The 83,876-nt window shown below is 52.4% G+C and carries 81 protein-coding genes, 1 rRNA gene and 1 other annotated feature (1 of these 83 cut by a window edge); of the genes, 52 read left to right on the top strand and 30 right to left on the bottom strand.

The window, feature by feature from the left end:
• A 16S ribosomal RNA gene (locus BZK40_RS07160) occupies positions 1–124 on the bottom strand; the annotation flags it as partial.
• 481 nt (positions 125–605) lie between these two features.
• On the opposite strand from BZK40_RS07160, the gene BZK40_RS07155 reads away from it, so the two are divergent.
• Both BZK40_RS07155 and mdtD read left to right on the top strand, forming a co-directional pair.
• Positions 606–1,310: a FadR/GntR family transcriptional regulator gene (locus tag BZK40_RS07155; RefSeq protein ID WP_003023753.1), complete on the top strand. Its 705-nt coding sequence runs from the start codon at positions 606–608 to the stop codon at positions 1,308–1,310.
• 1 nt (position 1,311) lies between these two features.
• On the top strand, positions 1,312–2,739 hold the full coding sequence (gene mdtD / locus BZK40_RS07150) for a multidrug transporter subunit MdtD (protein WP_008786557.1): 1,428 nt from the start codon (positions 1,312–1,314) through the stop codon (positions 2,737–2,739).
• Here mdtD and rbsR read toward each other — a convergent pair.
• The 7 genes from rbsR to kup all read right to left on the bottom strand — a co-directional run bounded on the left by rbsR (position 2,705) and on the right by kup (position 10,651).
• Positions 2,705–3,697, bottom strand: a complete 993-nt coding sequence (gene rbsR / locus BZK40_RS07145; RefSeq protein WP_095533112.1) for a ribose operon transcriptional repressor RbsR — start codon at positions 3,695–3,697, stop codon at positions 2,705–2,707. The two genes, mdtD and rbsR, sit on opposite strands and share 35 nt — an antisense overlap.
• Positions 3,698–3,700: 3 nt before the next feature.
• Positions 3,701–4,630 carry a ribokinase gene (rbsK, locus tag BZK40_RS07140; protein ID WP_003826997.1) on the bottom strand — a complete coding sequence of 310 codons (930 nt, stop codon included), beginning with the start codon at positions 4,628–4,630 and terminating at the stop codon, positions 3,701–3,703.
• A 141-nt stretch (positions 4,631–4,771) separates the two neighbouring features.
• Positions 4,772–5,662 carry a ribose ABC transporter substrate-binding protein RbsB gene (rbsB, locus tag BZK40_RS07135; protein WP_003023760.1) on the bottom strand — a complete coding sequence of 297 codons (891 nt, stop codon included), beginning with the start codon at positions 5,660–5,662 and terminating at the stop codon, positions 4,772–4,774.
• A 24-nt stretch (positions 5,663–5,686) separates the two neighbouring features.
• Positions 5,687–6,652 carry a ribose ABC transporter permease gene (gene rbsC / locus BZK40_RS07130; protein ID WP_045449027.1) on the bottom strand — a complete coding sequence of 322 codons (966 nt, stop codon included), beginning with the start codon at positions 6,650–6,652 and terminating at the stop codon, positions 5,687–5,689.
• A 5-nt stretch (positions 6,653–6,657) separates the two neighbouring features.
• Entirely contained in the window at positions 6,658–8,163 is a 1,506-nt protein-coding gene (rbsA, locus tag BZK40_RS07125; RefSeq protein ID WP_079934393.1) for a ribose ABC transporter ATP-binding protein RbsA, read from the bottom strand.
• 7 nt (positions 8,164–8,170) lie between these two features.
• The gene (gene rbsD, locus BZK40_RS07120) at positions 8,171–8,590 is read right to left on the bottom strand and encodes a D-ribose pyranase (RefSeq protein ID WP_003827001.1); all 420 of its coding nucleotides are present in this window, start codon (positions 8,588–8,590) and stop codon (positions 8,171–8,173) included.
• Between the two features lie 192 nt (positions 8,591–8,782).
• Positions 8,783–10,651, bottom strand: coding sequence for a low affinity potassium transporter Kup (kup, locus tag BZK40_RS07115; RefSeq protein WP_003827003.1), 1,869 nt, complete (start codon positions 10,649–10,651; stop codon positions 8,783–8,785).
• A 329-nt stretch (positions 10,652–10,980) separates the two neighbouring features.
• On the opposite strand from kup, the gene ravA reads away from it, so the two are divergent.
• Together ravA and viaA are read left to right on the top strand one after the other, a co-directional pair.
• Positions 10,981–12,477, top strand: a complete 1,497-nt coding sequence (ravA, locus tag BZK40_RS07110) for an ATPase RavA (protein ID WP_020996042.1) — start codon at positions 10,981–10,983, stop codon at positions 12,475–12,477.
• Positions 12,471–13,922: an ATPase RavA stimulator ViaA gene (viaA, locus tag BZK40_RS07105; protein ID WP_008786554.1), complete on the top strand. Its 1,452-nt coding sequence runs from the start codon at positions 12,471–12,473 to the stop codon at positions 13,920–13,922. Before ravA ends, viaA begins: the two co-directional genes overlap by 7 nt.
• A 3-nt stretch (positions 13,923–13,925) precedes the next feature.
• Here the strand turns inward: viaA and asnA are convergent, their stop codons facing one another.
• Positions 13,926–14,918 (bottom strand): aspartate--ammonia ligase, encoded by a 993-nt coding sequence (gene asnA, locus BZK40_RS07100; RefSeq protein WP_003827009.1) that lies wholly within the window; start codon positions 14,916–14,918, stop codon positions 13,926–13,928.
• Between the two features lie 151 nt (positions 14,919–15,069).
• Between asnA and asnC the strand changes: the two genes are divergently transcribed.
• The 20 genes from asnC to phoU all read left to right on the top strand — a co-directional run bounded on the left by asnC (position 15,070) and on the right by phoU (position 35,723).
• Positions 15,070–15,528 carry a transcriptional regulator AsnC gene (gene asnC, locus BZK40_RS07095; RefSeq protein ID WP_003023780.1) on the top strand — a complete coding sequence of 153 codons (459 nt, stop codon included), beginning with the start codon at positions 15,070–15,072 and terminating at the stop codon, positions 15,526–15,528.
• Between the two features lie 88 nt (positions 15,529–15,616).
• The gene (mioC, locus tag BZK40_RS07090) at positions 15,617–16,066 is read left to right on the top strand and encodes an FMN-binding protein MioC (RefSeq protein ID WP_003827013.1); all 450 of its coding nucleotides are present in this window, start codon (positions 15,617–15,619) and stop codon (positions 16,064–16,066) included.
• 372 nt (positions 16,067–16,438) lie between these two features.
• A complete protein-coding gene (gene mnmG, locus BZK40_RS07085; protein ID WP_003827014.1) occupies positions 16,439–18,328 on the top strand; it encodes a tRNA uridine-5-carboxymethylaminomethyl(34) synthesis enzyme MnmG in 1,890 nt (629 codons plus the stop codon).
• Between the two features lie 102 nt (positions 18,329–18,430).
• On the top strand, positions 18,431–19,054 hold the full coding sequence (rsmG, locus tag BZK40_RS07080; protein WP_003827017.1) for a 16S rRNA (guanine(527)-N(7))-methyltransferase RsmG: 624 nt from the start codon (positions 18,431–18,433) through the stop codon (positions 19,052–19,054).
• 614 nt (positions 19,055–19,668) lie between these two features.
• Positions 19,669–20,049, top strand: coding sequence for a F0F1 ATP synthase subunit I (gene atpI / locus BZK40_RS07075; protein ID WP_003827019.1), 381 nt, complete (start codon positions 19,669–19,671; stop codon positions 20,047–20,049).
• 7 nt (positions 20,050–20,056) lie between these two features.
• Positions 20,057–20,872, top strand: a complete 816-nt coding sequence (gene atpB / locus BZK40_RS07070) for a F0F1 ATP synthase subunit A (protein ID WP_003023792.1) — start codon at positions 20,057–20,059, stop codon at positions 20,870–20,872.
• A 46-nt stretch (positions 20,873–20,918) separates the two neighbouring features.
• Complete coding sequence (gene atpE / locus BZK40_RS07065; protein ID WP_003023794.1) at positions 20,919–21,158, top strand: F0F1 ATP synthase subunit C; 240 nt, start codon at positions 20,919–20,921, stop codon at positions 21,156–21,158.
• Positions 21,159–21,217: 59 nt separating this feature from the next.
• Positions 21,218–21,688, top strand: a complete 471-nt coding sequence (atpF, locus tag BZK40_RS07060) for a F0F1 ATP synthase subunit B (protein ID WP_003827022.1) — start codon at positions 21,218–21,220, stop codon at positions 21,686–21,688.
• A 14-nt stretch (positions 21,689–21,702) separates the two neighbouring features.
• Entirely contained in the window at positions 21,703–22,236 is a 534-nt protein-coding gene (gene atpH, locus BZK40_RS07055) for a F0F1 ATP synthase subunit delta (protein ID WP_003827024.1), read from the top strand.
• Between the two features lie 12 nt (positions 22,237–22,248).
• Complete coding sequence (gene atpA, locus BZK40_RS07050) at positions 22,249–23,790, top strand: F0F1 ATP synthase subunit alpha (RefSeq protein ID WP_003827026.1); 1,542 nt, start codon at positions 22,249–22,251, stop codon at positions 23,788–23,790.
• A 50-nt stretch (positions 23,791–23,840) separates the two neighbouring features.
• Positions 23,841–24,704 (top strand): F0F1 ATP synthase subunit gamma, encoded by an 864-nt coding sequence (atpG, locus tag BZK40_RS07045; protein WP_006687765.1) that lies wholly within the window; start codon positions 23,841–23,843, stop codon positions 24,702–24,704.
• A gap of 26 nt (positions 24,705–24,730) precedes the next feature.
• Entirely contained in the window at positions 24,731–26,113 is a 1,383-nt protein-coding gene (gene atpD, locus BZK40_RS07040; RefSeq protein ID WP_003023806.1) for a F0F1 ATP synthase subunit beta, read from the top strand.
• A gap of 20 nt (positions 26,114–26,133) precedes the next feature.
• Complete coding sequence (locus tag BZK40_RS07035; protein ID WP_003023809.1) at positions 26,134–26,553, top strand: F0F1 ATP synthase subunit epsilon; 420 nt, start codon at positions 26,134–26,136, stop codon at positions 26,551–26,553.
• 675 nt (positions 26,554–27,228) lie between these two features.
• Entirely contained in the window at positions 27,229–28,599 is a 1,371-nt protein-coding gene (glmU, locus tag BZK40_RS07030; protein ID WP_008786550.1) for a bifunctional UDP-N-acetylglucosamine diphosphorylase/glucosamine-1-phosphate N-acetyltransferase GlmU, read from the top strand.
• A 366-nt stretch (positions 28,600–28,965) separates the two neighbouring features.
• Positions 28,966–30,795, top strand: a complete 1,830-nt coding sequence (gene glmS, locus BZK40_RS07025; RefSeq protein ID WP_003827031.1) for a glutamine--fructose-6-phosphate transaminase (isomerizing) — start codon at positions 28,966–28,968, stop codon at positions 30,793–30,795.
• Positions 30,796–31,129: 334 nt separating this feature from the next.
• Positions 31,130–32,170: a phosphate ABC transporter substrate-binding protein PstS gene (gene pstS, locus BZK40_RS07020; protein ID WP_003827033.1), complete on the top strand. Its 1,041-nt coding sequence runs from the start codon at positions 31,130–31,132 to the stop codon at positions 32,168–32,170.
• Positions 32,171–32,313: 143 nt separating this feature from the next.
• The gene (gene pstC, locus BZK40_RS07015) at positions 32,314–33,273 is read left to right on the top strand and encodes a phosphate ABC transporter permease PstC (RefSeq protein WP_008786549.1); all 960 of its coding nucleotides are present in this window, start codon (positions 32,314–32,316) and stop codon (positions 33,271–33,273) included.
• On the top strand, positions 33,273–34,163 hold the full coding sequence (gene pstA, locus BZK40_RS07010) for a phosphate ABC transporter permease PstA (RefSeq protein WP_003827037.1): 891 nt from the start codon (positions 33,273–33,275) through the stop codon (positions 34,161–34,163). The genes pstC and pstA overlap by 1 nt, the downstream gene beginning before the upstream one ends.
• A 46-nt stretch (positions 34,164–34,209) precedes the next feature.
• Positions 34,210–34,983 (top strand): phosphate ABC transporter ATP-binding protein PstB, encoded by a 774-nt coding sequence (gene pstB / locus BZK40_RS07005; RefSeq protein ID WP_003023821.1) that lies wholly within the window; start codon positions 34,210–34,212, stop codon positions 34,981–34,983.
• A 14-nt stretch (positions 34,984–34,997) separates the two neighbouring features.
• Positions 34,998–35,723: a phosphate signaling complex protein PhoU gene (gene phoU, locus BZK40_RS07000; RefSeq protein ID WP_003023824.1), complete on the top strand. Its 726-nt coding sequence runs from the start codon at positions 34,998–35,000 to the stop codon at positions 35,721–35,723.
• Between the two features lie 121 nt (positions 35,724–35,844).
• On the opposite strand, the gene yieH is transcribed toward phoU, so the two are convergent.
• Positions 35,845–36,510, bottom strand: a complete 666-nt coding sequence (gene yieH, locus BZK40_RS06995; protein ID WP_003827040.1) for a 6-phosphogluconate phosphatase — start codon at positions 36,508–36,510, stop codon at positions 35,845–35,847.
• 167 nt (positions 36,511–36,677) lie between these two features.
• Between yieH and adeP the strand changes: the two genes are divergently transcribed.
• Complete coding sequence (gene adeP / locus BZK40_RS06990; RefSeq protein ID WP_003827042.1) at positions 36,678–38,015, top strand: adenine permease AdeP; 1,338 nt, start codon at positions 36,678–36,680, stop codon at positions 38,013–38,015.
• A gap of 56 nt (positions 38,016–38,071) precedes the next feature.
• On the opposite strand, the gene BZK40_RS06985 is transcribed toward adeP, so the two are convergent.
• The 10 genes from BZK40_RS06985 to BZK40_RS25005 form a co-directional block, all read right to left on the bottom strand.
• Entirely contained in the window at positions 38,072–38,638 is a 567-nt protein-coding gene (locus BZK40_RS06985) for an NADPH-dependent FMN reductase (protein ID WP_003827046.1), read from the bottom strand.
• 30 nt (positions 38,639–38,668) lie between these two features.
• Complete coding sequence (locus BZK40_RS06980) at positions 38,669–39,415, bottom strand: 4'-phosphopantetheinyl transferase family protein (protein WP_048227371.1); 747 nt, start codon at positions 39,413–39,415, stop codon at positions 38,669–38,671.
• A gap of 166 nt (positions 39,416–39,581) precedes the next feature.
• A complete protein-coding gene (gene yidZ, locus BZK40_RS06975; protein ID WP_079934383.1) occupies positions 39,582–40,541 on the bottom strand; it encodes an HTH-type transcriptional regulator YidZ in 960 nt (319 codons plus the stop codon).
• A complete protein-coding gene (locus BZK40_RS06970; protein ID WP_032945462.1) occupies positions 40,510–41,691 on the bottom strand; it encodes an MFS transporter in 1,182 nt (393 codons plus the stop codon). The genes yidZ and BZK40_RS06970 overlap by 32 nt, the downstream gene beginning before the upstream one ends.
• A gap of 182 nt (positions 41,692–41,873) precedes the next feature.
• Positions 41,874–43,238: a tRNA uridine-5-carboxymethylaminomethyl(34) synthesis GTPase MnmE gene (gene mnmE / locus BZK40_RS06965; protein ID WP_032945460.1), complete on the bottom strand. Its 1,365-nt coding sequence runs from the start codon at positions 43,236–43,238 to the stop codon at positions 41,874–41,876.
• A gap of 105 nt (positions 43,239–43,343) precedes the next feature.
• Positions 43,344–44,990: a membrane protein insertase YidC gene (gene yidC, locus BZK40_RS06960; protein ID WP_003827058.1), complete on the bottom strand. Its 1,647-nt coding sequence runs from the start codon at positions 44,988–44,990 to the stop codon at positions 43,344–43,346.
• 2 nt (positions 44,991–44,992) lie between these two features.
• On the bottom strand, positions 44,993–45,250 hold the full coding sequence (gene yidD, locus BZK40_RS06955) for a membrane protein insertion efficiency factor YidD (protein WP_003023846.1): 258 nt from the start codon (positions 45,248–45,250) through the stop codon (positions 44,993–44,995).
• Positions 45,214–45,573, bottom strand: a complete 360-nt coding sequence (gene rnpA, locus BZK40_RS06950; protein WP_003844432.1) for a ribonuclease P protein component — start codon at positions 45,571–45,573, stop codon at positions 45,214–45,216. Before rnpA ends, yidD begins: the two co-directional genes overlap by 37 nt.
• 17 nt (positions 45,574–45,590) lie before the next feature.
• Positions 45,591–45,731: a 50S ribosomal protein L34 gene (gene rpmH / locus BZK40_RS06945; RefSeq protein ID WP_003023858.1), complete on the bottom strand. Its 141-nt coding sequence runs from the start codon at positions 45,729–45,731 to the stop codon at positions 45,591–45,593.
• A gap of 228 nt (positions 45,732–45,959) precedes the next feature.
• Entirely contained in the window at positions 45,960–46,040 is an 81-nt protein-coding gene (locus BZK40_RS25005; RefSeq protein ID WP_418221920.1) for a hypothetical protein, read from the bottom strand.
• Between the two features lie 297 nt (positions 46,041–46,337).
• Here BZK40_RS25005 and dnaA point away from each other — a divergent pair, with 297 nt between their 5' ends.
• The 5 genes from dnaA to yidA all read left to right on the top strand — a co-directional run bounded on the left by dnaA (position 46,338) and on the right by yidA (position 53,524).
• Complete coding sequence (gene dnaA / locus BZK40_RS06935) at positions 46,338–47,741, top strand: chromosomal replication initiator protein DnaA (RefSeq protein WP_079934382.1); 1,404 nt, start codon at positions 46,338–46,340, stop codon at positions 47,739–47,741.
• Between the two features lie 4 nt (positions 47,742–47,745).
• Positions 47,746–48,846: a DNA polymerase III subunit beta gene (gene dnaN / locus BZK40_RS06930; protein ID WP_003023863.1), complete on the top strand. Its 1,101-nt coding sequence runs from the start codon at positions 47,746–47,748 to the stop codon at positions 48,844–48,846.
• 138 nt (positions 48,847–48,984) lie between these two features.
• Entirely contained in the window at positions 48,985–50,058 is a 1,074-nt protein-coding gene (recF, locus tag BZK40_RS06925) for a DNA replication/repair protein RecF (RefSeq protein ID WP_069323651.1), read from the top strand.
• Between the two features lie 28 nt (positions 50,059–50,086).
• Positions 50,087–52,501: a DNA topoisomerase (ATP-hydrolyzing) subunit B gene (gene gyrB, locus BZK40_RS06920; protein WP_008786542.1), complete on the top strand. Its 2,415-nt coding sequence runs from the start codon at positions 50,087–50,089 to the stop codon at positions 52,499–52,501.
• Between the two features lie 210 nt (positions 52,502–52,711).
• Complete coding sequence (gene yidA / locus BZK40_RS06915) at positions 52,712–53,524, top strand: sugar-phosphatase (RefSeq protein WP_003827086.1); 813 nt, start codon at positions 52,712–52,714, stop codon at positions 53,522–53,524.
• 44 nt (positions 53,525–53,568) lie between these two features.
• Here the strand turns inward: yidA and BZK40_RS06910 are convergent, their stop codons facing one another.
• Both BZK40_RS06910 and cbrA read right to left on the bottom strand, forming a co-directional pair.
• Positions 53,569–54,138: a YidX family protein gene (locus tag BZK40_RS06910; RefSeq protein ID WP_053069302.1), complete on the bottom strand. Its 570-nt coding sequence runs from the start codon at positions 54,136–54,138 to the stop codon at positions 53,569–53,571.
• 82 nt (positions 54,139–54,220) lie between these two features.
• A complete protein-coding gene (gene cbrA, locus BZK40_RS06905; protein ID WP_079934380.1) occupies positions 54,221–55,366 on the bottom strand; it encodes a colicin M resistance lipid reductase CbrA in 1,146 nt (381 codons plus the stop codon).
• A 99-nt stretch (positions 55,367–55,465) separates the two neighbouring features.
• Here cbrA and BZK40_RS06900 point away from each other — a divergent pair, with 99 nt between their 5' ends.
• Positions 55,466–56,692, top strand: a complete 1,227-nt coding sequence (locus BZK40_RS06900) for a YidR family protein (RefSeq protein WP_079934379.1) — start codon at positions 55,466–55,468, stop codon at positions 56,690–56,692.
• Between the two features lies 1 nt (position 56,693).
• Here the strand turns inward: BZK40_RS06900 and BZK40_RS06895 are convergent, their stop codons facing one another.
• Positions 56,694–57,026 (bottom strand): YceK/YidQ family lipoprotein, encoded by a 333-nt coding sequence (locus BZK40_RS06895; RefSeq protein WP_003023879.1) that lies wholly within the window; start codon positions 57,024–57,026, stop codon positions 56,694–56,696.
• 238 nt (positions 57,027–57,264) lie between these two features.
• Positions 57,265–57,337: a sequence feature (ROSE (Repression Of Heat Shock gene Expression) occurs in the 5'-region of heat shock genes and acts as an RNA thermometer to modulate expression.), on the top strand.
• Here BZK40_RS06895 and ibpA point away from each other — a divergent pair.
• The 7 genes from ibpA (at position 57,331) to BZK40_RS06860 (ending at position 62,415) form a co-directional block, all read left to right on the top strand.
• A complete protein-coding gene (gene ibpA, locus BZK40_RS06890) occupies positions 57,331–57,744 on the top strand; it encodes a small heat shock chaperone IbpA (protein ID WP_003023882.1) in 414 nt (137 codons plus the stop codon). (Overlaps the previous feature by 7 nt.)
• Positions 57,745–57,836: 92 nt before the next feature.
• On the top strand, positions 57,837–58,265 hold the full coding sequence (gene ibpB / locus BZK40_RS06885) for a small heat shock chaperone IbpB (protein ID WP_003827096.1): 429 nt from the start codon (positions 57,837–57,839) through the stop codon (positions 58,263–58,265).
• Between the two features lie 135 nt (positions 58,266–58,400).
• Entirely contained in the window at positions 58,401–59,231 is an 831-nt protein-coding gene (gene dinD / locus BZK40_RS06880; protein WP_079934378.1) for a DNA damage-inducible protein D, read from the top strand.
• Between the two features lie 110 nt (positions 59,232–59,341).
• A complete protein-coding gene (locus BZK40_RS06875; RefSeq protein WP_079934377.1) occupies positions 59,342–61,003 on the top strand; it encodes a putative transporter in 1,662 nt (553 codons plus the stop codon).
• Between the two features lie 185 nt (positions 61,004–61,188).
• Complete coding sequence (locus BZK40_RS06870; protein ID WP_003023888.1) at positions 61,189–61,536, top strand: YidH family protein; 348 nt, start codon at positions 61,189–61,191, stop codon at positions 61,534–61,536.
• Positions 61,526–61,888 (top strand): DUF202 domain-containing protein, encoded by a 363-nt coding sequence (locus BZK40_RS06865; protein WP_079934376.1) that lies wholly within the window; start codon positions 61,526–61,528, stop codon positions 61,886–61,888. The genes BZK40_RS06870 and BZK40_RS06865 overlap by 11 nt, the downstream gene beginning before the upstream one ends.
• A gap of 14 nt (positions 61,889–61,902) precedes the next feature.
• Positions 61,903–62,415 (top strand): radical SAM protein, encoded by a 513-nt coding sequence (locus BZK40_RS06860; protein ID WP_003827104.1) that lies wholly within the window; start codon positions 61,903–61,905, stop codon positions 62,413–62,415.
• A gap of 12 nt (positions 62,416–62,427) precedes the next feature.
• On the opposite strand, the gene dsdA is transcribed toward BZK40_RS06860, so the two are convergent.
• A complete protein-coding gene (dsdA, locus tag BZK40_RS06855) occupies positions 62,428–63,750 on the bottom strand; it encodes a D-serine ammonia-lyase (RefSeq protein WP_003827105.1) in 1,323 nt (440 codons plus the stop codon).
• A 17-nt stretch (positions 63,751–63,767) separates the two neighbouring features.
• Positions 63,768–65,105 carry a D-serine transporter DsdX gene (dsdX, locus tag BZK40_RS06850; RefSeq protein WP_003827107.1) on the bottom strand — a complete coding sequence of 446 codons (1,338 nt, stop codon included), beginning with the start codon at positions 65,103–65,105 and terminating at the stop codon, positions 63,768–63,770.
• Positions 65,106–65,334: 229 nt separating this feature from the next.
• Here dsdX and dsdC point away from each other — a divergent pair, with 229 nt between their 5' ends.
• Entirely contained in the window at positions 65,335–66,261 is a 927-nt protein-coding gene (gene dsdC, locus BZK40_RS06845; RefSeq protein WP_057067116.1) for a DNA-binding transcriptional regulator DsdC, read from the top strand.
• Between the two features lie 78 nt (positions 66,262–66,339).
• Positions 66,340–67,422: a cellulase family glycosylhydrolase gene (locus BZK40_RS06840; RefSeq protein WP_079934392.1), complete on the top strand. Its 1,083-nt coding sequence runs from the start codon at positions 66,340–66,342 to the stop codon at positions 67,420–67,422.
• Here BZK40_RS06840 and emrD read toward each other — a convergent pair.
• The 3 genes from emrD to tisB form a co-directional block, all read right to left on the bottom strand.
• Positions 67,349–68,533, bottom strand: coding sequence for a multidrug efflux MFS transporter EmrD (emrD, locus tag BZK40_RS06835; protein ID WP_032934162.1), 1,185 nt, complete (start codon positions 68,531–68,533; stop codon positions 67,349–67,351). The genes BZK40_RS06840 and emrD overlap by 74 nt on opposite strands.
• A gap of 191 nt (positions 68,534–68,724) precedes the next feature.
• Positions 68,725–69,558: an EamA family transporter gene (locus BZK40_RS06830; RefSeq protein ID WP_079934375.1), complete on the bottom strand. Its 834-nt coding sequence runs from the start codon at positions 69,556–69,558 to the stop codon at positions 68,725–68,727.
• A gap of 123 nt (positions 69,559–69,681) precedes the next feature.
• Positions 69,682–69,771, bottom strand: coding sequence for a type I toxin-antitoxin system toxin TisB (gene tisB, locus BZK40_RS06825; RefSeq protein ID WP_003023909.1), 90 nt, complete (start codon positions 69,769–69,771; stop codon positions 69,682–69,684).
• 522 nt (positions 69,772–70,293) lie between these two features.
• On the opposite strand from tisB, the gene ivbL reads away from it, so the two are divergent.
• The 3 genes from ivbL to ilvN all read left to right on the top strand — a co-directional run bounded on the left by ivbL (position 70,294) and on the right by ilvN (position 72,482).
• Complete coding sequence (ivbL, locus tag BZK40_RS06820; protein WP_003827118.1) at positions 70,294–70,392, top strand: ilvB operon leader peptide IvbL; 99 nt, start codon at positions 70,294–70,296, stop codon at positions 70,390–70,392.
• Positions 70,393–70,499: 107 nt separating this feature from the next.
• Entirely contained in the window at positions 70,500–72,188 is a 1,689-nt protein-coding gene (gene ilvB, locus BZK40_RS06815) for an acetolactate synthase large subunit (RefSeq protein ID WP_079934374.1), read from the top strand.
• A 3-nt stretch (positions 72,189–72,191) separates the two neighbouring features.
• Positions 72,192–72,482, top strand: coding sequence for an acetolactate synthase small subunit (gene ilvN / locus BZK40_RS06810; protein ID WP_003023914.1), 291 nt, complete (start codon positions 72,192–72,194; stop codon positions 72,480–72,482).
• 1 nt (position 72,483) lies between these two features.
• Here ilvN and BZK40_RS06805 read toward each other — a convergent pair whose 3' ends face one another.
• Positions 72,484–73,269 (bottom strand): DeoR family transcriptional regulator, encoded by a 786-nt coding sequence (locus BZK40_RS06805; RefSeq protein ID WP_003827122.1) that lies wholly within the window; start codon positions 73,267–73,269, stop codon positions 72,484–72,486.
• A gap of 324 nt (positions 73,270–73,593) precedes the next feature.
• On the opposite strand from BZK40_RS06805, the gene rbsK (BZK40_RS06800) reads away from it, so the two are divergent.
• From rbsK (BZK40_RS06800) to uhpT, 7 genes are all read left to right on the top strand, one after another.
• Positions 73,594–74,514: a ribokinase gene (rbsK, locus tag BZK40_RS06800; RefSeq protein WP_003827124.1), complete on the top strand. Its 921-nt coding sequence runs from the start codon at positions 73,594–73,596 to the stop codon at positions 74,512–74,514.
• A gap of 27 nt (positions 74,515–74,541) precedes the next feature.
• Positions 74,542–75,858 (top strand): L-fucose:H+ symporter permease, encoded by a 1,317-nt coding sequence (gene fucP, locus BZK40_RS06795; protein WP_003827126.1) that lies wholly within the window; start codon positions 74,542–74,544, stop codon positions 75,856–75,858.
• Positions 75,859–75,869: 11 nt separating this feature from the next.
• On the top strand, positions 75,870–76,883 hold the full coding sequence (locus tag BZK40_RS06790) for an aldose 1-epimerase family protein (RefSeq protein WP_079934373.1): 1,014 nt from the start codon (positions 75,870–75,872) through the stop codon (positions 76,881–76,883).
• A 153-nt stretch (positions 76,884–77,036) separates the two neighbouring features.
• Complete coding sequence (uhpA, locus tag BZK40_RS06785) at positions 77,037–77,630, top strand: response regulator transcription factor UhpA (RefSeq protein WP_003023923.1); 594 nt, start codon at positions 77,037–77,039, stop codon at positions 77,628–77,630.
• The gene (gene uhpB / locus BZK40_RS06780; RefSeq protein WP_032945436.1) at positions 77,627–79,129 is read left to right on the top strand and encodes a signal transduction histidine-protein kinase/phosphatase UhpB; all 1,503 of its coding nucleotides are present in this window, start codon (positions 77,627–77,629) and stop codon (positions 79,127–79,129) included. The genes uhpA and uhpB overlap by 4 nt, the downstream gene beginning before the upstream one ends.
• A 9-nt stretch (positions 79,130–79,138) precedes the next feature.
• Positions 79,139–80,467 carry an MFS transporter gene (locus tag BZK40_RS06775; protein WP_048237040.1) on the top strand — a complete coding sequence of 443 codons (1,329 nt, stop codon included), beginning with the start codon at positions 79,139–79,141 and terminating at the stop codon, positions 80,465–80,467.
• A 142-nt stretch (positions 80,468–80,609) separates the two neighbouring features.
• Complete coding sequence (gene uhpT / locus BZK40_RS06770; protein ID WP_008786520.1) at positions 80,610–82,001, top strand: hexose-6-phosphate:phosphate antiporter UhpT; 1,392 nt, start codon at positions 80,610–80,612, stop codon at positions 81,999–82,001.
• A 47-nt stretch (positions 82,002–82,048) separates the two neighbouring features.
• Here the strand turns inward: uhpT and BZK40_RS06765 are convergent, their stop codons facing one another.
• The gene (locus BZK40_RS06765; RefSeq protein ID WP_048215250.1) at positions 82,049–82,954 is read right to left on the bottom strand and encodes a LysR family transcriptional regulator; all 906 of its coding nucleotides are present in this window, start codon (positions 82,952–82,954) and stop codon (positions 82,049–82,051) included.
• A 105-nt stretch (positions 82,955–83,059) separates the two neighbouring features.
• Between BZK40_RS06765 and BZK40_RS06760 the strand changes: the two genes are divergently transcribed.
• Both BZK40_RS06760 and BZK40_RS06755 read left to right on the top strand, forming a co-directional pair.
• On the top strand, positions 83,060–83,512 hold the full coding sequence (locus BZK40_RS06760) for a DUF1198 family protein (RefSeq protein WP_079934372.1): 453 nt from the start codon (positions 83,060–83,062) through the stop codon (positions 83,510–83,512).
• Positions 83,513–83,611: 99 nt separating this feature from the next.
• Positions 83,612–83,876, top strand: the 5' portion of a protein-coding gene (locus BZK40_RS06755; protein WP_079934371.1) for an SRPBCC family protein. 260 nt of this gene lie beyond the right edge of the window; 265 of the gene's 525 nt are visible here — the first part of the coding sequence; its start codon is at positions 83,612–83,614; its stop codon lies beyond the right edge, outside the window.

The following is an 83,876-nucleotide window of genomic DNA, read 5'->3' as shown; positions in this document are numbered from 1 at the left end:
GACATTACTCACCCGTCCGCCACTCGTCACCCAAGGAGCAAGCTCCTCTGTGCTACCGTTCGACTTGCATGTGTTAGGCCTGCCGCCAGCGTTCAATCTGAGCCATGATCAAACTCTTCAATTTAAAAGTTTGATGCTCAATGAATTAAACTTCGTAATGAATTACGTGTTCACTCGTTGAGACTTGGTATTCATTTTTCGTCTTGCGACGTTAAGAATCCGTATCTTCGAGTGCCCACACAGATTGTCTGATAAATTGTTAAAGAGCAGTGCCGCTTTGCTTTTTCTCAGCGGCGCGGGGTGTGCATATTACGCCATCCCGCTACGAAGTCAAGCATTTAATTTCGCTTTCTTCGCCGGAGTTCTCAGTGGAACCCCGCTGACCCGGCGGCTTGTAATCCGTTGTTCCGTGTCAGTGGAGGCGCATTATAGGGAGTTATTTCAGGCTGACAAGGGGAAATTTAAAATAACTTTCCGAGTGCGTGTTTTTTCACCAAAACCACCATTAACATGCCATAAAATAAGCAAATTGCCGTTTTTGCAGCCGCAATCACACTTCCAGGTGGCATACTAATGAATAAGAAAAAGAGTAAGGAAGAACATTCATGCCGTTAAATGCCCAACAGCTAGCCGCACAGAAAAACTTGTCCTACGTTCTGGCCGAAAAGCTGGCTCAGCGAATATTAAAAGGTGAATACGCACCGGGTGCGATATTGCCTGGCGAAATAGAGCTAGGCGATCAGTTTGGCGTGAGTCGCACCGCGGTAAGAGAGGCAGTAAAAACATTAACGGCAAAAGGTATGGTATTACCGCGCCCACGTATTGGTACACGCGTCATGCCGCAAGCAAACTGGAACTTCCTTGACCAGGAGCTGCTCACCTGGTGGATGACAGAAGATAATTTCCCGCAGGTCATTAAACATTTTCTGGTGATGCGTATCAGCCTGGAGCCTCAGGCGTGCTTACTGGCAGCGACCATAGGTACGGCTGAACAGAAAGCGCACCTCAACACGCTGATGGAAGAGATGGTCGAGCTGAAAAGAAACTTCAGACGCGAACGCTGGATTGAGGTTGATATCGCCTGGCATGAGCACATCTATGAAATGAGTGCGAATCCGTTCCTTATTTCCTTTGCATCTCTGTTCCATTCGGTTTACCAGACCTACTTTACCTCTATTACCTATAACGATGTGGTGAAACTGGATTTGCACCAGGCCATTGTCGATGCAATAGATGATAACGATGGCGATCGCGCCTTTGCTGCCTGTCAGGCATTGCTGATAGCACCGAACGTGCTACCGGATAAATAATATGTCAGAAAAGAAATCTCGCAGTATGGCCGGGCTACCGTGGATAGCAGCCATGGCCTTTTTTATGCAGGCACTAGACGCCACGATCCTCAATACCGCCCTACCCGCAATAGCACATAGTCTTAACCGCTCTCCACTCGCCATGCAGTCGGCCATTATCAGCTATACCCTGACTGTCGCGATGCTGATCCCGGTAAGTGGTTGGCTGGCAGACCGATTTGGTACCCGACGCGTCTTTATGATTGCCGTTAGCCTGTTTACATTGGGATCGCTGGCCTGCGCGCTGTCCAGTTCCTTAAGCGAGCTGGTGATTTTCCGTGTCATTCAGGGGATCGGTGGCGCCATGATGATGCCCGTTGCCCGTCTGGCGTTATTGCGTGCTTACCCCCGCAGCGAACTGCTTCCCGTGCTTAACTTCGTCACCATGCCAGGACTTGTGGGGCCGATTTTAGGTCCGGTATTGGGCGGTGTACTGGTTACATGGGCCAGTTGGCACTGGATCTTCCTGATTAATATTCCAATTGGCATTGCCGGTATCTTCTATGCCCGCAAATATATGCCGAACTTCACCACGCCACGCCGCGGTTTTGATATGACCGGTTTCTTTCTGTTTGGTTTGAGCCTGGTGTTGTTTTCCAGCGGCGTTGAATTGTTCGGTGAGAAGCTTGTCGAGACCTGGGTCGCACTCGGTATTATTCTTGCCAGTGTGTTGTTACTACTCGCCTATATTCGCCATGCGCGTCGCCACCCAACGCCGCTGATATCGCTTCCGATATTTAAGACTCGGACCTTTTCTGTTGGGATCGCCGGAAACCTCGCCACTCGCCTGGGCACAGGCTGCGTGCCCTTCTTAATGCCGCTGATGTTGCAGGTAGGATTTGGATATCCGGCTCTGATAGCCGGCTGCATGATGGCGCCAACAGCGTTGGGTTCAATTCTGGCAAAATCCATGGTGACGCAGGTACTGCGCAAACTCGGCTACAGGACCACATTGGTGGGTGTTACGGTATTTATCGGCCTGATGATTGCGCAGTTCGCTTTGCAATCTCCTGCCATGCCGATCTGGATGCTAATCCTGCCGTTGTTCATTTTAGGTATGGCGATGTCCACCCAGTTTACTTCAATGAATACCATCACTCTGGCGGATCTGACCGATGAAAATGCCAGCAGCGGCAACAGCGTATTGGCCGTTACTCAGCAGTTATCAATCAGTTTAGGGGTTGCCATCAGCGCCGCCGTTCTACGTATCTATGAAGGTATGGAAGGAACCAATACGGTCGAACAGTTCCACTACACCTTTATGACGATGGGCGCTATCACGGTAATATCCGCGCTGATGTTCATGCTGCTAAAAGCCAAAGATGGACGTAACCTGATCAAAGATCGGCACAAACCTAAACCGACCCCCGCTCCATCAGAACAGGAGTAAGCTGCAAACGCTGTTGCTGTAATGCGGGCTGCGCCATCCGGTGAATTAATACATCGATGGCCAGTTCGCCCAATTCATCTTTTGGTTGGTGGATGGTCGTCAGGGGCGGCGTCATATAGCGCGCCAGCTCGATATCATCGTAACCCACCACAGCCATATCCTGCGGAATGCGCAATCCTGACTGGTACAGAGCCTGATACGCGCCAACTGCCATTGCATCATTGCCGGTAAAAACGGCCTGCGGTCGCTGTTTATGCGACAGCAACGTTTGCATAGCTTCAAAGCCGCCGCCGAACTCAAAGTCACCGGTAATCTCGTAGCCTTCCGGGACAGACAACCCCGCCCGCTTCATTGCTGCCCGATATCCTTCCAGACGCAAACGCGCCGGGGTTTTATCCAGCGGCCCGGTGATGCAGGCAATGCGCGTAAAACCTTTTTCGATAAGATGTTGCGTGGCTAAATCCCCGCCCAGCAAGGAGTTATCCTGAATCAGATCGCTTTCACCATCAAAAGGCGACCAGTCCATCATCACGGTCGGTATAGAAGGATAACGCTGCATTATCTCTCTGGAAGGCTGATGTGTTTCGGTGCAGAGCAGCAACAAGCCGTCCACACGTTTTTGCATCAGAGTTTCCAGGTTACGGTTCATGCGCTGTTCATCGCCTTCGGTATTGCACAGCACCAGGCTGTAGCCGCGCTCAAAACAGCTACGTTCAACGCCGCGCACTAGTTCAGAATAGAAGGGATTGGTACTGGCAGTGATTAACATGCCAATCGTGCGGGTCTGGTTTAACTTGAGACTACGCGCCAGCGCGGAGGGCGCGTAGTTAAGCGCTTTAATTGCAGCTTCTACTTTGTCAGTGACGGACTCACTGACAAAGCGATCTTTATTAATGACGTGAGAAACCGTCGACGTGGAAACACCCGCCAGGCGGGCGACGTCCTTCATTGTAGCCAAGCGTTACCTCTGTTGACTTAAAAACGCTTCTATTTCTTCGCGCCACGGAACGGAAGGCTGTGCGCCTTTACGGGTAACCGCAATCGCCGCAGCGGCATGCGCAAAACGGATCGCTTCAGGCAGCGGAGTCTCTTCCAGCAACGCCGTAATTAACGCGCCATTAAAGGTGTCTCCAGCGGCAATAGTATCAACGGCTTCCACTTTAAAACCGGGCACACGCTGTCCTTCGCCATTAACGCTGGCCCACACACCGCGACTACCTAAAGTAATCAGTACAGTATGGATACCTTTAGCGTGCAATGCCTGCGCCGCTTTGGCCGCGTCTTCATCATTTTCGACCCGGATCCCCGTCAGCTTTTCAGCCTCGGTTTCATTCGGGGTAATAATATCCACCAGCGCCAGCAGTTCATCAGAAAGTTCACGTGCCGGTGCCGGGTTCAGGGCGACCATGGTCTTATTTTGATGTGCAATCTTTGCTGCAGTCAGTACGCTTTCGATCGGCGATTCTAACTGCATAAGTAAGGCGGACGCCTGAGCAATACGCTCATGCTGCGCTTCCACCAGCGCTGGCGAAAGAGCTGCGTTCGCTCCGGCATGAATGCCGATAACGTTCTCACCTTCACCATTCACAAAAATCAACGCCACACCGGTCGATTCCCCCGAAATTACGCTAATCGGCGCAATATCGATGTTATCTTTGGCTAACTGTTTACGCACACTTTCGCCAATATCATCATCGCCCGTACAGGCAATGAATGCGATATTCGCGCCACTACGACCCGCAGCAACAGCCTGATTCGCGCCTTTACCGCCAAATGCGACCTGATAATGGCTACCTGTTACGGTTTCACCAGGTGTCGGGAAAGAGTTAAGGTTAAGGATGTGATCGGCATTGATACTGCCAAGAACAACGAGGTTGCCTGCGGTTTTCATATTTGGTGTTCCAAGTCAAAGTGCGCCACCGGGTTAGGGTGGCGCGTGCCCTGCTTTTCTTTTTACGCTTTCATCCCCAAAATCAGATACGGGGATGGCGTATTTATGTCTCCATCAGGCCGCGAGCGACCTGAATCGGTATTACTGCTTGATGACCAGCTTCAGGTCAACCGGATATTTAGCCTGAACCTTCTCGCCTTTCAGGACTTTATCCGCAGTCTCAACGCCTTTCGCGCCGATCTGATCCGGCAACTGAGCAATGGTCGCAGCCAGTTTGCCATCATTTACTGCTTTTTCGCCATCTGGAGTGCCGTCAAATCCAACCACCATCACATCAGATTTACCCGCGGTTTGCAGTGCGCGCAGCGCACCCAGCGCCATTTCATCGTTCTGGGCAAATACGGCCTGCACATCAGGATGCGCGGTCAGCAGGTTCTGCATGACGTTCAGACCTTTGGTGCGGTCGAAGTCTGCCGGCTGGCTGGCCAGTACGTTAAATTTGTGTGCCGCAACGGCCTGCTGGAAACCTTCGCCACGCTCACGCGCCGCTGAAGTTCCGGCAATCCCTTGCAGTTCGATAACTTTCGCGCCTTCACCTGCTTTCTTCGCGATGTAATCACCCGCAATTTTGCCACCCAACACGTTATCAGACGCGATGTGGCTTACCACTTCGCCTTTGGAGGCAACACGGTCAAGGGTAATAACCGGAATTTTTGCCTGGTTAGCCATCTTCACAGCATTACCAACGGCATCAGAGTCAGTCGGGTTGATCAGCAGAATTTTAGTTCCACGAACCGTTAAGTCCTGAACGTTAGCCAGCTCTTTCGCCGGGTTGTTCTGCGAGTCCAGAATCACCAGGTTGTAACCCAGCTTATCCGCCTCTTTTTGCGCCCCATCCTTCAGAGAAACAAAGAACGGGTTGTTGAGGGTGGAGACCACCAGCGCAATGGTATCTTTCGCCATCGCATTCGCGCTCACGGTGGCGCTCAGCGCAACAGCAGAAACCAGGGTAGCCAGTTTTTTCATGTTCATATTTAAGATGTCCTGTAATCGTTGTTACTGCTTTTTGTTGTCTACCAGTACCGCCAGCAAAATCACCACCGCTTTGACGATCATCTGGTAATAGGAGGATACACCTAACAAATTCAAACCATTATTGAGGAAACCAAGAATCAATGCGCCGATCAGCGTCCCAACAATACGTCCTTTACCACCCGCCAGGCTGGTACCGCCTAACACCACCGCTGCGATAGCATCCAGCTCATAGCCAGTACCTGCCGTCGGTTGTGCGGAGGAGAGTCGCGCGACTTCAATGATGCCCGCCAGCGATGCCAGCAGACCGCACAGTGAGTAAACGATAATTTTGATTTTACTGACGCTGATACCAGACAAACGCGTTGCCGCTTCGTTACCGCCCAGCGCGTAGATATAACGGCCCAGACGAGTGTGGTGCAGCATGTACCACGCCGCGAGGAAGACAATCCCCATGATCCACACTGGCGTAGGGATGCCTAACGGACGACCAATACCAAACCAGCCAAACACATCGGCATTGTCAGTAAACCCGGTATTAACCGGACTGCCGTTGGTGTACACCATGGTCACGCCGCGCAGCAGCAGCATCATCACTAGCGTTGCAATAAACGCCTGCACCCGGCCTTTCGCAACAATCACCCCGGTGACTGCGCCAATGGCAGCGCCGAGCGCCAGGGCCGCAGCAACAGCCACCAGCGCATTGACCTCAATCCCTACAATTGAAGCCGCAACCGCGCCGGTAAGCGCCAGCAAGGAACCGACGGACAGATCAATACCCGACGTCAGGATAACCAGCGTCATGCCAACGGCCATGATGGCGTTCACCGACGTTTGCTGGAGAATGTTGAACAGGTTATTAACGGTAAAAAAGTTAGGGCTCATGGTGGAAACAATCGCGATCAGCACTAACAGAGCGATGAGCGACTTTTGCTCCAGAAGCCATGCTTTAGTGAAATAACGGCGACCAGAAACAGCCTGGGTAGTCATCTTTTTTACTCCTGATTCACGCGATTAAGCTTGCCCACAGCGGCAGCCATTAATACTTCCTGAGTGGCCTGCTCGCGAGTGAACTCACCGCCGAGATGCCCTTCATGCATAACGATAATTCGATCGCTCATGCCCAATACTTCTGGCATCTCAGAGGAGACCAGAATGATACTCAGCCCGTCAGCCTTAAACTGGTTGATAAGCTGATAGATTTCTTTCTTGGCTCCAACGTCAACGCCGCGCGTTGGTTCATCAAGGATCAGCACTTTTGGCCGGGTCATCAGACCGCGCGCAATCGCCACTTTCTGCTGGTTACCACCGGAAAGCAGGCCGATAGCCTGTTCCATTGATGGTGTTTTAACATTGAACAGACGAATAAAATCCCCCACCGCCTGCTGCTCATCTTTATGTTTCAGGCTTCCACCGGTGCGGCTGAAATAACGCAGCGCGGTCAGTGACATGTTCTCTTTCACCGACATGCCCAGCACTAAGCCATCGCGTTTACGGTCTTCAGAAATATAGACGATGCCGTTAGCCAACCCATCCTGCGGCGAACGGGTAACCACTTCATGGCCATCAAGCGTGACGTAACCGCTGGTGCGCGGCAATGCGCCGTACAACACTTTCATCAGTTCGGTACGTCCGGCCCCCATCAGCCCGGATACGCCAAGGATCTCGCCTTTACGCAGCGTGAACGAAACATCGTTTACGCCAGGACCGCACAGGTTATCGACCTTCAGGCGAAGATCACCCGGCGCTTTTTCCAGGCGCGGGTACTGATCTTCCAGCTTACGTCCCACCATCATTTCAATCAGCGAGTCTTCAGTCAGCGAGGCAACTTCACGTTCGGCAATAAACTGCCCGTCGCGGAAGACGGTTACGTCATCGCAAATCTCGAAGATCTCTTTCATACGGTGAGAAATATAGACAATGCCGCGTCCCTGGGATTTCAGTTCGCGGATGACGCGGAACAGGGATTCGGTTTCGGTATCGGTGAGGGCATCCGTCGGTTCATCCATAATGATGACCTTCGATTCAAAGCTCAGCACTTTGGCAATTTCGACCATCTGTTGATCGCCAATCGACAGCTCACCAACCAGTCTGTCGCTTTTAAAGCGCAGATTCAGTTTGGCGAGCAGCAGATCGGCTTCGGCGTACATCTTCTTCCAGTCAATTTTGCCAAAGCGATTCACAAACTCACGGCCAAGAAAAATGTTCTCGGCGATAGTGAGTTGCGGGATCAGGTTCAGCTCCTGGTGGATGATACCGATTCCGGCTTCCTGGGAGGATTTCGGGCCGTTAAAGATGGTCTCTTTCCCCAGCCACAATAAAGAACCGGCATCACGGGTATAGATCCCGGTCAGCACTTTCATCATGGTGGATTTGCCCGCGCCGTTTTCGCCCACCAGCGCCATTACGCGGCCAGGGTAGACATTCAGCGCGGCGCCGGATAGCGCTTTTACGCCCGGGAACGCTTTATCGATCCCTTTGAGTTGCAGTAATGCGTTCATGATGGCCTCAGAACGTGACGCCAGCACAGAGAATGATATTCGCATACGGAGAACATTCTCCGCTGCGAATTACCGCCTGACTGTCTGCGGTTTGTTTTTTGAATTGTTCATGCGTGGTGTAACGAATTTCTATGGTGTTTCCCTGGTGTTGTTGCAGTTGCTCAATGTGGCTGAGCAACGTTTCGTGGAGTTGCGGATTATGTTGTTTAATTTCCGACGCGAGAATGGCTGCCTCGACCTGCATTTCACGTGTGACCACATCCAGCACCTGCATAAAAGAAGGTACGCCCTGGGTTAATGCCATATCAATACGCGTTGTGCTGTTCGGGATGGGTAAACCTGCATCACACACCACCAGCGTATCGGTATGCCCCAGACGGGAGATCACCGTTGAAATTTCAGAGTTGAGTACCGTGCCTTTCTTCATTTTCTTTCCCCACTAGCGAAACGTTTCGCTGAAGATAAGTGTAGTGCGAAGAGTGGACAGAAAACCACCGCGACGTTACGAAAATGTGATCGCCATCGAAACGTTTCGCAAGGATTATCATTCGATGAAATGAAAACTGAGAGGGGCAAAACAAAACGCCCCCTTTCGCGATGAAAGAGGGCGTCGATGAGATTAAATCTCTACCTGAGTACCAAGCTCAATAACCCGGTTCGGTGGGATTTCAAACTGGTCCGGCGCGCGCAGCGCGTTGCGCTGTAGCAGCAGATACAGCTTGCCGCGCAGACGCAGGTACCATGGCCGCTTGCCAACAATCAACGACTCATGCGACATAAAGAAAGAGGTTTCCATCATTCGACAGCTTAAACCTTCCAGACCGCAGCGATGGAACACTTCCTCAACGTTCGGCGTTTCACGCCAACCGTAGCTAGCCACCACGCGCCAGAAGGTGGGCGATAACTGCTCAATCTGCACCCTACGCACGTTGTGAACATAGGGCGCATCTTCCGTGCGCAGCGTCAGCAGAATAACGCGCTCATGCAGCACCTTGTTATGCTTGAGGTTATGCAGAAGCGCAAACGGGATGACGTTCAGTGCGCGGGACATATACACCGCCGTTCCCGGCACGCGTACCGGTGGCGATTTCTCCAGAGAAGCAATCATCGCCTCCAGAGAGTTACCGTGCTCATGCATGCGACGCAGCAGACGGAAGCGTTCGCTTTTCCAGGTGGTCATGATGGTGAACATCACCAGACCCAGCGTCAGAGGCAGCCAACCGCCGGAAATAAGCTTATCGAGGTTCGCGGAGAACAGCGGAACATCGACGCACAAGAACGCCACCAGGATCAGGAAGACGAAGTATTTATTCCAGTGCCAGTTTTTGCGCGCCACGGTGGTCGACAGAATTGAAGTCAGTACCATCGTCCCCGTTACCGCAATCCCATACGCTGCGGCAAGGTTACTGGAGTGTTCAAAGCTCACTATCACGATAACTACCGCAAAATAGAGCATCCAGTTAACGAAAGGAATGTAAATCTGGCCCGATTCCATTTCCGAGGTATGGATGATACGCATCGGCGATAAATACCCCAGACGTACGGCCTGACGCGTCAGCGAGAAGACACCGGAGATAACCGCCTGAGAGGCGATGACCGTTGCCAGCGCGGCGAGGATCAACAATGGAATTAATGCCCAGTCCGGCGCCAGCAGGAAAAACGGGTTTTTGATCGCTTCAGGATGCTTTAACAGCAACGCGCCCTGCCCAAAATAGTTCAGCACCAGTGAAGGCAATACAACTGAGAACCATGCCAGACGAATCGGCAATTTACCGAAGTGGCCCATATCCGCATACAGCGCTTCAACACCGGTAATCGACAGCACCACCGCACCCAGCGCGATAAAGGACAGCGTTTTGAATTCGAGGAAGAAATGCACCGCCCAATACGGATTGAGCGCCTGCAGCACTTCCGGATTGCCAATAATACTGCGCACGCCTAATACCGCGAGCGTCAGGAACCATAGCAGCATAATCGGCGCAAACAGCTTACCGACCATGCCGGTACCGTGTTTTTGAATCAAAAACAGCAGGGTCAGCACAATTATTGAGAGCGGAACAATCCAGGTATCCAGTTGCGGGGCAACTATCTCCAGACCTTCAATTGCAGACATCACCGAAATGGCTGGCGTAATCACCACTTCACCATAGAAGAAGCTGCCGCCTATCAATCCCATAATGACCAGCATGGAGGTTGTTCGCGCCGAGGTATTACGCCCGGCCAATGACATCAGCGTCAGGATCCCGCCTTCTCCGGCGTTATCTGCGCGCATGACAAACGTCAGGTATTTAATGGAGACAACAAAGATCAGCAGCCAGAAAATCAGCGAGAGAAAACCAAATACGGCATCACGTTCAACGCCAAAACCAAACTGGCCGGACAAACATTCACGAAGCGTATAAAGTGGGCTGGTACCAATATCACCGTAGACAACCCCAATGGCCGCAAGGGTAATCGCAGACAATGATTGTTTATTATCAGTGCTCATAGACTCGTCTTTCGTTTATACACATCATCTTTCAAGTCACTCCGTGTGGGCTGCATTCGTTATTCCCCCCATCCCAGAAGAAAACTCCATTGCCGCCTTGGTGCAGCTTGATTGATTTGGTGTATATATAAGAAATGTGTGCGTCGTCCCTTGGCCCACAAAAAGGCGCACAGTATGCACGATTAATCACAAAATCGTACCCCTAAATGAGACCAGATTAATCTGGCTCAAAGAAAAATAAGCGCACCTTCAGTCTATTACTGCAATGGTGTGAAGCATCTATACTCGCAGTTTATGCAGTACATTTGGCGAAAGGACGCCACTTCATTATGGCTCACCCACATTTATTAGCGGAAAGAATTTCCCGTCTGAGCAATGCGCTGGAAAAGGGACTTTATGAACGTAGCCACGCCATTCGTCTGTGTCTGCTGGCAGCACTCAGCGGCGAGAGCGTTTTCTTATTAGGTCCCCCGGGGATCGCAAAAAGCTTAATTGCCCGCCGACTGAAGTTTGCCTTCCAAAACGCACGCGCTTTTGAATACCTGATGACGCGCTTCTCTACGCCCGAAGAGGTGTTTGGTCCGCTGTCCATTCAGGCGTTAAAAGACGAAGGTCGCTATGAACGCTTAACGGCGGGCTATCTTCCTGAAGCTGAAATCGTTTTTCTCGATGAAATCTGGAAAGCAGGCCCGGCAATTCTTAACACCCTGTTGACCGCCATTAACGAACGTCACTTCCGTAACGGCGCGTATGAAGAAAAAATTCCGATGCGTCTGCTGGTGGCGGCTTCCAACGAACTGCCTGAAGCCGACAGCAGCCTGGAAGCGCTGTACGACCGTATGCTGATTCGTCTGTGGCTGGATAAAGTTCAGGACAAGGCCAATTTCCGCTCCATGCTGTTAAGTCAGCAGGATGAAAGCGACAATCCGGTCCCGGCATCATTGCAGGTGACGGATGAAGAGTATCACCAGTGGCAAAAAGACATTGGTGCGATCAAGCTTCCCGATCGCGTGTTTGAGCTCATTTTCACGCTGCGCCAACAGTTGGACGTGTTACCGAATGCTCCTTATGTGTCCGATCGTCGCTGGAAAAAAGCGATCCGCTTACTCCAGGCCAGTGCTTTCTTTAGCGGACGCGATGCGGTAGTACCTATCGACCTGATCCTGCTGAAAGATTGCCTGTGGTACGACGCACAAAGCCTGAATCTGATGCAACAACAGCTTGAAATATTGATGACCGGACACGCCTGGCAACAGCAAGCCATGCTGACGCGCCTGGGCAGCATTGTGCAGCGTCGCATTCAGCTCCAGCAGCAGCAAAGCGACAAAACGGCGTTCACGGTGATCCGCCAGGGCGGAATGTTCAGCCGTCGTCCTCATTATGATTTACCGCCAGAAGCCTCGTCTTCTGTCGTGACATTACTGCTGCAAAAGCCTTTAAAACTGCATGATATGGAGGTTATCCATATAGCTTTCGAACGTGGCGCGCTGGAACTGTGGCTAACAAAAGGCGGGGAGATCCGCGGAAAACTAAACGGGATCGGCTTTGCCCAAACGCTGAATATGGAAGTCGATAGCGCACAGCATCTGGTTGTACGCGATGTCAGTTTACAAGGTTCTCGCCTGGCGCTGCCGGGTGCTTCGCAAGAGAGTATGCCCGCAGAGATAAAACAGGAGCTTGAAGCGCTCGATAATGAGTGGCATCAGCAGCACAGCGCATTCAGCGAACAGCAAAAATGCCTGTTTATTCATAGCGACTGGTTAGGCCGCATTGAGGCCAGCCTGCAGGATGTCGGGGCGCAAATCCGCCAGGCGCAACAATGCTGACCCTTGATACGCTCAACATCATGCTGGCAGTCAGCGAAGAGGCGATGATCGAAGAGATGATCGTCGCCCTGCTGGCTTCCCCAAAGATGGTGGTATTTTTTAAAAAATTTCCTCGCCTTAAAAAAGCGATCACTGACGACATTCCCCGCTGGCGTGAATCATTGCGTAGCCGCCTCAAAGATACCCATGTACCGCCGGAGCTGATGGAGGAGGTTATGTGCTATCAACAAAGCCAGCTCCTCTCTCATGCGCAGTTTATCGTTCAGCTACCGCAAATATTATCCCTATTGCACCGCCTCCATTCGCCTTGGGCCGGGCAAGCGCAGCAACTGGTCAATGACAACAGCACCTTTACGCCCGCCCTACATACGCTTTTTCTCCAGCGCTGGCGCCTGAGCCTGGTAGTGCAAACCACAACGCTGAATCAGCAACTGCTGGAAGAAGAGCGCGAGCATTTGCTCAGTGAAGTACAAGAACGGATGACCCTCAGCGGGCAACTGGAACCTGTACTGGCAGAAAATGACAACGCAGCAGGCCGGTTGTGGGATATGAGCGCGGGCCAAATCAAGCGCGGTGATTATCAGTTGATGGTGAAATACGGCGAATTTCTGACGCAACAACCCGAACTCCAGCGCCTGGCCGAGCAGTTAGGTCGTTCCAGAGAGGCGAAATCCGTGCCGCGTAAAGATGCGCCAATGGAAACCTTCCGTACCCTGGTGCGCGAACCTGCAACCGTCCCGGAGCAGGTGGATGGCATCCAGCAAAGTGACGATATCCTGCGCCTGCTACCGCCAGAGCTGGCCACGCTGGGCATTACCGAACTGGAATACGAGTTCTACCGACGGCTGGTGGAAAAGCAACTGCTCACCTACCGCCTGCACGGCGAAGCATGGCGTGAGAAAGTAACGGAACGTCCGGTGGTGCATCAGGATTTTGACGAGCAGCCGCGCGGGCCTTTTATCGTCTGCGTTGATACCTCGGGATCGATGGGCGGGTTTAATGAGCAGTGTGCGAAAGCCTTTTGCCTGGCGCTAATGCGCGTCGCCCTTGCCGATAACCGGCGCTGTTTCATTATGCTGTTTTCAACAGAAGTGGTGCGCTATGAGCTTTCCGGTCCGGAGGGCATCGAACAGGCGATCCGCTTTTTAAGTCAGCGCTTTCGTGGTGGCACTGATATTGCCAGCTGTTTTCGCGCCATAATTGAGCGCATGCAGGGTCGGGAATGGTTTGATGCCGATGCGGTGGTGATCTCAGATTTTATCGCTCAGCGATTGCCCGATGAGGTCGTCAATAAAGTGGGTGAATTACAGCGGGTGCACCAGCACCGTTTTCACGCGGTGGCGATGTCAGCACATGGCAAACCCGGCATCATGCGCATTTTCGATCATATCTGGCGCTTTGATACCGGGATGCGAAGCCGCCTGCTCAGACGCTGGCGGCGTTAATTGTTACAGCAGAGAAGCGACGCTTTCACGTACCTGGGCCGGCCATACGCCACACTGAACCTGACCAATGTGCGGTAATTGCAGCAACAGCATGGTCAGACGCGACTGCCCAATGCCGCCACCAATTGTCTGCGGCATTTCACCGCGCAGCAGCGCCTGGTGCCACTCCAGACTCAGGCGATCTTCATCACCGGTCAGAGACAGCTGGTGTTTCAGGGCGTCAGCATCCACACGGATCCCCATAGAAGACAGCTCAAACGCATCTTCCAGAACCGGGTTCCAGACCAGAATATCACCGTTCAGACCGGCATGACCCAGCTCGGACGCTGAACTCCAGTCATCATAATCGGGCGCACGTACGTCATGACGGTGACCGTCACTGAGCTTACCGCCGATCCCCACCAGGAATACCGCACCCAGCTCTTTAGCGATCGCACGTTCACGACCTTTTGCATCAAGATCCGGATAACGAGATAACAGCTCCTGGCTATGAACAAAGTGGATCTGCTCCGGCAGGAACGGTGCCAGACCAAACTCTTTGCTAACCGCAGCTTCGGTGGCCTTAATTCCCGCCCAGATAGCCTCTACCGTGCTTTTCAGAGTGGAGAATTGACGCTCACCGTCGCCCATCACGCGCTCCCAGTCCCACTGATCAACATACACTGAGTGCAGTGGGGAGAGGCGATCTTCATCGGGACGCAGGGCTTTCATGTGCGTGTACAGCCCCTCGCCTGCGCTAAAGTCGTGTTGTCCTAACGTTTGACGCTTCCACTTCGCCAGTGAATGAACCACTTCGAATTGAGCGTCTGGCAATGCTTTAACCTTCACCTGCACCGCTTTCTCACAGCCCGACAAATTATCCTGCGTGCCATCTCCAACGCGGCTGAGGATCGGCGCCTGAACTTCGATCAGGCCTAAACGCTCTTCCAGCTGGCGAGAAAAATGAGATTTTACGAAGCTAATTTGACGTTGTTTGGCAATGTAAGCGGTTTTCATTATGTGTACTCCTGTGTCCTGTTGCCTATGATTAAGCAACAGAATGGAGGTAATATTCAATAATCAACAAACAAAAAGCCGACTTCGATTTTGATTCGTTAAAAGTTACGTCTAAAATAGAGGGAATCATTAATCTACATAAGAAAAACCTATGGAAAATTATCAGATCGACAATCTGGACCGCGGCATTCTTGACGCCTTAATGGAAAATGCTCGTACCGCCTACGCAGAATTAGCCAAACAGTTCGGCGTCAGCCCAGGAACAATTCACGTTCGCGTAGAAAAGATGAAGCAGGCGGGGATTATTACCGGCGCGCGGATTGATGTTAGTCCCAAACAATTGGGTTATGACGTCGGCTGCTTTATCGGCATCATCCTGAAAAGTGCGAAAGACTATCCGTCAGCGCTGGCCAGACTGGAAAGCCTCGATGAAGTGACCGAAGCGTATTACACCACCGGGCACTACAGCATCTTTATTAAGGTGATGTGCAAGTCGATCGACGCATTGCAGCAGGTACTTATCAACAAGATCCAAACAATTGACGAAATTCAGTCCACGGAAACGCTGATCGTCCTGCAAAACCCGATCATGCGTACCATCAAGCCGTGATCGCTTTTTTTAATACCCTGGTTTTCCACAGGTAGATCCCAGCTCGCTCACAGCGTACAATACGCCCTCTTTATAAAGGTGGGCGATCATGGCAGACATCACTCTTATCAGCGGTAGTACGCTTGGCAGTGCGGAATATGTAGCAGAGCATCTGGCTGAAAAGCTGGACGACGCCGGTTTTTCCAGCGAAATACTGCATGGGCCAATGCTTGAAGAGGTTCCGACTGACGGGATCTGGCTGATTATCAGCTCCACGCACGGTGCGGGAGATATTCCTGACAACCTGCAGCCTTTATATGATGCGTTACGCGAGCAAAAGCCGGACCTGTCACAAGTGCGCTTTGGTGCAATCGGGATCGGCAGTCGTGAATATGACACCTTTTGCGGCGCAATCGACAAGCTGGAAGCCGAATTGAAGGCCTGTGGGGCAAAACAGATCGGCGAAACACTCAGGATCAACGTGCTGGAACATGAAATTCCGGAAGATCCGGCTGAAATTTGGCTGGGATCGTGGCATCCGTTGCTCAGAGATTTGTAAAGATCGTACTTTTTTATGTGGATAACTCTGGTTAAAAGCTTGGATCAACCGGTAGTTATCCCAAGAACAACCGTTGTTCAGTTTTTGAGTTGTGTATAACCCTTCATTCTGATCCCAGCTTATACGGACCAGGATCACCGATCATTCACAGCTAATGATCCTCAGCAACCTGTTGATCTTACTTAAAGGATCGTCCTTATCCACAGAAAGGTGCGATCCTAATAAGAGATCACAATAAAACAGATCTCTAAATAAAAAGATCTTCTTTTTAATACCCAGGATCCCAGGTCTTTCTCGATCGACTAAAGTTGAGTAGAATCCACGGCCCGGGCTTCAATCCATTTTCACACCGCGTTATGCGAGGCAATCACCATGTTTTATCAGGATCCTTTTGACGTCATCATCATTGGCGGGGGTCATGCAGGCACCGAGGCCGCAATGGCCGCGGCGCGAATGGGTCAACAGACTCTGCTTTTGACACACAATATCGACACTCTGGGGCAAATGAGCTGCAACCCGGCGATCGGCGGTATTGGGAAGGGACACCTGGTAAAAGAAGTGGATGCGCTTGGTGGATTGATGGCAAAAGCGATCGACCATGCCGGTATTCAGTTTAGGATACTAAACGCAAGCAAAGGGCCAGCTGTTCGCGCTACCCGAGCTCAGGCCGATCGTGTGCTCTATCGCCAGGCGGTACGCACTGCGCTGGAGAATCAACCTAACCTGATGATCTTCCAGCAGGCGGTTGAAGATCTGATTGTTGAAAACGATCGCGTTGTGGGAGCAGTAACCCAAATGGGACTGAAGTTCCGTGCCAAAGCGGTCGTATTAACCGTGGGGACTTTCCTCGACGGCAAAATTCATATTGGTCTGGATAACTACAGCGGTGGCCGCGCTGGCGATCCGCCGTCCATCCCGCTGTCACGCCGTCTGCGTGAACTGCCGCTGCGCGTCAGCCGCCTGAAAACCGGTACACCGCCGCGTATCGATGCGCGCACGATTGATTTCAGCGTGCTCGGCCAGCAAAACAGCGATAACCCGATGCCGGTCTTCTCATTCCTGGGCGATGCTTCTCAACATCCGCGCCAGATGCCGTGTTACATCACGCATACCAATGAGAAAACCCATGACGTGATCCGCAATAACCTCGATCGTAGCCCAATGTACGCTGGCGTGATCGAAGGTATTGGCCCACGCTACTGCCCGTCGATCGAAGACAAAGTAATGCGCTTTGCCGATCGTAACCAGCATCAGATCTTCCTCGAACCGGAAGGACTGACCTCTAACGAAATTTACCCGAATGGCATCTCCACCAGCCTGCCGTTCGATGTGCAGATGCAAATTGTCCGCTCCATGCAGGGGATGGAAAATGCCAGAATCGTCCGCCCAGGCTACGCGATTGAGTATGATTTCTTCGATCCGCGTGACCTGAAACCTACTCTGGAAAGCAAATTCATCCAGGGTCTGTTCTTTGCGGGCCAGATTAACGGTACAACCGGTTATGAAGAAGCCGCCGCACAAGGCATGTTGGCAGGTCTGAACGCCGCACGCTTGTCTGCCGAAAAAGAGGGTTGGGCACCGCGTCGCGATCAGGCTTATCTTGGCGTGCTGGTGGACGACCTGTGTACGCTGGGTACCAAAGAACCGTACCGTATGTTCACATCTCGCGCTGAATACCGTTTGATGCTGCGTGAAGATAACGCCGACCTGCGTCTGACCGAAATTGGTCGTGAACTGGGTCTGGTGGACGATGAGCGCTGGGCTCGCTTCAACGAGAAACTGGAGCGTATCGAACAGGAACGCCAACGTCTTAAATCAACCTGGGTGAATCCGTTAGCGGAGTCCGCAGCAGAAGTGAATGCTCACCTGGCTACACCTCTGTCACGTGAAGCGAGCGGTGAAGATCTGCTGCGTCGCCCGGATATGACCTATGCTCAGTTGACCTCTTTATCTGCGTTCGCACCCGCGCTTGATGATGCTCAGGCCGCAGAGCAGGTTGAGATTCAGGTGAAATACGAAGGGTATATTGCCCGTCAGCTGGAAGAAATTGAAAGACAACAGCGCAATGAAAACACCCTGTTGCCTGCAACGCTGGATTATCGTCAGGTCTCTGGCTTGTCGAATGAAGTTATCGCTAAGCTGAACGATCACAAACCCGTCTCGATCGGTCAGGCATCGCGTATTTCCGGCATAACGCCTGCCGCCATCTCCATTCTGCTGGTATGGCTGAAAAAACAAGGTATGCTGCGCCGCAGCGCTTGATAACACTATTTTGGCGGGGGCGCTTCGCTTGCCCGCCGTACAAATTTGTAGGCCCGATAAGCGAAAGCGCATCGGGCATTTGATTATTAACAGGTAACGACCGTGCTCAACAAACTCTCTCGTCTGCTGGCTGATGCCGGTATTTCTCTTACCGATCACCAGAAAAATCAGCTGATTGCGTATGTCGATATGCTGCACAAATGGAACAAAGCGTACAACCTGACGTCGGTGCGGGATCCCAACGAAATGCTGGTACGCCATATTCTGGACAGCATTGTCGTTGCACCGTATCTGAAGGGTGAGCGTTTTATCGATGTAGGTACGGGACCGGGCCTGCCGGGAATTCCGCTCTCTATCGTGCGCCCTGAAGCGCATTTCACACTGCTCGATAGCCTGGGAAAACGTGTTCGTTTCTTGCGTCAGGTGCAGCATGAGCTTGCGCTTACTAACATCACTCCAGTGCAAAGCCGTGTTGAAGAATTTCCTTCAGAACCGCCGTTTGATGGGGTGATTAGCCGTGCTTTCGCTTCACTCAATGATATGGTGAGCTGGTGTCATCATTTGCCGGGCCAGAATGGGCGTTTTTATGCGCTAAAAGGGCAGTTGCCTGCAGATGAAATTGATTCGCTGCCAGCAGAATTCAGCGTTGAGTCCGTCGAAAAATTACGCGTTCCGCAGTTGGATGGTGAACGTCATTTGGTGGTTATTAAGCCAAACAAAATTTAATTTTTATCAAAAAAAATAGAGAAAAAACGGCTTTTCAGGTGTTAAAAGTCATAGGTAATAGTGTGGTTAAATGTCGTTACATTTCACTAGTGCCTTACGGTTTTGCATCATAACTATAACGTACCGTTTTTTGTTAAAAGCGAAACAAGTCAGCTGTGAAAATATCAGTCTGCTAAAAATAGAACGTAAGAATCACCGTTCGTGTTAATTTTTTATTATAAATGTCAATGAGCGGTTTTTTTGTTGTTAGGCGTTGTTTTTGAAATAGTGGCTATTTTTACGCTTAAATATCAAAAAGATGAAAAGGCATCAATTGCCACGTAAATAAATTATGCGAAGGTGAATATGTTCAATATGTGATCTGGTGCACGCTTTGACGCCAGTGTTTTCGCGGCATTTGCAGTTTTGCATGATCGTTCACAGTTTGCCTAAAAGTAATAAATGTGGGGCAGCGAAAAATATTTAAACATTTATTCACTTTTTAGCTACTTATTGTTTGAAATCACGAAGGCGCACCGTATAATTTGTCCGCTTTTTGATGCTTGACTCTAAGCCATAAAGAACGTTTTATACGACACGCGGCATACCTCGAAGGGAGCAGGAGTAAAAACGTGATGTCTATGTCGCTCTTGAGTCGAAACGTTGCTCGTAAGCTTTTGCTCACACAGCTTCTGGTTGTAATAGCAAGTGGATTGCTGTTTAGCCTCAAAGACCCTTTCTGGGGCATCTCCGCGTTGTGTGGAGGATTGGCAGTGTTACTGCCTAATGTGTTGTTTATGATATTTGCCTGGCGTCACCAGGTACATACACCAGCGAAGGGCCGAGTAGCCTGGTCGTTCGCTTTCGGCGAAGCCTTCAAGGTATTAGCGATGCTGGTGTTGTTGGTGGTGGCGTTGGCTGTTTTGAAAGCGGTATTCATGCCGCTGATCGTTACGTGGGTTTTGGTGCTGGTGGTTCAGATACTGGCGCCGGCTGTAATTAACAACAAAGGGTAAAGGCATCATGGCTTCAGAAAATATGACGCCGCAGGATTACATAGGACACCATCTGAATAACCTTCAGTTGGACCTACGTACATTCTCGCTGGTGGATCCGCACAACCCCCCAGCCACCTTCTGGACGCTCAATATTGACTCCATTTTCTTCTCGGTGGTTCTGGGTCTGTTGTTCCTGCTTATGTTCCGTAGCGTAGCCAAAAAGGCGACCAGCGGCGTACCAGGTAAATTTCAGACCGCGATTGAGCTGGTAATCGGCTTTGTGCATGGTAGCGTGAAAGACATGTACCATGGCAAAAGCAAGCTGATTGCTCCGCTGGCCTTGACGATTTTCGTCTGGGTATTCCTGATGAACTTGATGGATTTGCTGCCTATCGACCTGCTGCCGTACATCGGTGAGCATATCTTTGGCCTACCGGCTCTGCGTGTGGTTCCGTCTGCTGACGTGAACATCACCCTGTCGATGGCGCTGGGCGTATTTATCCTCATTCTGTTCTACAGCATCAAAATGAAAGGCATCGGTGGCTTCGCGAAAGAGTTGACGCTGCAGCCGTTCAATCACTGGGCGTTCATCCCTGTCAACTTAATCCTTGAAGGGGTAAGCCTGCTGTCCAAACCAATCTCTCTTGGTCTGCGACTGTTCGGCAACATGTATGCCGGTGAGCTGATTTTCATTCTGATTGCTGGTCTGTTGCCGTGGTGGTCACAGTGGATCCTGAATGTGCCTTGGGCCATTTTCCACATACTGATTATCACGCTGCAAGCCTTCATATTTATGGTTCTGACGATTGTCTATCTGTCGATGGCATCTGAAGAGCATTAATTTACCAACACTACTACGTTTTAACTGAAACAAACTGGAGACTGTCATGGAAAACCTGAATATGGATCTGCTGTACATTGCTGCCGCTGTGATGATGGGTCTGGCGGCAATCGGTGCTGCGATCGGTATCGGCATCCTCGGGGGTAAATTCCTGGAAGGCGCAGCGCGTCAACCGGATCTGATTCCTCTGCTGCGTACTCAGTTCTTTATCGTTATGGGTCTGGTGGATGCAATCCCAATGATCGCTGTAGGTCTGGGTCTGTACGTGATGTTTGCTGTCGCGTAGTAAGCGTTGCTTGAATTAAGAGCAATATCAGAACGTTAACTAGATAGAGGCATTGTGCTGTGAATCTTAACGCAACAATCCTCGGCCAGGCCATCGCGTTTGTCCTGTTCGTTCTGTTCTGCATGAAGTACGTATGGCCGCCATTAATGGCTGCCATCGAAAAACGTCAAAAAGAAATTGCTGACGGCCTTGCTTCTGCAGAACGAGCACATAAGGATCTTGACCTTGCAAAGGCCAGCGCGACCGACCAGCTGAAAAAAGCGAAGGCGGAAGCTCAGGTAATCATCGAGCAGGCGAACAAACGCCGTGCTCAGATCCTGGACGAAGCTAAAACTGAAGCAGAGCAGGAACGTACTAAAATCGTGGCACAGGCGCAGGCGGAAATTGACGCCGAGCGTAAACGTGCTCGCGAAGAGCTGCGTAAGCAAGTTGCTATCCTGGCTGTTGCTGGCGCCGAGAAGATCATCGAACGTTCCGTGGATGAAGCTGCTAATAGCGACATCGTGGACAAACTTGTCGCTGAACTGTAAGGAGGGAGGGGCTGATGTCTGAATTTATTACGGTAGCTCGCCCCTACGCCAAAGCAGCTTTTGACTTTGCCGTTGAGCACCAAAGCATTGACCGTTGGCAGGATATGTTGACGTTCGCCGCTGAGGTGACAAAAAACGAACAAATGGCAGAGCTTCTCTCTGGCGCGCTGGCGCCGGAAACGCTCGCTGAGTCGTTTATCGCCGTGTGCGGTGAGCAGCTGGACGAAAGCGGCCAAAACCTGATTAGGGTTATGGCTGAAAATAACCGTCTGAATGCGCTCCCGGATGTTCTTGAGCAGTTTATTCACCTGCGTGCAGCCAGTGAGGCTATCTCTGAGGTAGAAGTCACTTCTGCCAATGCACTGAGTGATGAACAGCTTACGAAGATTAGTGCTGCGATGGAAAAACGTCTGTCACGCAAAGTTAAGCTGAATTGCAAAATCGATAAGTCTGTAATGGCAGGCGTAATCATCCGAGCGGGTGATATGGTCATTGATGGCAGCGTACGCGGCCGTCTTGAGCGCCTTGCAGACGTCTTGCAGTCTTAAGGGGACTGGAGCATGCAACTGAATTCCACCGAAATCAGCGAACTGATCAAGCAGCGCATTGCTCAGTTCAGTGTTGTGAGCGAAGCTCATAACGAAGGTACTATTGTTTCTGTAAGTGACGGTGTTATCCGCATTCACGGCCTGGCCGATTGTATGCAGGGTGAGATGATTTCCCTGCCGGGTAACCGTTACGCTATCGCACTGAACCTGGAGCGCGACTCCGTAGGTGCAGTTGTGATGGGTCCATACGCTGACCTCGCCGAAGGCATGAAGGTTAAGTGTACGGGTCGTATTCTGGAAGTTCCGGTTGGCCGTGGCCTGCTGGGTCGTGTGGTGAACACTCTGGGTTCCCCGATTGACGGTAAAGGTCCGGTTGATAACGATGGCTTCTCGCCAATCGAAGTTATCGCACCAGGCGTAATCGAACGTCAGTCCGTCGACCAGCCAGTACAGACCGGTTATAAATCTGTTGATGCCATGATCCCAATCGGTCGTGGCCAGCGTGAGCTGATCATCGGTGACCGTCAGACAGGTAAAACTGCGATGGCAATCGATGCCATCATCAACCAGCGTGATTCCGGCATCAAATGTGTGTACGTGGCTATCGGCCAGAAAGCGTCCACCATTTCCAACGTGGTTCGTAAACTGGAAGAACACGGCGCACTGTCCAACACCATCGTTGTTGTGGCGACCGCGTCTGAATCTGCTGCACTGCAATACCTGGCACCATATGCCGGTTGCGCAATGGGCGAATACTTCCGTGACCGCGGTGAAGATGCACTGATCGTTTACGATGACCTGTCTAAACAGGCCGTTGCTTACCGTCAGGTTTCCCTGCTGCTGCGTCGTCCGCCAGGACGTGAAGCATTCCCGGGCGACGTATTTTACCTCCACTCCCGTCTGCTGGAACGCGCATCCCGCGTAAACGCGGAATACGTTGAGAAGTTCACCAATGGTGAAGTTAAAGGTAAAACCGGCTCCCTGACCGCTCTGCCGATTATCGAAACCCAGGCGGGTGACGTTTCTGCGTTCGTTCCGACCAACGTAATTTCTATTACCGATGGTCAGATCTTCCTGGAAACTAACCTGTTTAACTCCGGTATTCGTCCGGCAGTTAACCCGGGTATCTCCGTATCTCGTGTTGGTGGTGCAGCGCAGACCAAGATCATCAAGAAACTGTCCGGTGGTATTCGTACCGCTCTGGCACAGTATCGTGAACTGGCAGCGTTTTCTCAGTTCGCTTCCGACCTGGATGAAGCTACTCGTAAGCAGCTGAGCCATGGTCAGAAAGTAACTGAACTGCTGAAGCAGAAACAGTATGCGCCAATGTCTGTTGCACAGCAGGGTGTGGTGCTGTTTGCGGCTGAACGCGGTTACCTCGAAGATGTGGAACTGGCGAAAATCGGTAGCTTCGAAGCCGCTCTGCTGGCTTACGTTGACCGTGACCACGCTCCGCTGATGCAAGAGATCAACCAGTCCGGTGGCTATAACGATGAAATCGAAGGCAAGCTGAAAGCTATCCTCGATTCCTTCAAGGCAACCCAGTCCTGGTAACGTCTGGCGGTCTGCTTTAGGGCGGACCGCAAGGCATTGAGGAGAAGCTCATGGCCGGCGCAAAAGAGATACGTAGTAAGATCGCAAGCGTCCAGAACACGCAGAAGATCACTAAAGCGATGGAGATGGTCGCCGCTTCCAAAATGCGTAAATCGCAGGATCGCATGGCGGCCAGCCGTCCTTATGCAGAGACCATGCGCAAAGTGATTGGTCACCTTGCGAATGGTAATCTGGAATATAAGCACCCTTACCTGGAAGAACGCGACGTTAAACGCGTGGGCTACCTGGTGGTGTCGACCGACCGTGGTCTGTGCGGTGGCTTGAACATTAACCTGTTCAAAAAGCTGCTGGCGGATATGAAAACATGGTCCGATAAAGGCGTTCAGTGCGATATCGCAATGATTGGCTCTAAGGGCGTGTCTTTCTTTAACTCCGTTGGCGGAAACGTGATCGCTCAGGTAACCGGCATGGGGGATAACCCTTCCCTGTCCGAACTGATCGGTCCGGTTAAAGTGATGCTGCAGGCCTACGATGAAGGTCGTCTGGACAAACTGTACGTTGTCAGCAACAAATTTATTAACACCATGTCTCAGACGCCAACCATCACTCAACTGCTGCCTCTGCCGGCATCAGATGATGATGAATTGAAGCGTAAATCCTGGGATTACCTGTATGAGCCAGACCCGAAAGCGCTGCTGGATACCTTGCTGCGTCGTTATGTCGAGTCTCAGGTTTATCAGGGCGTGGTAGAAAACCTGGCCAGCGAGCAGGCCGCACGTATGGTGGCGATGAAAGCCGCGACCGACAATGGCGGCAGCCTGATTAAAGAGCTGCAGTTGGTATACAACAAAGCTCGTCAGGCCAGCATTACTCAGGAACTCACCGAAATCGTCGGTGGTGCATCCGCGGTATAACCAGGTTAATTCGTAGAGGATTCAAGATGGCTACTGGAAAAATTGTCCAGGTAATCGGCGCCGTGGTTGACGTCGAATTCCCTCAGGATGCCGTACCGCGCGTGTACGATGCTCTTGAGGTTATGAATGGTAAAGAGAGCCTGGTGCTGGAAGTTCAGCAGCAGCTCGGCGGCGGTATCGTACGTACCATCGCCATGGGTTCTTCCGACGGTCTGCGTCGTGGTCTGGAAGTTAAAGACCTCGAACACCCGATCGAAGTCCCGGTAGGTAAAGCAACCCTGGGTCGTATCATGAACGTCCTGGGTCACCCGATCGACATGAAAGGCGATATCGGTGAAGAAGAGCGTTGGGCTATCCACCGCGCAGCACCTTCCTACGAAGAGCTGTCCAGCTCTCAGGAACTGCTGGAAACCGGCATCAAAGTTATCGACCTGATGTGTCCGTTCGCTAAGGGCGGTAAAGTCGGTCTGTTCGGTGGTGCGGGTGTAGGTAAAACCGTAAACATGATGGAGCTGATCCGTAACATCGCGATCGAACACTCCGGTTACTCCGTGTTTGCGGGCGTAGGTGAACGTACTCGTGAGGGTAACGACTTCTACCACGAAATGACCGACTCCAACGTACTGGACAAAGTGTCCCTGGTATATGGCCAGATGAACGAGCCGCCGGGAAACCGTCTGCGCGTTGCACTGACCGGTCTGACCATGGCTGAGAAGTTCCGTGACGAAGGTCGTGACGTTCTGCTGTTCGTTGATAACATCTACCGTTACACCCTGGCCGGTACAGAAGTATCTGCACTGCTGGGTCGTATGCCATCAGCGGTAGGCTACCAGCCGACCCTGGCGGAAGAGATGGGTGTTCTTCAGGAACGTATCACCTCTACCAAAACCGGTTCTATCACCTCCGTTCAGGCGGTATACGTACCTGCGGATGACTTGACTGACCCGTCCCCAGCAACCACCTTTGCTCACTTAGATGCAACCGTGGTACTGAGCCGTCAGATCGCTTCTCTGGGTATCTACCCGGCAGTTGACCCGCTGGACTCCACCAGCCGTCAGTTGGATCCGCTGGTTGTTGGTCAGGAACACTACGACACCGCGCGTGGCGTACAGTCCCTGCTGCAGCGTTATCAGGAACTGAAAGACATCATCGCCATCCTGGGTATGGATGAACTGTCTGAAGAAGATAAACTGGTGGTAGCACGTGCGCGTAAGATCCAGCGCTTCCTGTCCCAGCCGTTCTTCGTTGCGGAAGTATTCACCGGTTCTCCGGGTAAATACGTTTCCCTGAAAGACACCATCCGTGGCTTTAAAGGCATCATGGAAGGCGAATACGACCACCTGCCAGAGCAGGCGTTCTACATGGTTGGTTCTATCGACGAAGCCGTGGAAAAAGCCAAAAAACTTTAACGCCTTAATCGGAGGGTGATATGGCAATGACTTACCACCTGGACGTCGTCAGCGCAGAGCAACAAATGTTCTCTGGTCTGGTCGAGAAAATCCAGGTAACGGGTAGTGAAGGTGAACTGGGTATTTTCCCGGGTCACGCACCGCTGCTCACCGCCATTAAGCCTGGTATGATCCGCATCGTTAAACAGTTCGGTCATGAAGAGTTTATCTATCTGTCCGGCGGCATTCTTGAAGTGCAGCCTGGCAGCGTGACCGTACTGGCTGATACCGCGATTCGCGGACAGGATCTCGATGAAGCGAGAGCCCTGGAAGCGAAGCGTAAGGCTGAAGAGCACATTAAGAGCTCTCATGGTGACGTGGATTACGCTCAGGCATCTGCGGAACTGGCCAAAGCGATCGCGAAACTGCGCGTTATCGAGTTGACCAAAAAAGCGATGTAACACCGGCTTGAAAAGCACAAAGGCCAGTCTGGTTTCCAGGCTGGCTTTTTTAATGGCTTGGTTACAGGAAATATGTAAATAAAAAGCAGTTTTATTATTTCGTGATTTAGATCATAAAAATATTGATTGGTTAAAAAATGAGGCGTAGACTCTTTTTTATGTGATGTATGTCACATAATGAACTCAGATAAAAAAAGAGATACCAACATGAAATTGATCAACAAAATCATCGCCCTGTTCAGCAATATGAGTTTTTAGTCTTTCCCCGCCAGCTCTGTGGCGCGAAGCTTAATGCGGTTTATCAGCTAGCGTCATCGTCATTAAATCCCCCCTCCTTCGCTGTATCATTTGTTCTCTATCATTCCTCCCCTCAATTTTCCCAACCCGTTTTTCTGCTTCTCACTGAATCACATAAATAAAATCGTACTATGCTGATGTAATGCTTTATTCATGCGGTAAAAAAATAGCAAAAACATTAACCTAAGGCTTTAATAAGAGCAAACTCCTGGTTTTTGGGAGACAAAAGACGCAGATATAGACGAAAATAGTGAGTTATCAGATGGGGAATCCCCCCTGTTGAACGTTTTATCTTCGGTCCATTTCACGCTGAAAAAAATGTAGTATTTTCAATGTGAAACGGTATAAATTCGTTCTCAAATTACAGTCAGGACGTGTATGTTGAATAATGCTATGAGCGTTGTGATCCTTGCCGCAGGCAAAGGCACGCGTATGTATTCCGATCTTCCTAAAGTGCTGCACACCCTCGCAGGAAAGCCGATGGTTCAGCATGTCATTGATGCAGCTAATGAATTAGGTGCGACTCATGTACACCTTGTCTACGGACACGGTGGCGATCTGCTTAAGCAAACGCTGAAAGATGGCAATCTGAATTGGGTTCTGCAGGCTGAGCAGTTGGGTACCGGCCATGCAATGCAGCAGGCGGCGCCATTCTTTAGTGATGACGAAGACATTTTAATGCTCTATGGAGATGTGCCGCTGATCTCTACCGATACCTTACGTCGCCTGCGTGAAGCCAAACCGCAGGGTGGTATCGGTTTGTTAACGGTAAAACTGGACGACCCATCCGGCTATGGGCGTATTACCCGTGATAACGGCAAAGTTACTGGCATTGTTGAGCATAAAGATGCAACCGACGAGCAGCGTCAAATCCAGGAAATCAACACTGGCATTCTGATTGCCAACGGCGCTGACATGAAGCGTTGGCTGTCTAAACTGACCAACAACAACGTGCAGGGTGAATACTACATCACCGATATCATCGCGATGGCGTATCAGGAAGGACGTGAAATTGCGGCAGTACATCCGGCACGAATCAGTGAAACGGAAGGGGTAAATAACCGCCTTCAGTTATCCCGTCTGGAACGTGTGTATCAGTCCGAGCAGGCAGAAAAACTGCTGCTGGCGGGCGTGATGCTGCGCGATCCTGCACGTTTTGATCTTCGCGGTACGCTGATTCACGGGCGCGATGTTGAAATTGATACTAACGTTATCATTGAAGGTAACGTAACCGTTGGGGATCGCGTCAAGATTGGCGCTGGCTGCATCATCAAAAACAGCGTGATTGGTGAGGGTTGTGAGCTTAGCCCGTACAGTGTGGTGGAAGATGCCCATCTGGAAGCCGCTTGCACCATCGGTCCATTCGCGCGTCTGCGCCCGGGTGCTGAGCTGCAGGAAGGCGCACACGTGGGTAACTTCGTCGAAATGAAAAAAGCGCGTCTGGGTAAAGGCTCTAAAGCTGGTCATTTGACCTATCTGGGCGATGCGGAAATTGGCGATAACGTGAATATCGGCGCGGGTACGATCACCTGCAACTACGATGGTGCCAATAAGTTTAAAACCATTATTGGTGATGATGTGTTTGTGGGTTCTGATACTCAGCTGGTGGCACCTGTCACCGTGGGTAAAGGTGCGACGATTGCCGCAGGAACCACCGTAACGCGTAATGTCGCCGATAACGAATTGGTATTAAGCCGTGTACCTCAGGTCCATAAACAGGGCTGGCAGCGTCCGGTGAAGAAGAAGTAATTTATTTTTGCCGGATGGCGGCTTTGCCTTATCCGGCCTACGTGCGGTGACGTTCTGTAGGCCTGATAAGCGTGAGCGCCATCAGGCAGACAAGAGATGAGGGGATAATATAATCCTCCGCTCAACAAGCAGTACCTATAAAAATAACCCCACTCTCTACAAGGCTCGGGGCGCCCGGAATACGGGTTTTATCCAAAGATTTCGCGTTGTGGTAAGGCGGCAAGCGCGTGAGACCATGGGAGCTTACAATCAGTAAGTGACCATGGCGAAAGCGTGCAGCCAACACAGCCACAGCGTGAAAGATGAAGGATAAATACAGGTTGACCGACAACGACAGGCTAATGCCTAAATTCGGAATCAAAAAATATGTGTGGAATTGTTGGCGCTATCGCGCAGCGTGATGTAGCTGAAATCCTTCTCGAAGGTTTACGTCGTCTGGAATATCGTGGTTATGACTCTGCTGGTCTGGCCGTTGTCGATGCTGAAGGCAACATGACCCGTCTGCGTCGTCTGGGTAAAGTGCAGATGCTGACTGCTGCTGCGGAAGAACATCCGCTGCATGGTGGTACTGGTATTGCTCACACCCGCTGGGCGACACACGGTGAACCTTCAGAAGCGAACGCGCATCCCCATGTTTCTGAACACATTGTTGTGGTGCATAACGGCATCATTGAAAACCATGAACCACTGCGTGAGCTGTTGAAAACGCGTGGCTACACCTTTGTTTCTGAAACCGACACTGAAGTGATTGCTCACCTGGTGCACTGGGAGCTGGAACAGGGTGGTACGTTACGTGAAGCCGTGCTGCGTACTATTCCGCAGCTGCGCGGTGCCTACGGCACGGTGATCATGGATACCCGTAACCCGGAAACCCTGCTGGCGGCCCGTTCTGGCAGCCCGCTGGTGATTGGTCTGGGTATGGGTGAGAACTTTATCGCTTCCGATCAGCTGGCACTGCTGCCGGTAACCCGTCGCTTCATCTTCCTGGAAGAGGGCGACATCGCGGAAGTAACCCGTCGTTCGGTCTCAATTTTCGACAAGTCTGGCGCGGAAGTTAAACGTCAGGATATCGAATCTAATCTGCAATACGATGCGGGCGAAAAAGGTATTTATCGCCACTACATGCAGAAAGAGATTTACGAACAACCGAACGCAATTAAAAACACGCTGACCGGCCGTATCAGCCACGGTGAAGTGGATTTAAGCGAGCTGGGTTCGCATGCCAACGAGCTGCTGTCTCAGGTTGAGCATATCCAGATTATCGCCTGCGGTACGTCGTACAACTCCGGTATGGTGTCCCGCTACTGGTTTGAATCGCTGGCTGGCATTCCTTGTGATGTCGAAATTGCTTCCGAATTCCGCTATCGCAAATCCGCCGTGCGTCGTAACAGCCTGATGATCACCCTTTCCCAGTCTGGTGAAACGGCAGATACCCTGGCGGGTCTGCGCTTATCCAAAGAGTTGGGCTATCTGGGTTCGCTGGCTATTTGTAACGTACCGGGCTCTTCTCTGGTGCGCGAATCCGACCTGGCGATGATGACCAATGCCGGTACCGAAATCGGCGTGGCCTCCACGAAAGCATTTACCACTCAGCTGACCGTTCTGCTGATGCTGGTGGCGAAACTGTCTCGTCTGAAAGGCCTGGATGTGGCTATTGAGCAGGAAATCGTTCACGGTCTGCAGGCGCTGCCGAGCCGTATTGAGCAGATGCTGTCTCAGGACAAACGCATTGCCGCTCTGGCTGAAGGTTTCTCTGATAAACACCATGCGCTGTTCCTGGGCCGTGGCGATCAGTACCCGATTGCGCTGGAAGGCGCGCTGAAGCTGAAAGAGATCTCGTATATTCACGCTGAAGCATATGCCGCAGGCGAACTGAAACACGGTCCGCTGGCGCTGATTGATGCCGATATGCCGGTTATCGTGGTTGCGCCGAACAACGAACTGCTGGAAAAACTGAAGTCCAACATTGAAGAAGTTCGCGCCCGTGGTGGTCAACTGTACGTCTTTGCTGACCAGGATGCTGGCTTTACCAGCAGCGAAAACATGCACATCATTGAGATGCCGCATGTGGAAGAGGTGATTGCACCGATCTTCTATACCGTTCCGCTGCAGCTGCTGGCGTATCATGTGGCACTGATTAAAGGCACCGACGTGGATCAGCCGCGTAATCTGGCGAAGTCGGTTACCGTAGAGTAATCCGTACCTAACTGAACTGAAAATGCCCTGCTTTAAGCGGGGCATTTTTTTAAACTTGTTCTGTTTTTAATCAATTATCCCGCCTGTTTTATGTGACAAACCGTCATCTTCAGCTACTGTTTGCAGTGTCATAAAAAGAAAATTTTAGCGAAATGTTATTGTCATGGTAATGGTTAACGTTTTGTTTTAAATGTATTTTTAGATAAATAACTTCCCGTGTTTTTCATTGTCATAAAACTGTCATATTTCGTACATTTAACTGTCACCTGTTTGTCCTATTTTGCTCACAGTAGCAACTCAAACAACGATTTACGAAAACCGTGCAGGAGACATTATGAAAGTTATGCGTACCACTGTCGCAACTGTTGTCGCCGCGACCTTATCCATGAGCGCGTTCTCTGCGTTTGCAGCAGCGAGCCTGACAGGTGCAGGTGCAACCTTCCCTGCGCCAGTGTATGCCAAATGGGCAGATACCTATCAGAAAGAGACCGGTAGCAAAGTAAACTACCAGGGTATCGGCTCCTCCGGTGGTGTAAAACAAATTACGGCCAATACCGTTGATTTCGGCGCTTCTGATGCCCCGCTGTCTGACGAGAAACTGGCACAAGAAGGCCTGTTCCAGTTCCCGACCGTTATCGGCGGTGTGGTGCTGGCGGTGAATATCCCTGGACTGAAATCCGGCGAGCTGGTGCTTGACGGTAAAACGCTGGGCGACATCTACCTCGGTAAAATTAAGAAGTGGGATGACGAAGCCATCACCAAACTGAACCCAGGTCTGAAGCTGCCTTCGCAAAATATCGCCGTTGTGCGTCGCGCTGATGGTTCTGGTACTTCCTTCGTCTTCACTAGCTACCTGGCGAAAGTGAACGAAGAGTGGAAATCTAAAATTGGTTCCGGCTCTACCGTTAACTGGCCGACCGGTCTGGGCGGTAAAGGTAACGACGGTATCGCCGCATTCGTACAGCGTCTGCCGGGTTCTATCGGTTACGTTGAGTACGCTTACGCTAAGCAGAACAACCTGGCTTACACCAAGCTGGTCTCTGCTGATGGTAAACCGGTAAGCCCGACCGAAGAAAACTTTGCCAACGCCGCTAAAGGCGCTGACTGGAGCAAAACCTTCGCTCAGGATCTGACGAACCAGAAAGGTGACGATGCGTGGCCAATCACTTCCACCACCTTCATCCTGGTCCATAAAGAGCAGAAGAAGCCTGAGCAGGGCGTTGAAGTGCTGAAATTCTTCGATTGGGCATATAAAAATGGTGGCAAACAGGCTAATGACCTGGATTACGCCAGCCTGCCGGACAGCGTGGTTGAGCAGATTCGTGCTGCATGGAAGACCAACGTGAAAGACAGCAGCGGTAAAGCGCTGTACTAATAGAATATCTTTAACGAGTTGGCGGATGGCGCTACGCTTATCCGCCCTACAGTTCCGACTGTAGGCCCAATTTGTAGGCCGGATAAGCGTAGCGCCATCCGGCAGGGCAATTTCGTAAACGCGTTTAACTTAAAGAGTGATTTATGGCTGCAACCAAGCCTGCTTTTAACCCACCGGGTAAAAAGGGTGACATGATATTCAGCGCGCTGGTAAAACTGGCTGCGCTGATTGTGCTATTGATGTTGGGTGGCATTATTGTCTCTCTGGTTATCTCCTCCTGGCCAAGCATACAGAAATTTGGTTTCTCCTTTTTGTGGACCAAAGACTGGGATGCGCCGAACGATATCTACGGCGCGCTGGTACCGATTTACGGTACGCTGGTCACCTCGTTTATTGCATTGCTGATTGCCGTTCCGGTGAGTTTCGGCATTGCGCTGTTCCTGACTGAACTTGCACCCGGTTGGCTGCGTCGTCCGCTGGGTATCGCTATTGAACTGCTGGCAGCAATTCCGAGTATCGTATACGGCATGTGGGGCCTGTTTATCTTTGCCCCGCTGTTTGCGACGTACTTCCAGGAGCCGGTCGGAAACATCCTTTCCAACATTCCGTTTGTTGGTGCACTGTTCGCTGGCCCGGCGTTTGGTATCGGTATTCTGGCGGCTGGTGTGATCCTCGCTATCATGATCATTCCGTACATTGCTGCGGTTATGCGTGATGTGTTCGAACAAACGCCGGTGCTTATGAAAGAGTCAGCCTACGGCATCGGCTGTACCACCTGGGAAGTTATCTGGCGTATCGTCCTGCCGTTCACCAAAAATGGTGTGATCGGCGGTGTGATGCTGGGTCTGGGCCGCGCGCTGGGTGAAACCATGGCGGTCACCTTTATCATTGGTAACACCTACCAGCTCGATAGTGCCTCGCTGTACATGCCGGGCAACAGTATTACCTCTGCGCTGGCGAATGAATTTGCCGAAGCGGAATCTGGCCTGCACGTTGCTGCGTTGATGGAACTGGGTCTGATTCTGTTTGTGATCACCTTCATCGTACTGGCGGCGTCTAAGTTCATGATCATGCGCCTTGCGAAGAACGAGGGGGCACGCTAATGGCTACGCTTGAAATGCAAAACACCACTGCGCTGGCGGAGTCCCGCCGTAAAATGCAGGCACGTCGCCGTCTGAAGAACCGCATCGCGCTGACGCTCTCTATGGCGACCATGGCGTTCGGTCTGTTCTGGCTCATTTGGATCCTGATGTCCACGATCACCCGTGGTATTGACGGTATGTCGCTGGCGCTGTTCACCGAAATGACGCCTCCGCCGAATACAGCGGGTGGTGGTCTGGCGAACGCCCTGGCCGGTAGCGGACTGTTAATTCTGTGGGCGACCGTGTTTGGTACTCCGCTTGGCATTATGGCGGGTATCTACCTGGCAGAGTACGGACGTAAGTCCTGGCTGGCCGAGGTTATTCGCTTTATCAATGACATTCTGCTGTCTGCGCCATCAATCGTGGTCGGTCTGTTCGTTTACACCATCGTGGTAGCAAAAATGGAGCACTTCTCTGGCTGGGCGGGCGTTATCGCGCTGGCGCTGCTGCAGGTGCCCATTGTTATCCGTACCACGGAGAACATGCTCAAGCTGGTGCCGGATAGCCTGCGTGAAGCTGCCTATGCACTGGGTACGCCGAAATGGAAGATGATTTCTGCGATCACCCTGAAGGCGTCTGTCTCGGGGATCATTACAGGTGTTCTGTTAGCGATTGCTCGTATCGCAGGTGAAACGGCTCCGCTGCTGTTTACGTCGCTCTCCAACCAGTTCTGGAGCACCGACATGATGCAGCCTATCGCCAACCTGCCGGTCACTATCTTTAAGTTTGCTATGAGCCCGTTTGCTGAGTGGCAGCAACTGGCCTGGGCCGGGGTACTGATTATTACCCTGTGCGTACTGCTGCTGAACATTCTGGCGCGCGTCATTTTCGCGAAGAAGAAACACGGTTAATTTTTACGGCGTGGCTGATGCGGCGCCGGATGAGGAAGAGATTGAAATGAGTATGGTTGATACTGCCCCGGGTAAGATTCAGGTTCGTGATTTGAACTTCTACTATGGCAAATTCCATGCCCTGAAGAACATCAACCTGGATATAGCTAAAAACCAGGTAACGGCGTTTATCGGGCCGTCAGGCTGTGGTAAATCGACGCTGCTGCGTACGTTCAACAAAATGTTTGAACTGTACCCGGAGCAGCGTGCGGAAGGTGAAATCCTGCTGGATGGCGACAATATTCTCACCAATACCCAGGATATCGCTCTGCTGCGTGCCAAAGTGGGCATGGTATTCCAGAAGCCGACGCCGTTCCCGATGTCCATCTACGACAACATTGCTTTTGGCGTACGTCTGTTTGAGAAACTCTCGCGTGCGGATATGGACGAGCGTGTGCAGTGGGCATTGACCAAGGCCGCATTGTGGAACGAAACCAAAGATAAATTACACCAGAGCGGGTACTCTCTCTCGGGTGGTCAGCAGCAGCGTCTGTGTATTGCGCGTGGTATCGCCATTCGCCCGGAAGTGCTTCTGCTTGATGAGCCATGTTCAGCGCTCGACCCTATTTCTACCGGGCGTATCGAAGAGCTGATCACTGAGCTGAAAGAAGATTACACCGTCGTTATCGTTACCCACAACATGCAGCAGGCTGCGCGTTGTTCCGATCACACGGCATTTATGTACCTGGGCGAGTTGATTGAGTTCAGCAACACGGACGATCTGTTCACCAAGCCCGCGAAGAAACAAACTGAAGATTACATCACCGGTCGTTACGGCTGATTCAGGAGCTTGTTGTGGATAACCTTAACCTTAATAAACATATTTCCGGCCAGTTCAATGCAGAGCTGGAAAGCATCCGTACCCAGGTGATGACCATGGGCGGCATGGTCGAGCAGCAGCTTTCTGATGCAATCACGGCGATGCACAACCAGGACAGCGAGCTGGCAAAACGCGTCATTGAAGGCGATAAGAACGTCAACATGATGGAAGTGGCGATCGACGAAGCCTGCGTGCGTATCATCGCCAAGCGTCAACCGACAGCGAGCGACCTGCGTCTGGTGATGGCGATTATCAAAACCATCGCTGAGCTGGAACGTATTGGCGACGTGGCGGACAAAATTTGCCGTACCGCGCTGGAGAAGTTCTCGCAACAGCACCAGCCGCTGCTGGTAAGCCTGGAATCACTGGGCCGCCACACCGTACAAATGCTGCATGACGTGCTGGATGCGTTTGCGCGTATGGATCTGGACGAAGCAGTGCGTATTTATCGTGAAGATAAGAAAGTTGACCAGGAATATGAAGGCATCGTGCGTCAGCTGATGACTTATATGATGGAAGACCCACGTACCATTCCAAGCGTGCTGACCGCGCTGTTCTGCGCACGTTCCATCGAACGTATCGGTGACCGCTGCCAGAATATCTGCGAATACATCTTCTACTTCGTGAAGGGACAAGACTTCCGTCACGTGGGCGGGGATGAGCTGGATAAGCTGCTGGCGGGCAAAGATCCGAAGGAATAAGCAGTTTGTTGCGTTCGCCGGGATCCCCCGGCGTCGCTATTGTAGGCCGGATAAGGTGTTACGCCGCATCCGGCATTCTGCGCCATTCGCCTGATGGCGCTTTGCTTATCGGGCCTACTGTTTATTCGACGATATTCCAACCCCGCGCTTTCCACAATTCCGGCAATTGTGCCAGATCGGTAAACGTCGTCACTTTTGGATGATCGATCGGTTTGTTATGCGGATCGGCGCAGAAGTAGAACACCTCCATCCCGGCGGCAATCCCCGCCTGCGCACCTGCGCTGGAATCATCAACCAGAATGCAGTTCTCAACATTAACATCCATCGCTTTCGCCGCATGGAACATCAGGGCCGGATCGGGCTTCCAACGCTGAATATCGTAGCCGCTGAACAGTAAATCAGGGAAATGGTGCAACATGCCCAGCTTACCCAGCGAATGCTGCATTTTGCTGACTGGACCGTTAGAGACCACACACATTGGTACGGCCATGCTGTCCAGTAGCGCATTGGCACCGGCAATCACCTCCAGTTCCGTATCGAACAGACGTGCGACCTCAGCGCGGTAAACCGGTTCTAAATCGGCTTTTGCCAGTTCGACACCGTGCTCTTCGTTGATAATGTCGATGATCTCGTACAGCTTTACCCCCTTGAAGCGTTTGAAAATTTCTTCAAGATCGAGCGTAATGCCAAACGCCTGGAACATGCTGACATACGCGCGAGAACAAATCACTTCACTGTCGACAAGGGTACCGTCACAGTCAAAAAATACGGCTTCTATCTGGGACATGTCATTTCCGTTTTAACAAGTTTAACGTTTTCGTAATGCATTATTGGGCGACGCAATCGTTGCCGTATAAGCAAAATCAATGAAAAAAGTTGCTCATAACCCAACCCTATTGTCGCATTTTGGTATAGGATAGCGACGAATTTTCCCTCCTTGTTCGGAAATTGATAATGAGTCAACAACACACAACCCAGGCTTCTGGCCAAGGGATGCTGGAACGCGTGTTCAAACTGCGCGAACATGGCACGACGGCACGGACCGAAGTGATCGCCGGTTTAACGACCTTCCTGACGATGGTGTATATCGTTTTTGTTAACCCGCAAATTCTTGGCGTGGCTGGCATGGATACCAGCGCTGTCTTTGTTACCACCTGCCTTATTGCTGCATTTGGTAGCATCCTGATGGGCCTGTTTGCCAACCTGCCGGTCGCACTTGCGCCTGCTATGGGCCTGAACGCATTCTTCGCTTTCGTGGTCGTTGGTGCGATGGGGCTGTCATGGCAGATTGGTATGGGCGCTATCTTCTGGGGCGCTGTTGGTCTGCTGCTGCTGACGATTTTCCGCGTTCGTTACTGGATGATTGCCAATATCCCGGTTAGCCTGCGTGTGGGGATCACCAGCGGTATTGGTCTGTTCATCGGCATGATGGGGCTGAAAAACGCCGGTGTTATCGTCGCCAACAAAGACACGCTGGTGTCTATCGGTAACCTGACGTCCCACAGCGTACTGCTCGGTATCCTGGGCTTCTTTATCATCGCGATTCTGGCGTCCCGTAACATTCACGCGGCGGTGCTGATTTCTATCATCGTAACCACGCTGCTGGGCTGGATGCTGGGCGATGTTCATTACAACGGTATCGTTTCTGCGCCACCGAGCGTGATGTCCGTTATCGGACATGTCGACCTGGCCGGTTCGTTTAACATTGGCCTGGCGGGTGTGATTTTCTCGTTCATGCTGGTTAACCTGTTCGACTCCTCCGGTACGCTGATTGGCGTTACGGATAAAGCCGGTCTGGCGGATGCGAAGGGCAAGTTCCCGCGCATGAAGCAAGCGCTGTATGTGGATAGCGTGTCGTCGGTTACCGGGGCGTTTATCGGGACTTCTTCCGTTACTGCGTATATCGAATCTTCTTCCGGGGTTTCGGTCGGTGGACGTACCGGTCTGACCGCCGTGGTCGTTGGCCTGCTGTTCCTGCTGGTTATCTTCCTGTCGCCGCTGGCGGGGATGGTACCGGGTTATGCAGCCGCTGGTGCGCTGATTTACGTTGGCGTCCTGATGACATCAAGCCTGTCGCGCGTTAAGTGGGATGACCTGACAGAAGCGGTTCCGGCGTTTATTACCGCCGTGATGATGCCATTTAGCTTCTCAATTACCGAAGGTATTGCGCTGGGCTTTATTTCTTACTGCGTGATGAAGATTGGTACCGGACGTTTCCGCGATCTCAGCCCGTGCGTCATCATTGTCGCGCTGCTGTTTGTGCTGAAGATTGTGTTTATCGACGCGCACTAATCGCTGTTTATTTGCCCATATATCAAAAAGCCCGGCATATCGCCGGGCTTTTTCTTTTACGCTTTCACGCGCTGAATGTAGTCGCCAAATGCGGTCAGTTGACCGGTCAGATGGTCCAGCGTGCTTTGGTCGATCACTTCACCTGTCTGCGGGTCTACTTTATTCTGAATGACGCCGCCCATAAATTCCGGCTTGTTCATTACCATGGCGTCGAGGAATACCAGGATCTGACGCAGATGATACTGGCAGCGCGCGCCGCCAATAGCGCCCATAGAACTGGTCTGGATCAGCACCGGCTTACCCGATAATGGCTGATCGGGCAGGCGGGACAGCCAGTCGATGGCGTTCTTCAGTCCGCCCGGAACAGAATAGTTATATTCAGGTGTTACGATGACGACACCGTCAGCCTTTCTGATTTGCTCAGCCAGCGCTTCTACGCTGGCCGGAAAACCTTCTTCCTGTTGGAGGTCGGCATCGTACAGAGGGATATCACCAATCGACGGCAGCGCGTTCACTTCCATTCCCGCTGGAGCAATCTTGGGCAGCGTACGGGCAACCATTCCATTAAACGAACCTTTGCGCAGACTTCCCAGTAACGTAACAACATTCAATGTTTCAGACATGGTGACTCCTGTTTCATCATGAAGGTTAAATCAAAGCGTATGGCTCTTCGCTGCACATAATTGAGAGAACCGGATCAGACGACCCGTTGGCTCATTGGCGCGAGTCTGGATATCAGGCAAAATTTTCCAGTCCTGTTTACCATCAAACTCCCAAACTTTGAGTTTTTCAATGGTTGGCGTAACCGCAACTGACCACACCAGTACATCTTCCGCATCGCAAATGGCTTCAACCTGCGCCACATGGGCACATTTCAGGCGCCCTGCGCCGGGTAAAAGCTGGAGCTCGCGCGGATCGTCATTGCACACATCGCCAGTGAGTTTGAGTACGCTCTGGCGCAATGTAATGAGCTGCGCGCGTGCTTCGTTGGGGTCGTTTTGGTTATTGATCCACAGGTTTTCGTTACTGGAGAAGCGCCACGTTTCCGCTGAATTTGGATTGTGAAACCCGCGGGTGGCCCGCTGAAGTTCCATATCCAGGCCGCACGTTCCTTCAGTTGTTAGCACAACGCCGACGATATTCCCGGCATAGGAAATCGAAAAACCCGGCAGGTTCTTATCGCGAAAAACGGGCTTACCTTTGGCCTGAGTAACAATTTCGGGCAGCGTGCTGGTGCCGTAAAGCATAAACATCAGTTCAGCGAGAAGACTTCGGGAAGCCAGGAAACGTGTCCGGCGATGAGCGGGTAGATCTCTTGCTTCGATATGACATGGAGAAGGGAGGCGAGCTGAAACCAGGTGTCCCTCCGTAAGAATCCCTCTGGCAAAATGTGTCGCCATTTGTCGCTCCGTGATTAATGGTCCGTGATTATTACCAGAGTAACATTTACACGGCTTCCGGGCAGGCTTTGCTGCCCAAAAACTAAGCGAAAATGGGAGACATTACGCGATATTTACATTTCTGTTGCCAGAATGGTCGATTTAGCAACACCAAAATGAAGGATCGTCAGGAGATATCGCGATAAAGCGCCTTGATCGTGTCTTTTAGCCAGACGATCTTAGGATTGTGGCTGTTGCGTTTATGCCAAAGAAGAGTGAACGGTACGCGCATTTTTTCCAGTTGCGCCGTATCAAATGGCATCGGCCGTGCAACGAGTGGAAGCTGGTGGAGTTGGTTATAACGCTGGCAATAGACCGGTGCGGTGGCTATCAGCGCGTGATCCGGCTGCGCGGCCATAAACAGCGATTGCTCAAAACCGGGCAGACATAACGCGATATTGCGTGCGCGTCCCATTTCTTGCAGGACTTCATCCAGCGCCCATGTATCGCTTTGTTCCCAACTAATGCTGATGTGCGGATAGCGCAGAAAGGTGTCCAGATTCCACTCTTCCTGCAGTGCGGGATGATCTTCACGTAGCCAGACGCAGGGCAGATCGGAAAACAGCACTTCATGGTCGATCGACAATGGCAACAAACTCAGCAGTTCGCGCGAACGCGGATGGCTTTCGCGCCCGGTAAAGCCAATATCCACTTCACCGCGAATAATGGCATCCAGCGAATCATAGTCCCAGTTGCGTATTTTGATTGTCGCCTGGGGATAGCGCTGATGAATCTGCTGGGAGAGCGCATTGAACATGATCATTACTAACGGCGTTTCGGCCGCCAGATCAAACTTCAGCCCGCGTGGAGACTCATGGTGTGGCTTATCGAGCAACTGATTGCCCATCTGCATCCATTCAGCAAGGCTCTGCTCCATGCTGACCATCAGCGGCGTCGGTGATAGCCCCAGCGGGGTGTTCACAAACAAGGGATCGTCAAACCAGGTCCGCAGCTTCGACAGCGACTTACTGACCGCCGACGGTGTGACGTTCATCCGTTTGGCGGTTTTAGTGACGCTGCGTTCCTGCATCAACAGCTGCAGGCAGAGCAATAAATTAAGATCGAGACTGCTGAGGGATTTCTTCATGAGTTGGCGCGGACCGGTTAGGTGCAACAGTGATAATCAGCATGATACTCACTATGCTACAGCCAATCAGAATCCCGATCAGCATATTCAGCGCATCAAGGCCAAGAACCGCCGCCAGCCAAATCCACAGCGAGGAACCGCAAACCTGCGCAATACCTAATGCCGAGCTGGCGACGCCCGCGCGCAGCGAGAACGGCCCAAGCGCCTGGCTCATCGCAACACCGAAGCCGACCGAGAATCCGGCGCAGATTAACGTCAGCCCGAAAAGCGTTACTGCGTGTGAAGTGGCAAGGGTTAACACCACGCCGGCACACAGAAACAGCACCTGTGAGGTCAGCATCAGAACGCGAGGCTTAAATACGCTCAGAGCAAATGGCGTAGAGAAAGAGACCGCCATACTGATGCCTGCGGTCATGGCCATCGTGGTGGCGTACTCACCACGGTCGAAGCCCATCACTTCCATCAGCAGCACCGGAGACGTGTTCACGAAGGTCAGGATCACCGACACGCTGAGGGTGGTAATGGCCAGACGGCTTAAGAAAAAGCGGTTTACCAGTGATTCGGTCGTGTGGTTCTTTTCCGTCGTCGCCATAAGCGTTGCTGGGCGCGATTCTCGCAGGACAAACACCGACAGCAGGCAAACAGCCACCCCCATTCCCATCATCGTGTAGAACAGGCTCTGCCACGGGTATTTGAGCATGATCAGATGCCCCATCACTGGAGCCAGCACCGGCACGATACAGGTAATACCGTTCAACAACGACAGTACCTTCGCCCGGCGGCGATCGTCGAGCGTATCGCGCAGGATAGCGAAAGCCACCACGTAGCAACAGCCCGCACCTACGCCCTGAATAAAACGACCTATGAGGAATGGCGTACCGCTTTCGGCGAAAGAACATAGCGCAGAGGCGAAAATAAAGATGAGTGCGCCGACTATGGCGACCGGTTTGCGACCTGACTGGTCGGCAATTTTACCGGCGAACAGCATCGCCGTCGCCATTCCTGCCAGATATACCGAAAACGCGATATGCAGTTGCGCCTCGCTGGCCTGTAAATCGGCAGCAATACGGGGCAGCCCCACCAGATACATATCAATACCGGCAGGATAAAGAAGAACCAGGGCGAAACTGCAGATTAGAAAGCGTGTCATAGCGACCTCATAAGAAATGTGGCGCTAAGCATACGGTCAGAGAGTCAACTGCACGAGTTGCCATTTGGACAACAGTGATTTCCACATGGGAAATAGTTGTTGCCGGATGGCGGCGTAAACGCCTTATCCGGCCTACGGGGCCTGTAGGCCCGGTTAGCATCACGCCACCGGGCAACACAACGTTACTTACCAATACAGAAGCTGGAGAAAATCCGTCCCAGCAGATCGTCGGAGGTAAACTCTCCTGTGATCTCACTGAGGTTCTGCTGCGCAAGGCGTAGCTCCTCAGCCAGCAATTCTCCGGCCCATGCTCCGAGCAGTTGGGCTTTACCCTGCTCGAGATGCTCTGCAGCTTCTGCCAGCGCCTGCAGGTGACGACGACGGGCCAGAAAGCCGCCTTCCATATTGGTTTCAAAGCCCATGCTCTGTTTGAGATGATTACGCAGTACGTCAACGCCTTCACCGGTACGCGCGGAGAGGCGAACCAGTGAGTGGCCATTTACTTCGCTAAGGCCCAGCGTCTCACCGGTAATATCCGCTTTGTTACGCACCACGGTGATCGGCAGTTTGGCTGGCAGACGGGCAATAAAGTCTGGCCAGATATCTGCCGGGTCCACGGCGTCGGTGGTGGTGCCATCAACCATAAACAGTACACGGTCGGCCTGTTCAATTTCCTGCCAGGCACGTTCGATACCGATGCGTTCAACTTCGTCGCTGGCATCGCGCAAACCGGCGGTGTCGATGATGTGTAGCGGCATGCCGTCGATATGAATATGCTCACGCAGCACGTCGCGGGTAGTCCCGGCGATATCGGTGACAATGGCCGCCTCACGGCCAGCCAGCGCGTTCAGCAGGCTTGATTTCCCGGCGTTTGGACGCCCGGCAATCACCACCTTCATCCCTTCGCGCAGCAGGCTGCCCTGACGCGCTTCCGCACGTACGGCATCAAGATCGCTGATAACGCTGTTGAGTTGCGCTTCAATCTTGCCGTCAGACAGGAAGTCGATTTCTTCATCCGGGAAGTCGATCGCTGCTTCAACATAGATGCGCAGGTGAGTGAGCGCTTCCACAAGATGATTTACCCGTGCGGAAAATGCGCCCTGCAACGAGTTCAGCGCCGAGCGAGCGGCTTGCTCTGAGCTGGCATCGATCAGGTCGGCAATCGCCTCGGCTTGGGCTAAATCGAGCTTATCATTGAGAAACGCTCGCTCGGAGAATTCACCCGGTCTGGCAATGCGCAGCCCGGGAATGGTCAGAATACGTTTGAGCAGCAGGTCAAGAATCACTGGACCGCCGTGGCCCTGAAGCTCTAAAACGTCTTCGCCGGTAAAGGAGTTTGGGCCGGGGAACCACAGGGCAATCCCCTGATCCAGCGCGCTGCCATCCGCGTCTTTAAACGGCAGATAATCGGCATAACGCGGTTTGGGCAGTTTCCCCAGTACGGTTTCTGCGACCTCACGCGCCTTCAGGCCGGAGATACGCAGGATACCCACGCCACCACGTCCCGGTGGGGTGGCCTGAGCGACGATGGTGTCGTTATGGCTCATGGTTTGTCTCTTCTTAATGCAATAAAAAAGGCGGTCTAATGACCGCCCTTTACTTTATGTTCCGTTTGCCGGATGGCGGCTTCGCCTAATCCGGCCTACACCGAATCAGGAGTTTTTCTTCTCGCGGCTATGCAGGCCACGTTTCTCCAGACCACGGTAAATCAGCTGCTGCTGAATAATGGTTACCAGGTTGCTGACGATATAGTACAGCACCAGACCTGACGGGAACCACAGGAAGAACACGGTGAAGATGACCGGCATGAAGGTCATGATCTTCTGCTGCATCGGGTCGGTTACGGTGGTCGGAGACATCTTCTGAATGAAGAACATCGTCACGCCCATCAGAATCGGCAGGATGTAGTACGGGTCCTGTGCAGACAGGTCATGGATCCACAGGGCGAACGGCGCATGACGCAGTTCAATGGAGCCCATCAGCATGTAGTACAACGCCAGGAAGATTGGCATCTGGATGATCAGCGGGAAGCAGCCGCCCAGCGGGTTTACCTTCTCAGCTTTGTACAGGGCCATCATTTCCTGGCTCTGACGCTGTTTGTCATCGCCCAGACGCTCACGCATAGCCTGAATCTTCGGCTGCAGCATACGCATCTTCGCCATGGAGGTGTACTGCGCTTTGGTCAGCGGGTACATGATGCCACGAACGATAAAGGTGATAACGATGATGGAGAAGCCCCAGTTACCCAGGAAGCTATGGATCCACTTCAGCAGTTTAAACAGCGGCTGAGAAATGAACCACAACCAGCCGTAATCCACGGTCAGATCCAGGTGCGGTGCAACGGCCGCCATTTTATCCTGAATTTCCGGGCCGACCCACAGGGTGCTGGTCATCGCGCCAGTCTGGCCAGGCTGTACCAGTACCGGCTGTGATTTATAGCCGATAGCGGCAATGCCGTTACCCAGGTTAGCGGTATAGAAGTTGTTGGTGCCGTCGTTACGCGGAACCCATGCCGTTGCGAAATACTGTTGCAGCATTGCGACCCAGCCGTCTTTAGCATTGACGTTCAGGTTTTCGTTTTCAGCAATGGTGTCGAATTTGTATTTCTCATACTTCTCATCCGGCGTGGAGTACGCCGCGCCACGGAAGGTGTGCAGCGCAAAGTTGCTGCTACCGGTGTCGCGATGAGATGGCAGATTGATGGATTGCTTCAGCTGACCAAAGGTGGAGATTTCCAGCGGTTTTTCGCCGGCGTTCTGCACGCTGTAGTTAACGTTGACAGCATATTCACCACGCTTAAGAACAAACGTTTTAGTGAATGTGTTACCCGCTGCGTCAGTATAGGTCATCGGGATCTGCAGTTCGTTCTGACCGTCAGCCAGTACAAACGCGTCTTTATCGACGTTGTACAGCGGACGTGGGCCGTTAGCCGGGTTATCCGGGCCGTCACGACCTGTCAGGCCACTCTGTGCCTGGTAGATGAACTGTGGCGTAGTTTCCAGTAACTGGAACGGTTCGGTAGAACCGAGTTCTTTCGGGTAAGCTGGCAGTGAAGCCTGTTCCACATCACCACCACGGGTGTTGATGGTCAGATCAAGCACGTCAGTTTTAACCGTAATCAGTTTCCCCTGGCCACTGGCCGGTACGCCCTGGTCTGCGGCGCTACCCGCTGCGGTGGTCGTTGTCTGCGTGGTCTGTTGGGCCTGAGGTTGCGGGTTTTTATCCTGCTCCCAAGCTTGCCAGATCATGAAAGACACGAACAGCAAAGCGATGACTAAAAGATTGCGTTGCGAATCCATCGTTAGTGTTCTCTGGTATCAAATGGTCCGGGCGGGACGGGATCGTCACCACCAGGGTGTAAAGGGTGGCATTTTAATACGCGTTTCACCGTCAACCAACTGCCTTTTATCACTCCAAACCTGCGCAATGCCTCAATTCCGTAGCTCGAACAGGTTGGAGTGAAACGGCAATGCGGCCCAAGCAGCGGACTGATCAGGCGTTGATAGACCCGAATGAGGGCTATCAGGACCCGCGAGCCAGGCGACAATGGCGACGCCATAATTTTTCCAACGCTTCCGAGAGAGCACGGTTATCGAGGTCAGCAACCCCTTTTTTCGCCACCACCACGAAATCCATTGCTGGAAGCTCGTGCTGACGTAAACGGAAGCTTTCACGCGTCAGACGTTTAATCCGATTGCGTTCATGCGCACGTTTAACATTTTTCTTGGCGACTGTAAGACCGATACGGGGATGCCCCAGCGAATTCAGGCGGCCGAGGATGGTGATTTGCGGCGTGCCAGCCCGTTGTGGCTGCTGGAAGACGAATGTGAAATGAGTGGGAGTTAACAAACGTAACTCCCTGGGAAATGCGAGCTTAACCACTCAGGGGCTAGCTTTTATTACTTAGAAACGGTCAGACGAGAACGGCCTTTAGCACGACGACGTGCCAGAACCTGACGACCATTTTTATTAGCCATACGAGCACGGAAGCCGTGAGAACGGTTGCGCTTCAGTACAGACGGTTGAAAAGTGCGTTTCATGGCGATTTCTACCTAAACTTGAATAAATTCACTGACTTTTGCGTATACCCGAACGAATTTCGAACGACTTACGCCACAGTGTGGGTGATTAAAGAGGCCGGATTGTAATAATTGTACACTCCGGAGTCAATTCTCTTTCCTTATTTCCCGCTTTTTTCCGCATGGTTTCGCGTAAAAAACAGGCAGCGTTGACGCCGTAAGGCGACCGTTACTCGCTGGGGGTAAGAATTATACGGGCTGGTGGATAAAGCGCAAGGATCGCACGGGATCTTTATTAGATCGTTTAAGCAGTAAAGCATCTTTACTCATTAATTTTTTCAATATGCGCGCTAAAACCTGCAGCACTTCTCCAGGATCGTTTACACTTAGCCGATTCTGGATCATCCTGTGGATAAATCGGGAAGAATCTGTGAGAAACAGAAGATCTCTTTCTCAGTTTACGCTATGATCCGCGGTCCTGATCGTTTCAATGGATCCTGATCGGGTAAAAATTGCAGATAGCAATTCGCACGTCACCCTTTGCATAGGGTCTTGTCGATGTGCGTCAACAATCATGAATGTTTCAGCCTTTGTCATTTATCGACTTTTGTTCGAGTGGAGTCCGCCGTGTCACTTTCGCTTTGGCAGCAGTGTCTTGCCCGATTGCAGGATGAGTTACCAGCCACAGAGTTCAGTATGTGGATACGCCCGTTGCAGGCGGAACTGAGCGATAACACGCTGGCTTTGTATGCGCCAAACCGTTTCGTGCTCGATTGGGTAAGGGATAAATACCTTAATAATATTAATGGATTACTCAATAATTTCTGTGGAGCGGATGCCCCACAGCTGCGCTTTGAAGTCGGCACTAAACCCGTCACGCAAACGCTGAAAACGCCGGTCAACAATGTTGTTGCGCCCGCCCACGTGGCTCAGCAAGTGCAACCGCAACGTGCTACTCCGGCGGCGCGTCCAGGCTGGGATAACGTCCCGGCTCCGGCAGAACCTACCTATCGTTCTAACGTCAACGTCAAACACACGTTTGATAACTTCGTTGAAGGTAAATCTAACCAACTGGCGCGCGCGGCGGCACGTCAGGTGGCGGACAATCCTGGCGGCGCCTACAATCCGTTATTCCTTTATGGCGGTACGGGTCTGGGTAAAACCCACCTGTTGCACGCTGTCGGTAACGGCATTATGGCGCGTAAGCCAAACGCCAAAGTGGTGTATATGCACTCCGAGCGTTTTGTGCAGGACATGGTCAAAGCCCTGCAAAACAACGCGATCGAAGAGTTTAAACGCTACTACCGTTCCGTTGACGCGCTGCTGATTGACGATATCCAATTCTTCGCGAATAAAGAGCGATCGCAGGAAGAGTTTTTCCACACCTTTAACGCCCTGCTGGAAGGCAATCAGCAGATCATCCTGACCTCGGATCGCTATCCGAAGGAGATCAACGGCGTTGAAGATCGTCTGAAATCCCGCTTTGGCTGGGGACTGACTGTCGCGATCGAACCGCCTGAACTGGAAACGCGTGTTGCGATCCTGATGAAAAAAGCCGACGAAAACGACATTCGTCTGCCGGGTGAAGTCGCGTTCTTTATTGCCAAGCGTCTACGCTCTAACGTACGTGAGCTGGAAGGCGCACTGAACCGCGTGATCGCCAACGCCAATTTTACCGGCCGGGCGATTACTATCGATTTCGTGCGCGAAGCGCTGCGCGATCTGCTGGCTTTGCAGGAAAAGCTGGTCACCATCGACAATATCCAGAAGACGGTGGCGGAGTATTACAAAATCAAAATTGCGGATCTGCTTTCTAAGCGTCGATCTCGCTCGGTAGCTCGTCCGCGCCAGATGGCGATGGCGCTGGCAAAAGAGCTCACTAACCACAGTCTGCCGGAAATTGGCGACGCGTTTGGTGGGCGTGACCATACTACCGTGCTTCATGCCTGCCGCAAGATTGAGCAGTTGCGTGAAGAAAGCCATGATATTAAAGAAGATTTCTCCAATTTAATCAGAACATTATCTTCGTGACGCTATGAAATTTACCGTTGAACGTGAACATTTATTAAAACCGCTTCAGCAGGTCAGCGGCCCGCTGGGTGGACGTCCTACACTGCCTATTCTCGGAAACCTGCTGCTGCAGGTTGCTGACGGCACGCTTTCGCTGACCGGCACCGATCTCGAAATGGAGATGGTGGCGCGCGTGGCGCTGATCCAGCCTCATGAACCTGGTGCGACCACCGTTCCGGCGCGTAAATTCTTCGATATTTGCCGTGGATTGCCGGAAGGCGCGGAAATTGCCGTTCAACTGGAAGGCGACCGTATGCTGGTGCGTTCTGGCCGCAGCCGTTTCTCGCTGTCTACGCTGCCTGCCGCCGACTTCCCGAATCTGGACGACTGGCAGAGCGAAGTCGAATTCACCCTGCCGCAGGCGACGATGAAGCGCCTGATTGAAGCCACGCAGTTTTCGATGGCGCATCAGGACGTACGTTACTACTTAAACGGCATGCTGTTTGAAACCGAAGGGGAAGAGCTGCGTACCGTGGCGACCGACGGTCACCGCCTGGCGGTCTGTTCAATGCCTGTTGGTCAGCCGTTGCCAAGCCATTCGGTGATCGTACCGCGTAAAGGCGTGATTGAACTGATGCGTATGCTCGACGGCGGCGATAACCCGCTGCGCGTGCAGATTGGCAGCAACAACATTCGTGCGCACGTTGGTGACTTCATCTTCACCTCTAAGCTGGTTGATGGCCGTTTCCCGGATTATCGCCGCGTATTGCCGAAGAATCCGGACAAGCATCTGGAAGCCGGTTGCGATATCCTCAAACAGGCGTTTGCGCGTGCGGCGATCCTCTCGAACGAGAAATTCCGCGGCGTGCGTCTGTATGTCAGCGAAAACCAGCTCAAAATCACCGCCAACAACCCGGAGCAGGAAGAAGCAGAAGAAATTCTGGATGTCTCCTATCCTGGTACAGAACTGGAAATCGGCTTTAACGTGAGCTACGTACTGGACGTTCTGAACGCGCTGAAGTGCGAGAACGTGCGTATTCTGCTGACCGATTCCGTATCGAGCGTACAGATTGAAGATGCAGCGTCACAATCTGCAGCCTATGTCGTCATGCCTATGCGCTTGTAAAGAATATCGGGCTATCTTACTTGTTATTCTGGCTCCGGGCAGTGCTCGCAATCCTCACGTACTTCAGTACGCTCCGGTTGCTGTGCGCTGGCCGTAACCAGACTAACTGCGACGATAACGCCCTGGTTATGAGTTGATATGTCGCTATCCCGACTCCTGATTAAAGATTTCCGCAATATTGAAAATGCGGATCTCGCTTTATCCCCTGGCTTTAACTTCCTGGTTGGCGCGAACGGCAGCGGCAAAACCAGTGTGCTGGAAGCCATCTATACGCTCGGCCATGGCCGGGCGTTTCGCAGTTTGCAGATTGGCCGCGTGATTCGCCACGAGCAGGAGTCGTTTGTTTTACACGGGCGTTTGCAGGGTGAAGAACGTGAGACGTCGATTGGCCTGACGAAAGACAAACTGGGCGACAGCAAAGTGCGCATTGACGGCACTGACGGGCACAAGGTCGCAGAACTGGCACACCTGATGCCGATGCAGCTGATCACGCCAGAGGGGTTTACTTTACTCAACGGCGGCCCCAAATACAGAAGAGCATTTCTTGACTGGGGATGCTTTCACAATGAAGCCGGATTTTTCACCGCCTGGAGCAACCTGAAGCGACTGCTCAAGCAGCGCAATGCGGCACTGCGCCAGGTGAGTCGTTATGAGCAACTGCGCCCGTGGGATAGAGAACTTATCCCGCTGGCGGAACAAATCAGCACCTGGCGCGCGGAGTACAGCGCCGGTATCGCGCAGGATATGGCGGATACCTGCCAGCAGTTTCTTCCCGAGTTTTCGCTCTCCTTCTCATTCCAGCGCGGCTGGGAGAAAGAGACTGATTATGCCGAAGTGCTGGAACGCAGTTTTGAACGCGATCGCATGTTGACCTACACTGCGCACGGCCCGCATAAGGCGGATTTCCGCATTCGCGCCGACGGTGCGCCGGTGGAAGATACGTTGTCGCGTGGGCAGCTAAAGCTGCTGATGTGCGCCTTACGTCTGGCGCAAGGGGAGTTCCTGACCCGTGAAAGCGGGCGGCGCTGCCTGTACCTGATAGATGATTTTGCCTCTGAACTGGATGACGCGCGTCGCGGACTGCTGGCCAGCCGCTTAAAAGCCACGCAATCTCAGGTCTTTGTCAGCGCAATCAGCGCTGAACACGTTATAGACATGTCCGATGAAAATTCGAAGATGTTTACCGTGGAAAAGGGTAAAATAACGGATTAACCCAAGATAAAATGAGCGAGAAACGTTGATGTCGAATTCTTATGACTCCTCCAGTATCAAAGTCCTGAAAGGACTGGATGCGGTGCGTAAGCGCCCGGGTATGTATATCGGCGACACGGATGACGGCACCGGTCTGCACCACATGGTATTCGAGGTGGTAGATAACGCTATCGACGAAGCGCTCGCGGGTCACTGTAAAGATATCGTGGTAACGATTCACGCTGACAACTCCGTGTCCGTTACCGATGATGGCCGTGGTATCCCAACCGGTATTCACCCGGAAGAGGGCGTTTCGGCAGCGGAAGTTATCATGACCGTTTTGCACGCAGGCGGTAAATTCGATGATAACTCCTATAAAGTTTCCGGCGGTCTGCACGGCGTGGGTGTTTCCGTCGTTAACGCCCTGTCACAGAAGCTGGAACTGGTGATTCGTCGTGAAGGCAAAGTGCATCAGCAAACTTACGTGCACGGTGTGCCGCAGGCGCCGCTGGCAGTAACCGGCGAAACAGAATTGACCGGGACTCAGGTCCGTTTCTGGCCAAGCCACGAAACCTTTACCAATGTTGTTGAATTTGAATACGACATTCTGGCGAAACGTCTGCGTGAGCTGTCATTCCTGAACTCCGGCGTCTCTATTCGTCTGCGCGACAAGCGCGACGGCAAAGAAGACCATTTCCACTACGAAGGTGGCATCAAGGCGTTTGTTGAATACCTCAACAAAAACAAAACGCCGATCCACCCGAATATCTTCTACTTCTCCACCGAAAAAGACGGTATTGGCGTTGAAGTTGCGCTGCAGTGGAACGATGGTTTCCAGGAAAACATCTACTGCTTCACCAACAACATTCCACAGCGTGACGGCGGTACTCACCTTGCAGGCTTCCGTGCGGCGATGACCCGTACCCTGAACGCCTACATGGACAAAGAAGGCTACAGCAAAAAAGCGAAAGTCAGCGCTACCGGTGACGATGCCCGTGAAGGCCTGATTGCCGTTGTTTCCGTGAAAGTACCGGATCCGAAGTTCTCCTCACAGACCAAAGACAAGCTGGTCTCCTCTGAGGTGAAATCGGCGGTAGAACAGCAGATGAACGAACTGCTGAGCGAATATCTGCTGGAAAACCCGTCTGACGCGAAAATCGTTGTTGGCAAAATTATTGATGCTGCGCGTGCTCGTGAAGCTGCACGTCGTGCGCGTGAAATGACCCGTCGTAAAGGCGCGCTGGACTTAGCGGGTCTGCCGGGCAAGCTGGCGGACTGTCAGGAACGTGACCCGGCGCTGTCCGAACTGTACCTTGTGGAAGGGGACTCCGCGGGCGGTTCTGCGAAGCAGGGCCGTAACCGTAAAAACCAGGCGATTCTGCCGCTGAAGGGTAAAATCCTCAACGTCGAGAAAGCGCGCTTTGACAAGATGCTCTCCTCTCAGGAAGTCGCGACGCTGATCACTGCGCTCGGCTGTGGCATCGGTCGAGACGAGTACAACCCGGACAAACTGCGTTATCACAGCATCATCATCATGACCGATGCGGACGTCGATGGCTCGCACATTCGTACGCTGCTGTTGACCTTCTTCTATCGTCAGATGCCGGAAATCGTTGAACGCGGCCACGTTTACATTGCACAGCCACCGCTGTACAAAGTGAAAAAAGGCAAGCAGGAACAGTACATTAAAGATGACGAAGCGATGGATCAGTATCAGATCTCTATCGCTCTGGATGGTGCTACGCTGCACACCAACGCCAGCGCACCGGCCCTTTCCGGTGAGTCGTTAGAGAAACTGGTTTCTGAATACAACGCGACGCAGAAAATGATTGGCCGTATGGAACGTCGTTTCCCGAAAGCGCTGCTGAAAGAGCTGGTTTATCAACCGACGCTGCCAGAAGCCGATCTGGCTGATGAAGCGAAAGTTACGGCCTGGGTTTCCCAGTTGGTTAACGTGCTTAATGAAAACGAAATGCACGGCAGCACCTGGAATAGCTTCGTGCGTAAAGACGCTGAACTGAACCTGTTCGAACCGGTGATCCGGGTGCGTACCCACGGTGTCGATACTGACTATCCATTGGAACATGAATTTGTGACCGGTGGCGAGTACCATCGTATTTGTACGCTTGGCGAGAAGCTGCGTGGGCTGATCGAAGACGATGCGTTTATCGAACGTGGCGAGCGTCGCCAGCCGGTTGCCAGCTTTGAGCAGGCACTGGAATGGCTGCAGAAAGAGTCTCGTCGTGGCCTCGCTATCCAGCGTTATAAAGGTCTGGGCGAGATGAACCCGGAACAGCTGTGGGAAACCACCATGGATCCGGAAAGCCGTCGCATGTTGCGCGTTACCGTGAAGGATGCGATTGCTGCCGACCAGCTGTTCACCACGCTGATGGGCGATGCCGTTGAACCGCGTCGCGCATTTATCGAAGAGAACGCCCTGAAAGCGGCGAACATCGATATTTAAGCCAATCTGTAGGCCGGATAAGGCGGTTTACGCCGCCATCCGGCAAGACGTTGTATTGTGCCTGATGGCGCGTTGCTTATCAGGCCTTCAAACGACAACCAATCTACAAAAAGGGGAATCTCGATTCCCCTTTCTATCCCCCTTTTCGTAGCTGTTTTTTGAGCGGAATCGCGTTAGCATGAGGACGGACTCATTTAATCCGGGGAACTCATGGCTATCAAACTTATTGCTATCGACATGGATGGCACACTTCTGCTGCCCGATCACACCATTTCACCAGCGGTCAAAACGGCGATTGCCGCGGCACGCGCGCGTGGCGTGAATGTGGTGCTGACCACGGGACGCCCGTATGCCGGCGTTCACAGCTATCTGAAAGAACTACATATGGAACAACCCGGTGACTACTGCATTACCTACAACGGTGCGCTGGTGCAGAAAGCAGGGGATGGCAGTACCGTGGCGCAAACCGCGCTGAGCTATGATGATTATCGCTACCTGGAGCAGCTTTCCCGGGAAGTTGGCTCGCATTTCCACGCCCTCGATCGCAATACGCTGTATACCGCGAACCGTGATATCAGCTACTACACGGTGCACGAATCGTTTGTCGCGACCATCCCGCTGGTGTTCTGTGAAGCCGAGAAAATGGATCCCGCAACCCAGTTCCTGAAAGTGATGATGATTGACGAGCCGGAGATCCTCGATAAAGCTATCTCTCGTCTACCTGCGGAAGTAAAAGAGAAGTACACCGTGCTGAAAAGTGCGCCGTACTTCCTCGAAATCCTCGATAAACGCGTCAATAAAGGGACGGGCGTAAAATCGCTGGCCGATGCGTTAGGCATTAAAGCCGAAGAGGTGATGGCGATTGGCGATCAGGAAAACGACATCGCGATGATTGAATACGCAGGGGTGGGCGTTGCCATGGATAACGCTATTCCGTCAGTCAAAGAAATCGCCAACTTCGTGACGAAATCTAACCTTGAAGATGGCGTCGCGTATGCCATTGAGAAATTTGCGCTGAATTAAGAAATTATGGGCAAGTGCCTTGTTACATTTGCCCATTTAAATATTTATTGGTGATAATAATTAAAAAATAATATTTGTAATGGAGAGGTTACGACATCCAGAGTGATAGTAATGGGCAGCAGTCCGTTTGTGACGAATTCGGGTATATGTGAGGTTTTATATTCGTAAAAACCAACGGTAAATGGATGATAAAACGTAAGCATCTGCGAGTAATCCTGTTTGGTGCTTTTTTTATGGATTGTCCCTTGCAGTTTGGATAGATTTTTAGTGCAGTATTGCGCTGAGCAGTCAAAACCGTAGCCCGTAAGCACTTGTTTAACGTCCTGCGTTTCCCCTGTGTATTTAAGCGTTAATACGCCTTTAAACACCTTTTTATTGTCGCTGATGATGAATTTGGCGATATCAACTGCCTGTAAATTATGACGGTCGATTTGCGGATCTTGCAGCAACTTCACCACGCTTTCGGCACCACTGGTTATCAGATAATCAAACGTTTTACCGACAAAGACATAGCCTTCATTACCATCATTATCTTTACCTGACGATAAGCCAATAACGGTGTCTGTTTCCCACTTTTCCATTGTTGTGTGTGGATCGCCTGCTTTGAGCCACATAAAGCTCAGGCACCCTGATAACATAACGCTAAGCGATGATACGACCAGTGATTTTACCAACCAGCTATATTTTATGTTCAACTTAATCCCTTAAAAAAACGCGCCATAATGTCATAGCCATACTACGCGATTTCTCACGCTTTGCTTTCGCTGGCGGGTGACTTTCAGATTTTGCCAAGGGAATATGCGCAACGCCGCTACGCATAATCCATTTACGGGAAAATGCCGACGTCAGGGTCCGGCTTTTCAGGATTTTGCCATACAGTTTGAGACGTAACTTGTGGGTGGCTTTACGGTAAGCGTGATTCATATCTGGCGTATCCCGCAGCAGTACCGATTTGAGGATCTCCGCGCTGTCCAGCGCATAGCTAATCCCTTCCAGCGAGCTGGCGCTGATAAAACCGGCCGCTTCACCAATCAAAAATGCGTTGTCCTCGCCGCAGACGAAGTCTTTCCAGCGTGAGGGGAATAGCACCGTACATTTTTCACTTTTCACCGGTTTGCCGAACTGGAAATGGAACGCTTCCAGCTTCTCTTTCAGCGCGTCAAAGCGTGCCTGTCCGTCCTTCATGGGGTAGGCGCCACCAAAGATAAAATAGCCATCTTTGCTGATACTCCAGGAATAACAGTCAGTTGCATCGTTATCAAAAATACAGGAATAGAACGGTACGGGATGCTTTTCCGCAAACCATTGTTGAATAGCGACATATTTACGGATTTGGTGCTGTGGATAGAGATGACGGCGCACCAGTGAATTCGCGCCGTCTGCCCCCACCAGATAACGTGCAGTGATCTGCTGCTCCCAACCGTCGGCGCGGAAGATAACATGCCATTTATCGCCCTCGCGCCAGATTTTCCGACACAGGCTGTCGTGATACACCTGCACATCATCAGGGATGAGAGATTTAAGCCATAAATCAAAAGCATGGCGGTTGATATTAATGTAGCTGCGCTGGTAGTTACGCGTCAAAGAAGCGGCAACATCAACCGTTTTAACGCTAAAAATCTGCGGGTTGGCGATAACATCAACGGGTAAGGTTATCCCGTCGCGGATAAACGAACGCTGGGCGTCCGGGGCCAGCAGACCGCCGCAGGGTTTAGTGAAACCTTCGTTGCCGCACTGGCGTTTTTTATCCAACGCAATCACGCGCATTTTTCCGCTCAACTGTCGCGCCAGCGCTGCGCCTGCCGGACCTAAACCGATAATCGCTACGTCAAAATGTTCCATCTTTCTGTCCGCAAAAATGAAGATGGCGATACGCTAAAGCCTGAAAGTGAAGTGCTTGTGAAGTATGATTGTTTTAATCGTCTTGTATCAGGGCATCTCATGAAGCAAATCACCTTTACGCCGCGTAATCATCAGCTTACCAATATCAACACCTGGACATCGGACAGCCAGTGGCTGGTCTTTGATGTGCGCCCTTCCGGCGCTTCCTTTACCGGTGAAACAATTGAGCGCGTCAATATCCATACTGGCGAGCTGGAGGTGATTTACCGGGCTACTCAGGGATCGCACGTTGGCGTGGTGACCGTTCATCCAAAGTTGGAAAAATATGTATTCATTCACGGGCCTGAAAATCCTGATGAAACATGGCATTACGACTTCCATCATCGTCGTGGGGTGATTGTTACGCAGGCTGGGGTGGAGAATCTGGATGCAATGGATATTACTGCGCCCTATACGCCAGGTGCGCTGCGCGGCGGGAGTCATGTGCATGTTTTTAGCCCGAACGGTGAGTTTGTCAGTTTCACCTATAACGACCATGTTCTGCATGAGCGCTCTCCGGCGCTCGATTTACGCAACGTCGGTGTGGCTGCACCGTATGGTCCGGTGAAGGTCTCCGCGCAGCATCCGCGTGAATACAGTGGCAGCCATTGGTGCGTGCTGGTGAGCCAGACGACACCAACGCCAAAACCGGGTAGCGATGAGATTAACCGCGCCTATGAAGAGGGCTGGGTTGGAGAAAACAGGCTGGCGTTTATCGGTGATACGCTATCAGCCACTGGCGAGAAAGTACCGGAGCTGTTTATTGTTGATTTGCCACAGGATGAAAGCGGCTGGAAACAGCCGGGGGACGCGCCTCTGGAGGGGACTGACATGACCATGCCTGCGCCACCATCCGGTATTCGCCAACGCCGTCTGACGTTTACCCATGAGCGCGCCTTCCCGGGGCTGGTGAATCAGCCTCGCCACTGGGTACGCAGTAATCCAAAGGCATCTGAGATTGCGTTTTTAATGCGTGATGACAACGGTATTGTACAGCTGTGGCTGATTTCCCCACAGGGTGGATCGCTGCGTCAGCTTACCCAGTGCGCTACGAATATTCAGTCAGCCTTTAACTGGCACCCATCGGGGAAATGGCTGGGATTTGTACTGGAGAACAGAATTGCCTGTTGTGATGTTCAAACGGGCGAGATTGATTTTTTAACGGAACGTCATGATAACCCTCCGTCGGCCGATGCGATCGTCTTCTCCCCTGATGGTCGACAGGTTGCGTGGATGGAAGACGTCGAGGGTTTCCGCCAGCTGTGGGTGACTGAAACCGGGCGTTAATTTATGGAGCAGACATTTCTGCCGGGGGAATAACGGCGTTCGTGGCCTGGGTTCTCTCCTCGCTCTTTTCTACGCGGGATCTCACCGAGTTATCTTTGCGAAAGAGATCCCAAGGTAGCAATACCGTATCGAGCACCGCGGTAAAAGGCATATCCAGAATCGCCAGCGACTTGGTTCCCCAGTTCGTATCACTTTCGCTAATCATTGTGGCACTGGCTCGCGTGCCAGGATACGTCCCTTCTTTGCCACCTGTATGCGACATTATGCTGGAACAACCGCTTACAAACGCCATCCCACTACACATCGTCAGTGTTACCAACATTTTTTTAATCATCATTTATTCATCTGTATTTATCGTGTTTGCATGGTGAGTTAAAGCGATCCGTTGCGAAAATAACATCACCATTTCGTCGCACTGTGGCGGCCATCGCGATTTAACGAGAACAACTGCTCCCCCCAGTGTATGCAATAGACAACAAACTGCAAAAAAAGTCAGATGAATACGCTTGAAAAGTTTGTATTAAGACCCATTTTTAGAGTGTAGACAAATGAAGGGCATGCCTGATGGGTGTCCTGGCTACCTGACCTGTCCATGATGGAAGGTCAATTATTCTCGCTGATTTCAGGAGCTATTGATTATGCGTAACTTTGATTTATCCCCGCTGTACCGTTCTGCTATTGGTTTTGACCGTCTGTTTAACCTGCTGGAAAACAATCAGGGCCAGAGCAATGGCGGCTACCCTCCGTACAACGTGGAGCTGGTAGACGAAAACCATTACCGCATTGCAATTGCCGTTGCCGGTTTTGCTGAAAGCGAACTGGAAATTACTGCCCAGGACAATCTGCTGGTGGTAAAAGGCGCCCATGCGGACGATCAAAAAGAACGTACTTACCTGTATCAGGGTATTGCCGAGCGCAACTTTGAACGCAAGTTCCAGTTAGCGGAGAACATTCATGTTCGCGGCGCAAACCTGGTAAATGGTCTGCTGTATATCGATCTTGAGCGCGTGATTCCTGAAGCGAACAAACCGCGCCGCATCGAAATCAACTAATTCTGTAGGCCGCTTCAGGCGGCCTTGCTAAGTCATCGGCTTGCCGTCAGGGAGCCGAAAGGTACCTACTCGCTTCTTGGAAGGAGATTATTATGCGTAACTACGATTTATCCCCACTGCTGCGTCAATGGATCGGTTTTGACAAACTGGCCAATGCCTTGCAAAACACCGGTGAAAGCCAGAGCTTCCCGCCTTATAACATCGAAAAGAGCGATGATAACCACTACCGCATTACCCTTGCGTTAGCCGGTTTCCGCCAGGAAGATCTGGATATTCAACTGGAAGGCACGCGCCTGACCGTGAAAGGTACGCCGCAGCAGCCGGAAAAAGAGACCAAATGGTTGCATCAGGGGCTGGTCACTCAGCCGTTCAGCCTGAGCTTTACGCTGGCTGAAAATATGGAGGTCTCCGGCGCAAGCTTCACTAACGGCTTGCTGCATATTGATTTGACCCGGAATGAACCTGAAACCATTGCTCCACAACGTATCGCCATCAGCGAACGTCCTGCATTAGATAGTTAAATAGCTCCATGCCTTTGCCCCGCCAGAAATGACGGGGCTTTTTTGTGCGTCAGCACACATGAAACTGACTTGTTGTAACGAATGTTTCACTGTAAAAACATCCAGTATTAATACTCTTAACGAGGGAATGTTTTTATGAGTGAACATCAGCCATTTGAAGCCATGAAACAGTTTGATGATGCCGGGGTTGAATATTGGTCTGCCCGGGCATTCGCTAAAACTCTTGAATATTCAGAGTACCGACATTTTCTACCTGTCATAAAGAAAGCAGTGGAGTCATGTGTAGCCAGTGGTCAATTAGAGAGTGACCATTTCGAGGAGATCCTCGAAATGGTACGAATTGGGTCAGGAGCCAGTCGGAAACTAAAAGACGTAAAACTCTCCCGCTACGCCTGTTATCTGGTCGTGCAAAATGGTGATCCCGCGAAACCTGTTATAGCGGCAGGGCAAACCTACTTTGCTATTCAAACCCGGCGTCAGGAGTTGGCCGATGATGCTGCTTTTAAATCTCTGCGTGAGGATGAAAAACGTTTGTTCTTACGCAATGAACTAAAAGAACACAATAAGCATCTTGTTGAAACTGCACAACTTGCTGGCGTAGAGACCACTTTCGATTTTGCTATCTTTCAAAACCATGGTTACAAGGGGCTTTATGGTGGTTTAGATCAGCGAGCGATTCATGAACGTAAAGGGTTGAAGAAAAGCCAAAAAATTCTCGATCACATGGGGTCTACAGAGCTCGCGGCAAATCTGTTTCGGGCAACGCAAACGGAAGACAAACTGCGCAGAGACTCTGTTAACACCAAACAGCAAGCTAATCAGACGCATTATGAAGTAGGTCGCAAAGTTCGTCAGACTATTCATGATCTGGGGGGCACGATGCCAGAAGCGCTGCCATTGCCAGAAAAAAGCATTCAGCAATTACAAATCGACGTAAAGAAAAACAGTAAAGAGCGCCCTTCTTAAGCGCTCCAGAGCGCCTTGTAGCATGATAATGTGCGCCACTCTGCATTCATGCCTGAACGCTTCAGTCATAATCCTCGTTAAATGAAATGTTATTCACAGGGAACAGAATAATGAGTGATATAGCATTGACGGTCAGCGTTCTGGCATTAGTGGCAGTTGTCGGGTTATGGATCGGCAACATAAAAATACGTGGTGTGGGTTTTGGCATTGGAGGCGTGCTGTTCGGCGGTATTATCGTCGGGCATTTTGTCGATCAGGCAGGGATGACCCTGAGCGGCGACATGCTGCATTTTATTCAGGAATTTGGCCTGATTCTTTTCGTCTACACCATTGGTATTCAGGTGGGGCCGGGCTTTTTTGCTTCTCTGCGCGTTTCGGGCCTGCGGCTGAATCTGTTTGCTGTGCTGATTGTCATCATGGGTGGCATGGTCACCGCGATCCTGCATAAGATTTTTGCCATTCCTCTCCCTGTGGTGCTGGGAATATTCTCTGGAGCGGTCACCAATACCCCGGCGTTAGGTGCGGGGCAGCAAATTCTGCGCGATTTAGGTACGCCTGGCGATGTGGTTGACCAGATGGGGATGAGCTATGCCATGGCTTATCCTTTCGGCATCTGCGGAATTTTACTGACCATGTGGCTGATGCGCCTTATTTTCCGCGTTAACGTCGATGCTGAAGCCCAGCAGCATGAATCCACGCTGACCAACGGGCACGCACTGATTCAGACGATGAACATCCGCGTGGAAAACCCAAACATCAACAATATGGCGATTCAGGATGTCCCGATTCTGAACAGCGACAAAATCATCTGCTCGCGTCTGAAACGTGACGAGACATTGATGGTGCCGTCGCCAGGGACTGTTATCCAGATGGGCGACCTGCTACACCTGGTCGGACAGCCTGCTGACCTGCATAACGCGCAGGTGGTGATTGGGCAGGAGGTAGACACATCGCTGTCTACGCGAGGTACCGATTTACGCGTCGAACGCGTGGTGGTGACCAACGAGCAGGTGCTGGGTAAACGTATCCGCGACCTGCACTTTAAAGAACGTTACGACGTGGTGATTTCCCGCCTGAACCGTGCGGGTGTTGAGCTGGTAGCCAGCAGTGACGCCAGCCTGCAATTCGGGGATATCCTCAATCTGGTGGGGCGTCCCGCGTCCATTGATGCCGTTGCCAATGTTGTGGGTAACGCGCAGCAAAAACTGCAGCAGGTGCAGATGCTGCCGGTATTTATCGGTATCGGGCTGGGTGTTCTACTGGGTTCAATCCCGCTGTTCATCCCGGGGTTCCCGGTGGCGTTGAAACTGGGGTTGGCCGGCGGGCCGCTGATTATGGCCCTGATCCTGGGGCGTATTGGTAGCATCGGTAAGCTGTACTGGTTTATGCCTCCCAGCGCTAACCTGGCGTTGCGAGAGTTGGGTATCGTGCTGTTTCTTGCGGTGGTGGGTCTGAAGTCAGGCGGTGATTTTGTCGATACCCTAACACAGGGCGATGGCCTGAGCTGGGTGGGTTACGGTATTTTCATTACCGCGATTCCGCTTATTACCGTGGGCTTGCTGGCGCGAATCTTTGCCAAAATGAACTATCTGACACTGTGTGGCATGTTGGCTGGCTCAATGACCGATCCCCCGGCTTTGGCGTTTGCTAATAACCTGCATGCCACCAGCGGGGCAGCAGCGCTCTCCTACGCTACCGTTTATCCACTGGTCATGTTCCTGAGGATTATCACCCCGCAACTGTTGGCGGTGCTCTTCTGGGGATTAGGTTAAAACTGACTTATCCGGCCTGCATCTCCTGTAGGCCGGATAAAACGCAACTCTCCATCCGGCATTACAAACACCCTCTCTCTTTCCCATTGTCTCATCACCCGACTCGCCCTCTCGTTTGAGAATCAGGTTCATACTCCTTAACTGTTCCGGTATAACGACCAGACAACAATATTTAAGGAGCTGTCATGAAGATTTCTCGCCTTGGAGAAGCACCGGATTATCGCTTCTCGCTGGCAAATGAGCGTACTTTTCTGGCGTGGATCCGCACCGCGCTCGGATTTCTGGCGGCGGGGGTTGGCCTTGATCAACTGGCCCCGGATTTTGCCACGCCGGTCATCCGTGAGGCGCTTGCCTTGTTGCTGTGTCTGTTTGCCGGCGGTCTGGCGATCTACGGCTACCTGCGCTGGCTACGTAACGAAAAGGCGATGCGACTGAAAGAGGACTTGCCCTACACCCACAGCCTGCTGATTATCAGCGTCATGCTGACTATTGTGGCGGTGATTGTCATGACGCTGGTGCTGTATGCCGGATAGCCGCAAATCCCGACGCATCGCTGACCCGGGGTTACAACCGGAGCGGACTTCACTGGCCTGGTTTCGCACGTTGTTGGGCTATGGCGCGTTAATGGCGCTGGCGATTAAGCACAACTGGCACCAGGCGGGAGTGTTGTTCTGGATATCGGTAGTTGTGCTGGCGATAGTGGCGATTATCCTCTGGCACTACACCCGCAGCCGTAATCTGATGGATGTGAGTCATAGCGATTTTTCTGAATCTCGCGCGGTGCGTGACAAATTTATGATCTCCCTCGCGGTGTTATCCCTCGCAATGCTGTTTGCTGTAACGCATGTTCGCCAACTTATCGTATTTATCGGGAATTTTGCATGACAGGATGTGAGAACATGGATGTTAGTGATGATGTTTTAAACGTGGTGATTGACCATCAGAAGTGTTTACAACCGGTTGAAGTGTACCGTGGTTTGCAACAAGGAAATGTTCGCCTGGTACAATTTATTCCGCTGGTTAAGCACGATGGTTCAGGTCATCTGACAGACGAATCGGTTACGTCTGAGGCATGGGGCCGATTTTTAATTACGATATTTGATATCTGGGTACGTGAAGATATTAATCAGATATCTATCCAGCTTTTCGATAAAACGCTTCGCCAGTGGTGTGGTCTGACGGCACAGATTGAACGACAGACCATGTCATCAATGAATACGCGTTGCCAGACATGCTCATTGTTTCAATATTACCACGGTGATTGTCCTGCGTACTGCGAGGAAAATGGAAAGGGCGTGCTGTGTGCAGGCTATCAGGCTTTCTTCAGCCATACCGCGCCGCATATGCGCGTGATGCGTGACCTGCTTAAGCAGCATCGCTCACCGATGGAGCTGATGGCGATGCTGCGTTAAGCTCAGCTGTATTTAACGTCCTTTGGCCAGATACTGCGCCATTTCATCTTCCGGGACCATTCCACCGCCGGTCGCCCACACCAGGTGGGTGGCGTTATTGAGCTGATCCGCGCTGAAGCCGTGCATGTGCTGATAGTCAGCAGAGGCGCAAACGTGTTGCGGACCGGCCATCCCTGCCAGCGCTGACGGTTCGAGGCGAATACCTTCTTCCTGCGCCAGCCAGCCCAGCATATCGTACATCGTCTGATCGTCCAGAGTGTACAGACCGTCGAGCAGACGTTCCATTGCCCGGCCAACAAAGCCAGACGCACGGCCGACAGCCAGCCCATCAGCCGCCGTCAGGTTGTCGATGCCAATATCCTGCACGGAAATCGTATCGTGCAGTCCGGTATAAATCCCCAGCAGCATGCACGGTGAATGGGTTGGTTCTGCGAAGAAGCAGTGCACGTTATCGCCAAACGCCAGCTTCAGGCCAAACGCCACGCCGCCAGGGCCACCGCCGACGCCGCATGGTAGGTAAACAAACAGTGGATGGTCTGCATCCACCACGCGCCCCTGCTGGGCAAACTGCGCCTTTAAGCGCTGTCCGGCCACCGCATAGCCTAAAAACAGCGTGCGGGAATTTTCATCATCGATAAAGAAGCAGTTTGGATCGGACTCCGCCGCCTTACGGCCCTGTTCAACCGCCACGCCGTAATCTTCTTCATACTCCACGACCGTCACACCGTGACTGCGCAGTTTGGCTTTTTTCCATGCGCGGGCGTCGGCCGACATATGCACCGTCACCTTAAAGCCGATACGGGCGCTCATAATGCCAATCGACATGCCGAGATTACCGGTGGAGCCTACTGCGATGCTGTACTGGCTAAAGAACTGTTTGAATTCGGGCGAAAGCAGAACGCTGTAATCGTCTTGTGTGGTCAGCAGACCGGCTTCCAGCGCCAGTTTTTCCGCGTGGGTCAGTACTTCATAAATGCCACCACGGGCTTTAATCGAGCCAGAAATTGGCAGGTGACTGTCTTTCTTCAGCAGAATTTCGCCATTGATGCGCTGCCCGTACTCTTTCTCCAGCCGCTTTTGCATGGCCGGAATCGCGGCCAGCTCAGATTCAATAATGCCGCCGGTGGCCGCGGTTTCCGGGAATGCCTTTGCCAGGTACGGCGCAAAGCGCGTCAGACGGGCGTGAGCATCCTGAACATCGTGTTCAGTCAGGCCAACATACGGTAAACCTTCCGCAAGAGAGGTGGTGCCAGGGTTAAACCAGGTTGTCTCCTTGAGAGCAACCAGATCTTCCACTAAAGGATACTGGGCGATAAGTGTTTGAATGTTTTCCATAGTCAGTCTCTTTGCGCTTAGATAATAAAGGAAAGCAGGAATGTGCAAGCCAGTGCAATCACGGACGCGATAAATGTCGCGGTCGTATAGTATTTAAACGTTTCATTCAGGGTGGCACCGCAGTATTGCTTCACCAGCCAGAAGAGGGAATCGGTAACGATCGTGCAGCCAATAGCGCCGGAACCGATAGCAATGGCGATGATCTCCGGGCTGACGTTGGGATAGAGCGGCAGCATCGGTGCAACGATTGCCGTGGCGCCCATCATTGCCACCGTGGCGGAACCCACCGCAGCATGCAGGATTAACGCCACCAGCCACGCCAGCAGAATCGGGTGCATATGCATGTTCGAGAGGATCAGCGCAAGAGTATCCGCCAGCCCACTGCTCTTGAGGATAGCGTTGAATGCGCCGCCTGCGCCGATAATCAACAGAATGTTAGCTATGGAGCCAAAACCGTTTTCAGTGTGGGTCAGCAACGTACCCATACCGATGTGCTGACGCAGGCCGAGAATGTAATAGGCAACGAAAACGGCAATAAACATCGCGGTGATCGGGTTACCAATAAACTCCAGCAGCGTATATACCGTGCTGCCTTTCGCCATGTTCAGCTCAGCGACGGTTTTTACCAGCATCAGGCCAATCGGCAGCAGAACGGTAAACAGCGTAGCACCCAGCGACGGCAGCGTACTTTCGTCACGCACTTTAAGGTCAGAAAACTCAGCCGGAACCGGTTTAAACGGCAGACGGTTACCCAGGAATTTCAGGTACAGAGGACCGCCTATCAGCGAGGCCATCAAGCCGACCAGTAAGCCGTAGACAATCACGGTGCCAATGTCTGCGCCCAGCTTGTTCGCCACGAACAGGGCAGCCGGATGCGGTGGTACCACGCAGTGCACCGCCATCAGCGCCGTACACAGCGGAATCGCCAGCTTCAGTAATGAAGTATTGGTTTTCTTGGCAATTGAAAAGGCCAGTGGAATCAACAGCACCACGCCGACTTCAACAAACAGCGTGATCCCGCAAATCAGTCCAACCAGAACCATAATGACGTCGGCGGATAGCCAGCGGCAGCGCTGCAGCGTCAGGCCAATGCGTTCGGCTGCGCCGGACACTTCCATCATTTTGCCCAGAATGGTCCCAAGGCCGATAACCGCGGCGAGGAAGCCCAGCGTACCGCCGATGCCACTCTCAATGGCATTGACCATATCCAACGGCCCCATGCCCATCATCGTACCCACGAAGAAGCTGGCTAACAGTAGCGCCAGAAACGGGTGGAATTTGAACTTCACGATGGTCAAAACGATTAACACGATGCTTATCAGCAGCGTGCTCACAACCCAGATTTGAGAGTGCATAACTCACCTTGCCCTGTGATTAATATAGGGTTATTGGACAAAAATAAGGCATGGTCTGACAAACGATATAAATCCCCATTCACATGAGCCAGATTGCATCAAATGCGTGATTTATGTCTAATTGTGCTTTGTTTATGCGATATGGTTCACTCTGGTTCACCTTTGAGCTGATTTTTGCAGCGAACTTTTTTACACTCCAGCGCATGAATCAGAAGGAAAGGAGGTGAGAATGGATCCCCTACGCGAAGTCAGAAACCGGCTGCTCAACGGCTGGCAGCTGTCAAAGCTGTATACTTTTGAAGTGGCGGCCCGGCATCAGTCGTTTGCGCTGGCGGCAGACGAGCTGTCATTGAGCCCCAGCGCCGTCAGCCATCGCATAAATCAGCTTGAAGATGAGCTTGGCATCCAATTATTTGTTCGTTCTCATCGCAAAGTGGAACTCACTCATGAGGGCAAACGGGTATTTTGGGCGCTGAAGTCGTCACTGGACACGCTCAACCAGGAGATTCTTGATATTAAGAATCAGGAGCTCTCGGGGACGCTCACCGTCTACTCACGGCCTTCTATCGCCCAGTGCTGGCTGGTTCCGGCGCTCGGCGACTTTACCCGTCGCTACCCGTCAATTTCGCTAACCATGTTGACCGGGAACGACAACGTCAATCTACAGCGTGCGGGTATCGATCTCGCCATCTATTTTGACGATGCACCCTCCGCGCAACTCACGCATCACTTCCTGATGGATGAAGAGATCCTGCCGGTGTGCAGCCCGGACTACGCCCGCCGCCATGACCTTACCGGTTCGCTGGTGAATTTGCCGCACTGTACGTTGCTGCACGACAGACAGGCGTGGAGTAACGATTCCGGGACCGATGAGTGGCACAGTTGGGCGCAGAATTTTGCGGCGAATTTGCCGACATCGTCGGGGATTGGTTTTGATCGTTCTGATTTAGCAGTAATTGCGGCAATGAACCATATCGGCGTGGCGATGGGCCGAAAACGGCTGGTGCAAAAACGCCTCGACAGCGGAGAATTGATTGCGCCTTTTGGCGATATGGCACTGAAATGTCATCAGCATTACTACATCACCACGCTGCCCGGCAGGCAGTGGCCGAAAATCGAGGCGTTTATTGGCTGGCTGCAGGAGCAGGTTAAATAAGCGGGTTGCGAATATTTTTTACGCTTTCGCTCTACACGGAAAGTGAAAAAGCGTGCTAAATACGTGATATCACTCCTGATGATTTGCGTAAGGACGACCGTGTTAAAGCCGATTGTTTCCCTTTTACTGTTGGCCAGCGCCACCGTGTGTGCCGCGCAACCTGCGTTGACGGCGGCGCAGTATGTGCAGCAGCTTGGGGTTGGGATGGACGTAGATTGGGCGCGTACCGATCGGGGCATCCGTGAATTCGATCCGCTGGTGGTGAGGGATTATAAGGCGAAAGGGTTGACCCACGTGCGCATTCGCGTGGCGGGTGAGCCTACGGAGGCGCGGCTCATTCATCTGCGCAAGCTGGTGGAAGCCTGCGAGCAGTATGGCGTGATCCCGATAATCGCCTATCAGGCTGACGAGTATAAAAAAGACCCCAGTGCCAGTAACGAAAAAGAGGTGGTTAACTGGTGGGTGGCAGTGGCGCATTACTTTGGTCAAAGTTCGCCGTTGCTGGGTTTCGACCTGATTTATGAACCTGCCGATAAGCTCAACCATAATCAGGCGTCGCTCAATAGGGTGTATGACAAAACCATCCGTACCATCCATGCCATCGATCCACAGCGAATGATATTTATCGCGCCGAAACTGCATGCCGCTCCGGAAGATTTGCCCAACCTAAAATTGCCGCCGCAAAGTCAGAATACCGTGCTGGCCCAATGGCATATTTTCCCGTGGGGGCCGCTGAAAAATAACGGTAAATACCCGTGGACCTCAGGGACAGCGGCAGAAAAGGCCGCCATTCGCGCCCGTATCAATACTGCCATTCACTGGCAGCAGAAAACCGGTCATGTTAGTTGGGTAGGAGGCTGGTCGCCGGGAGAAACCATCAGGAACGCGTCTTCTGCCTCGCAAATGGCGTTTGCCCGCTTTATGGCTTGCGAGCTGAAGAAAGCGAAAATTCCCTATGCTATCAATGCGGATACGCAGTTCTATGATGGTGAGGAAGGGGCATGGAGACCGGCGCTGGAGCCGTTGTTGAATACCATGATTGCCCCTGAGTGTGAAAAGCCCGGCGAGAAGCCGGGCCTTCATACGCTTAAACCGCCTGTCCCTGATGCGACACGCGTGACGCCAGCGGAAGCCAGCAAACAAAAATCAACAGCCCCATAAGGGTCATCAGCAGGCCCAGACTGGCTTGCCCGGTCTGCGGCAGCATGGCAGAGAACCACGCCAGCACGCCGGAACCAATGTTCTGTAATCCACCAACCAGCGCACCAGCAGTACCGGCCAGGAACGGGAAAGGCTCCATTGCGCCGCTGGTTGCCAGCGGAAACAGCATCCCGGCGCCGAAGAAAAACAGTGCGGCGGGAACCAGCAGCGTCCAGACGTTCATCACGTCGAACAGACCAGGGATCCACATCATCAAACCGGCGACCAGACAGCAGATAACTGACTGCCACATTAGCGTCGAGAAACGCTTATTCGGGCGACCGGCGAACCAGGCACCAAAAAACGCCGCCGGAATGGGCAGAATAAACAGGATACTGACCACCATGCTGCTTAAGCCGAGACGCGCGCCTAACAACACCCCGGAACAGGCTTCGAAGACCGCAACGCCCGCCAGGCCGCCGATCAGCATCAGCACGTAACAGGTGAAAGAGCTGTTGCCAAACAGCGTTTTGTAGCTGGCGATAAGCCGTGGACGCGGCGCACCTGCGGGGCGCGTTTCCGGCATCCAGCGCGCCATGCTAAACGTGACGCCTGCGCACAGCACCAGCAGGAAGATGTAACAGGCACGCCAGTTCCACAGAGTATCCAGCATACCGCCAATCAATGGTGCCAGCAGTGGGCTGACCAGAATCCCCATGTTTAACAGGCTATTAGCGTGGCGTAACTGCGTGCCTTCATACAAATCGCGCGGTAACGTTCGCGCCATCACACCGCCGACGCCCGTTCCCATCCCCTGTATTGCGCTGGCGATAATCAATACCGTCAGGCTGTGGGTGGTTATGGCGACCAGCGTAGCCAGCATAAAAATGGACATCCCGGCGAGGATCACCGGGCGGCGGCCAACGCGATCGGAAAGTGGGCCGTAAATCAGTTGTGACAGGCCGTAGGTCAACAGATAGGCGGCCATTACGCTTTGCACCGCCCCTTCGCGAACGTTCAGTTCACGCGCCATATCAGCAATCGCGGGGATATAAATGGTTTGCGCCATCTGACCTACCGCCACCAGTAATACCAACATCAACAACAAATTGACGCTTCTATGCCTTTTCATTTCGCTGATTACTTTTCAAAAAGTGAAAAAATAAGAATAAGGTGCTGCACTTTCCCGTAAATGCGCGTGGAATCTACCACAACAGAAAAAGAAGGCCAGATAGTGGGCTGGAATGTTTAAACGATGAACGGCAGGAAATGTAAACAAAAAGCGGCAACAAATGTTGCCGGATTGCATCGGGTTTACAGAGGTCATGATAAGCGTAGCAAAACTGCACCTATGGCAATGCCTCCAGCCGCAACAAGACGTATTCCGGCAACCTTCTCTTTCAGTAGCAGCCACGCGAGCAGCGCGCCAAACAGGATGGAAGTTTCACGCAGCGCAGCGACTACCGCCAACGGAGCCTGAGTCATGGCCCACAGCGCCAGACCGTAAGAACCCATTGTGCCAATCCCGCCAAGAATACCTTTCTTCCACTGCTGTACCAGATAGCGCGACGCTTCCCGGCGTCGGGCAATCATCGCCCAGCCCAGCAGGCAGGAGCCGTTCAGAAAGAAGGTCCACAGCGTATAACCCAGCGCAGTTTCTGATAAACGTACGCCGGTGCCATCAACCAGCGTATATCCGGCGATAAAGCAGGCGTTAATGAGCGCCAGCACGATCCCGCGTTGCGAGCTGCTGCGTCCGTTAAACGCCATGCCGAGGATCGCCAGACAGATCGTGGCAATCCCCACCCAGGCTAGCACAGAGAGGCTATCGCCAAGAAACAGGACGCTGATAATTGCGACCAGCAGCGGTGCTGTGCCGCGCATTAACGGATAGGTCTGGCTCATATCCGAAACCTGATAGGTTTTGGCGACCAGGACGGTATATACAATTTGCAACGCAGTTGAGACGGCTAAAAAAGGCAGGCTGGCGGCGGAAGGTTGCGGCGCAAAGGGTAAGAAAATCAATGCCATAATTGCGGCAGAACCGCTGACACCGATCGCTGAGTACAATTTATCGTTTCCAGCTTTAACAATGGCATTCCAGCTGGCATGCAGCAGCGCGGCGAACAGCAAAATGCAGAAAACAGAAAGCGTCATGGTGGAATTCTTCCCTGAGAATGTCATAAAAACGTAACATATTGGCGCGACACAAGCACCAGGGAGAAGGTGAAAGGGGAGCGGAGTGTTACCCGCCCCCCTTAGGTGCGCCTTGAATCCGAATTACTTAACGTATTTCAGAACGGCATCAAGTAGTTGCAGTGCTGCAACAATGAGTTTGAGGATAAGAATAGCGATATCCACGAGGCTCATACGCTCTCCTTTTGGTACAAGGAGCACGGTGCTGACGTACCTCGCCGCTGCCTGTTGCCAGCACCTTTGTTGACATAACACAGTGTGCTCACACGGGGGTTAAGGCGCTGACGGCACCACCCGTTTCAGCCAGGACTTTGATGCGCCGGTTTACGATGCGGCCCCCGCATAACACATTGCGTACCGAGACATTATAGATAAACACTGTATAAATTAACAGTATTTTATGGACGTTACGCTATTCATGTTCCATACTCAAAACCATCAAAATTCGTGCCGAAATTGCGTGTTCTTCGCAGAACGCGTATACTTTTTTCGTTGACATAACACAGTGTGTTCGGCGGCTACCAACCGCACAGCACTGAAAAAAACCTCGCTCCGGCGGGGTTTTTTGTTTTTCAGCAATGCACAACGAAATGTGATCGTTGACGCATTTTTATGCAGATGAAAATTTTTCCATTGTCACGCTGAAAAACCTGTGTTTGTATAAATCCAGTTAATCAACAAACAGACAGGTCCCTAATGAACCCTTCCATGCTGACTGCGACCCTACTAAAAACTGCGCCATCTCGCGCAGCGGTCGTCGTGCGTGTGGTGGTGGTCGTCGGCAATGCGCCGTAGGGTCCGAATCAACACACGATTCCAAAACCCCGCCGGCGCAAACCGGGCGGGGTTTTTCGTTTCAGAGACCTGCCCGGAGCAAAGGCCCAGAATAAAAGGACTGGAGCATGGCAAGTTCGGGCATAACATCCAAGCGTACGCGTTTTACGGGCGCAGAATTCATCGTTCATTTCCTGGAACGCCAGGGGATTCAGGTTGTTACCGGTATTCCCGGCGGATCGATTCTTCCCGTCTATGACGCCTTAAGTCAAAGCACGCAAATCCGTCATATCCTGGCGCGCCACGAGCAAGGAGCTGGGTTTATCGCTCAGGGAATGGCGAGAACCGATGGCAAACCCGCCGTCTGTATGGCCTGCAGCGGACCGGGCGCAACCAATCTGGTGACCGCCATTGCTGATGCGCGTCTGGATTCCATCCCGCTGGTGTGTATCACCGGGCAGGTTCCGGCCTCAATGATAGGCACCGACGCCTTCCAGGAAGTCGACACCTACGGCATCTCTATCCCCATCACTAAGCACAACTATCTGGTCCGCCATATCAGTGAATTACCGCAGGTCATGAACGATGCGTTCCGCATTGCGCAGTCCGGACGTCCAGGCCCGGTGTGGATAGACATTCCTAAGGATATTCAAACCGCCGTTTTTGACATTGAAGAGATGCCGGAGCCTGCGCAGAAAATGGCGGCGCCAGCGTTCAGCCAGGACAGCATTCGCGATGCCGCAGCCATGATTAACGCCGCACAGCGTCCGGTGCTGTACCTCGGCGGCGGCGTGATTAACGCACCTGAGCGCGTACGTGAACTGGCGGAAAAAGCGATGCTGCCCACCACTATGACCTTAATGGCGCTCGGTATGTTGCCGAAAGCGCATCCGCTGTCGTTAGGCATGCTGGGCATGCACGGCGCGCGTAGCACTAACTTTATTCTGCAAGAAGCGGATTTATTGATTGTTCTGGGCGCACGTTTTGATGACCGGGCGATTGGTAAAACGGAGCAGTTCTGCCCGAACGCCAAAATCATTCACGTGGATATCGACCGCGCGGAGCTGGGTAAAATCAAACAACCGCACGTGGCGATTCAGGCGGATGTCGATGAGGTTCTTGCACAATTGATCCCATTAATTGACGCGCAGCCGCGAGAGTCGTGGCATCAGACGGTGGCCGATTTACAACGTGAATTCCCTTGCACTATTCCGCAGGAAAGCGACCCGCTCAGCCACTATGGATTGATCAACGCCGTGGCTGCCTGCGTAGACGATAGCGCTATTATCACCACCGACGTAGGCCAGCATCAGATGTGGGCGGCACAGGCTTATCCGCTGAACCGTCCGCGTCAGTGGCTGACCTCCGGCGGTCTGGGAACTATGGGCTTTGGCCTGCCAGCGGCAATTGGTGCAGCGCTGGCCAATCCAGACAAGAAAGTGCTGTGCTTCTCCGGCGACGGCAGCCTGATGATGAATATTCAGGAAATGGCGACAGCCAGCGAAAATCAGCTGGATATTAAAGTCATCCTGATGAATAACGAAGCGTTGGGTCTTGTATATCAGCAGCAGAGTCTGTTCTATAAGCAGGGTGTTTTTGCCGCGACCTATCCGGGGATGATTAACTTTATGCAGATAGCCGCCGGGTTTGGTCTCGAAACCTGCGATCTGAATAACGAAGCGGACCCACAGGCAGCGTTGCAGGAGATTATTAATCGTCCTGGGCCTGCGCTGATTCACGTGCGCATCGATGCCGAACAAAAAGTGTACCCGATGGTGCCGCCGGGTGCGGCAAACACAGAAATGGTGGGGGAATAAGCCATGCAACAGCAGACTCATGACAACGTAATCCTGGAACTCACCGTACGCAACCATCCGGGCGTAATGACTCACGTTTGCGGGCTGTTCGCCCGCCGCGCGTTCAACGTGGAAGGCATTCTCTGTCTACCGATTCAGGACAGCGATAAGAGCCGCATCTGGCTACTGGTCAACGACGATCAACGTCTTGAGCAGATGATAAGCCAGATCGACAAGCTGGAAGATGTGGTGAAAGTGGCCCGCAACCAGTCCGATCCGTCGATGTTTAACAAAATTACCGTGTTCTTTGAGTGAGTTAGTCGCCGTCTGAATCCGGGGTGATCACTTTGACAGAGCCGTTCCGGCAGTGGGTTGCGTAATCTGCCGGTAACGGACGGTCGCTTATCAGTACGTCAAAGGTGGAGAGTGGACCAATGCTGGCGGGGGCGACCTCATCGAACAGGGCGTGCCGCGTCAGCAGAATTTTGCGTAATCCGCGTTCCATCGCTTTGCGTTTTGTGGCCAGATCGTCCGGATTGAACCAGCTAACGCCGAAATGCTCATGGACTCCGCTGGCGGAGATAAAGACTTTCCGTGGGTTGAGTGCATCCAGCGGAGAGGGATTGCTGGTGTCGTAAAAGGCGTCACTTTTCGCCCGGTAGGTCCCCCCGCAAAGAATTGCTGTGGCGTTGGGCTTTTCATTTAGCGCTACGAACACCCGGTGCGAGTAGCAAATCCCGGTAAAGGAAATATCGTCCGGGATCATGCTGACCACCAACGGCATTTCCGCACCATTATCAAAAAAGACCAGATCATTTTCACTCACCAGTCCCGCAGCCAGAATGGCAACCGGTAAATCGTCGCGGTGATACTGTTTTTGCGCGGGGAGTGGCGCGTTAACGATGGCAGCAGGTTTGTTCACCATCACAATGTAACCACCGAGCAGCGTGAGTGGTAACGGTTCGTCATCCTGACTGAGATCCCGACGAATAGTCATCACGGAAACTTCCAGCATTCGTGCCGCCTCTTTCAGATGGATTCGGTCGGTCTTCTTCAACAATTCCATCAGACGTCGAATACGTTCTTTTTGCTTAGTTTCCATGTGCTTCTCCACGAATCATGTTCCCATGTTCCTTCAGTAACATTTTTGTGTTTCTGAGAACATGACATTGCCGCATTACTATACGTCTGACTATTCGGAAATAAAAGCGTGTTTTTTCACGTTTTATTGATTATATCCAGTTAATTTTCAGTCAATTGTAAGCAAGTTCATCATTTGTATTGTGATGTGGGTGTAACGTTTAGTGCAATAAATAAACAATAAAATGATCTTCCAATCGCGATCCTAGTCACAAATGATACAAAAGTAACATGATAATGTTATTTTAATATCATTGTTGTGTGATTGTTTCTGAGAGGTAGTAAAATGGATATCGCGGTTATTGGCTCCAACATGGTGGATCTCATCACCTACATCAACCAGATGCCCAAAGAAGGGGAAACGCTGGAAGCACCGGCGTTCAAAATTGGCTGCGGGGGCAAAGGCGCAAATCAGGCCGTTGCGGCCGCTAAGCTCAATTCCAAAGTGCTGATGCTGACAAAAGTCGGTGATGATATTTTTGCGGATAACACTATTCGCAATCTCGAATCCTGGGGAATTAATACTACCTATGTCGAAAAGGTACCCTGCACCAGCAGCGGTGTCGCACCGATCTTTGTTAATGCCAACTCCAGCAACAGTATTCTGATTATTAAAGGAGCGAACAAATTTCTCTCCCCGGAAGATATCGATCGTGCGGCGGAAGATCTGAAAAAATGTCAGCTTATTGTCCTGCAACTGGAGGTGCAGCTGGAAACCGTTTATCACGCGATTGAATTTGGCAAAAAACACGGTATTGAAGTGTTACTGAATCCCGCCCCTGCATTACGGGAATTAGATATGTCTTATGCCTGTAAATGTGATTTTTTTGTGCCGAATGAAACCGAGCTGGAAATATTAACCGGTATGCCAGTAGATACTTATGACCATATTCGCGCAGCGGCACGTTCTCTGGTTGATAAAGGTCTGAACAATATTATCGTCACCATGGGTGAGAAAGGTGCGCTGTGGATGACGCGTGACCAGGAAGTCCATGTTCCAGCGTTTAAAGTGAACGCTGTCGATACCAGTGGCGCAGGCGACGCTTTCATCGGTTGTTTTGCTCACTATTACGTTCAAAGCGGTGATGTGGAAGCCGCCATGAAAAAAGCCGCTCTCTTCGCTGCTTTCAGCGTTACCGGGAAAGGCACTCAATCATCTTATCCAAGCATCGAACAATTTAATGAGTTTCTTACCTTAAACGAATAATACTCCTGCACTGTAAAAGGTAGCACTATGAACGATAAAAACATCATTCAGATGCCTGACGGCTATTTGAATAAGACCCCTCTGTTCCAGTTTATTTTGTTATCCTGTTTATTCCCGTTATGGGGATGCGCAGCCGCATTAAATGATATTCTGATTACGCAATTCAAAAGCGTATTTTCACTCAGCAACTTTGCCTCGGCATTAGTTCAGAGTGCCTTTTATGGCGGTTATTTTTTAATTGCGATTCCAGCATCTCTGGTGATTAAAAAGACCAGTTATAAAGTCGCCATCTTAATGGGGCTGACCCTTTATATCGTTGGGTGTACGCTCTTTTTCCCGGCATCGCACATGGCCACCTACACCATGTTCCTTGCGGCGATTTTCGCGATTGCGATTGGTCTGAGCTTCCTGGAAACAGCAGCCAACACCTACAGCTCAATGATCGGCCCAAAAGCGTATGCCACTTTACGCCTGAACATCAGTCAGACTTTTTATCCTATTGGTGCGGCTGCTGGCATTCTGCTAGGTAAATATCTGGTCTTCTCTGAAGGTGAAAGCCTGGAAAAACAGATGGCCGGGATGAACGCTGAGCAGATCCATAACTTTAAAGTGTTGATGCTGGAAAATACCCTTGAGCCATACAAGTACATGATTATGGTACTGGTTGTGGTGATGGTGTTATTCCTGCTGACTCGCTTCCCGACCTGTAAAGTCGCGCAAACCACGAGTCATAAACGCCCGTCAGCGATGGATACACTGCGTTATCTGGCCAGCAATGCCCGTTTCCGTCGTGGAATTGTGGCGCAATTTCTTTATGTGGGGATGCAGGTCGCGGTGTGGTCATTCACCATCCGTCTGGCACTGGAATTAGGTGATATCAACGAGCGCGACGCCTCAACCTTCATGGTCTATAGCTTCGCCTGCTTCTTTATCGGCAAGTTTATCGCCAACATTTTGATGACGCGCTTCAATCCGGAAAAAGTGCTGATTCTCTATTCCATTATTGGTGCGCTGTTCCTCGTCTATGTTGCACTGGCGCCAAGCTTCAGCGCTGTGTATGTCGCAGTGCTGGTGAGTGTCCTGTTTGGACCCTGCTGGGCGACAATCTATGCGGGTACGCTTGATACCGTGGATAACGAGCATACCGAAATGGCGGGTGCCGTCATTGTCATGGCGATTGTCGGCGCGGCGGTGGTTCCGGCGATTCAGGGCTATGTGGCCGATATGTTCCATTCATTGCAACTTTCGTTCCTGGTTTCCATGCTCTGTTTCGTGTACGTCGGTATCTACTTCTGGCGTGAAAGCAAAGTGCGCAACAACCTGGCTGAAGCGACAGTTTCCTGAGGAGAGCGATCATGACAACACGTATAACGCTGTGGCGAGAACTCTTTGCAGAGCATCCGCGAATCTTACTGAAGAATAACGACTTCACGGTTACCGCATTTCGTTACGCCAGCGGAGTGGAAGGGCTGAAGGTAGAAAACAGTCGTGGACATCTGGTTATTCTGCCCTGGATGGGGCAGATGATCTGGGATGCTCAGTTTGATGGCCATGACCTGACCATGCGTAACATGTTCAGTCAGCCGAAACCGGCGGCGGAAGTGGTGGCGACCTACGGCTGTTTTGCCTTCCACTCAGGTCTGTTGGCAAATGGCTGCCCATCACCAGAGGATTCACATCCTTTGCACGGTGAAATGGCTTGTGCCGCGATGGATGAAGCCTGGCTGGAGCTGGAGGGTGAGAATTTGCGCGTGGGTGGACGCTATGAGTATGTGATGGGGTTCGGTCATCATTATCAGGCGCATCCTGCGGTGGTAATGCACAAAGCGAGCGCGCTGTTTGATATTCAGATGGCGGTTACCAACCTCGCCTCAGTGGCAATGCCGTTGCAGTACATGTGCCATATGAACTATGCCTACGTACCGGAAGCCACCTTCAGCCAGAATATTCCGGATGAGGCCATGAAGCTGCGTGAGTCGATACCCGCGCATGTTAAGCCGACTGAGCAGTGGCTGGCGTTTAATCAGCGGATTGTACAGGGCGAGGCTTCTCTGGCGCGGCTCAATGAACCCCATTTTTACGATCCGGAAATTGTCTTCTTTGCTGACCAACTGGACAGGTACACTAATAAGCCAGAATTTAGCATGATCGCGCCTGATGGCACCACGTTCGTTACGCGTTTCTCCAGCACGGAGCTGAATTATGTGACGCGTTGGATCCTCTATAACGGCGATCAACAGGTTGCGGCATTCGCCTTGCCTGCAACCTGTCGACCTGAAGGATTCCTGGCAGCACAACGCAATGGCACCTTGATTGAAATAGAACCGCAGCACACCCGGACATTTACAGTCACAACTGGCATAGCCTGATCGCTCAAGGCTTGAACACCAAAGCACTTATCGTTAAGGTAAGCGCTTTTGCTGGATGGCGGCATTAATGCCTTATCCGGCCTACAACGGCACCCGCCCGTAGGCCTGATAAGCGTAGCGCCATCAGGCATGCCTTAGCGCCAGGATGAACCCATGATTACCGTTGCCCTTATTGACGACCACCTCATCGTCCGCTCCGGCTTTGCCCAACTGCTGGGGCTGGAACCTGATTTGCAGGTGGTCGCTGAGTTTGGCTCAGGCAGTGAGGCGCTGGCGGGATTACCGGGACGCGGCGTGCAGGTGTGTATCTGCGACATCTCGATGCCTGATATCTCCGGTCTTGAACTGTTAAGCCAGTTGCCAAAAGGAATGGCGATTATCATGCTCTCTGTCCACGACAGCCCGGCACTGGTGGAGCAGGCGCTCAACGCGGGCGCGCGTGGTTTCCTTTCTAAACGTTGTAGCCCGGATGAGCTGATCGCGGCGGTGCATACCGTGGCGACTGGCGGCTGTTACCTGACGCCGGACATCGCCGTCAAACTGGCGGCCGGTCGTCAGGATCCGCTCACCAAACGCGAACGTCAGGTGGCGGAAAAACTGGCGCAAGGTATGGCGGTCAAAGAGATTGCCGCTGAACTGGGTCTGTCGCCGAAAACGGTGCACGTGCATCGCGCCAACCTGATGGAAAAGCTGGGGGTCAGCAACGACGTCGAACTGGCCCGACGGATGTTTGACGGCTGGCAATGAACACGCTCTGTTCCCGGTTAATCACCGTTGTTGCCTGCTTCTTTATCTTCTCTGCCGCGTGGTTTTGCCTGTGGAGCATCAGCCTGCATCTGGTTGAGCGCCCGGAGCTGGCGGTACTGCTGTTTCCGTTTGGCCTGCGTCTGGGGTTGATGCTGCAATGTCCGCGCGGCTACTGGCCGGTGCTGCTGGGTGCGGAATGGCTGCTTCTTTTCTGGCTGGCGCAGGAAGTGGCGCTGGTCCATTTACCACTTTTGATGATCGGCAGCTTCCTCACGTTACTCCCGGTGATGTTGATTTCGCGATACCGCCATCAGCGCGACTGGCGCACGCTGTTGTTGCAGGGCGCGGCGCTCACGGCGGCGGCGTTGCTGCAATCGCTGCCCTGGCTTGGGCAAGGTGAAGAGGCGTGGAACGCGCTGCTGCTGACGCTCACCGGCGGATTAACGCTGGCGCCGATCTGCCTGGTGTTCTGGCACTATCTGACCAGCACGACCTGGCTGCCGCTGGGCCCGGCGGTGGTGTCGCAGCCGGTGAACTGGCGCGGGCGACATCTGGTCTGGTACCTGCTGCTGTTTAGCGTCAGCCTGTGGCTACAGCTCGGTTTACCCGCCGAACTTTCGCGCTTCACGCCGTTTTGCCTCGCGTTGCCGATCATTGCGCTGGCCTGGCACTACGGCTGGCAGGGGGCGCTGATTGCGACGCTGATGAACGCCATCGCGCTGATTGCCAGCCAGACCTGGCACGATCATCCCGTCGATCTGTTGCTCTCGCTGCTGGTGCAAAGCCTGACCGGGCTGCTGCTCGGTGCGGGTATTCAGCGTCTGCGCGAACTTAACCAGTCGCTGCAAAATGAATTAGCACGCAACCATCGTCTGGCGGAACGCCTGCTGGAAACCGAAGAGAGCGTGCGCCGGGATGTGGCGCGCGAACTGCACGATGATATCGGCCAGACCATCACCGCCATTCGCACCCAGGCGGGTATTGTTCAGCGGCTGGCGCCAGAAAACGCAGGGGTGAAGCGCAGCGGGGCGCACATCGAACAACTTTCTCTCGGCGTGTACGATTCGGTGCGTCGCCTGTTAGGCCGTCTGCGACCACGTCAACTGGACGATCTCACGCTGGAGCAGGCCATCCGCTCACTGATGCGCGAAATGGAGCTGGAAAGTCGCGGTATCGTCAGCCATCTCGACTGGCGAATTGATGAATCTGCACTTAGCGAAAGCCAGCGGGTGACGCTGTTTCGCGTCTGTCAGGAAGGGCTGAACAACATCGTTAAGCACGCCAACGCCAGCGCGGTGACGCTTCAGGGCTGGCAACAGGATGAACGGCTAATGCTGGTGATTGAGGACGACGGCAGCGGCCTGCCGCCTGGGTCGAATCAACAGGGATTTGGCCTCACTGGGATGCGTGAACGGATTAGCGCCCTCGGCGGATCGCTCTCGATTTCCTGTACGCATGGCACGCGGGTCAGCGTGTCGTTACCCCAGCGATATGTGTAAGGCGCGGTCATGTTTTCGTTTTTAAAAGCTCCGGCCAGTGCGCCGCTCATTACTGATAAGCGTGAAGTGGATGCCCTCTACCGCTACTGGCGGCGGCATATCCTGACCACCATCTGGCTCGGCTACGCGCTGTTCTATTTCACACGCAAAAGCTTCAATGCCGCCGTACCGGATATCCTCACCAGCGGCGTGCTGACTCGCAGCGACATTGGGCTGCTGGCGACGCTGTTTTACATCACCTACGGCCTGTCGAAGTTTGTTTCCGGTATCGTCAGCGACCGATCCAACGCTCGCTATTTTATGGGCATCGGACTGATTGCCACCGGCGTGGTAAACATTCTGTTTGGATTCTCCACCTCGCTATGGGCCTTTGCGGTGCTGTGGGCGCTGAACGCCTTTTTCCAGGGCTGGGGATCGCCGGTCTGCGCGCGTTTATTGACCGCGTGGTATTCGCGTACTGAACGCGGCGGCTGGTGGGCGCTGTGGAACACCGCGCACAACGTCGGCGGGGCGCTGATCCCTATCGTGATGGCGGCGACAGCGCTGCACTACGGCTGGCGCGCCGGGATGATGATCGCCGGGCTGCTGGCGATTGTGGTGGGGATTTTTCTCTGCTGGCGGCTGCGCGACAGGCCGCAGGCGATTGGTCTGCCGCCAATTGGCGACTGGCGGCATGATGAACTGGAAATTGCCCAACAGCAGGAAGGCGCTGGGCTAAGCCGCAAAGAGATCCTCACCCGTTATGTGCTACTGAATCCTTATATCTGGCTGCTGTCACTGTGTTATGTGCTGGTGTACGTGGTCCGTGCCGCGATTAACGACTGGGGCAATCTGTACATGTCGGAGACGCTCGGCGTGGATCTGGTGACCGCCAATACCGCCGTGACAATGTTTGAGCTGGGCGGATTTGTTGGCGCGCTGGTGGCGGGTTGGGGTTCGGACAAGCTGTTTAACGGCAACCGCGGTCCAATGAACCTGATTTTCGCCGCCGGAATTTTGCTCTCCGTTGGCTCGCTGTGGCTAATGCCGTTCGCCAGCTATGTGATGCAGGCCGCGTGCTTCTTCACCACCGGATTCTTCGTCTTCGGCCCGCAGATGCTGATCGGCATGGCGGCGGCGGAGTGTTCGCACAAAGAGGCGGCGGGCGCGGCAACCGGATTTGTCGGGCTGTTTGCTTATCTGGGGGCATCGCTCTCCGGCTGGCCGCTGGCGAAGGTGATGGAGGTCTGGCACTGGACCGGATTCTTTGTGGTGATCGCTATTGCGGCGGGAATTTCCGCGCTGCTGCTGCTGCCGTTTTTAAACGCCCAGGCTCCGCGCGAACTCAACGAAGCGTGATGCACCTCACCTTTTTGCCCCGAGTGGAGCAAAACTAAGAAATTTTCCCGGTTTCACCTGGACGCTGTCTCAGGCGCGTCTTCCGGCTGATTTTTACAATGCCTGCTATTCGCAGGTATAAAAATTAGCTCGGGAGTGTCAAATGCTGGCCTTTCTAAACCAGGTGCGCAAGCCGACCCTGGATCTGCCGCTCGATGTGCGGCGCAAAATGTGGTTCAAACCATTCATGCAGTCCTATCTGGTGGTCTTTATCGGCTACCTGACCATGTACCTGATCCGCAAAAACTTCAACATCGCGCAGAACGACATGATCTCCACCTACGGGCTGAGCATGACGCAGCTGGGGATGATTGGCCTGGGCTTCTCCATCACCTACGGCGTGGGTAAAACGCTGGTTTCCTACTACGCGGACGGCAAAAACACCAAGCAGTTTCTGCCGTTTATGCTGATCCTCTCCGCCATCTGTATGCTCGGCTTCAGCGCCAGCATGGGCGCGGGTTCAACCAGCCTGTTTTTGATGATCGCTTTCTACGCGCTGAGCGGTTTCTTCCAGAGTACTGGCGGCTCATGTAGCTATTCCACCATTACTAAATGGACGCCGCGTCGCAAGCGGGGTTCCTACCTCGGTATGTGGAATATCTCCCACAACCTCGGCGGTGCGGGTGCAGCGGGCGTGGCGCTGTTTGGCGCTAACTATCTGTTCGACGGTCACGTCATCGGTATGTTTATCTTCCCGTCGATTATTGCTCTGATTGTTGGCTTTATCGGCCTGCGCTACGGCAGCGACTCCCCGGAATCTTATGGCCTCGGTAAAGCCGAAGAGCTGTTCGGTGAGGAGATCAGCGAAGAAGACAAAGAAACCGAAGAAAACGAGATGACCAAATGGCAGATCTTTGTTGAGTACGTGCTGAAAAACAAAGTGATCTGGCTGTTATGTTTCTCGAACATCTTCCTGTACGTAGTGCGAATCGGTATCGACCAGTGGTCCACCGTCTACGCTTTCCAGGAGCTGAAGCTCTCCAAAGAAGTGGCGATTCAGGGCTTTACCCTGTTTGAAGTGGGCGCGCTGGTTGGCACGCTGATGTGGGGTTGGCTCTCCGACCTGGCTAACGGTCGTCGTGCGCTGGTGGCCTGTGTAGCGCTGGCGTTGATTATCGCCACTCTGGGCGTTTATCAGCACGCCAGCAACCAGTACGTTTATCTGACTTCGCTGTTTGCGCTGGGCTTCCTGGTGTTTGGCCCACAACTGTTAATCGGCGTTGCGGCAGTCGGGTTTGTGCCGAAAAAAGCGATCGGCGCAGCCGATGGGATTAAAGGCACTTTCGCTTATCTGATTGGTGACAGCTTCGCCAAGCTCGGTTTGGGGATGATTGCCGACGGCACGCCGATTTTCGGGCTGACCGGCTGGGCAGGCACTTTCGCCGCGCTGGATGCTGCCGCTATCGGTTGTATCTGTTTGATGGCCATCGTGGCTGTGTTTGAAGAACGTAAAATTCGCCGCGAGAAAAAGATTCAACAATTGAAAGTAGCTTAAGTTAAGTGTGCATTGGTAACTTTTGCCCGCCTTAATGGCGGGCTTTTTTATACTCTAAACTGGCTGGTTTCATGTACCAGATTGCGCAGCCACTGATGAGCGGCATCGCGGTGCGTGCGTTCATGCCAGGCCATGCTTTTTGTAAAACCGGTTATGGGCAGCGGGGGCGGTAAAACGTGCATACGGGTGTCGTCATACGCCAGACGGGCAGGAACAACGGCAATCATATCGCTGATAGCGAGGATGTCCGGCAATACCAGGAAGCTGCTAACCGACAAACCAATCTGCCGTTGGCGTCCGACGCTTGCCAGTGCCTCATCGGTGACGCCCCAGAAACTTTCACCCTCATAAGAAACCAGCACATGCTCCAGCGCGCAGAAGCGATCGAGCGTCAGCGGTTGCCCCGCATCAGGATGCGCATGACGCATGAGACAAACGTACTCTTCATCATATAACGCCCGGCTATGCAGGTTGTCGGGCGTGGAATCCGGCGTCAGCAACGCCAGGTCGATTTTCCCCTGCTCAAACTGTGTGGTGAGCAGCACTGGCTCAACCGGGATCACTCGTACACGAATGCCCGGTGCGCGCACGCGAAGCGCGGCAATAAATGGCACGATAACCGCTTTGAGCGCGTAATCCGTAGCGGCGACGGTAAAGGTGAGCGCTGCGGTGAGCGGGTCAAACTGTGTCGGTTTAAGCAGGATATCGATGTCGCTGAGGATCTGTTTGACCGGGGCGGCCAACTGTTGGGCACGCAGCGTCGGAACAATGCCATGCGGTGTGCGACTAAACAGCGGATCGTCAAAATAGTCGCGCAGGCGGTTGAGCATACCGCTTACCGCAGGCTGGGTGAGCGACAGCCGCTGCGCCGCCCGGGTTACGCTGCGTTCATCCAGCAGGGCATCCAGCGTTTTTAACAGATTGAGATCGAGCGTTCTGATATCAGATTTCATGATGTCTGCCTGCGAGTTCGATAAGTCACATTATGACATGTTCAGTCGTCGACAGAGGTGAATTTGCCGCTATGATGGGCGTCCTGTCTGGTAATGGATGTGCGCATGATTTGGATAATGCTGGCCACGCTGGTGGTTGTTTTTGTGGTGGGATTTCGGGTGCTAACGTCCGGGTCGCGGCAGGCAATTCGCCGTCTGAGCGAGCGGCTGAACATTGATGTCGTGCCGGTAGAATCGATGATCGATCAGATGGGAAAAGTACAGGGTGAGGCTTTTTTACAGTACCTCCACCGTCCTGATGAATCGCATCTACAAAATGCCGCCCAGGTGCTGTTGATCTGGCAAATCGTTATTGTCGACGGCAGTGAGCAGAACTTGTTGCAATGGCACCGCTGGCTGCAAAAAGCCCGGCTGGCTGCACCGATTACCGACGCGCAGGTGCGTCTGGCGCTCGGTTTTCTGCGCGAGATGGAGCCGGATATGCAGGAGCTTAATGCGTTCCAGATGCGCTATAACGCCTTTTTCCAGCCCGAGGATGGCGTGCACTGGCTGCACTGATATCAAAATTTATGATGACGACTATTTTGAATCGTCATTATCTTTATATCTTACGCGAAAGCATGATGTACCTCGTTAACTCACACGACGAGGTACATCATGAATCAAGCGACTCAACAACGTGCAATTATCTGGCCTGCAGCGTATCTGCCGGGGACGACTGATAACTTTGCTTCAAATGAAATTATCGTTGCCGGACTGAGCGCCCGTGCCGTCTGGGCACAGCTTAATGACACAATGCGCTGGCCGACGTATTACAGCAACGTAGCGGATATCCGTTTTCACGACGGTTCCGGTCCATTGTTAAGCATGGATGCCCGCTTTCGTTTTACGACTTTTGGTTTCCCCATCGAAGCGCAAATCA

It is taken from the genome of Citrobacter portucalensis (genome assembly GCF_002042885.1).
In the GTDB taxonomy this organism is placed as follows: Bacteria; Pseudomonadota; Gammaproteobacteria; order Enterobacterales; family Enterobacteriaceae; genus Citrobacter; species Citrobacter portucalensis.
Note: the sequence above shows the minus strand (reverse complement) of the source record. Positions and strands in the feature narration are given on the sequence as shown.

Bases quoted from the DNA above. Each gene is read 5' to 3' on its own strand.
- pstS (WP_003827033.1), top strand. From the start codon at position 31,130: ATGAAAGTTATGCGTACCACTGTCGCAACTGTTGTCGCCGCGACCTTA.
- yieH (WP_003827040.1), bottom strand. From the start codon at position 36,510: ATGTCCCAGATAGAAGCCGTATTTTTTGACTGTGACGGTACCCTTGTC.
- dsdC (WP_057067116.1), top strand. From the start codon at position 65,335: ATGGATCCCCTACGCGAAGTCAGAAACCGGCTGCTCAACGGCTGGCAG.
- rbsC (WP_045449027.1), bottom strand. From the start codon at position 6,652: ATGACTACCCAGGCTGTTTCTGGTCGCCGTTATTTCACTAAAGCATGG.
- atpD (WP_003023806.1), top strand. From the start codon at position 24,731: ATGGCTACTGGAAAAATTGTCCAGGTAATCGGCGCCGTGGTTGACGTC.
- mnmG (WP_003827014.1), top strand. From the start codon at position 16,439: ATGTTTTATCAGGATCCTTTTGACGTCATCATCATTGGCGGGGGTCAT.
- BZK40_RS06910 (WP_053069302.1), bottom strand. From the start codon at position 54,138: ATGTGGCTCAAAGCAGGCGATCCACACACAACAATGGAAAAGTGGGAA.
- mdtD (WP_008786557.1), top strand. From the start codon at position 1,312: ATGTCAGAAAAGAAATCTCGCAGTATGGCCGGGCTACCGTGGATAGCA.
- ibpA (WP_003023882.1), top strand. From the start codon at position 57,331: ATGCGTAACTTTGATTTATCCCCGCTGTACCGTTCTGCTATTGGTTTT.
- BZK40_RS06895 (WP_003023879.1), bottom strand. From the start codon at position 57,026: ATGATTAAAAAAATGTTGGTAACACTGACGATGTGTAGTGGGATGGCG.
- atpA (WP_003827026.1), top strand. From the start codon at position 22,249: ATGCAACTGAATTCCACCGAAATCAGCGAACTGATCAAGCAGCGCATT.
- BZK40_RS06985 (WP_003827046.1), bottom strand. From the start codon at position 38,638: ATGTCTGAAACATTGAATGTTGTTACGTTACTGGGAAGTCTGCGCAAA.
- kup (WP_003827003.1), bottom strand. From the start codon at position 10,651: ATGAGCACTGATAATAAACAATCATTGTCTGCGATTACCCTTGCGGCC.
- emrD (WP_032934162.1), bottom strand. From the start codon at position 68,533: ATGAAAAGGCATAGAAGCGTCAATTTGTTGTTGATGTTGGTATTACTG.
- rbsA (WP_079934393.1), bottom strand. From the start codon at position 8,163: ATGAACGCATTACTGCAACTCAAAGGGATCGATAAAGCGTTCCCGGGC.
- glmU (WP_008786550.1), top strand. From the start codon at position 27,229: ATGTTGAATAATGCTATGAGCGTTGTGATCCTTGCCGCAGGCAAAGGC.
- BZK40_RS06860 (WP_003827104.1), top strand. From the start codon at position 61,903: ATGGATGTTAGTGATGATGTTTTAAACGTGGTGATTGACCATCAGAAG.
- gyrB (WP_008786542.1), top strand. From the start codon at position 50,087: ATGTCGAATTCTTATGACTCCTCCAGTATCAAAGTCCTGAAAGGACTG.
- atpG (WP_006687765.1), top strand. From the start codon at position 23,841: ATGGCCGGCGCAAAAGAGATACGTAGTAAGATCGCAAGCGTCCAGAAC.
- BZK40_RS06865 (WP_079934376.1), top strand. From the start codon at position 61,526: ATGCCGGATAGCCGCAAATCCCGACGCATCGCTGACCCGGGGTTACAA.
- glmS (WP_003827031.1), top strand. From the start codon at position 28,966: ATGTGTGGAATTGTTGGCGCTATCGCGCAGCGTGATGTAGCTGAAATC.
- uhpB (WP_032945436.1), top strand. From the start codon at position 77,627: ATGAACACGCTCTGTTCCCGGTTAATCACCGTTGTTGCCTGCTTCTTT.
- yidC (WP_003827058.1), bottom strand. From the start codon at position 44,990: ATGGATTCGCAACGCAATCTTTTAGTCATCGCTTTGCTGTTCGTGTCT.
- pstA (WP_003827037.1), top strand. From the start codon at position 33,273: ATGGCTACGCTTGAAATGCAAAACACCACTGCGCTGGCGGAGTCCCGC.
- BZK40_RS06900 (WP_079934379.1), top strand. From the start codon at position 55,466: ATGAAGCAAATCACCTTTACGCCGCGTAATCATCAGCTTACCAATATC.
- BZK40_RS06790 (WP_079934373.1), top strand. From the start codon at position 75,870: ATGACAACACGTATAACGCTGTGGCGAGAACTCTTTGCAGAGCATCCG.
- fucP (WP_003827126.1), top strand. From the start codon at position 74,542: ATGAACGATAAAAACATCATTCAGATGCCTGACGGCTATTTGAATAAG.
- asnC (WP_003023780.1), top strand. From the start codon at position 15,070: ATGGAAAATTATCAGATCGACAATCTGGACCGCGGCATTCTTGACGCC.
- BZK40_RS06970 (WP_032945462.1), bottom strand. From the start codon at position 41,691: ATGACACGCTTTCTAATCTGCAGTTTCGCCCTGGTTCTTCTTTATCCT.
- atpB (WP_003023792.1), top strand. From the start codon at position 20,057: ATGGCTTCAGAAAATATGACGCCGCAGGATTACATAGGACACCATCTG.
- BZK40_RS06870 (WP_003023888.1), top strand. From the start codon at position 61,189: ATGAAGATTTCTCGCCTTGGAGAAGCACCGGATTATCGCTTCTCGCTG.
- ibpB (WP_003827096.1), top strand. From the start codon at position 57,837: ATGCGTAACTACGATTTATCCCCACTGCTGCGTCAATGGATCGGTTTT.
- ravA (WP_020996042.1), top strand. From the start codon at position 10,981: ATGGCTCACCCACATTTATTAGCGGAAAGAATTTCCCGTCTGAGCAAT.
- atpI (WP_003827019.1), top strand. From the start codon at position 19,669: ATGTCTATGTCGCTCTTGAGTCGAAACGTTGCTCGTAAGCTTTTGCTC.
- atpH (WP_003827024.1), top strand. From the start codon at position 21,703: ATGTCTGAATTTATTACGGTAGCTCGCCCCTACGCCAAAGCAGCTTTT.
- BZK40_RS06875 (WP_079934377.1), top strand. From the start codon at position 59,342: ATGAGTGATATAGCATTGACGGTCAGCGTTCTGGCATTAGTGGCAGTT.
- BZK40_RS06760 (WP_079934372.1), top strand. From the start codon at position 83,060: ATGATTTGGATAATGCTGGCCACGCTGGTGGTTGTTTTTGTGGTGGGA.
- BZK40_RS06765 (WP_048215250.1), bottom strand. From the start codon at position 82,954: ATGAAATCTGATATCAGAACGCTCGATCTCAATCTGTTAAAAACGCTG.
- BZK40_RS07155 (WP_003023753.1), top strand. From the start codon at position 606: ATGCCGTTAAATGCCCAACAGCTAGCCGCACAGAAAAACTTGTCCTAC.
- yidA (WP_003827086.1), top strand. From the start codon at position 52,712: ATGGCTATCAAACTTATTGCTATCGACATGGATGGCACACTTCTGCTG.
- BZK40_RS06805 (WP_003827122.1), bottom strand. From the start codon at position 73,269: ATGGAAACTAAGCAAAAAGAACGTATTCGACGTCTGATGGAATTGTTG.
- BZK40_RS06775 (WP_048237040.1), top strand. From the start codon at position 79,139: ATGTTTTCGTTTTTAAAAGCTCCGGCCAGTGCGCCGCTCATTACTGAT.
- BZK40_RS25005 (WP_418221920.1), bottom strand. From the start codon at position 46,040: ATGAGTAAAGATGCTTTACTGCTTAAACGATCTAATAAAGATCCCGTG.
- asnA (WP_003827009.1), bottom strand. From the start codon at position 14,918: ATGAAAACCGCTTACATTGCCAAACAACGTCAAATTAGCTTCGTAAAA.
- cbrA (WP_079934380.1), bottom strand. From the start codon at position 55,366: ATGGAACATTTTGACGTAGCGATTATCGGTTTAGGTCCGGCAGGCGCA.
- recF (WP_069323651.1), top strand. From the start codon at position 48,985: ATGTCGCTATCCCGACTCCTGATTAAAGATTTCCGCAATATTGAAAAT.
- viaA (WP_008786554.1), top strand. From the start codon at position 12,471: ATGCTGACCCTTGATACGCTCAACATCATGCTGGCAGTCAGCGAAGAG.
- rpmH (WP_003023858.1), bottom strand. From the start codon at position 45,731: ATGAAACGCACTTTTCAACCGTCTGTACTGAAGCGCAACCGTTCTCAC.
- BZK40_RS06980 (WP_048227371.1), bottom strand. From the start codon at position 39,415: ATGGCGACACATTTTGCCAGAGGGATTCTTACGGAGGGACACCTGGTT.
- BZK40_RS07035 (WP_003023809.1), top strand. From the start codon at position 26,134: ATGGCAATGACTTACCACCTGGACGTCGTCAGCGCAGAGCAACAAATG.
- BZK40_RS06840 (WP_079934392.1), top strand. From the start codon at position 66,340: ATGATTTGCGTAAGGACGACCGTGTTAAAGCCGATTGTTTCCCTTTTA.
- ilvN (WP_003023914.1), top strand. From the start codon at position 72,192: ATGCAACAGCAGACTCATGACAACGTAATCCTGGAACTCACCGTACGC.
- uhpA (WP_003023923.1), top strand. From the start codon at position 77,037: ATGATTACCGTTGCCCTTATTGACGACCACCTCATCGTCCGCTCCGGC.
- pstB (WP_003023821.1), top strand. From the start codon at position 34,210: ATGAGTATGGTTGATACTGCCCCGGGTAAGATTCAGGTTCGTGATTTG.
- dnaN (WP_003023863.1), top strand. From the start codon at position 47,746: ATGAAATTTACCGTTGAACGTGAACATTTATTAAAACCGCTTCAGCAG.
- pstC (WP_008786549.1), top strand. From the start codon at position 32,314: ATGGCTGCAACCAAGCCTGCTTTTAACCCACCGGGTAAAAAGGGTGAC.
- dinD (WP_079934378.1), top strand. From the start codon at position 58,401: ATGAGTGAACATCAGCCATTTGAAGCCATGAAACAGTTTGATGATGCC.
- tisB (WP_003023909.1), bottom strand. From the start codon at position 69,771: ATGAGCCTCGTGGATATCGCTATTCTTATCCTCAAACTCATTGTTGCA.
- ilvB (WP_079934374.1), top strand. From the start codon at position 70,500: ATGGCAAGTTCGGGCATAACATCCAAGCGTACGCGTTTTACGGGCGCA.
- yidD (WP_003023846.1), bottom strand. From the start codon at position 45,250: ATGGCGTCGCCATTGTCGCCTGGCTCGCGGGTCCTGATAGCCCTCATT.
- rbsB (WP_003023760.1), bottom strand. From the start codon at position 5,662: ATGAACATGAAAAAACTGGCTACCCTGGTTTCTGCTGTTGCGCTGAGC.
- uhpT (WP_008786520.1), top strand. From the start codon at position 80,610: ATGCTGGCCTTTCTAAACCAGGTGCGCAAGCCGACCCTGGATCTGCCG.
- ivbL (WP_003827118.1), top strand. From the start codon at position 70,294: ATGAACCCTTCCATGCTGACTGCGACCCTACTAAAAACTGCGCCATCT.
- yidZ (WP_079934383.1), bottom strand. From the start codon at position 40,541: ATGAAGAAATCCCTCAGCAGTCTCGATCTTAATTTATTGCTCTGCCTG.
- adeP (WP_003827042.1), top strand. From the start codon at position 36,678: ATGAGTCAACAACACACAACCCAGGCTTCTGGCCAAGGGATGCTGGAA.
- rbsK (WP_003827124.1), top strand. From the start codon at position 73,594: ATGGATATCGCGGTTATTGGCTCCAACATGGTGGATCTCATCACCTAC.
- rbsK (WP_003826997.1), bottom strand. From the start codon at position 4,630: ATGAAAACCGCAGGCAACCTCGTTGTTCTTGGCAGTATCAATGCCGAT.
- mioC (WP_003827013.1), top strand. From the start codon at position 15,617: ATGGCAGACATCACTCTTATCAGCGGTAGTACGCTTGGCAGTGCGGAA.
- dsdX (WP_003827107.1), bottom strand. From the start codon at position 65,105: ATGCACTCTCAAATCTGGGTTGTGAGCACGCTGCTGATAAGCATCGTG.
- dsdA (WP_003827105.1), bottom strand. From the start codon at position 63,750: ATGGAAAACATTCAAACACTTATCGCCCAGTATCCTTTAGTGGAAGAT.
- BZK40_RS06830 (WP_079934375.1), bottom strand. From the start codon at position 69,558: ATGACGCTTTCTGTTTTCTGCATTTTGCTGTTCGCCGCGCTGCTGCAT.
- atpE (WP_003023794.1), top strand. From the start codon at position 20,919: ATGGAAAACCTGAATATGGATCTGCTGTACATTGCTGCCGCTGTGATG.
- mnmE (WP_032945460.1), bottom strand. From the start codon at position 43,238: ATGAGCCATAACGACACCATCGTCGCTCAGGCCACCCCACCGGGACGT.
- rbsD (WP_003827001.1), bottom strand. From the start codon at position 8,590: ATGAAGAAAGGCACGGTACTCAACTCTGAAATTTCAACGGTGATCTCC.